This window comes from Variovorax sp. (assembly GCF_965279555.1).
Classification (GTDB): Bacteria; Pseudomonadota; Gammaproteobacteria; order Burkholderiales; family Burkholderiaceae_C; genus Variovorax.
In genome coordinates, this window is sequence record NZ_OZ257247.1 from 5,603,485 (window position 1) to 5,713,257 (window position 109,773).

A 109,773-nucleotide genomic window follows, 5' to 3' on the forward strand; every position below is an offset into this window, starting at 1 on the left:
CTGCTCGCACTACCGCGTCGGCATTCCGCTGGCGCCGGGGCTCTCGCTGGGGCTCGGCGCCACGAAGGACGGCAACTTCTCGGTGGGGCTCAACACGGGCTTCGGCCCGCTCGGCGCGGGCGTGGCGGTGAACAACGGCGGGCAGGTCTCGGGCTCGGCCGGCGTCGGTGTCGGCGTGGGGCCGGTGGCTACCGGAGTCAGCAAGGGCGCGGTGCTCTATGACCCGAAGGCCGCGCCTGCAGCACCTGCCGCAGCCGCGTCGACCGTTGCCCCGGCCGCCGTCACCGTGACGGCTGCGCCGGGAACACCCGCTCCCGTCCTGTATTCGACGCCCGCGGCGCCTTTCACGCCGATCGCGCCCGTGGCCCAGGCTGCCGCCGCTCCAGCGGCTCCCGCCAGGGCGCCTCTCTTCAAGATCACGCGCCCGCCGCCGGAGCCTCCGGCGCCCGCGGTGAACGTGAGCTACCGCACGCCGGCCGTTGCGGCCGCAGCGGCCTCGGCCCGCGAGGCCGGCACGCCGGGCAATCCCGTCGCGCCTTGATGGTCGCGTCTTTTCAATCATCCGCGCCGCGGACCGGCGCGAGGGTGCCCCGATGAGTCTCAGCACAGAAGCCGTCCTGGCGCTCGCCCCCGACGATGCGTCGGCCAAGGCCGCCAAGGGTTTGCTCGCACCGGCCAAGTGGCCCACGCTCGCGTTCTCCGACACCGCCGTGTGGGGCGAATGCCAGGGCAGCGGCAGCAAGCCGTACCAGACGCAGGTCGACCTCACGGGCCCGGTGTTCCGCTGCTCGTGCCCGAGCCGCAAATTCCCCTGCAAGCACGGCCTGGCGCTGATGCTGCTGCGCGCGCAGAACGAAGCCAGCTTCACCCAGGGCGACCCGCCGCCGTGGGTTGCCGAGTGGCTCGCCTCGCGCCGCGAAAAGGCCGAGAAGAAAGAAGCCCGCGCCGCCGAACCGCCGGCAGCGCCCGACCCGGCGGCTGCCGCCAGGCGCGACGCGCAACGCTGGAAGCGCATCGAGGCCGGCACGCAGGAGCTTGCACGCTGGCTCGACGACCAGACGCAGCGCGGCCTGGCCTCGCTCGGCAGCGAGCAGCAGCAAGCCTGGAGCGCGATGGCCGCGCGCATGGTCGATGCGCAGGCGCCGGGGCTCGGCCAGCGCATCACGCAGGCGGCCGAGCTCATCGGCGTGGGCGAAGGCTGGCCCGCGCGGCTGCTCGACCGGCTCGGGCGGCTGCAGCTGATCGTCGATGCGGTGCCGCGCCGCGAATCGCTGTCGCCCGCCACGCTGGCCGATTTGCGCATCGCGCTCGGCTGGCCGCAGGACCGCGAGGCGCTGCTCGCCGAAGGCGAACGCGTCAGCGACCACTGGCTGGTGCTGGGCCAGTGCATCGACGAGCGCGACACCAGACTGGTCGAGCGCCACGTGTGGCTGCAAGGCCGCGCGAGCGGACGCCGCGCGCTGCTGCTCGACTACGCCCACGGCGGACGCGGCTTCGAGACCGGCTGGGTCAGCGGCAGCGAACGCGCGGCGGTGCTGTGCTTCTATCCGGGCCATGCTTCGCAGCGCGCGCTGGTGGCCGAGTTGCCGTCCGACGCGCCCGCCACGGCCGTGCCCGCCGTCCCCCCCGACGGCGCGCCCGACGAATGGCAGCGCATGGCGCAGCAGATCGCCGCCAATCCCTGGCAGCCGTTGCTGCCGATGGTGTGGGCGGACGCCGTGCCCAGCCGCGACGGCGACCGTTGGTGGCTGCGCCTCGGCGGCGCGCCGCAGGCGCTGCCGATGCAGATCACGGCGCAAGAGGCGTGGCAGCTGCTGGCGCATTCGGGCGGTGCGCCGCTGCGGGTGTTCGGCGAGTGGGACGGCGAACAGTTCGCGCCGCTCACCGCATGGCCGATGAGTGCGGCGGCCGGCAGTGCGCCGGTCTGGACGCTGACGGGAGTGCGGGTATGAGCGCAGCGCCGGGCCGCCCCAAGCAAGCTCGCACCGCAGTGCGAAGCACGGAGGTCATCGAATGAGCCATTGGAACCAACTGCTGCAGGCCGCGCTGGTCGGCACCTCGCGCCAGCCCGTGCCGCCGGCCGAAGGCATGTCGGGCGAATTCGCCGGACTGCTGCAAGCGCTGCAAGGCGGCGAGGCGCAAGGCCAGTTGCTGCGCATGGCGGGCGCCGTCGCGGTCGGGCGCCGCGCGGGCTTCGTCGCGCCGAGCCTGTCTCCGTCCGACGCGCCTGTCGCCGCCAACGACGAACGCCCCGAACTCAAGGAACCCGCGCTGCAGGCCGCCATCGCCGATGCCTTGTCGACCGGCCCGCTGCGCCTGCAGCATGAAGGCCTGGCTGCGCTCGCGGCCGCCGGCCTGCGCCTGCCGCACAGCCTGCTGCCCCTGGCGCTCGACGCCGGCCGCCGCGCCACCGACCTGCGGCCCGCCGTGGCCCCCGCGCTCGGCGAACGCGGCCTCTGGCTGGCGGCGCGCAACGACGACTGGCGCTACGCCGTCGGCGCCAGCGAACAGGCCGACGCGCAGACGCGCTGGGACGAAGGCAGCCTCGACCAACGCGTCGCTGTGCTGCGCGAACAGCGCCAGGGCGACCCGGCCGGCGCGCGCGAACGCCTTGCCGCCGAGCTGCAGCAACTGCCCGCCAAGGACCGCGCCGCGCTGCTCGGCGCGCTCGCCGAAAACCTCGGCCCCGACGACGAGGCGCTGATCGACGCCCAGCTCAAGGACCGCGCCCGCGACGTCCGCCAGGCCGCCGTCGAACTGCTGCAGCGCCTGCCGCAGAGCGCGCATGCGCAGCGCATCGCCGCCTTCCTCGAACCGCTGCTGAAGCAGGACGGCGGCACATGGCGCATCGACGCTCCCGAAGCCGCCGACGCGCGCTGGAAAGACGACGCCATCGACCCCGTGCGCCCCACGCACGACAGCCTCGGCGAGCGCGCATGGTGGCTCTACCAGCTCGTGCGCCAGGCGCCGCTGTCGTGGTGGACCACGCGCACCGGCATGACGCCGGCAGCCTTGCTCGACTGGGCCGCCGCCGGCGACTGGAAAGACGCGCTGCTGCGCGGCTGGAACGACGCCGTCGTCGCCGCCCCCGACCACGACTGGTGCGACGCCATGCTCGATCGTCCGCGCGCCCAGCGCGCGTGGATCGGCCAGCTGCTCGCGCTGCTGCCGCGCGCGCGGCGCGAGCGCCACTGGCTCGCGGAACTCGGCACCGAAGGCAACGGCGCGCAGGAAGTCGTGGGCTTCGCCGACCAGGCCTGCGCGCCCGGCGAAACCCCGTCGGCCGAGCTGTCCGCCAGGCTCGCCGCCGCGCTGCGCCTGCGCGTGGAGCGCGGCAGCCTGGCCAACGACTACATGCTGCGGCAGGTGCTCACCAGCGCAGCCGCGCTGCTGCATCCCTCGGCGCTGAATGCGCTGGCCGACCTGCCGCGCGCCGCCGACGAAACACCCGGCACCGCCAACGCACTGGCCGAGACCGCGCGCATCGTGCGCGCGCGCCAGTTGTTCCTCACCCTTTCATCTACTTCTTCTTCATCCCAAGGCCGTCCATGAGCAATGTCCTGCGCCAGCATGCCGAACAGCAATTCGCCGAAGAACTCGATGCACTCCAGAAGGTCGACGACCGCCAGCGTCCGGCCAACTGGAAGCTCTCGCCCTGGGCGGTGCTCACCTACCTGATGGGCGGCAAGCTCGCCAGCGGCTTCGAGGTCAGCCCCAAGTACATCGGCAATCCGCGGCTGATGGAAATCGCGGTCTCCACGCTCGCGACCGACCGCGCGCTGCTGCTGTACGGCGTGCCGGGCACCGCCAAGTCGTGGGTGTCCGAGCACCTGGCCGCCGCCGTGAGCGGCGACTCCACCATGCTGATCCAGGGCACCGCCGGCACCAGCGAAGAGCAGCTGCGCTACGGCTGGAACTACGCCGAGCTGCTGGCCCACGGCCCGTCCGACAAGGCGCTGGTGCCCAGTCCGCTGGTGCACGCCATGCGCCTGGGCAAGATCGCGCGCGTCGAGGAGCTCACCCGCATCCCGGCCGACGTGCAGGACACGCTGATCACCGTGCTCTCGGAAAAGACGCTGCCCATTCCCGAACTCGGCAGCGAGGTGCAGGCGGTGCGCGGCTTCTCGGTCATTGCCACCGCCAACAACCGCGACAAGGGCGTGAACGAGCTGTCGAGCGCGCTCAAGCGCCGCTTCAACACCGTGGTGCTGCCGGTACCGTCGAGCGAGGCAGAGGAAGTGCAGATCGTGGTCAAGCGCGTGGGCGAACTGGGCCGCGCGCTCGCGTTGCCGGCCGAGCCGCCCGCGCTGCAGGAAGTGCGCCGCGTGGTGCAGATCTTCCGCGAGCTGCGCAACGGCCAGACCGAGGACGGCAAGACGCGCATCAAGTCGCCCAGCTCCACGCTCTCCACCGCCGAGGCCATCTCCGTCATCAACAGCGGCATGGCGCTGGCCGGCCACTTCGGCGACGGCGTGCTGCGCTCGGCCGACGTGGCTTCGGGCCTGATCGGCGCGGTCATCAAGGACCCGGTGCAGGACCACGTGGTGTGGAAGGAATACCTGGAGACCGTGGTGAAGGAACGCAGCGACTGGAAGGACCTGTACCGCGCCTGCCGCGAGCAGCTGTGAGCGCGCCGATGTCGGACCTTCCACAGCCAGGCCTCCCTTCGCAGACACCGGCGCTGCAGACCACCCAGGTGCACCTGGACGGCCTGTTCGACGTGCTGGCCAAGCACCTCTATTCAACGCCCGTGGTGGCCATACGCGAGCTGATCCAGAACGCGCACGACTCCATCTCGCGCCGCCGCCTCGAAGACCCATCGTTCACCGAGGCCGGCCGCATCGACGTGCTGGCCGACGAGGCCGCGCAGACCATCGTCATCCGCGACAACGGCTCCGGCCTCACCGAGCAGGAGCTGCACCGCTACCTCGCCACGCTGGGCAACGGCTACACGCGGCAGCTGCGCGCGTCCGACCAGGACGGCAGCGACGAACTGATCGGCCTGTTCGGGCTGGGCTTTCTCTCTGCCTTCGTGGTGGCCGAGCAGGTGCTGGTGAACAGCACCTCGTTCCAGTCGCCCGGCGAAGGCTGGCGCTACCGCTCGTCGGACGGCCGGCGCTACGCGGTGCAGGCCATCGACGCGCGGCCGGTGGGCACCGAGATCCACCTGGCGATGCGCAGCGACTTCAACCACCTGTGCTCGTCCGGCGTGCTGAAGAAAGTGCTCGGGCGCTACTGCGCGCTGCTGCGCGAGCCGCTGTGGTTCGACGACGAATGCGTCAACGCCGACCCGCCGCCGTGGCGCGCCGCCGCCGACGGCGTGGTGCTGCACCCCGCGGTGCTGCAGCGCCAGCGCATGGCCTTCGCCGCGCGCATGGAGCGGCACTTCGAGCCCATCTGCGTGATTCCCGTGGAGCCCGAGGGCGACAGCGACGCGCGCGGCCTGCTGTGGGTGCAGGACGGCGCCACCTACGGCACCAGCGACAACCGCCACCTGAGCGTCTACGTGCGCGGCATGCTGCTCGACGACGAGGCGCGCGACCTGCTGCCGGTGTGGGCCGGCTTCATCGGCGGCGTGATCGAGTCGAACACGCTCACGCCCACCGCCAGCCGCGAAGACCTGCAGCGCGACGCCGCCTACCAGGCCACGCGCGCCCACATCCAGGACGCGCTGATCCGCGGGCTGGCCGAACTTTCGCAGTCGCAGACCCCGGCGTGGAGCCGCCTGCTCACCCGCCACAACGAGGCGCTGCTGGGCGCCGCGCTGTGCGAGGACGAGCTCTTCACCATGCTGGCCGACGCCGTGCGCCTGCCCACCAGCCAGGGCGACCTGCCGGTGCGCAGCCTGGTGCGCGAAGGCCGCATTCACCTGAGCCTGGGCCAGAGCGGCGGCTTCGAGGACGTGCTGTTCCGCGCGCTGCAGGTGCCCGTGGCACGCGGCGACCGCTACGCCGTGGCCGGCTTCCTGCGCCAGTGGGTGCGCGATCGCGGCGTGCAGCTCATCGAGATCGGCACCGCCGCCGGCAACGCCCGCATGTTCCGCGGCGAAGATCTGCCCGAAAGCGAACTCGCCTGGCTTCGCGAACACCTCGCATGGGGCGAACTGGTGGTGCCCGCGCGCTTCGTGTCGCCCGAGCTGCCGCTGATCGCCGTGCCCGACCGAGAGGCGCAGCTGAAGGCGCGGCTGGAGACCGACGAGGCCAGGAAGCGCATGGCCGGTGCCGCGCTCAGCCTGGCGCGCGCGTTCACCCAGCGCATCGACGCGAGCGTGTCGGCGCGGCTGTACGTGAACCTCGACAACCCGGCCATCCAGGCGCTGCTGCAAAGCCACCGCGAGGGCCGCGCCGTGCCCGCGCATGCGGTCGCGCTGCTGCGCAGCTTCAAGGCCATCATGGCGCCGGGCGGCGAGGAACTGAAGGGCCAGCCGCCGCTGGTCGAACTGCTGGCCGATTTCAGCCGGGCCGTGGCCGCGCTCTGCGCGCCGCGCGCGGCCTCCTAAAAACCGAAGAGAGAGAGGATCACCACGATGGACAGCTTTGCCTGGGTCAATGACCTGTCGGACCGGCTCGAGGAAGAAGGCCAGCAGCGCCTGGCCTACCTGATTCACGACGTGCCGCACCAGCAATTCCAGGGCAACCATGCGCTGGTCGAGGCGCTGGTGCCCGAGGCGCTCGCCAGCGCGCGCGGCCTCGACATTCCGTGGCTCGACGTGTACTTCAAGCACTGGCTGTGCGCCTCGCGCGTGGCGCGCCACCACGGCGAGTCGCAGCTCGGCGAAGTGGTCGATGCCTACGAGCGGGCGCACCAGGAAAAGACCCAGGGCTGCCCGCAGAGCGTGTGCGTCACGCAAGACCTGGTGGCCACCTACGCGAACGTCGACGGCCCCGGCTGGGCCGGCGAACGCCTTGCTGCCTGCGACGAGACGCTGGCGCGCATCGACCCCAGCTGGGGCTGCTTCGGCTGCCTGAGCATCGAGCGCGCCAATGCCATGGGCGACCAGGGTCAGCCGCGCGAGGCCGTGCTGTACCTCAAGAGCCAGCGCGACGCGCAGCGCCGCGCCGGCGAAGAGGTGACCACGCTGTTCGTCACCACCGAGGTCGAGCAATGGCTCGCGGCCGGCGATCCGCACACCGCGCTCAAGCTGCTCGACGACTCCGAGGACGAAGCCGACGAGGACGACCGCCGCGAGCAGTCGACCCGCCTGCTGCAACGCAGCCGCGCGCTCGTGCTGGCCGGCGAACCGCAGGCGGGGTGGGACCTGCTGCCGGAATTCGGCGACATCGAGGTGGCCGACCATGTGTCGTGGTGCCGCGCCGCCGTCGCCGCCGCGCGCGCGCTGCCAGAGCTCAACACGCCCGCGCTGGGCCATGCGCTGTGGACCACCATCGAGCACCTGCACACCGTCGGCAGCCACCGGATGCTGATCGACCTTGCGCTGGCGCAGGCCGAGCTGGCCGGCGCGCGGCAGGTGCCGTGGCTGGCCGCGCAGGCCGTCGCGCGTGCGAGCCACCATGTGCCGCTGCTGCGCGAGGACTTCGGCGCCGCCGACAGGGTGCGGCGTGCCGGGCAGGCGCTCGCCGCCGTGGCGCCGAAGCCCGCGCCGAGCGCACCCGAATCGCTGCCCGACTGGCTGCGTTCGCCCGAGGCCGAAGACCTGTCGAACGAGACCGTCATCCAGTGGCTGGAGCAGGCGCACCAGGCGCTGCCCGGCGACGAGGGGCTGGCGATGATGCTGGCCTCCGCGCTGTCGAACTACGGCTGCCACGACGAGGCGCGCAGCCGGCTGCAGGCCATGGTGCTGGCGGCGCCGCAATCGGTGGCGCTGCAGAACCACTGGTTCGGCCTGTGCTTCAGTGCCGGCGACCTGGGCGCCATCGAGGAACAGGCGCGCCGCATCGAGGCCGCGCAGCCGGCCATGGCCGCCTGGTACCGCGCGCGCATCGCCTTCAGGGAGGGGCGCTACACGCAGGTCGGCCCGCTGGTCGAGCAGGTGCTGGCGCACGACCCCGAGGCCACGGCCACGCGCCGCCTGTGGGCCGACGCCGCCATGGCACTGAAGGACTTCGACACGGCCGTGGTCCAGCGCCGCATGGTGCTGGCCGCCGACGACGCGCCCGAGCCCGGCCGCCGCTGGGAGCTGCTGATCGCCGCCAGCGCCGCGCGCCAGTGGACCGACGTGCGCGCGCAGGCCCGCGCGCTCGAGATGGAACTCGAAGCCGGCGAGCCCGACGATGCCGCGGTCGAGGAAGACTGGGGCCTGGTCTACCTGCGCTGCGAGGAAAACGGCCGCGAGCGCGACGTGCTCGCGCGCCGCACCGGCCCGGCCACCGCGCGCATCGTGCAGCCCTCGCCGCGCGGCCTCGAGCAGCGCCTGGGCGACTGGGTGGTGTTCGAACCCAAGCTGGCCGAGCAGCCTCCCGAGGACGAAGAAGAGCTGCGCACCTACACCCGCGTCTTCACCGCGCCCGTGCATTTGCTGGAGAAGGGCCCCTACGGCCCGAGCTACATGATCGACGGCGTGCACCCCGGCGAGGAAAGCGTGAGCGCCCTGCGCGACGCGCTCCACGAGGCGGGCTGGAGCACCTGGCAGTACAGCAACGACAACTACCGCGTGAGCGACGCCGAAGCGGATGACGCGGACGACGAAGACGAAGACGAAGGCGACGACGAAGCCGACCTCCCCGGCCTCTACCTCGCCGTGACCGCGCCCGCCAACGTGCCGCCGCGCGCCATCGCGGCGCGCGTGGCTGCGCTGTGCAAGGGCCATCAGCTGTGCTGGACCGAGCTGGCCCGCGCGGCCGGCGAGCCGACCGAATGGCACGAGGCCATGGAAGCGCGCTACGGCCTCTGAGCCCCGGCATCTTCATTTTTCCGACGCACTGAACAAATGGGCTCTCCGCTGCACTACTTCGGCATCCGCCACCACGGGCCCGGCTGCGCGCGCAGCCTGCTGCGCGCCTTCGAGTCGCTGCAGCCCGACTGCATCCTGGTCGAAGGCCCGCCCGACGCGGAGGGCCTACTGTCCTTCATGGCGCATGCCGACCTGCGCCCGCCGGTCGCGATGCTGATCCACGCGGGCGAGGACACGGGGCTCGCGGCCTTCTACCCATTCGCCGAGTTCTCGCCCGAATGGCAGGCGTTGCAATGGGGCGTGTCGCGCAACCTGCCGGTTCGCTTCATCGACCTGCCGCAGTCGCACCGCATGGCGATCGAGCAGGCCGCGCGCGCCGCCGACGAAGCCGAGGCGGCGAAGGCACAGGAAGCACCCGAGGCCGAAAGCGGCGAGCCGCTGGGCGATGACGAACAAGACGAAGCACCGGCCTCCAGCGAGGAAGCACCGCTGCAGCAGATCCCCGACGACCCCTTCGACTGGCTCGCCCATGCCGCCGGCTATGCCGACGGCGAGAGCTGGTGGAACCACATGGTCGAGGAGCGCGGCGACGGCGAAGACCTGTTCGGCGCCATCGCCGAGGCCATGACGGCCGTGCGCGCGGAAACCCCCGAAGACCGCCGCGGCCCGCGCGCCGCGAAGCGCGAGCAGCTGCGCGAGGCCTTCATGCGGCAATCGATACGCGAAGCCGTCAAGGCCGGCCACCAGCGCATCGCCGTGGTCTGCGGCGCCTGGCACGTGCCGGCCCTGCAGGGCGCCGCCACCGCCAAGGCCGACGCCGCTCTGCTCAAGGGCCTGCCCAAGCTCAAGGTGCTGGCCACCTGGGTGCCGTGGACCTACCGCCACCTCACCAGCGCCAGCGGCTACGGCGCGGGCATCGATTCGCCGGGTTGGTACGAGCACCTGTGGCTGCAGGGCCAGCAGGTGGCGGGACGCAGCACCGGCTGGCTCGCGCGCGTGGCGCGGCTCTTGCGCGAGCACGACCTCGACTGCTCTTCCGCCCACCTCATCGAGGCCACGCGCCTGGCCGACACGCTCGCCGCGCTGCGCGAACGCCCCGCGCCCGGCCTGCCCGAACTCGACGAGGCCGTGCGCAGCGTGATCTGCATGGGCGAGCAGGCCCCGCTCACGCTGATCCGCGAGCGCCTCACCGTCGGCGACCGCATGGGCCAGGTGCCGGCCGAAGTGCCGACCGTGCCGCTGCAGCGCGACATCGAGCAGCAGCAAAAAAGCCTGCGCCTGAAGCCAGAGGCCACCGCGCGCACGCTCGACCTCGACCTGCGCCAGCCCAACGACCTCGCGCGCAGCCACCTGCTGCACCGCCTGCGCCTGCTCGACCTGCCCTGGGGCGCGCCCACCGCCGGCCAGCGTTCGAGCCGCGGCACCTTCCACGAGGTGTGGCAACTGCAGTGGCAGCCGGAGTTCGCGCTGCGCATCATCGAGGCCAGCCGCTTCGGCGCGACCGTGGCGCACGCCGCCACCTCGCGCGTGATGGAGCAACTGGCCGGCGAAAGCTCGCTCACCGCGCTGGCCGAGCAGGTCGACACCGTGCTGCTGGCCGACCTGCCCGCCGCCGTGCAGGCCGTGACCCGCGCGCTCGAAGACCGCGCCGCGCTCACCGGCGACGCGGTGCAGCTCATCGGCGCGGTGCCGCCGCTGGCCAACGTGTTCCGCTACGGCAGCGTGCGCCAGACCGACAGCGCGCTGCTGTCGCACGTGCTCGACAGCCTCATCGTGCGCGGCGCCATCGGCCTGCCCATTGCCTGCGGCGCGCTCGACGCCGAAGCGGCCGAATCGCTGCGCACCAGCCTCATCGCCGCGCACGACGCGGTGCGCCTGCGCGACGGCGAGGAAACCACCGCCGCATGGCGCGGCGCCCTGCGCTCCATCGCCTTCGGCGAGAGCGCCGCGCCGCTGCTGCGCGGCGTGGCATGCCGGCTGCTGCTCGACGATGCGCAGATCGACAGCGAGGGCGCCTCGCAGCAGCTCGCGCGCAATCTCTCGGCAGGCGCTCCGCCCACCGAGGCGGCAGCCTGGCTCGAAGGTTTTCTCAACCGCAACGCGATGGTGCTGCTGCACGACGAGGCCGTGTGGCCGCTGGTCGACGGCTGGCTGTCGGCGCTCGGCGAAGAACACTTCCTGCAGGTGCTGCCGCTGGTGCGCCGCAGCTTCGCCGACTTCTCCGGCGCCGACCGGCGCGCGCTGGGCGAGCGCGCTAAGCGGGGCGCGACGGGCGCAACAGGCGGCACGGCGGCGGTCGCCACCGCCGCCGCCGACTGGGACGAATCACGCGCGGTGCTCGCGCTGCCGCTGCTGCGGGAACTGCTGGGAGTGAAGGCATGAACACCAACACCGTTGCCGCATCCGCGGACGAGACGCCGTCGCCCACCGACCGCCTGCAGCGCTGGCGCCTGGTACTCGGCAGCGAGGCCACGCCCAGCTGCGGCGCGGTCGAGGGCCGGGTGCGCGAGATCGACATGGCGCTGGCCGCGCTCTACGAGGCCGACGGCCGGCGCGGCCTGGGCCAGGGCGGCCAGCGCGGCGGGCGGGGCGATTCGGCGCCCAGCGTGGCGCGCTGGCTCGGCGACATCCGCAAGTACTTTCCGAGCCAGGTGGTGCAGGTGATGCAGCGCGACGCGATGGAGCGGCTCAACCTGCGCCAGATGCTGCTGCAGCCCGAGATGCTCGAAAACGCCCAGCCCGACGTGCACCTGGTGGCCAACCTCGTGGCGCTGGCCAGCGTGATTCCCGCGGGCACCAAGGACACCGCGCGCGCCGTGGTGCGCAAGGTGGTCGACGAGCTCATGAAGAAGCTCGAGGAGCCGATGCGCAGCGCCGTGAGCGGCGCGCTCAACCGCAGCCAGCGCAACCGCCGCCCGCGCCATTCGGAGATCGACTGGAACCGCACCATCCGCGCCAACCTGCGCCACTGGCAGCCCGAATACCGCACGGTGGTGCCGCAGTCGCTGGTCGGCTACGGCCGCAAGGCGCGGCAGCCGCAGCGCGAGGTGATCCTGTGCATCGACCAGAGCGGCTCCATGGCCGCGTCGGTGGTCTATTCGAGCATCTTCGGCGCCGTCATGGCCAGCCTGCCGGCGGTGGCGACCAAGCTGGTGGTGTTCGACACCAGCGTGGTCGACATGACCGAGCAGCTGCAGGACCCGGTCGACCTGCTGTTCGGCGTGCAGCTGGGCGGCGGCACCGACATCAACGGCGCCGTGGGCTACTGCCAGGGCCTGATTCGCGAGCCGCGCAACACCATCCTGGTGCTGATCTCCGACCTGTACGAAGGCGGCGTGGAAGAAAAGCTGCTGCACCGCGCCAACGAGCTGGTCGAGGCCGGCGTGCAGTTCATCGCGCTGCTGGCGCTCAGCGACGAGGGCGCGCCGGCCTACGACCGCGACCTGGCCGCCAAGCTGGCCGCGCTGGGCGTGCCGTCGTTCGCATGCACGCCCGACGCGTTCCCGGGCCTCATGGCCGCGGCCATCAAGCGCGAGGACGTGGCGGGCTGGGCCGCGGCACAAGGCCTGAAGACCAGCAGGGCTGCCTGAACCAGGCTCGCCCCCAGGCTTCGCGCACTTCGTGTCGCTTCGCCTTCCCCCTCTCCGGGGGCGACACCTGCGGCCCGGCGAAGCCGGTTCCGCGGTGTCTCGCGATTGAACAGGCCCTAACATGGGGGCGGAGACGCCCGCCCATGCTGCCCATGATCCGCCGCCGACCGCTTCTGCTGCAACTGCTGTCCACAGCCGCCCTGTCGGCCGGTTTCAGGGGCGCGACGGCGCAGCCGCTCTATCCCGCGAGGGCCTTCCGCTGGATCGTGCCGTACCCGGCCGGTGCCGGCGCCGACATCGTCGCGCGCACCGTGGGCGCCCAGCTCGCCATCGACACCGGGCAGCCCGTGACCATCGAGAACCGCGCCGGCGGCAACACCGCGCTCGGCGCCATCGAGGCCGCGCGCGCGCCGGCCGACGGCTACACGCTGCTGTCGGCCGACAACGGCATGCTGGTGTTCAACCCCGCGCTCTACCGCAACCTCAGCTACAACCCCGCGCGCGACTTCGCGCCGGTCACGCTGATGGGCCGGCTGCCGATGGTGCTGCTGGTCGGCCCGGCCACCGGCGAGAAAGACGCGCAGGCCTTCATCGCCGATGCGCGCGCCTTTCCCGGCAAGGTCAGCTTTGCCTCCGCCGGCACCGGCAGTCCGCAGCACCTGGCCATGGAACTGCTCGAGCGCGAGGCCGGCCTGGAGATGGTGCACGTGCCCTACCGCGGCGCGGCGCCCGCGCTGGCCGACGTGGCCGGCGGCCAGCTGCCGGCCATGATGTGCGACCTGGCGGCGGCCCGCCGCTTCATCCAGAGCGGCAAGCTGCGCGCGCTGGCGGTGGCCCATCCGCGCCGGCTGGCGCAACTGCCGGCGGTGCCGACCTTCGCCGAACTCGGCTTGCCGCGCGTCGAGGCCGCCACGCTCATGGGGCTCGTGGTGCCCTTGAACACGCCGGGCGAGCTGGTCGCGCTGCTGCAGCAGGCTGTGGCCAGCGCCATCCACAACCCGGCGGTGCTGGCCAGGTTTGCCGACCTGGGCGTCGAGGCCGCGGGCGACGGGCCTGGCAAGTTCGCTTCGCTGCTGCAGGGCGAATCGGCACGCTGGCAGCCGCTCATCCGCGACCTCAACCTGGTGCTCGACTGAGCCGCCCGCGCCTTTACGGCAACTTTGCGCGCAGGCCGCGACGTCCTCATTCCCGGCTAAGAGTCGCTGCCTAGATTGGCGCATCGCCAGAAAGGGTCGGTGGGACGGTGTGCAGGGGCAGGCCGCTCCCGCCAGGAAAAACAATGAAAACTCGCCGGTTCCACCACGTCGTCTTTGCGGACGATTTTTTTCGCTCCGCAGCCAACGGCCTGACTTACCACGTCGCGAACCGGCGATTCCTGCGTGCCTTCTTCGACACCGCGCTTGGCCGCCTGGGCCTGCCGGCGCAAGAGGTCGCGCCGCTGTCCGACGGCGGGCGCATCGACGTTGCGCGCCTCATGGCCCGGCTCGACCTGCCCTGCACGCCGGCCGGCTGGGCCCGCGCCTGCATCGCCGACCTGGCGCCGCTGGCGGGCCGCGACGGCATGCCGGCGTTCGACCCCGGCTGCCTGGTGATCGGCTGGGGCCTGACGCCGGCGCTGCAGCACTGCATCCACCGCAGCGGCGCCAGCTACCTCGACATCGAGATCGACCCGCGCCGCTTCACCGAGCACCTGCACTTCTGCGCCCGCACCAACGACCCCGCCATCGAGGCCGCGCTGCGCGCGCGCCAGGTGGACGAGGAGCTGTTCTGGAATCACGCGAGCGTGATCAAGGGCTGCTTCGCCAGGCGCGGCGCCGCTTCGCTGTTCGACCCGCGCCTGCGCGTGGGGCTGTTCTTCGGCCAGAGCCTGGTCGACCTGTCGGTGGTGGGCGGCGGGCGCACCATGCATCCGGCCAGCGTGATCGCACCGCTGCGCGAGCTGGCGCGCGGGGTCGACCTGCTGGTCATCAAGCCGCATCCCTGCGAGCCCGCGCTGCACGACCTCGCGCCCATCGCGCGGGCGATTCCCAACGTCGCATGGACGCAGGAGAACACGTATGCGCTGCTGTCGGCGAACAACGTGCACTTCGCGTCGTCGCTGTCGTCCAGCGTGCTGACCGAGGCGCGCTACTTTCGCAAGCCCGCCCATGCGCTGATCCATGCGGACCGCAACGCGCGCTCGCAGCTGCCGGCGGCATGCTCGGGTTGGATGCCTATAGGCGCCGGGCTCGGCGCGATGGACTTCATGGCCGAGGCCTGCGGCGACATCTCTCCCCTGGCGGCCGATGCCGCCGCGGGAGCATCGGCCTGGCCCGCCGCCGCCATCGAGCGGGCGTTCGCGCTGCGCCGGGGTTTCGACGACAAGAGCCAGGGCCTGCGCGACGTGGCCGAGCTGCGGATGGACCGGCCCTACATGTTCCACCCCGGCAGCCCCGCGACCGGCTGGCTCAGCCACGGCTGGGCCGGCTTCGACGGAGAGGGCGCGCGCAGCGAGGGCGAGCTGGCCAGCCTGGTCATACCGCTGCCCGCGCTGGCGCCGTCGCAATCGCTTTCGCTGTCGCACCAGAGGCCGCACCGCATCGAGGTGCGGGTGGACTACCGCAGCAATGCCAAGGCCACGAGCGTGCACGCCATGTTCGACGGCGTGGTGCTGCCGGCCCGGCGCGTTACGGGGGCGCGGCGCCGCAGCCTCGTGTTCGACATCGAGGCCACGGCGGCGCGCAAATGCCTGGTGCTGCAGTTCGTGGTGGCGGACACCGGGCGCTCCGCGCCGCGGCGGGCGCTGGCGCGGCCGTCTTTCACGATCAAGCGGCTGCAGGTGTCGCTGCGCTTGGGCCGGGGCGTGGTCTCGGCGCCGCCGAAGGCCACGTCGATGCGATGGGCCGAGATGCATCCGCTGCGCGCGGCGGCCCGCGTGTTCCGCGCGGTGGTCGATTCGGCGCGCGGGGTCATGGGGTAGCCGGTCCGCCACCGGCAAGGCGCATCAGCAGCGTGACCCAGTGCTGGCGGCGGTCGATGGCGGCCTGCCGGCCCTCCGCCGCTTTCGTGGCGTCGGTGGCGTCGGTGGCGTTGCCGGCGTTGGTGGCGACCAGTTCGCCCGCTGCCGTCGCCACGGCCCGCGCGAACTTCGCCGCGTCGCCGCGCCATACCACCACCCGGTGCTCGAGCCCGAGCTGCGCGGCGCGCCCGGCGTTGATCGCCTGTTCGGGCTGGTCGGTCAGCAGCAGCAGGATCGGCTTGCGGTACACCGCCGCGATCGACAGCGCCGCCATGCCCGGCGCGGAGACGATGAAGGCGCTGCGCGCGGCCGCCTCGATCCAGTGCTCGTCGCGCGCATGCCAGCGGGGCCGCCGCGCATAGCCTTCGCCGACCAGGTGCGCCGGCAGGCCCGCATCGGCCAGGCCTTGCTCCAGGCCTTCGGCCAGTGCCGGTTCCTCGAAGTGCGGGTTCAGGTAGACGGCCGCGGCGCGCGGCGCGGCCTCCTGTGCATGGGCCACCGCATCCACCACCGCGACCGGCGTCGGCAGCCGCCAGCCGCCGCGCCCGTCATGTGCAGGCTGTGCGTGGGCGAAGTCGTGCGCGATGCGCGCGAGGCTGCGGTCGATCTGCCAGGCCACGATGCCGCCGAACAGCCGTGCCACGGCGCCCGGCATGCGCCCCTCGAAGTTGGTCTGCAGCGCATGCCGCAGGCTCGCGCCGTACACATGCACGACCTTGCGGCGCCAGAACGGCAGCCAGCCCATCAGCAGCAGCGCGGGGTGGAAGGAGTCGTTCACCACCAGGTCCGCGTCGCGGAAGCGGCGGCGCAGCCGCAGCACGTCGCGCAGCATGCGCGAGGGGCGGAACATGTAGTGCGCCACGTTGCGGTCGGTCTCGCGGCGCAGCATGTTCTGCTCCTTGTCGAACTGCACCGCGTAGTGGCGCGAGAGAACCGGCGCGTCGATGCCGAAGCCGGCCAGGAAGCGCGCGCCTTCGTCCGAGGTGGTGAGCACCTGCACCTGCGCGCCGGCCTCGCGCAGCGCATGCGTCAGCAGTTGCGCGCGCATCAGGTGGCCGCGCGCGTCCGCGGTCGCGAGGTAGAGGATGCGCGGCGGCATCGATCAGGCGTGGTGCTGGTGCTGCACCGGCCGCGTGGCGCCCGGGCGCAGCCGCAGGGCCACGCCGGCCAGCCACATCCCGGCCGCGCCGGTGATGCCGAAGCCGCGTTCGGTGTCGCGCACCTCGCGCATCAGCTGCGCGAGCCGGGCCTGCTCGTGCGGCGCCACGCAGCGCTGCAGCGTGTGGCTGCACAGGCGGATGTGGCGGTCTTCGTCGGCCAGCACGCGCGACAGCAGCGGATGCAGCGCATGCTGCCGGCCGATCAGCGCGCAGTGGCGCTGCAGGATGCGTGAAGCCATCTGTTCCGCGCTCAGGCCGATGGCATAGGCAGGCACCAGCCCGCCGTGCCCGAAGTGCGGCGCATGCCGGCGAATCAGCTGCTGCCAGCGCGCCAGCTTGCGGCGGCTGAACCAGTCGGGCCGGGGCGCTTCTTCGGGCGAGGCGGCGGCCTGGGCGGTGCCGCCGCGCTCCACGATGGCTTCGGCGAACAGGCGCGCGTGCAACTGCTCGTCGGCAAGGTGCTGGTCGAGCTGGCGCGCGAGCCAGTCGGGCGGGTCGATGCGCAGCTCGCGCTGCAGCGCCTGCTCGGACGACTCCTCGCCCACCAGGTAGAAGCGCAGCAGCAGCATCTCGCCCGCGTTGCTCGCATGCAGCTGCCGCAGCGCGGCGCGCTTGACGTGGTGCACGATGCGCGCCTGCATCGCGGGCCAGCCGCGAAGCCGCGGCGGGGCGAGGCAGTCGAAGCCGGCTGCGGTGTCCGGTGCCTGGTCAGCGGGCATCGGCCTTGGCCTGCACGGGCTGCGACTGTTGCTGCTGCCAGCCCAGCACGAGCCCGATGAAGCTGTCCTGCAGGAACGCGCGCGCGGCCGCGTCGGCGCCCGCGAACTCGCGCTGCTGTCCGTCATAGCGCACGAAGCCCTTGCCGCCGGACGCGCCGAGCACCAGCTTCTCGTTCTTGCGGAAGCCGCGCTGCAGCAGCGGCTGCAACAGCGACTGCGATTCCAGCCCGTACAGGAACAGGTCGCGCTGCACCACCTGGCGCGGGATCTTGCCGCTGAGCGCCTGCAGCTCCAGTGTCCAGTTGCCTTGCTGCATGGCGTCGGCCAGCTCGCGCCCCTTGGCGGCCGGCGCGTGAAAGCGTGCGCGCGCCACCGACTTCGACGCCTTGCCCAGGCCCAGGCCGATGGTGATGTCGGCGTCTTTCGCGCCATCGGTACGGTTGTCGTCCACCTGCACCAGCACGTTGGCCAGGCGCGCCGTGAGCGAGGGCTTGGCCAGCGCCTCGATGACCTGATCGGCCGTGAGCACCACGCGGTCGGTGTTCGCCTCGTTCACCACGACCTGGTACGGGTCGATGCGGATGTCGTTGAATTCCCCGCCGATGGGCGAGTGCGCGTGGCTGCTCACCGACCAGTCGGTGCCCGACCGGCTCAGCAGCGCGTGGAAGGTCAGCGGCACGCGCTGGCCGCCGCGCGCCTGGCCCGAGCCCTGCAGCAGCACGTCGCCGACGATGGTCTTCTCGGCGTAGCTGCGGGTGTTGGTGAAGCGGATGGTGTGTGCGGCGCCGTCGAGCGCGGCGCGCGTTTCGGGGTCGTCGAGCGCCAGGCGGTTGCAGCCGTTGCCCGCGCCGGCCAGCGCGGCGAAGGGGCAGCCGGCGTCGGACTTGAAGTTGAACACGCCGCGGCCGGCGAAGTCGGCGGCGCTTGCCAGCGTGAAGGCGCCTGCGAGCGCAAGGCCGAGCGCGGCGCGGCGCGCCAGAAGCGAAGAGCGGATGTGCATGGTTTTTGTCGTTTGTTGTTCTTGTGGCGAGCGGCGATTCAAGGCCGGTGATAGGAGAGCGCCTGCGCATCCGCATTGGTGCGGCCCGTGGTGTGCCAGCCGATGCCGCGCGCGAATGCGCCCAGCATGTCGACGGCCGAGAAGCCCAAAATCAGCGCCACGCCCGCGAGCCGGCGCAGTCCGCGCAGCGGCGGCAGGTCTTGATGGTTCAGCGCCTTCACGCTGAAGCCCAGCCGCGTGAACAGCACGCACAGCGGGCCGATGGGGCCGCTCTTCGCCAGCCACTGCCAGCGCGGCGACACGTAGCTGCGCAGCAGGTGCGGCGTTAGCGAGTAAGTGTCCTGCCCGCGCATCCAGCGCAGCTTGAGCGCCTCGATGCGCGTGTCTGGCAGTCGGTGTTCGGTGTGTGCCGCTGCTGCGTAGTGAATGGGCACGCCCGCTGTCTTCAACCGCATGCCCAGTACCTGGCAGTGCGCGCGGTACACGCCGTCGAGCGCCTGGTAGCTGTGCTGCTCGAACACCTCGCGGCGGAAGGCCACGTTGTTCGCGTAGAAGTTGCTCGTGGCGCCCGCATGGTCCGCGTTGGGGAAGTACATGAAGTCGATGGTGGTCAGCGCGGTACCCACCACGTTGGCTGCGTAGCTGGTGCGCCCGGCCACCACTGCGGGCGCATCGCTTCGGGTGAACGGCAGCAGCATCTGCAGCAGCCAGTCGTCGTCGGGCAGGCAGTCGGCATCGGCGAACACCACGTGCGTGCAGCGCTGCGCGTCGGTGGCCGCGAAGCCGGCGTTCTTTGCGTCGTAGTAACCGGTGGCCGTGTCGATGCGCACGAAGTCCACCGGCCTGCCCGCGAGCGCGCTCACCGCATCGCAGGTGGCGGGGCTCAGCCCGTCGTGCGTGATGACCACCTGCGCGAGCGCCGTGAGCGGCAGTTTCTGTTTTGCGAGCAGCGCCACCAGGCGCTGCAGGCTGGCACCGGCCCTTGCCTCGGCATCCGCTCCGCCGCGCAGGTTGTTGGTCTCCAGGACCAGCGCGCAACGCGCGGCAACTTGATCAGGCATCATCGAATTTTCCTGTCCGGACATTGTTTTGAAGGCTTGCATCCTGCTTTTATCGCACAACCGTGCCTGCCACCAGTGCCGCGCGCCGTCGGGCCGGCCATGAAGGTCAGCATCTTCGGCGCCGGCTACGTGGGCCTGAGCTTCGCGGCCTGCCTGGCCGAGGCCGGCCACGAGGTGCTCTGCACCGACGCCGACCTGGCGCGCATCGAAGGGCTGCAGCGCGGCCTGATGCCCTTGCACGAACCGGACCTGGAAGCCCTGGTGGCCGAGGGCCTGGCCGCCGGCACGCTGCGCTTCACCGCCGACGCGCAGGCCGCTTGCGGGCACGGCGACGTGCTCTTCATCGTGGTCAACACGCCGGCGGATGCCGAAGGGCGTGTCGACCTGCGGCATGTGATGGCGGTGGCGGCGGGCATCGGGCGGCACCGCGACCGCGAGGCGATGGTGGTGTGCAAGTCGACCGTGCCGGTGGGCACGGCCGACCAGATCGAGGCCGTGCTGAGTGGCGAGCTTTCGCGGCGTGGCGCCTCGCACCGCATCGCGGTGGCCGCCAACCCCGAGTTCCTGCGCGAGGGCGCGGCGGTGCGCGACTGCCGCCGGCCCGACCGCGTGGTGATCGGCACGCGGGACCCGTGGGCCATCGACCTGCTTGCCCGGCTCTACGCGTCGTTCGTGGGCGAACCTGAAAGACCGCTGCTGGTGATGGACCGCCGTTCGGCCGAGCTCACCAAGTACGCCGCCAACGCGATGCTCGCCACCCGCATCAGCTTCATGAACGAGATGGCGCGCGTGGCCGGGCATGCGGGCGCGGACATCGAGATGGTGCGGCGCGGCATCGGCGCGGACCACCGCATCGGGCCCGACTTTTTGCAGGCGGGCGCGGGCTACGGCGGCTCCTGCCTCGCCAAGGACGTGCGCGCGCTGACGCGCATGGCCGAGCGCGACGGCCATGCGCTGCGCATCCTCTCGGCGGTCGAGGCCGCGAACCACGAGCAGAAGGGCCGGCTGTTCGAGCTGATGACGCACCACTTCGAAGGCCGCATCGCGGGCAAGACCGTCGCCTTGTGGGGCCTGGCCTTCAAGCCCGACACAGACGACATGCGCGACGCGCCCAGCCTGGTGCTGCTGGAGCGGCTGCTGGCGGCAGGCGCGCGCGTGCAGGTGCACGACCCGGCCGCGATGGCGAATGCGCGCGCCATCGTCGGCGAGCGCGACGGCCTGCGCTGGTGCGCCACCGCGCAAGAGGCGCTGCAGGGCGCCGACGTGCTGGCGCTGGTGACCGAGTGGCCGGCGTTCCGCGAGATCGGCCTTGCGCAGATCGGGCGGGAACTGCGCATGCCGGCGATCTTCGACGGCCGCAACGTCTATGACGCGGCGCAGGTGGAAGCCGCGGGCATCGCGTACTACGGCATCGGGCGCGGGCGCCCAGTGCTGCGCTGAGGCGGTCGTCCGGTCAGTCCGTCAGTCCTGCGGCAGGAAGGCGTCGCCCGGCGTGAGCGGCGCGTGCCGGTAGCTGGCCGGCGTGCGGCTCAGTTTGACCGGCGCGCCGATGCCGCGGTAGTCGCCGGGCATCTCCACCACCATCTCGCGGTGCAGCGTGTGCGGGTGCTGCAACGCGGCGTCGACCGGCAGCACCGGCGCGGCGGGCACGCCGGCGGCCATGAGTTGCTCGACGAGCTGGCGGCCGTCGAACGCGGCCATGGCCGCCTCGAGCTGCTGCTTGAGCCCGTCGCGGTGTACCGAGCGTGCGCCGGCGCTGCGGTAGAGCGGATCTTCGGCAAGCCCGGGCAGGCCGATGCAGCGGCACAGGCTGGCGAACTGGCGGTCGTTGCCCACGGCGACGAACACGGGGTCGGTGCGGGTGGCGAGTGCGTCGTAGGGATAGATGTTGGGGTGCGCGTTGCCGGTGCGGCGCGGCGCGGTGCCGTCCATGAACCAATTGGCCGCATGCGGATGCAGCAGCGACAGGCCGCTGTCGTACAGCGCCGCTTCCACGAACTGGCCGCGCCCGCTGCGGTTGCGTTCCTGCAGCGCGAGCAGCACGCCGATGACCGCGTTGAGGCCGGTCACCATGTCGACCACGGGCAGCCCGACGCGCAGCGGGCCGCCATCGGCTTCGCCGTTGATGCTCATGATGCCGGTCATGGCCTGCACGGCGGCGTCGTAGCCGGGCAGCGCGCCGAGCGGACCATCGGCGCCGAAGCCGGAGACGCGGCACCACACGAGGCGCGGAAAGCGTTGCGCCAGCGTCTCGTAGCCGATGCCCCAGCGTTCCATGGTGCCGGTCTTGAAGTTCTCGATGAGCACATCGGCCTCGGCCACCAGAGCGAGAAGGGCTTCGCGGCCTTCGTCGGTCGAGAAGTCGAGATGCTGCACGCGCTTGTTGCGATTGAGGCCGTGGTAGTACGAGGCCACGCCTTCCTTGAACGGCGGGCCCCAGGTGCGGGTGTCGTCGCCTTGTGGCGGCTCGACCTTGAGCACGTCGGCACCGTGGTCACCGAGGATCTGTCCGCAGTAGGGACCGCCGAGGATGCGGGAGATGTCCAGCACTCGGATGCCTGCGAGGGCGCCTTGGGGTTGTGTCATTTCTGTCTTTCGTTTGTTCTTTCTTTCGGGGCGCGTGCACAGGCCACCGGGTACTCCCCTCCGCGAATGTCCCCCGGGGCTTCGCCCCTCCTCCTTTATTTCGCTGCGGGGAGCACCCGGCGCCCTGTGCACAACGAGCGCCGCCGTTGGTCCACTTGATCAACAAGTGCTCTGAACGATCACGACGATGGGGTGCCTTGCGCAGCGAAATAAAGGAGGAGGCCGCAGGCCGGGGGACATTCGCGGAGCAAGGTACCCCGTCGGCGTGATCGCGCCCTGAATGACTGCATCAGTCCAGCTGCGCCCCGGACTTCTGAACCACGTCCTTCCACTTGACCGACTCCGCAGCGATGAACTGCCCCAGCTTCTGTGGCGATGTGTCGGCCGATGCTTCGAGACCCTGGGCGGTGAACATCTGCTTCACCTTGGGTGAGTTGAGTACCTCGGCAAAAGCGTGATTCAGCTTGGCCACGCGGTCCGCAGGCGTGCCGGCCGGCGCGACGATGCCGAAGAACACGCTCACGTCATAACCCTTGTAGCCCTGCTCCGCGATCGTTGGTACGTCGGGCAGCGCCTGCGAGCGCGCCGATGTGGCCACGCCCAGCGCGCGCAGCTTGCCCGCCTTCACATACGGCAATGCGGTGAGGATGTCTGTGAAAGTCATGCTCACCTGGTTGCCCAGCAAGTCATTCAGCGCCGGCCCCGTGCCCTTGTACGGAATGTGCTGCAGGTCCGTGCCCGCCACCGAGTTGAAGAGCACGCCCGCCAGGTGCGACGACGCACCGTTGCCCGACGACGCATAGCTCAGCTTGCCGGGATTGGCCTTGGCGTAGGCCACGAGCTCCGGCACGGTCTTCACCGGCAGGGCGGGGTTCACCACCAGGATGTTGGGCAGGTAGCCGACCTGGATCACCGGCGCGAAGCTCTTCACCGGGTCGTAGTTGATCTTGCGGTACAGGCTCTTGTTGATGGCGAGCGGGCCCGAGGTGCCGAACATCAGCGTGTGGCCGTCTGCCTCGGCGCGCGCCACGTATTCGGCGCCGATGTTGCCGCCCGCGCCCGCGCGGTTCTCCACGATCATCGGCTGGCCGAGGCGGTCCTTCATCTCGGCGGCGAGCGTGCGCGCCATCGCGTCGGTCGGCCCGCCGGGCGGGAAGGGCACGACCAGCGTCAAGGGCTTGGTGGGAAAGGCGTCGGCCGCATGCGCGGCAGGCACGGCGGCCACGAGCGTGGCGCATGCGGTCAGCAGGAAGATGAAGCGTTTCAAGGGGTGTCTCCGGTTCTTGTGTGGTGGGAAAGCAGGTTCAGGCGACGGCCTCTGCGGTGCGCGCGGTGAGGGCGCCGTTCCAGTCGGCGGGCATCGCGTCCGGCGAGAGCGGGTCGCGCGGCAGCACGCGGTGCAGCAGCACCAGCTGCGCCCAGCGCAGGCGCGGTGCGGAGCCGCTGTGTGCGGCTTCCCAGGCCATCGCGATGGCGCTGGTGCAGTGGTAGAGCGCCGATGCCGCCTGGCGCGCGAGCACGTCGCCGCCTTCGCGCGCGGCGGTCTCGGTCAGCGCGGCGGCGCGGTCCAGTGCGTTGCGCAAGGCCTTGGCAAAGGCCGGGGCCAGCGCCGCGTCGTCGAGCAGCTTCTGGCAGTGCGCGCGCAGCACGGGCAGCGAGCCTTCGCGCTTGACCGCGCGGATCACGTCGAGCGCCACGATGTTGCTCGTGCCTTCCCAGATCGAGCCCAGGTGCGCGTCGCGCACCAGGCGCGCATCGCTCCATTCCTCGATGTAGCCGCAGCCGCCGCGCACTTCCATCGCATCGCCCGTCACCTTGCGCGCATCGCGGCAGGCGCGGAACTTGATGAGCGGCGTGAGGATGCGCAGCAGCGCATAGGCATCGGGCTCGCCGGCGTCGGAGCGGGCGAGCGCCAGTGCGGTCTGGCACACCATCGTGCGGGCCTGCTCGGCCGGCAGGCGCAGCTTGTCGAGCTGGCGCTGCATCAGCGGCATCTGATCGAGCGTGCGGCCGAAGGCGCGGCGCTCTGACGCGATGAACTCCGCCTCGGCCACCGCGCGGCGCATCAGGCCGGCGGCGCGCACGCCGTTCGACAGGCGCGAGTTGTTGACCATGTCGGCCATCTGCACGAAGCCGCGGCCCGCCTCGCCCACCAGATACGCGACCGCGCCTTCGAGGCGGATCTCGCCACTGGCCATCGAGCGCGTGCCCAGCTTGTCCTTCAGCCGGATGATTCGGTAGTGGTTGAGGCTGCCGTCGTCCAGCCGGCGCGGCAGCAGGAACAGCGACACGCCCTTCATGCCGGGCTGGCCGCCCGATTCGTCGTCGGCGCGCGCGAGCACCATCGCGAAGTCGGCGTCGGGGTTGGAGCAGAACCACTTGTCGCCGCTCAGGCGCCAGCTGCCGTCGGCTTCCCGGTGGGCCAGCGTGGCGGTGGCGGCAATGTCGGAGCCGGCGGCCTGCTCGGTCATGAACATGGCGCCCTGCGCGAGTTCGTCGAAGTCGAGCGAGGTCAGGCGCGGCAGGTACCTGGCGACCAGCTCCGGGTCGCCGAACTTCTTCAGCGTGCGCGTGAGCGAATCGGTCATCGACACCGGGCAGCACAAACCGAACTCGGCCTGCACGAACAGGTAGGTCAGCAGGTATTTGACGAGCGGCGGCATCTTGCCGTGCCAGCCCAGCGTCTCGTCGCGGTGCGAGATGGCGGCCAGGCCGAATTCGGCGAGCGCGAGGCGTTCCATCTCGACGTACGCGGGGTGCTTGAGGATCTTCTGGTCGTCCAGGCCGGTGCGGGTGCGCTGCTTGAGCACCGGCGGGTTGCGGTCGGCTGTGCCGGCCAGTTCGTCGAGCAGGCCGCCCGCGAGGCCGCCCAGGCGCTCGAAGTGCGGCTGCATGTGCCGGCGAAGGTCTTCGGGCAGGTAGAGCGCGAGCAGGGCGTGCAGCTCGGCGTCGGTGGTGAACAGGTTCTGGCCGTGGCGGTCGGGAATGGGATGGGCTTGCTCTGCGGACATGCGCTTTGTCTCCATGGGTCCTTTGGTCTGGCGCATTGTTGAAGCCGCGACGATCCGTGTCTAATATCGATTTGGTCTTGTTCGATTCGATCTGACTATTCATGGAACTGCGGCATCTGCGCTATTTCTCCGTGCTCGCCGAAGAGCTTCACTTCGGCCGGGCAGCGCGGCGCCTGTCGATCTCGCAGCCGCCGCTGTCGGTGGCGATCCGCCAGCTCGAGGACACGGTGGGCGCGCGGCTTTTCGAGCGCAACAGCAAGGAAGTGCGGCTCACGCCGGCCGGCGAGGCGCTGCGCTTGTCTGCGCGGCGGGTGCTGCTGCAGGCGGAAGAGGCGGCCGTGGAAGCGCGCGAAGTAGCGCTGGGCTCGGCGGGGCGGCTGCGCATCGGCTTTGTCGGTGCGATGCTGTACCGGGGCCTGCCGCAGGCGCTGCGGGCTTTCCAGGCAAAGCATCCGGCGGTGCGCATCACCTTGAGCGAACTCAACTCCGGCGTGCAGATCACCGAGCTGCAGAACGACCGGCTCGACCTGGGTTTTGCCCACACGCGGCGCGTGCCGCTCGAACTGCAGCACCGGCTGCTGCTGTCGGAGCCTTTCGTGGCCTGCCTGCCCGCGGGTCATGCGCTCGCCCGCAAGCGGGTGCTGGCGCCGGCCGACCTGCGCGCACAGCCTTTCGTGCTGTTCTCGCGCGAGGCCTCGCCCGACTATCACGAGCGCATCCTGTCTATCTGCGCCGACGCCGGCTTCCTGCCCGAGGTGCGGCATGAAGTGCGCCACTGGCTGGCCGTGGTCTCGCTGGTGTCGCAGGGGCTGGGCGTGGCGCTGGTGCCGCAGGCGATGCGCAATTCGGCGTTGCGCGGCGCGGTGTTCCGGCCGCTCGACCGCGCGGTGGCGCAGTCGGAGGCCTATGGCATCTGGCGCAACGGACCGGCCAACGTGCTGGTCGAGCGCCTGCTTGAGGGCGTGGTCGACGCGCAGCCGGCCGCCGCCGGGCCGCCCCAAGGCGGCCGGGCCTCCCCCTAGGGGGGTGGAGAATTACACGCAGCGAAGCGGAGTGAAAAGCCAGGGGGCCGGCATTTCTAGGCGTAGAGGGGTTCCTCGGCCATCTGCTCGCACTGGTCTTCCAGCACGAGGATCTGCCCCTTCCAGTAGTCGCTGGAGCCGAACCACGGAAAGTTGATCGGGAAGATCGGGTCTTCCCAGCGCCGCGCCAGCCATGCGCTGTAGTGGATGAGCCGCAGCGTGCGCAGCGGCTCGATCAGCGCCAGCTCGCGCCGGTCGAATTCGCGGAACTGCTCGTAGCCGTCGAGCAGGCCCGACAGCTGCGCGGTGCGCTGGACGCGGTCGCCCGACAGCAGCATCCAGAGGTCCTGCACCGCGAAGCCGGTGCGCGCGTCGTCGAGGTCGACGAAGTGCGGGCCGCCGCCGGGGCGGTCGGTGGGCGTCCACAAAATGTTGCCGGGGTGCATGTCGCCGTGCAGGCGCAGCTTGCGCGGCTTGAAGTCGGAGGCCGGCGGCTGCAGCGCCAGCGCAGTCTGGCGCACCATGTCGAGCGCCGCGTTGCAGGCGGTTTCCCAGTCGCGCTGCACGTCCAGCGGGATCTTGTCGTTCTCCAGCAGCCAGTCGCGCGAGTCGAGGCCGAAGGTCTGCAGGTCGAGCGCGGGGCGGGCCTCGAAGGGCTTCGCGCTGCCCACGGTGTGGATGCGCGCGAGGAAGCGGCCGACCCATTCGAGCACCTCGAAGTCGTCGAGCTCGGGCGCGCGGCCGCCGCGGTAGGGGCTCACGCTGAAAGCGAAGCCGGCGTGGTGGTGCAGGGTCTTGCCGTCGAAGGCCAGGGGCGGCACGGCGGGCACTTCGCCGGCGGCCAGTTCGAGCGAGAAGCCGTGCTCTTCGAGGATCTCGGCCTCGCTCCACCGGCCGGGGCGGTAGAACTTGACGACGACCGCGGAGCGGTCTTCCAGGTAGACCTGGTAGACCCGGTTCTCATAGGAATTCAGGCCGGTGAGCCGGCCGTCGCCGTGCAGGCCGAGCGTCGCGAGCGCGTCGAGCACCACGTCGGGCGTGAGGCTCTCGTAAGGATGTGTGTTCGCGGGCGCCGCGGAAGAAGGAGTCATGTGGCCATTGTCGCCACACGCGCGCTCCAGGGGTCAGGCGTCGCCGGGTTGTCTGTAAAGAGAAAGGACATGCCCGATGCGCGGGTCGCCCTTGCCGGCCAGCACCTGCGCATAGGCGGCCTGCACCGCCTCGCCGCCGTGGTGGCGCTCGGCGCGCAGCCAGGGCTTGTTCGCATCGGTCGCGGTGGCGATGAAGTCGTGCCAGGCGGCCACCATGCGGCGCCCGAACTCTTCCGCGCCCCATTCGGTCGTGCGCTTCTTGATCTGCGCGGGCGCGAAGAACAGCGTGGCGCGCGGGCCGGCCAGGTCCTTGCCGGCGCCCCTGGAGGCGAGCTGCTCGACGTGCGTGCCGCCGATGGAGCTGCTGTACTTGAGTTGGGTGAACCGGCCGTGGATGGCGTTGCGCAGCGCGCCGTTGCCCGCGAAGTCGATGTACACGCAGGGCGTGTCGGCCGCGATGGTGTCGAGCGCCTCGTAGGCCACGACGCGGTCGTAGCAGCCCAGGCTTTCGCAGAAGGCCACGTTGCCTGGCGAGGTAAGGCCGATCACCTCGATGCCTTCGCGCCGGTGCAGCTGGAATGCGGTGCCGTAGGCCGTCTTGCTCGATGCGCTGGACAGCAGCATGGTCTTTGCGCCGAAGAAATCGTTGTCGCCCATGAAGTCGTCGATCAGCCACGAGGTGATGAACAGCGGGCGCAGCAGAGATTGCGTGTCTTCCGAGTCTGCGGTGTAGAGCGGGTCGCTCGCGCAGCGGAAATACTGGTTGTAGACCGCGGGCAGCTCGGCGCGGTGCGGCGCGGTGTCGGTGAAGCGCTCGGGCGACAGCCGCCCGGGGCTCAGCACCGCGCCGGTGGCCATCGGCCAGTAGCCGTAGAGCCGCTCGCCCACCGCCACGCCCGGGTGCAGCGACTGCACCACGCTCGCGAAGCCCCACACGGGGATGCTGCCCCAGGCTTCTTCGCCGGTCGGGTAGAACTGCCAGTAGCTCATCGCGTCGCCGAAGGCGGCATACGTGATGTTGTTCGACGTGAGCGCAAAGCTGTCGATGCGCACGCGCACCTGGCCGTCGGCCAGCGGCTCGTCGGTGGCGGTGTGCAGCCGCGTGGTCGCGAGCTGGTCTTTGCGGATGAGAAGGCTGGTGGTGCTCATGGGCGAAGCTCCGGCGGTTGGTGGATGAGGCTGGCCGCGACGTTAGCCAAGCTTGGTGAAAGGCGCCATCGCGCGGCGGGTTTTGGCGTCACCCGTGAGACATCGGCGGGCATGAAAAAAGCGACCCGGCTTGTGGCCAGGTCGCTTTTTTCGAAGGAACGGATCCCTTCAAGCGAACACCGGGGAACCGGCTTTGCCGGGCCTCAGGTGTTGCCCCCGGTAGGGGGTAGGCGAAGCGACACGGAGTGCGCGAAGCCTGGGGGCGAGCTCAGGCAATCGTGAGTTCCACGTCGATGTTGCCGCGCGTGGCGTTCGAGTAGGGGCAGACCTGGTGAGCGGTGTCGACCAGCTTCTGCTTGGCTTCGGCGTCCAGGCCGGGCAGCGTGATCGCCAGCTTCACGGCGATGCCGTAGGCGGCGCCGCCGTTCGTCGGGCCGAGGGAAACGCTGGAGTCGATGGCGACGTCTTCCGGCACCTTCACGCCGATCTTCGGGCCGACGGCCTTCATGGCGCCGATGAAGCAGGCGGCGTAGCCGACCGCGAACAGCTGTTCGGGGTTGGTGCCGGGCTTGCCGGAACCGGGCGAGCTCAGCTTGACGTCGATGGCGCCGTCGCTGGACTTGCCTGCGCCGTCACGGCCGCCGACCGTGTGGGCTTCTGCGGTGTAGAGCACTTTGTCGAGCTTGGTGGTCATGGTGATTCCTTTGATGATGGAGTGGAGGGAGGGTGGAAAAGCTTCGGCCGCAAGCAGCCGCAGCGGGGAGAAAAGGGGGCGCTGCGTCAGGCGGCTTTCCTGATGCGGTCGCGCAGCGTCTGGATCTGCTGGGTGAGCGAAACCAGCTCGGGCACCGAGCACTGGGCCGCCGCCATCAGGCATTCGGGCACGTCGGCCGCGCGGGCCTTGAGCTTGCGGCCGACGGCCGTCAGCGTGATGTGCACCCGGCGCTCGTCGGCCACGTCGCGCACACGGGTCACGTAGCCGTTGGCTTCCAGGCGCTTGAGCAGCGGGGTGAGCGTGCCGGAGTCGAGCGACAGGCGGTCTCCGAGCGCGGAGACCGTGGGGCCGTCCTGCTCCCAGAGCGAGAGCATCACGAGGTATTGCGGGTAGGTGAGCTGCAGCTTTTCCAGCACTGGCTTGTAGAGCCGGGTCATGGCCAGCGAGGCGGAATACACGGCAAAACACAGCTGGTTGTCCAGCTTGAGCATTTCGTCGGCGGCGACAGGTGTGGAGCGCATGGGTCGAATTTTAGCGAACAATTAAATTGTGTGCAATGTAAAGTTAAGGTAAACGCCGTGCCACACTTGGGCCTTTCGTTTTCATCCCGCCTTCGTTTCGCCCGACCTGCCTGACCTGCCCGCGCCCGACTCCGTATGCCACTCTCCCCGATTCCCTCGACAGGAAACGCCTCGGCCCTGGCCGTCTCGCCTTCCGCTTTGCAGCGCAACATCCTGTGGGCCCTGGGGGCGATGCTGCTGCTGTGGACCTTGTCCATCAGCTGGTTCTATCCGACCCCGCCCTGGGACAACGTCGAGGAGCTGTTCTGGGGCAGCAGCTTCGAATGGAGCTACTACAAGCATCCGCCGCTGCCGAGCTGGCTGATGGGCGCCCTGATGCTGCTGGGCGGGCGCCAGCCCTGGCTGACCTATGCGGCCGGCGTCGGCTGCGGCGTGGGCGCGCTCTACCTGGTGTGGCGCTGGTCGCTCGAAATGGTCGACCCGGCGCGCGCGGCGCTGACCGTGCTGCTCGGTTCGCTGGTGGCCTACCACGTGCAGCGCGCGGTCATCTACAACCACAACACCGTGCAGCTGCTGCCGCTGGCCGGCTACTGGTGGATGCTGTGGCGCGTGCTGCACGCGCCGTCGTCGTCGAGGCTGCGGGACTGGGCTTGGCTTGGCGTCTTCGCGGCGCTGTCGATGCTCACCAAGTACAGCGCGGTGGTGCAGTTCGCGGTGGGCGCGGCCTTCGTCGTGCGGCAGGGTCTGTGGCGCGATGCGCATGTGCGGCGCGGCCTGCTGCTGGCGGCCGGCGTCGCGCTGGTGCTGATGGCGCCGCACCTGTGGTGGGTGCTGGAGCACTCCAGCCGCACCATCGCCTACGCGCGACATTCCGTCCATCCGGGCACGCATGGGCATGGCTACCGCCACCTGGTGCATGTGTTCCTGGTGCAGGTATCCCGCCTGTTGCCGATGCTGCTGCTGGCAGGCTGGGCCTGGTTCACCCGGGCTTCCGTCGCGCGCGCGCCCTCATCGGCCGCCACGCCGGGGTTGAACGCGTTCGACCGGCGCTTCCTGGCCTGGGCCACGCTGGGGCCCATGTGCCTCGTGTTTCCCGCGGCGGTGCTGCTGAAGATCCCTCTGGTTCCCTCGTGGCTCGGCACCTTCTTCCTGCCGGCCGCGCTGTGGGCCGTGGCCATGCTGCCCGGCCTCGAGGCGGAGCGCTGGAGCCGCCGCCGGTGGCGCGGCGTGGTCATCACGGCGGCGGTGCTCCATGTGGCCGGCGCGCTCGGCCAGGGCTGGGTCGACGGCGTGCTGAGCAAGCGGCTCGGCTACATCACGCGCGCCAACCTGCCGGCGCAGGAAGTCGCGGACGCCGTGCGCGTCATCTGGCGCGACCGCGTCGGCGAACGGCCGCTGCAACTGCTCGTGGGCGACACCTGGTTCGCGGGCGCGGTGGCGCTGAAGATGGACCCGTCGACGCAGTTGCTGATCGACGGCGACGAGCGCAATTCGCCGTGGCTGCCTCCCGGCACGCTGGAGCGCGAAGGCGGCATGGTGCTGATCCTCGACACGCAGGAGTTCCGCTCCGAAGGCGCGCTGCTCGAACCCCGCCTGGCCCTGGCCGACTGCCGCGGCACGCTGGACATCCCCTGGGCCGGCACCGATGAGCGCAACAGCCTGCGCATGCGCTGGGGCATCGTGCTGCCGCACGGCGAGCGCGCAGCGAAGAACTGCGCGGCGGATGCCAAGAAGTAGCGCGGCCTCACCCCCTGAACCGCTTGCGCGTCAACGCCAGCGCGATCCAGAAGGCGACGACCGCGTAGACCGCAAGCACCGCCGCATGAACCCACCAGCCCGCCGGCCACTGGTCCATGAAAAGCGGCCGCACCAGCGCCACCGCATTCGTCAGCGGCAGCCAAGCCGCCACGGCCCTGACGGCCGAGGGCAACTGCTCCAGCGGAAAGAACACGCCGCTCAGGAACATCATCGGCGTCATGAACAGCGTGAAGTAGTAGGTGAAGAAGTCGTAGCCCTTGGCCAGCGCGTTGAAGATCAGCGCGATCGACGAGAAGGTGATGCCCGCGCCCACCAGCACCATCCACGCGACGATGAGCTTCGGGCTGTGGCTGATGCCCAGCCCGAGCATCACGAACAGGATGGCCGTGACCGTGAAGATCGACTTGAACGCTGCCCACAGCATCTCGGCCAGCACGATGTCGTCGAGCCCGACCGGCGCGTTCATGATGCCGTCCCAGGTCTTCTGCACGTGCATGCGCGAGAAGGCCGAGTACAGCGCCTCGAAGCTCGCCGCGTTCATCGCGCTCATGCAGATCGAACCGCTCGCCAGGAACAGGATGTACGGCACCTTCACGCCGTCCACCGCCACCTGCCCCACCAGCGCGCCCATGCCGTAGCCGAAGGCCACCAGCCAGATCAGCGGCTCGGCGATGTTGCCGATCAGGCTGGGAATGGCCAGCTTGCGCCACACCAGCAGGTTGCGCAGGAACACCGGCCACCAGCGCAGGGAGATTTCGGGCGCGCGCCATACCGAGGGCGAAGCGGGCGCGTTCGTCGTTGTCGTGTTCATGGCCTAGCCGTCCTCGCGAATCTGGCGGCCCGTGAGCTTGAGGAACAGGTCCTCCAGGTTCGCCGGCCGGTGAAAGGTGCGCAGTCCGCCGTGCTGCGTCAAGGCATCGAGCAGCCGCCGCGCGTCCTGCGTGTAGAAGAACACCGTCTCGCCGCTCACCTCCACGCGCGCGGCCATCGCCTTGAGTTCGGCCGACTCGGCCAGCGCCAGCGCGCCGTTGCCGTACACCTCGACCACGTCGGGCTCCAGGTGCTCGGCGATCAGGTCGCGCGGGCGGCCTTCGGCGATCTTGCGGCCGTGGTCGAGCACCAGCAGGCGCGAGCACAGGCGCTCGGCCTCGTCCATGAAGTGCGTGGTCAGCAGGATCGACTTGCCCTGCTGCAGCAGCACCTGCAGCCGCTCCCACATCAGGTGGCGCGCCTGCGGGTCGAGCCCGGTGGTGGGCTCGTCGAGCAGCAACAGCTTGGGGTCGTTGACCAGCGCGCGCGCCAGCGACAGCCGCCTGCGCATGCCGCCCGACAGCTCGCCCGGCTTGGCATCGGCCTTGTGCGACAGCGCCGCGAATTCCAGCAACTGCGGCACGCGCTCGCGCACCTGTGCCTTGCCGAAGCCGAAGTAGCGGCCGTACACCACCAGGTTCTCGGCGCAGCTGAAGTCGGGGTCGAGCGTATCGAACTGCGACACCACGCCCAACTGCGCCTTGATGGCCAGCGCGTCGCGCGGCATCTGCAGGCCCAGCGCGGAGATCTCGCCGCCGTCGGGCGCGGTGAGGCCCAGGCACATGCGGATGGTGGTGGTCTTGCCCGCGCCGTTCGGGCCGATCACGCCCAGGCATTCGCCGGGCGCGATCTCGAACGACAGGTCGTCGACCACGGTGGTTTCGCCATAGCGCTTGCGCAGCCGGCTGACCTGGAAGAGGGGCTGGGAGGAGGTTGTTGTGGGCTGCACGCGGCGATTCTGACGCAGGCATGCGCAATCCGCACCGCGGCTTGCCCGGCCCACGGCACAATCGCTGCCGAATGCATTTCACGGGGGGAGGCCCAAAGATGCTGCGATTCCTGTTGGCGCTGTCTCTCCTGATGGCGCTCGGCGCCTGCGCGCCGTTTCATCGGCCGCTGTCGGCCGGGGACCGGGGCAAGGTCCGGGAGGTGGACATCCGCGTGGTCGTCGCCCAGGAGAGCTTCATGTTCTCCGCGCAGTCGCCGGGCGTGAGTGCGGCCACCGGCGGCGGGCTGATCGGCGCGCTGATCGACTCCTCCGTGCAGCAGTCGCGCCAGAAAGACATGAGCGCCGAGGTGCAGGCCATCGTCGGCCCGCTGCTCGACTACGACTACCGCGCCGAAGCCGCCCGCGCACTCGAGGCGCAACTGGCCGAACCCGCTTCGTTCCCGCTGAAGATCCGCTCGGCGCAACTGCTCGCCGCCATGCCGGTCAAGGCGGTGCACGAGGCCCGCATCGCCGCCACCCGGGACGGCCCCGCGTACATGGTGGTGTGGCTGCAATACGCGCTCGAGCCGGGGCTCGGCGCATTCACCACACGCGCCTCTGCCCTGCTGTGGCAGGACGGCAAGAGCGAGCCCAGCTACCGCGCCGCCGCCATCTTCCAGACGCCCATCGGCGGTACTGCGCGCGCCACCGTCATCCGCCGCCTCACGGCCGACGACGGGCAGGTGCTGCGCGGCGTGATGCGCGACTCGATGACGCAGACCCTGCGCGCGGTGGCAATGGACATCGCCGGCGCGCGCTCCGGCTCGGTGAAGACCGCGCGCTTCAACATCAACGGCTCGTGGGTGACCGTGGCCGGCGCGAGCTTCGACGAGCAGCCGGGGCGCGTGCTGTTCCGCGACCAGGACGGTGCCCTCTACTCGGTCAGGAGCGCAGCCCCATGACGCCGATCCGCGCGCGGAGTGCCGCCGCCCTGTATGCCTTTTTCGCGCTCTGCGCCATGCCAAGCCTGTCGCATGCGCTGACCGAGACCGAGCCGCTTTCCATGGTGTTCGAGCCGGCGCCCGAGGCGGCGCAGCGGCCCAACAGCCCGCCGGTCGCGCGGCTGCACGTGGCCAATGGCTGCACCCTGTACCTGCCGGTCATCGACGACCTGCGCCTGAACAAGGCCAACGTGGGCAACCTGACCTTGATGCGGCCCACGTTGCACGCCACGCCGGTGTCGGTGCAGTCCATCCAGGGCGGCGACGCCGGCCCATGGATTCGTGGCGCGCTGCAGTCGGCCAGCCGCTACGGGCTGCAGGTCGTGGCCGCGGTGCCGCCGTCGCCCGGCGCCGCGCGGCAGGTGACGGCCGACGTGGCGCTGCGCCTTGCGCATGCGTGGTCCGCCGGACTGAACCTGGTCTCTCACGTCGTGCTTCAGGCCACCTACCGCACACCCGGCGCCGAGCCCGTGGTGCGCCAGTACCACGGCATGGGCACGCGCACCAACTGGGCCAACGGCAACGGCGAATTCATGTCGGTGCTGAACCTCGGCATCGAGGAATCCGTGCGCGGCCTGGCCACAGATGCGGCGGCGCTGTGCGAGGGCAAGCCCTTGCCCGAACGGGCGGCCGTGCCATGAAGCCCATGCTGAAGCTGCACCTGACCTGCGGCGCACTGCATGCGTCGCAGATCCCTCTATTCGTCGCGGTGTGCGAGCAGGCCGGGCTGCGGCCGCTGCTGATCGACCATCATCACCATCGCAGCGACCACGACAGCGGCGAGCGCAAGCCGCAGCCCTCGGCCATCGCCTGGCTGCGCGCCGACTTCGAAGAAGCCAAGACCGAGGCGATGGCGCTGGCGCAATGGCTGGCGCGCGCGGGCATGGCCGTGCTTGGCGTGAAGGTCGACGCACCGGTGCAGGACGCCGACAGGCTCGGCCGCGCCGGGCGGTACTTCGAGTGGCGCGGCAAGCTGCGCCAGCTGCACGACCTGTCTGCGCTTCAGCAGCTGTGCGAGGCGCACGGCGCACAGCTGTCGCGCGACAGCCTGCACGAAGAAGCCGACACCTGCTTCCTCACGCTGCGCAGCCGCGAGCCGCTGGATGCCTTCAGCCTGCGCGTGGTGGCGCTCTGCGAGCAACTCCACCGCGACGGCTGGCCGCTGCTGGCGCAAGATTCGGAAATCTGCCTGCACGACAGCCGCGAGCCCCCCGAGCTGCCGGCAGCGGACTGGCTCGCGCCCTACCTGAGACCGGCTAGAGCCTGAGTTCGCCGAACTCCATCTTCATCCAGTCGATGAACGCCCGCGTGCGCGCCGGCAGCAACCGCGCATTCGGATAAATCACGCTCACAGGCCGCGGCTGCGGCTCGAAGTCTTCCAGCACCAGCGCGAGCTGCCCCTGCGCCACGTGCGGCATCACCTGGTAGGAGAAGAAGGTGCCGAAGCCCATGCCCGCCGCGCAGGCCTCGATGGCCGGTGCGATGTGGTTGAACTCCAGCCGGTTGTCCGGCGTCACGCCGATGGTCTTGCCGCCTTCGCGGAACAGCCACTGCGGCGGCGCATCGACCCGGCCACGCACGCAGGGCGCGCCGTTCAGCTCGCGCGGATGTTGCGGCGTGCCGTGCGCGGCCAGGTATGCGGGGCTCGCCGCCACCACGCGGCGGATGGTGCCCAGCGTCTGCGCCACCAGCGACGAGTCTTCCAGCGGGCTGATGCGGATGCCCACGTCGATGCCCTCTTCGAGCAAGCTCACCGTGCGGTCGTAAAGCCGCACGCTGCAGCGCACCTTTTCGTAGCGCTTCATGAAGCGCACGATGGCCGGCGCCACGTACATGTGGCCGAACAGCACCGGCGCGGTGATGGTGAGCTGGCCGGCCGGCTCGCGCGCCTCGGCCTTCAGCGCGAGGTCGGCAGCGTCGGCCGCCAGCAGCACCTCGCGCGCGCTCGGCAGGTAGTGGCGGCCCTCCTCGGTCAGCGAGAGGCGGCGCGTGGTGCGGTGGAACAGGCGCACGCCCAGGTGCGCCTCCAGCGACGCCAGCGAGCGCACCACCGCGGGCAGCGAGGTGCCGAGCGCCTCGGCGGCGCGGGTCAGGCTGCCCTGGTCGGCAATCTGCACGAAAGTCTGCATGGCCTTGAAACGATCCATCGCGCGATTAAACCGGAAATTGCAGCAGTCAAATACAGAAGTGGCTATTCATTCATCCGGCGCAAGAGAGAAGAATCGATGCGGTGCCCCCTCAAAGACATTTCAGAAGGACCCCGCCATGAACACCGCCCGCCCCGTTCGACCCATCAAGCTCTACGGCACCGCCCTTTCGGGCCATGTGCACAGAGTGCGCCTGTTCCTCACGATGCTCGGCCTGCCCTTCGAGAACATCGAACTCGACATGCGCAAGCGCGAGAACCGCACGCCGGAATTCCTGGCGCGCAACCTCTTCGGCCAGGTGCCGGTGATCGAAGACGGCGAGCTGACGCTGGCCGATTCCAACGCCATCCTGGTCTACCTCAACGCGCGCTATTCGCCCGACCCCGCCCGCTGGATGCCGCAAGACGCGGTGGGCGCGGCACAGGTGCAGCGCTGGTTCTCGGTGGCCGCCGGTCCGCTGGCGTACGGGCCCGCCGCCGCGCGCATCATGGCGCTGTTCGGGTTGGCCGCCGACCCGTCGGAGAAGGTGACGCGCTCGCACGCGTTGCTGTCGGTGATGGAGGCGCACCTGCGCCAACAGCCCTTCCTCGCGGGCCCGGCCGCCACGCTGGCCGACATCGCCAACTACGCCTATGTGGCGCACGCACCCGAAGGCAGCGTGTCTCTCGACGGTTATTCGCATGTGCGCGAATGGCTTGCGCGGGTGGAAGCGCTGCCCGGCTTCGTGCCGATGGTGCGCACGCCCGTCGGACTTGCGGCGGCCGCATGATCGCCGCTCCATTCCACGCGGGCGAACGCGCGTTGCAGGCGCTTGCGGGTTCGCGCGAGCAGATGGAGGCCGCGGGCCCGCGCATCATCCGCGATTTCATGCCCGACCAGCACCGCGAGTTCTTCTCGCTGCTGCCTTTCATCGTGGCGGGCAGCATTGACGACGAACTGCAGCCTTGGGCCAGCGTGCTCGCGGCGCCCACCGGCTTCGTGCATTCGCCCGATGCCACGCACCTGCGCATCGATGCGCTGCCGGCGGCGGGCGATCCGCTCGCGGGCCAATTGAAGCAGGGCGCGACGCTGGGCCTGCTCGGCATCCAGCCGCACACGCGGCGGCGCAACCGCATGAACGGCACGGTCGAGGCCATCGACGCGGCGGGCTTCATGGTCGAGGTGCAGCAGAGCTTCGGCAACTGCCCGCGCTACATCCAGGCGCGCGAGCCGGTGTTCGCGCCGCCGCGCGGCGATGCGGCGCCCGCGCAGTGGCTCGACAAGCTCGACCTGGCGGCGCATCGCCTCATCGGCAGCGCCGACACGCTGTTCATTGCCACCGCCTACCCGAACGAAGTGGCGGTGGGCGACGAGGCCGATGCAAGTTCGCACGGCGTCGATGTGTCGCACCGCGGCGGCCGCCCGGGCTTCGTGCGCATCGACGGCGACGACACGCTGACCGTGCCCGACTTCAACGGCAACCGCTTCTTCAACACGCTCGGCAACCTGGCGGCACATCCGCGCGCCGGGCTGTTGTTCATCGACTTCGACAGCGGCGACCTGCTGCATGTGGCGGTCACGGCCGAGATCATGTGGAACGGCCCCGAGGTGGCCGCGTTCGAAGGCGCGGAACGGCTGATGCGCTTCCATGTGACGCACGCCTTGCGCCGGCCGGCGGCGCTGCCGCTACGCTGGGGCGATGCGCAGCTGTCTCCGCATCTCGCGCGCACCGGTCAGTGGAACACCGGCACGCGTGCCGCGACCGACGGCCGGTAGTGCCAGCCGCGCAGGCGCTGCGCGTCGATGTCGGGTACGCGCTGCAGCAGGGCTTCGAGGCCGGCCGCCGCCAGCGTGCAGGCCAGTGCCTGTCCGGGGCAGGCGTGCATGCCGCGGCCGAAGCCGAGCATGCGGCGCTTCGCACGCACGAGGATGAAGCTGTCGGGGTCGGGGTTGAACGAGGGATCGCGGTTGGCCGAGGCCAGCAGCACCAGCACCGTGTCGCCCGCTGCGAGCGGTGTCCCCGCGATGGTGACGGGCTCTGCCACGAAGCGCCGCGTGTTGTGCACCGAAGGGTCGTGCCGCGCCGTCTCTTCCACGATCGCTTGCAGCCCGTCGCGCGTGCGGGCGCTTGCGCGCAGCGAGGGGTCGCGCATCAAGGCGATGAGGCTGTTGCCCAGCAGGCCGGCCGTGGCGTCGCAGGTCTGCGAGAGCAGGCCGACCAGGTTGGCCAGCAGCGAGCGCGACGGCGCGGCGCTCTCGGCCAGCACACCCGCCAGCAGCGTGCCCCGGCGCGGCGGCGTGCCCGCGACGAGGCCTTCGAAGCGCGTCATCAATTCACCTGCCGCCGTGCTTGCGCCCTGCAGTTGGCTCGCCGTCGACAGCGGCGACAGGCAGGCCACGAAGTCGCGCGTCCACAGGTCGACCTGCGGCAGTGCCTCGTCGGCAAAACCAAGCAGGCGCGCGACGGATCGCACCGGCATCGAGAACAGCGTGTCGGACAGCGGCTGCTGCTGCACTTGCCTTGCCACCTGAAGGGCAGCTTCACGCACAGTATTCAGATCGAGCCCGGCCAACGCCCGTTGCAGCGCGGGCCGGTGGGCCTCGTGGGCCGCGCCGTCGTTCATGCGCACCAGGTGGCCGAACACCTCGCCGGCCGGACTGCCCGCGATGGCGTTCGGCACCGGCTCGGCGGCCGGCCGCACCCGCAGCGCACCGTGCGCCTGCAGCACTTCTTCGATCACCTCGGCGCGGCTGGCCACCCATAGGCGCAGCTTCTCGTTCCACGCCAGTGGAAGGCCGGCGCGCAGGCTCGCGTAGAAGGGGTAGGGGTCGGCGTGCGTCACGGCCGCGACCGGGTCGAGAGGCACGTCGGGGGAGGTGGGGCTGTTGTTCGGGTACATGGCCGCAGTGTGCGACCGGCGGCGCCGCCACACTTCGTCCACGGCCGAAGTGTCGGATGCCGGGCCGTCTTACGATGGGGCGCATGGACACCCTCGATTCAACCGCCGATTTCCAGCTCGCCCGCGTAGCAGGCGCCATCGCCGAGCCGGCCCGCGCCCGCATGCTCAGCTGCCTGATGGACGGCCACGCACGCACCGCCACCGAACTCGCCACCGTGGCCGAGGTGGCCGCGTCCACCGCGAGCGCGCATCTCGCGCGGCTGAAGGAAGAGCGGCTGGTCGAACTGCTGGTCCAGGGCAAGCACCGCTACTTTCGCCTGGCCAACGACGACGTGGCCGCCGCGCTCGAAAGCCTGATGGTGGTCGCGGGCACACCGCGCGCCGCCGAATTCAAGCCCAACACGCCGAGCCGCCTGCGCAGCGCGCGTACCTGCTACGACCACATGGCAGGCACCGCGGGCGTCGCGTTGCACGACCGGCTGCATGCGCAGGGCTGGCTCAGCGGCTTGCAGAGCGGTTCGTACGAACTCACGCCCGACGGCGCGATCGCGCTGGAAAGCCTGGGCGTGGAGGTGGACGCGGTGCGCCGCTCGCGCCGGCGTTTCGCCTGCGCCTGCCTCGACTGGAGCGAGCGCCGGCCGCACCTGGGCGGCGCGCTGGGGGCCGCGTGGCTTCAGTTGTCGCTGCGGCGCGGATGGGTGCGGCAGGAGCTGGACGGCCGTGCGCTCACGCTCACGCCGAAGGCGCAGCGCGAGATGCCGGAGCTTTTCGCCTGAGCGCCGGCAAGGCCCGGCTTCAGGCCTTCAGCTTGAGCAGATAGATCAGCGGTCCGGCCATCGCGGTGTCGAGTTCGAGGAAGCTCTCGAAGTCCTTGCCCGCCATCCAGTACGGGTCCCAGTTGTTGCGCTTGATGGTCTTCACCCACAGCTCGTGTGTGGTCGCGCGGCGCACCGCGTCGAGCAGCACGGCCTTGCGGTAGGGCGGCACCTTCTTGCCGGTCATCACGCCGCGCCAGTTGGCGAGGTCGGCGTCCACGCCCTGTTCGCGCACCGATGCGATGCCCTGGAACGGCTGCTTCGACGACACGCCGATGGCGCGCAGCCGGCCGCTGGCCAGGCTGTCGCTGAATTCGCTGAAGCCCGAGATACCCGCCACCGCCTTGCCGCTTTCCAGCGCCTCCACCACCTGCGCGCCGCCGGGGTGCGCCTGGTAGACCAGCGAGGAAGAGGCGCCCGCCACGCGCGCCAGCATGCCGGCGTACATGTGGTCCACGCCGCCGGCTGAGCCGCCCGCGACCACGGTGTTGGCCGCGTCCGCGCGCAGCTGCGCGATCAGGTCCTTCGGTGTCTTGATGGGGGAGTCGGCCTTGACCGCCACCACTTCGTAGTCGCTGGTCAGGCGCGCCACCGGCGACACGTTGCTCATGGTCACGGCCGGCTTCTGCAGCGCCACGGCACCGACCATCACCATGCCGCTGACGAGCAGGGCCTCCGGGTCGGCATCGTATTTCTCGACGTACTTGGCCAGGCCGATGGTGCCGCCCTTGCCGCCGATGTTCTCGTAGACCACGTTGCCCACGGCGCCCGATGCCACCAGCGCGGCGCCGAGCGCGCGGCCGGTCTGGTCCCAGCCGCCGCCTTCGTTCGCGGGAATGACGATGCGCAGCTTGCTGCCCGCCGGTGCGTCGGCCGCCCTGGCGACGCCGGGCCACAACGCGGCGCCCCCCGTGCCTGCGGCTGCGGCCGATGCCGCGATCCATGCCGAGAAGTTGCGGCGCGAGAGAGTGACGGAAGGCGACTGGGGCATCTTGTTTCCGGTTTTCTGTGGGGAAACCGAATGATGTCCGCGAAACACGCCGATCCTGCCCGTGCGCGGGCAGGGACAAACCCGGATGCACGCCGGGCGCCCTTGCTTTACTGGAAGGCCACCTCGGCAAAGCTGCGCAGCTTGCGGCTGTGCAGACGCGTGGAGCCTTCTTCGCGCAGGATGTCGATGGCCCGCATGCCGATGCGCAGGTGCTGTTCCACCCGTTCGCGATAGAAGTGGTTGGCCATGCCGGGCAGCTTGATCTCGCCGTGCAGCGGCTTGTCGCTCACGCACAGCAGGGTGCCGTAGGGCACCCGGAAGCGGAAGCCGTTGGCCGCGATGGTGGCGCTTTCCATGTCGAGCGCCACCGCCCGGCTCTGGCTGAAGCGGCGCTGCGGCTGGTTGCCCGGCAGCAGCTCCCAGTTGCGGTTGTCGGTGCTGGCCACGGTGCCGGTGCGCATGATCTTCTTGAGGTCGGGGCCCTCGTAGCGCGTGACGTCGGCCACGGCCTTTTCCAGCGCGAGCTGGATCTCCGACAGCGCCGGAATGGGCACCCACAGCGGCAACTCTTCGTCGAGCACGTGGTCCTCGCGCACGTAGGCGTGGGCCAGCACGTAGTCGCCCAGCTGCTGCGTGTTGCGCAGGCCGGCGCAGTGGCCCAGCATCATCCAGGCGTGCGGGCGCAGCACGGCGATGTGGTCGGTGATGGTCTTGGCATTGGCCGGGCCGACGCCGATGTTGACCATGGTGGTGCCGCTGCAGTCCTCGCGCACCAGGTGGTAGGCCGGCATCTGCGGCAGGCGCGGCGGGGCCGTGCCCTGGCTGCCGTCGAGCAGGTGGCCGAAGTTCTCGCTGCCGCCAGCGGCCAGGCCGCGGCGGCGCGTGACCACATTGCCCGGCTCGATGAAGGCGATGTACTCGCTGTTCTCGTCGGCCATGGCTTCGTGGCCCAGCCGCACGAACTCGTCGATGTAGAACTGGTAGTTGGTGAACAGCACGAAGTTCTGGAACCACTCGGGCGCGGTGCCGGTGTAGTGGCGCAGGCGGTGCAGCGAGTAGTCGACGCGCGCGGCCGTGAACAGCGACAGCGGCTGCGCCTCGCCGTCGCGCGCCTCATAGGTGCCGTTGGCGATGCCGTCGTCCATCACGCCCAGGTCGGGCAGGTCGAACACGTCGCGCATGAGGGCGCGGCGCTCGGCGCTCATGGTGCCTTCGATGTGGTCGTTCTCGGCAAACGAGAAATGGATGGGGATGGGCTGCGTGCTGGTGCCGATCTCGAGCTCGACCTGGTGGTTCTCGAGCAGCAGGCGGAACTGGTCGAAGTAGTAGCGCGAGAACAGGTCGGGCCGCGTCAGCGTGGTCTCGTAGCGGCCGGGGCCGGCCACGAAGCCGTAGCTCAGGCCGGCGTTGGCCGGCGGCGTATGGCGCGAGACGGTGTGGGTATGCACACGCACGAACGGGTAGCAGGCCCGCACCCGGCCCGGCAGCGCCTCGCCGGCAACGAAGCGCAACATCGATTCGCGAAGATGGGCCAGGCCGCCGTTGTAGATGGCCTTGACCTGTTCGAGTGCGGAGGCGGCATCGGTGAAGCGGGCGGGAGCGACGAAGGTGGGCATGTAGGGCATGGCGTCATTGTGCAATGCTTGTTTGAGGGCGTTGTTCGGGGCGCGCTCACGCCGACGGAGGACATTCGCGGAGGGGAGTACCCGGTGGCCTGTGCACGCACCCTGAACTAAGGCGACCAAACCTCAGCCCAGCAGACACCCCAGCACTTTCTCGAGCATGTCGTTCACGTCGACAGCCTGCACCGCCCCAGGCAGCGCCACATCGCCGTGCATCACGAACACCGGCTTGCCCCACTTCAGCCCCATCGCCATCTCCGACAGCGTGCCCATGTTGCCGCCGATGGCCACCAGGCACACGCCGCTGCGCGCAATGATGCCGTTGCGCATCTCGCCCATGCCCGTGGGAATGGCCACGCTCAGCCACTCGTTGGCGTTGCGGTCGTCGTCCTCGGGCAGGATGCCCACGGCAATGCCGCCGGCTTCCACCGCGCCGCGCGAGGCCGCGGCCATCACGCCGCCGCGCCCGCCGCACACCACCGACATGCCCGCGCGGGCCAGCGCATGCGCCACGGCATAGGCGGCCTCGCACTCGGCCGGGCCGCCGTCGCCCGGGCCGATCATCGCCACCGGCTGGCGGTGGCGCGACGGCCCCCGCTGCTTCTGCGCCAGGCGCGCCAGCGCCTCAGTGACCGGCGCCGACAGCACCGCGCTCGCGCCTTCGCGTAAAGACATCACCCACTCCCATCACGATCACACACACCACCATCAGCACCAGCGACAAAGCCGCCGCCACCGCGAAATCTGACCCGCCGTCGCCCACCTGCGCCAGCAGCATCAGCGGCAGGATGTTGAGCTGCGTGCCCACCAGCGCCAGCGCCGTGCCGTAAGTGCCCATGGCAATCGCGGCGACCATGCAGGCGTTCGACAGAACCGAAGGCAGCACCTCGGGCACCACCGTGTCCCGGAAGGCACGGGCTTTCGATGCACCCAGCGTGCGCGCCGCCTGCGCCGGGCGCAGGTCGAGGTTCGCGAACACCGGGTACAGCGACAGCGCCACGCGCGGGATCAGGTAGTAGGCATAGGCGAAGCCCAGGCCCGACACGCTGTAGATCCAGCTGCCCAGGGCCGCCGGGTCCGCGCCCAGGCCCGCGAGCAGCTGCGTCACGAAGCCCGCGCGGCCGAAGGCCAGGATGAAGCCGTAGGCAATCACCAGACCCGAGAAAGCCAGCGGCAGGCCCAGCAGCGTCATCATCCATTGGCGCCGCGACGCCGGCTGGCGCGCCAGCTCGATCGCGATGCAGGTGCCCACCAGTGCCGACACCGCGCCCGCCGCCAGCCCGAGCGCCAGCGTGTTGCGCAGCGCGCCGAAGAACAGCGGGTTGCCGAACAGCCGGCCGAAGGCGCTGCCGCCCTCGCCGAAGGCCTCGGGCAGCAGCGCCGCCAGCGGCACCGCGAAGAACAGCGCCATGAAGGCCCAGGCGGGCCAGGCGCCAAAGCGTCGCATCACGGCTGCTCGATCACTTGCCCAGTGCGGCTTGCGCCCAGAGCTTGTCGATCTCGGCCTTGCGCTCCGACGCCTTCACCACGTCGAGCGGTTTGATCTGCGGTGCTGGCGGCATCTTGGCGGCCACGTCGGCCGAAAGCTGCGTGCCCGGCACGGCCGGACGCACGAAGCCCTGTGCGAACAGCGACTGGCCGGCCTCGCTCATGATGAAGTTGAGCCACAGCTTGCCGGCGTTCGGGTTCGGGCCGTTCTTCACCAGGCTGATGGCGTAGGGCGCGGCCACGCTGGCTTCCTTGGGAATGACGACCTCCATCGCGTCGCCCATGCCGTCGACGTGCTTGGCCTTCAGGCCGTCGTTCTCGTAGCTGATCCACACCGGAATCTCGCCCTTCAGGAACTTGGCGTAGGGCGTGGTGCCTTCCACGCGCAGCACATTGCCAGCCGAATGCAGCTTGCCCAGGTAGTCGATGCCGGGCTGCACGTTGTCGACGCTGCCGCCGTTGGCGTAGGCCGCGGCGAAGGTCAGCACCTGGCCGATGCCGGTGGAGCGCGGGTCGAGGTAGACCACCGTGTTCTTGAACTCGGGCTTGAGCAGGTCGGCCCAGCCCGTGGGCACGTTCTTCACCAGCTTCTTGTTGACCAGGAAGGCGATGTTCAGCGTGTGGATGGTGAACCAGCGGCCCTCGGCCTCGCGGAACACCGGCGGCAGCTTGTCGAAGTTGACGGGCTTGAAGGGCGCGACCACGTCCTTCTTGGCGGCGTCGACGGCCGAGGCGGCGAAGTAGTAGGCGGTGTCTGCCTGCGGGCGGCGCCTGGTCTTCTCGAGCGCGACCACGGTGGCGGCGGAACCGATGTCGTTGTAGGTCAGCTCGATCTCGGGGTAGCGCTTCTTGAAATCGCGGAACAGCGACTTCCAGTTGGCCCATTCGGGGCCGGTGTCGAAGGAGACGCACAGGCCTTCCTTCTGCGCCTCGGCGTACAGCGCCTTCTCGCCCGCATACAGCTCGGGGCCGTCGAAGGCAAAGGCGGTGCGGGCCGCGAGGGTGGCCAGCGGCAGTGCGCCGGCGGCTTGGATCAGGTGTCTGCGTTGCATGGTGGCTCCTTGAGGAAAAGGTTCAGTGGTCGAGTAGACGGATGTGCCGGGGGGCGACGGCGATGGCCTCCAGGGCCGGCGCCGGCGATTCGGCAAGGAAAGGCTTGCCCGCGCCAGGCACCTCGAAGTCGTAGCGCGTGAGCGCACCCAGGTAGCGCTGCGCGCGGGTGCTGCCCGCAAGACGATTCACGGCGCCGGGCGCCGGGTCGGCGTGGATGTGCTCGGGGCGCACCAGCACATGCACCGCGGTGCCGAAGGCGCGCTGGCCGGTGTCGGCGAAGAGTTCGGCAAAGCCCAGGTCCAGCCGGCCCGGCGCGGCCACCTTGGCGGGCAGGATGGTCGAGAGCCCGACGAACTCGGCCACCGCGCGGCTCGCGGGGTTCTCGTAGATGTCGCGCGGCGTGGCGATCTGCAGCAGCTGGCCGTCTTTCAGCATGGCCACGCGGTCGGCCATTACCAGTGCTTCTTCCTGGTCGTGCGTGACCAGCAGCGTGGTGGCATTGAAGCGCTGCTGTATGGCGCGGATCTGGTCGCGCAGGTGGCCGCGCACGCTGGCGTCGAGGGCCGACAGCGGCTCGTCGAGCAGCAGGGCTCGCGGGTCGATGGCCAGTGCGCGCGCCAAGGCCACGCGCTGCTGCTGGCCGCCCGAAAGCTGCGCGACGGCGCGCTGCGCAAAGTCGCCCAGCCCGACGATGTCGAGCAGGTCCTGCGCGCGCTGGCGGCGCTCGGCCGTGCCCACCTTGCGCAGCTTCAAGCCGTAGGCCACGTTGTCGAGCACGCTCAGGTGCGGGAACAGCGCGTAGCTCTGGAACACCATGCCGATGTTGCGCTCGTGCACCGGCGTGCGCGACATGTCCTCGCCGTCGAGCGCGATGCGGCCGGTGTGGCCCGTCTCAAGGCCCGCCACCAGCTTCAGCAGCGTCGACTTGCCCGAGCCGCTGGGTCCGATCACCGCGACCAGCTCGCCGGTGCGCACGTCGAGCGACACGTCGTGCAGGCCGTGCGTGCTGCCGGGGTAGTTGTAGTTGACGTTGTCGAGTAGGAGGCTCATGGCGTATCGGTCAGGCGCGTTGCTTCACGAGGGAAGAGGAAAGAAGCGCCGACGCGCTCGCCAGCACAAGAAGGATCACCGTGGCCGCGCAGGCGAAGCCCGTGGCACCGTAGAAAGCCTGCAGCAGCACCACCGGATAGGTGCGGTTCTGGAAGCTCGTGAGCAGGTTCGACACGCCGAACTCGCCTACCGAGATGGCCGCCACCATCACCAGCCCGCTGATCAGGCTCTGCCGCAGGCTCGGCAGCACGATGCCGGTGAACTGCTGCCAGCCCGAGGCGCCGAGCGTGGCGGCTGCCTGCTCGAGCCGGCCGAGGTCGAGGTGGCGCAGGTCGGTCAGCAGCGTGTTGGTGAGGTAGGGCAGGGTGAGGATCGCGTGCGCCGCGATCAAGAGCGGCATCGAGCCCAGCCAGGGCGCGAGGTCGGTGTTGAACACGATCATGTAGCCGAAGGCCAGCGTGATGGCCGGCACCGCCACCGGCGTGGCGCTCACGATGCGCGCCGCCAGGCTGCCGCCGCTCTGCGCGCCGTGGTACAGGGCATAGGCCAGCGGCAAGGCCAGCACGGTGTTGATGGCGCAGGCCGACATGGCGACCACGAGGCTGCTCACGAAGGCCTTGCGGAACGAGGTGTCGAGCCAGAGGTCGACGTACCACTGCCCGGTAATGCCCGTGGGCAGCAGCGTGTTGGTCCAGTTGCCGCCCACGCTGCCGATCATCAGCAGGGCGATGGGCAGCAGCAGGTACAGGCCGTAGATGAGCGAAATGCCGCGAACCAAGGTTGTCTCCCATGTCATGGACACCCGGCATACTTTCCGGATGCGCTACTGTCCGCGCCGGGCATGCCGCCGCGTTGCCTCGAATTCTAGGAATCACGTGCGTACTTATGGGTGAAAGTTGGATGACGACACTTGAGCAATCGGAAAGCGTTTTTCACGCAGCTTTCATGAAGCGGAGCGATACATGAAGCGCGACTGCCCCACCATCCAGGAGCTGCTGGCCTTCGACGCGGTGGCGCGCCACCAGAGCATCACGCTCGCGGCGGGCGCCCTGTGCATCACCGTGAGCGCGGTCAGCAAGCAGATCGCAGGGCTCGAGGCCTTCCTCGGCCGCGAGCTGCTGCAGAAGAACGGCCGCGGCGTGCAGCTCACGCCGCAGGGCCGCGTGTACTGGCAGAAGATTTCGGGCGGGCTGCGCGCCATCGAGACCGCGACCTTCGAGGCGCGCTCGGGTGACGCGGGCGCGGGCCTGCTCACGCTGGCCAGCGTGCCCACCTTTCTCACCAAGTGGCTCATTCCGCGCCTGCCCGCCTTCAGCCAGAAGAGCCGCCACGTGATGCTGAGCTTCAGCCGCCACCTGGAGCCCAGCGACGGCATTCCGGCGGGCGTGGACGCCGCCATCCGCTACGGCCCCGACGGCTGGCCCGGCGTGGTGTCCGAGTACATCGCGGGGCGCGAGTTCGTGCTGATCGTGGCGCGCTCGCTGGTCGAGGGGCGGCACCGCATCGCGCAGCCCGCCGACATCACCGGCCACACGCTGCTGCATCACGAAGGCGCGCCCGGCGCGTGGCGGCAATGGGCCGCGCAGCACGGCGTGCCGGAAGTGCAGACGGTGGCGGGGCCGCGCTTCGCGCAGTATTCGGCGCTGATCCAGGCGGCGCTCAACGGCCTGGGCATCGGCCTCGTGCCCAGGCTGCTGGTGCAGGAAGAGCTGGCAGAAGGCGCGCTGCTGAGCCCCTGCGGCACGCCGGTGAGCGTGAACCAGGGCCACTACCTCTGCTACCGGCCCGACCGGCTCGACCTGCCGGCCTTCGTGGCGTTCCGCGAATGGCTGCTGGCCGAGGGCGTGGCCTCGCGCGGTGCCGAGACCGAGGCATGATCCCCGCAACATCCAAGGAGTCGAATCGATGAAAGTCGCAGTCATGGGCGCCGGCGCGGTCGGTTGCTATTACGGCGCCATGCTCGCGCGCGCGGGCCACGAGGTGGTGCTGGTCGGCCGGCCCGTGCATGTGGAGGCCGTCAACGCCAACGGGCTGCGGCTGGAAACCCGGGCTTTCGACGAGCAGGTGCGAATGGCCGCGAGCACCGAACCCGGCGCGGTGAAGGGCGCCGGCCTCGTGCTGTTCTGCGTCAAGTCGACCGACAGCGAATCGGCCTCCGCGCAGATCGGGCCGCACCTGGCGCCCGGCGCGCTGGTGCTCACGCTGCAGAACGGCGTGGACAACGACGAGCGCGTGCGCGCGGTGCTGCCCGCGTCGAACGAGGTGGCCGCGGCAGTCGTCTACGTGGCGACCGGCATGGCCGGCCCCGGCCATGTGAAGCACAACGGCCGCGGCGAGCTGGTGATCGCGCCGTCACGCCGAAGCGAAGAGGTCGCGCGGCATCTGGTGGCGGCCGGCGTGCCCACGCAGATCTCGGACAACGTGCGCGGCTCGCTCTGGGCCAAGCTGATCCTCAACTGCGCCTACAACGCGCTGTCGGCCATCACGCAGCTGCCCTACGGCGTGCTCGTGCAAGGCACGGGCGTGAGCGACGTGATCCGCGACGTGGTGGCCGAATGCCTCGCGGTGGCGAAGGCCGAGGGCATCGAGGTGCCGGGCGACACCGACGCCGCCCTGCGCGGCATCGCGCAGACCATGCCCGCGCAGTACTCGTCGACCGCGCAAGACCTGGCGCGCGGCAAGCTCAGCGAGATCGACCACCTCAACGGGCTGGTCGTGCGGCGTGGGGAGGCGCTGGGCGTGCCGACGCCGGCCAACCGGGTACTGTTCGTGCTGGTGAAGCTGCTGGAAGGCAAGCTGCAGCAGGCGGCGCAGGCCTGATCAGCCGGGCATGGGTTCGCGCATGGTCACGAACTCTTCGGCGGCGGTGGGGTGGATGCCGATGGTGCTGTCGAACAGCGCCTTCGTCGCGCCCGCGCGCATCGCCACGGCAAAGCCCTGCACCACTTCGCCGGCATCCGCGCCCACCATGTGCAGGCCCACCACGCGGTCGGTGGCCTTGTCGACCACCAGCTTCATGAAGGTGCGCTCGGTGCGGCCCGACAGCGTGTGGCGCAGCGACTTGAATTCGCTCGAGAACACCGTCACTTCGCCGAACTTCGCGCGCGCATCGATCTCGCTGTAGCCGCAGGTGCCGATGTTCGGGTGCGTGAACACGGCGGTGGGAATGAACTCGTAGTCGAGCCGGCGCTTGCCCTTGCCGAAGAGTTCGTCGACCACCACCATCGCCTCGGCCAGCGCCACCGGCGTGAGCTGCACGCGCGTGGAGACGTCGCCCACCGCGTAGATCGACGGCACCGAGCTGCGGTAGTGCGCATCGACCGCGATCGCGCCTTTTTCGTCGAGCTTCACGCCCGCGGCCTCGAGGCCCAGGCCCTGCGTGTTGGGCACGCGCCCGGTCGCGAAGAGCACCGTGTCGACCTCGATCTGCTGGCCGCGTGCCAGCGTGACGGTGAGGCCGTCTGCATTGCGTGCTACCGATGCGGCCTCGCAGTTGAGCCGCAGGTCGACGCCGGCCTTGCCCATTTCGTGGGCGAGGAACTGCCGCACGTCGTCGTCGAAGCCGGTGAGCAGGTGCGCGCGGCGGTGCAGCTGCGTCACCTTGGCGCCCAGGCCGTTGAAGATGGAGGCGAACTCGCAGGCGATGTAGCCGCCGCCCACCACCAGCAGGCGCTTGGGGAACGGGTCGAGGTCGAACATCGCGTCGGAGGTCACGATGTGCTCGCGGCCCGGAATGTCGGGCACGAAGGGCGTGCCGCCGGTGGCCACCAGCAGGTGGCGCGCCGTGTGGCGCTTGCCGTCGATCTCTACCGTGTGGGCATCGACCAGCTGGGCCCAGCCGGTGATGAGCGTCACGCCGGCGTTCTTCAGCAGCGAGCCGTAGATGCCGTTGAGCCGGCCGATCTCTTTCGCGCGCTGCGACTTGAGATGTGCCCAGTCGAACTGCGGGGCTTGCGGCAGCGTCCAGCCGTAGCCCGCGGCCTCCTCGAAGGATTCGGCGTAGCCGGCCGCGTAGCTGTAGAGCTTCTTGGGTATGCAGCCCACGTTGACGCAGGTGCCGCCGAGCTCGGCGGCCTCGGCCAGCCCGACGCGGGCGCCGGTTTGCGCCGCCATGCGCGCGGCGCGCACGCCGCCGCTGCCGCCGCCGATGACGAAGAGATCGAAGTCGAATGTGGGCATGAAGAAAGGCTCCTTGCCTTCGACTTTAGCGGCGGGGCGATCGCGGCGCTTCCGGCGGGCCTTGCCGGTATCGGGGGAATCGCTGCCAGTACACCGTGCCGCCGAAGGGCCTTGGCGCGCATGCTTGACCCTGAGGTTGCTTCAGGGTTTCCACTGTCTCCACCAGGCCCTGCGGGAGTTCATCGCCGCCGGCGACGCTGCCCGGGGCCGCCTGTCAGGGAGATACACATGGGCATGCTGGAAAGGCTTTTCGGGGGGCATGGGGGATCACGGCACGCCAGCGGCGGCAATCACGGCTCGCATGCCGGCCACGGTGGCGGCAGCGTTGCGCCGGCCGGAGGGGGCGGCATCGCGTGCCCCGCATGCCGTGCCGCCAACGTACCTGGCGCGCGCTTCTGCCAGCAATGCGGCGGCCCGATGCTGCCGGCCGCCTGCCGCCAATGCGGCGCCACGATGCAGGCCGGCGCGCGTTTCTGCGCGCAGTGCGGCCAGTCTTTCCGGGAGGCCGTGCCGCGCGCCTGAGCGTCAGCGCGAGTCCGGCGAGGTCCAGAGCCTTTTCAGGTCTTCGCTCTGCCCTTGCTGCTGCTGCTGCGTCGCCGCCATGCCGCGTTGCTGCTGCTGTATCGCACGCAGCTGCGCTTCCTGGGCCTGGCGCAACGCGTTCTGCTGCGCCGCCTGCTGGGCCTGCACCTGCTGCTGCATCTGAAGGGCGCGCAACTGCATTTCCTGCTGCTGGCGGGCCTGCAACTGCTGTTGCTGGGCCTGCGCCGCCTGCTGGGCCGCGCGCTGCTGCTGTTGAAGCAGTTGCTGTTGCTGCATGGCCTGCGCCTGCGCGGCGCGCAGCTGCATCTCCTGTTGCTGGCGCAAGGCCTGCTGTTGTTGCTGCTGTTGCTGCCAGCGGTCCTGCTCGGCGCGCTGCTGGCGCCAGTCGCGCCGCTGCTGCCATTCGCGCTGCTGACGCCAGTCTTCCTGCTGGCGCCATTCCTGTTCGCGGCGCAGATCTTCCTGCCGCCGGAATTCCTCCTGCTCCTGCTGCTGGCGCCAGTCTTGCTCGCGCTGCCAGGCCAGCTGCTGCTCCTGCTGCGCCCGGTAGTCAGGCTCGTAGCGCACCTGCGGTGGCGGCACGGCCAGCACTGCCGACGGCACCGGCACGCCGGGCGGGCCGAAACGGGCGGTGCCGGAGGACCGCTCCTCGATCCGGTTGCGCTCGGCCACCCAGGCGTCGAAGCCGGCGTTCTGCACCCGCGTGGTCGCAACGGCCGTCAGGTCGCGTCCGGACACGGTCGTCTGCTGGCGGTCGGTCAGCAATTGCGAGGCGCCGTTCTTGCCGTACAGCGTGAGCTGGCCGGACGTCACCGCCACCCAGGTGGTGGAAGTGGCCGTGTCGGCGGCAAAGCGGTATTCGCCCGGCGCGGTGATCACCGCGTGCAGGTTGCCGGTGTGGATCTTCAGGCGCTGGCCCGCCAGGCCGTCGCGCACGCGCAGCTGCAACTCGCCCTGGGTGGTAGTGATGTCCACGAAGTTGGCGTCGAGTCCCGAGAACTCCACCTGCGTCTGGCTGCCGAGCCGCAGCGCGACGGGGCCGATGTAGAACTCGGCGCGCGCGTTGCGGTCGGTCCAAACACGGTCGCCGACCGACAGCGTGCCGCCCTGCCGGGCCGCCTGCCAGCGGTCCTGGCCGGCGAGGGCGACGCTCACGGTGCCCTGCTGCTGGTTCAGCCGCGCGATCTGGCCCGACGGGCCGGGCTGTGCGCCGGCCGCGACGCCGGCGCACAGGAGCGCCATGCCGAGCAGCCAATGTTGCAATGGGCGCCGAATGCGCCCAGGTGTTGTGCGGTTCATGTGATTCCTCTGATCCCCGATGTACGAAGCGGTCCGGTCGCCTGGTTTGCCTGTTTGTAACGCGCGAGAATCCGCTGCCGCTGTCAGCGCTGTCCCTTTGCTTGGTGAAGCGCAGGTGCATTCGGCAACCAGCTGTAAGGAGGAAACAGAAGTGAAGAACGAAAACAACACACGCCCTGCCGGCGAAGTGTGCTTCCAAAAGAGATGGCCGGCGCTGCTGGCGCTGTGCATTGCCGCCACCGCGGCGGTGCCGGCAGCCGCCCAGCTCGCGCGCAAGCCCTCTTACTATCAGCAACAGAACCAGCAGGGCCCGGCCCAGCCGCATGGGCCGCGTCCGACGGCGCCGTCATCGCTGCCGGCGTTGCGCAGCCAGGGCGATTTCGACCAGCTGGCGCGCGTCTACGACGCCGGCACGCCGATGCAGCTGGCTCACGTGCTGTTCGTCGTCGATCTGAAGGCGAAGCCGGCGCCGCGCACGTACTACATCGACACGCCGCGCTACCAGCTGCACGTGCGGTTCCTGCGCGACACGCGGCTTTTGCCCAACACCATCAAGCGCGAGATCGATCGCAACTACCTCGTGCCCGACCGCCGCTTCCTGTTCGGCACGCTGAGCTGGCAGCAGAACATCGGTGCCTTCACCTACGAATTCTGGGAAGGCGACCGGCTCACTGCGCCGCTGCTGCGGCAGGCCGATGCGCAGGTAAAGGCCAGCTTCTTCGCGCCCGTGAAGCTCAAGACCAACTCCACGCTGCACGAACGCATCGCCAGGGAAACCGGCATCGACTACGTGAGCCAGGAGGCGCTGATCCGCGAGCAGCCCTATCTGCCGATGAACGTCGGCACCGCCACCGGCCGCGTGCGCGTGGTGGACGACGAGTCGGGCATCAACGCACTGTTGCCCGACGACATCGCGGTGCTGCGGCAGGTGCCCCTGAGCCTGCCGCCGGTGGCGGGCGTGCTGACCGAACGGCCGTCGACCGCGCTGGCGCACGTCAACCTGCTGGCCAAGGGCTGGGGCATTCCGAACGCCTACGTGCGCGACGCGGCGACGGTGCTGCGGGAGCATGCGGGCCAGTGGGTGGCGCTGAAGGTCGCGGCTTCGGGCTACCAGGTGCGCCGCCTCACGGCTGATGAAATCGCGGCGCTGCCGCCGCGTGCCGTGCGCACCGCATCCGCCGGCGCCACGCCCGGCGGTGCGAAGGCCATCGAGCCCGACCTGCGCGAGACCCGCCTGCTGCCGCTGGCCTCATTGCGCGCGCGCAACAGCGCGCAGTGCGGCACCAAGGCCGCGAACCTCGGCGCCATGCAGGCTGCGCGCATTCCGGGCACGTCGGTGCCCGACGGTTTCTGCGTGCCCTTCGCGCACTACGACCGTTTCATGCGTGCCAACGGCCTGGGCGAGCGCATCGCACGCATGCAACAGCAACCCGGTTTCGCGAGCGACCCGAAGGTCCGCCAGAAGGCGCTGGCGCAACTGCGCGACGAGATCGTGCAGTGGCCGGTTGATGCAGCCACTGCCGCTTCATGGCGCGCCGCATGGCAGTCGCAACTGGGCGGCGGTGGCGTGTTCGTGCGCAGCTCGTCCAACTCCGAAGACCTGCCCGGCTTCAGCGGCGCGGGGCTCTACACCACCGTGCCCAACGTGAAGACAGGCGACGCGCTCGAGACCGCGGTCAAGAAAGTCTGGGCCTCGGTGTTCAACCCCGAGGCATGGGAGGCGCGCGGCGCCGCGGGCTTTGGTGCCGAATCGGTGCTGATGGGCGTGTTCGTGCAGACCGCCATCGACTCGACCAATGCCGGCGTGATGATCACCCGCGACCCCTTCGACGCGGGGCATGCGCACGTCACCTACATCTCTGCCAAGCGCGGCATCGGCATCCGCGTGGTCGAAGGGCAACGCGTGGCGGAACAGGTGATGTATTCGAGCTGGTCCAAGGCCATCCAGGTGCTGAGTCGTTCGGCCGAAGACACGGCTCTTCAGCTCGACAAGGACGGCGGCGTGAAGGAAGTGCCGGTGGAGGCCGGGCGCAACGTGCTGACCGACGAGCTGGTGGTGCGCCTGGCCAACGTGGGCGCGGCGGTGAAGCGCACCTTCAACGCGGTCGATCAGGACATCGAATGGGCGACGGTGGGCGACAGGATCGTGCTGCTGCAGGCGCGGCCGTATGTGGAGCGGCGGCGCTGAGACAGAGCCGCGAACCTTCAACCCTTTGCCTTGCCAGCTCAGCAAAACGGGTAATAGATAAAAAAACGCCACCCCCAAACCGCGAGCAAGGCAATGGCAATCCAAAGGGAGTAATGTATTTCTCTCTCTCTGATTGACTGGATCGCCGCAAAAACAAAGAGTGGAATTAAAAAGGCGGCAGAGAAAAATCTGGTGCTGATGTCATTGTCAATAGGCAATCCGCAAAAGGTCAGCCCATCGGATTTTGCACTCGACTCTTCCAACATCCACTCATACTTGTTCACGGGCATCAAAAGCATCAGGGAAATGCAAAAGAAGGCATACGCCGATACAACTGCCAGGCCTATTCTTTTCATCGTCAGACTTTTTCGAGAAGCATTAAGATATGGTCGCGATGCTCCAGCATTCTGCGCCCATATTCGGAAAATTGCCTCCCTTGGCTCCCAGGGGAAAGCTTTATTGAATTTATAAATTCATTCAACGCACGCTCGATGCCTCGGTTATAGCGAGAGCCTGCGACGATGAATTGTTCGTCAGTGAGGTTTGAAGTATCGGTGCCTGGGTAGTCGTACAAAATCAGATTTTTCAGATGGAGAGCAACGACGTTCAAATTGAACGTGTCGGTCTCAAGGCACGCAATCAGGTTCATTCGATCGGAGTACGACAACAGTTCGATCGGTATGCCAAGCTCTTTCGAGGCAACCCGCAGCTGAATGCTTACCGCGCCAACCGACGTTTCTTCGGGTGGCTTTCCAAACTTGACGGGTCTGCCCGCCAGTGTTCGCTGCAACGTGCGTCCTTGGAATACCGGTCTTTTAATGCCGTCGGGTTTGCCGCCCACTTCGGCCCAAGCGACGCAGCCGAGCATCGCAGGAGGGATTCGGTATTGCTCCGCCGCATCTTTTATACGGAATTTATTGTAAACGACCCAACCGTCTTTGTAGGCTTGTAGATATGCTCGCCCGCCACCCATTTTTTCCGATAATACGCGCCATTTGAAGACGTCCCAACTTTTCCATTTGGGATGATTTGAATTGTCTGGCGCGCAAAACTCCCTGCCGCTCATGTGCCACTCCCTTTTTAATTTGAGGCATCATGGTAGGGGCGGTCTGCTATGTCTTAAGTCGCAGCCTGGGAATTTCTGCACGCTTGAGCATATATTTGCTCATAGGCATGCGGTTCATGCGGGAGCAAGTTGCAAAGGCGGCTCGGCTCTTTATCGTTAATGGAACCGCGTCGGAGTACGCGCAGCGCGCGACGACCTTGCTCTACTTGTAAAGCAACTGCGGCAGCCACAACCCGATCTGCGGCCACGTGTACAGCAGCACGATCGCCAGCACCTGGATGCCCATGAAGGGCAGCATGCCCAGGAAGATCTGGTTCAGCGTCACGTGCGGCGGGCTCACGCCCTTCAGGTAGAAGGCGGCCATGGCCACCGGGGGCGAGAGGAAGGCCGTCTGCAGGTTCAGCGCCACCAGCAGCCCGAAGAACAGCGGGTCGACGCCGAAGTTGTCGAGCAGCGGAATGAAGATGGGCATGAAGATCACGATGATCTCGGTCCATTCCAGCGGCCATCCCAGCAGGAAGATGATGACCTGGCTCAGGATCAGGAACTCCACCTTCGTGAGGTTCATGCCCAGCACCCACTCTTCCACCAGCGCCTGCCCGCCCAGCAGCGCGAACGCGGCCGAGAAGATGGCCGAGCCCACGAACAGCCAGCACACCATGGCCGATGTCTTGGCGGTGAGGAACATCGATTCCTTCAGCACCGTGAGGTTCAGCCTCCGGTAGGCCGCGGCCAGCAGCATGCCGCCGAGGGCGCCCATGGCGGCTGCCTCGGTCGGCGTGGCAAGGCCCAGCACGATCGAGCCCAGCACCGAAAGGATCAGCAGCACCAGCGGGAAGAACGATGCCAGCAGCATCTTGAAGATCTCGAGCCGCGCGAAGCTCAGGAACAGGTAGAACAGCGTGACGATGGCACCGAAGATCGCGAAGGTGACCCACCACCAGGTGGGTGCGGGGCGCTCGGTGGCGGCTTCGGCGGCACTTTCGGCGGCGCCTTGTGCTGCTTCTGCCGGCTCGGCCAGCGGCGCGGCGGCTGCGGCTGGCTCCGGTGCCTGTTCCCCTCCGGGGGGCTCCTGCAGGCCTTCTTCACGCGGCGGCTCCTGCAGCCCGCCCTCGGACGGCGGTTCCTGCAAGCCGCCCGCGCCGGGTGCGCTGCGCACGGCGCCGATCTCCTCGATGTCGTAGCGCGCCTGCGCCTCCACCGTGGTCACGGCCTTGTAGCTGAAGGCCGCCAGCAGCAGGAAGATCACGCCGGGCATCGCGACGATGCCGAGTTGCTTCAGCACATGCGAGAACGGAACGCCGGTATTGCGACGGCCGTTGAGCAGCCCCACCAGCGCATGCGCGGCGGGGCTTTCGGCCAGCCGCTGCGACAGCGGCGGCAGCGGCACCACGCGTTCGGCCTGCGACAGCGGCGGCGCCCACTGCGGCTTGATCCACGCGATGATGATCACGTACAGCACATAGAGCGACGCCAGCATCAGCCCCGGAAAGAAGGCGCCCGCATACAGCTGCACCACCGACACCCCCGCCGTCGCGCCGTACACGATCAGCAGCACCGACGGCGGAATCAGGATGCCCAGGCACCCGCCCGCCGTGATCGCGCCCGCGGCCAGCGGCACGCTGTAGCCCGCGCGCAGCATGGCCGGCAGCGCCAGCAGGCCCATCAGCGTGACCACCGCGCCCACGATGCCGGTGGCTGTCGCGAAGATGGTGCAGGTGACCAGCGTCGCCACCGCGAGCGCGCCCGGCAGCCGCGCGAGCGCCAGGTGCAGGCTCTTGAACAGCGATTCGATGAGGTTGGCGCGCTCCACCAGGTAGCCCATGAACACGAACAGCGGCACCGCGATGAGCACGTCGTTGGCCATGGTCTTGAAGGCCGACTGCACCATCAAGTCGAGCGTTCGGTGCCAGTCGCGGTCGTAGGCGAGCCAGGTGAAGATCATGCCCATGCCCATCAGCGTGAACGCCGTGGGAAAGCCCAGCATGATGGCCACGACCACCAGCGACAGCATCAGCAGCCCGAGGTGGCCGTTGGTGATGGTCGGCGCGTTCGCCAGCACGGTGCCAGCGCCGATCACGATCAGCGCCATGAACGACAGGCCGAACCAGAGTTCGCGGCGGATCATCGCGCCCCCCCGGTGGCTGTCTGCGCCACCACCACGCGGTCTAGCGCGGCGATGTCCTCGTCTTTCACGTGCACCATTTCCTTGAGCTTCTCCACGTCGACCTCTTCGACGTCCTGCTCGCGCGAAGGCCATGCGCCCTGCCGTATGCACTGCACGCAGCGGATGATCTCGACGAGGCCCTGCAGCAGCAGCGTGAAGCCCGCAAGCGGGATGATGTACTTGAACGGATACAGCGGCAGCGGCTCGGCCGAGAAGGTCTGCTCGCGGATGGCGAGCGACTCGCCCGCGTAGATCCAGCCGGCCCAGGTGAGGGCGACGATGCCCGGCAGGAAGAACACGATGTACAGCACCAGGTCGACCGTCGCTTGCGTGCGCGGGCGGAAGAAGCCGTAGAGCACGTCGCCGCGCACGTGGCCGTTCTTCGAGAGCGTGTAGGCGCCGGCGGTCATGAACATCGCGCCGTACAGCATGATCTGCGCGTCCAGCACCCAGGCGTGCGGCTTGTTGAGCGCATAGCGCGAGAACACCTCCCAGCTGATGAGCAGCGTGAGCAGCAGCGCGCACCAGGCGAAGGTCTTGCCGATCCATGTGGAGAACCGGTCGACCGCCAGCAGGAAAGATTGCATCGGAACGAACTCCTCGCCGCGACCCGTGCGCGGCATGCGTGCAGGCATGGAAGAGGGCGCCGCCCGGGCGCCCTCGCGTCACATGAATCGCATCAGGCCTTCTTGGCCTGTCGTCCGAAGTAGTGGTTGTAGGCCATCTTGAAATCGACCGAGTAGTCGTTCTGCCACTGGCCCGCGCGCTCGGCAAAGGCGCGCTGCGAGTCGAGCACCTTCTTGAACATCGGGTTCTCGGCCGACTTCTTCGCGATGGTCTTGTCCCATGAGGCGAGCTGCGCGCGCAGCACCGCGTCGGGCGTCTTGTAGAACTTGATTCCGGCCTTCTTCAGTTCTTCATAGTCCTTCGAGTTGCGGTCGATGGCCTTCCAGCTCATGTCGGCGCTGGCCGCCTGCGTGGCGTACTCGATGATGGACTTGAGTTCGGGCGGCAGCGACTTCAGCTTGCTGCCGTTGAACAGCACCTCGAACTGCTCGCCGCTCTGGTGGAAGCTCTGCAGCATGCAGTTCTTCGCCACGTCGGGAAAGCCCAGCACGCGGTCGCTCGATGCGTTGTTGAACTCGGCCGCGTCGATCAGGCCGCGGTCAAGCGCGGGCACGATCTCGCCGCCGGGCAGCGGGTTCACGGCGGCGCCCATGTCGGTGAACACGTCCACCGCCAGGCCCACGGTGCGGAACTTCAGGCCCTTCATATCCTCGGCCCTGGCCACCGGCTTCTTGAACCAGCCCAGCGGCTGCGTGGGCATGGGGCCGTAGAGGTAGGAGGCGACATCGAGGTTCAGGCCCTTGTAGATCTCGTCCATCAGCGCCTTGCCGCCGCCGTAGGTGTGCCAGGCCAGGATCATGTTGGCGTCCATGCCGTAGCCGGGGCCCGAGCCCCACAGCGCGAGCGCCGAGTTCTTGCCGTACCAGTACGCGACGACGCCGTGGCCGCCGTCGAGCGTGCCCTTGGCCACCGCGTCGAGCAGCTGGAAGGCCGGCACCACCGAGCCGGCGGGCAGCACCTCGATCTTCAGGCGGTTGCCCGCCATGTCGTTGACCTTCCTGGCGTAGTCCTGCGCGTACTCGTGGAAGATGTCTTTCGCGGGCCAGGTGCTCTGGAAGCGCAGCGAAGTGGTCTGGGCCATGCTGACCATCGGCACGGACATGGCACCGGCGGCCACGGCGGCGCCCTTGAGCAGCCCGCGGCGGCGGGGCAGTTTGCTGTCTGTCATTTGTCTCTCTCCAATTGGCTGTTCTGACTGGGGGAACCCAGGCTGCCGTCTTGGAGTTATGGTTTGACAGGCCCAAGCCCCCATCTTTGGCGCACAGGAACACGCAACAAACAGGGTTTTCACGAAGCGGTGAAAAATTCCGGTCATTGAAAACCCGCATTCCAAGGAAGAAAGCAGATGACTGATCCCGTCGAGAACAAGGGCTACGCCGGCGACGTGACTCCCGAGCAGGCCGCGCAATGGATGGCCGACGGCGAGGCCGTGATGGTCGACGTGCGCACCGACGCCGAGCGCGAGTGGGTCGGCTACGTGCCCGGCGCCGTGCCGCTGGCCTGGAAGCAGTGGCCGGGCATGGCGATGAACCCGGCCTTCGACGACGGCGTGCGCGCGGCGGCCAGGGGCGGCAGGAAGCTCGTGATGCTGTGCCGCAGCGGCGTGCGCTCGGTCGCGGCTGCGAAGCGCGCGACCGAACTGGGCGTGGAGGCATACAACATCCTCGAAGGCTTCGAGGGCAATCCGGACGAGAACGGCCACCGTGGCCTGACCGGCGGCTGGCGAAAGCGCGGGCTGCCCTGGAAGCAGAGCTAAGCGCAGGGCGGGCGCACACCGCGCCCCAGAAGCGGTGAGAGCGGTGAGGTAAACCCCGATGGTCGCGCGGCCCACGCCTCAATACGATCGAGCTGATATGCACAATCGATTGTGCAATAGGCCCGGCCCACTTTCTGCATTCCCTCTTCTCGTCTCCATGAAGCACGCATTGCTCGGCATCGACGTCGGAACCTACAGCAGCAAGGCAACCCTGACGACGCTCGACGGACGCATTCTCAACACCGCCACGATCCCCCACGACATCAGCCTGCCGCACCCCGGGCATGTGGAGCAGGACGCCGACAAGGTCTGGTGGAACGACGTCTGCGCGCTGTGCAAGAAGGTGATGGAAGGCACCGGCCTGAGCGGGCAGGACGTCGCCGCGCTTGCGGTGAGTGCGATCGGCCCCTGCGTGGTGCCGCTGGATGCGCAGATGCGCCCGCTGCGCCCCGCCATCCTGTACGGCGTGGATGTGCGCGCGCAGGCGGAGATCGCCGAGATCGAGGCAGAGTTCGGCGCCGCGGCCGTTCGCGAGTTCTCGCTGATGGACCTCACCAGCCAGGCCATCGGGCCGAAGATCCGCTGGCTTCGAAAGCATGAGCCCGATGTCTGGGCGGCAACCGCGCATCTGGCCACGGCCAGTTCCTACCTGGGCTTGCGCCTCACGGGCCAGCATCGCATCGACAGGCACACGGCCAGTCACTACATGCCCCTGTACAACCCCAAGACGGGCATGTGGGACGAGCGCTTCAATCGCGCATTCGTGCCGTTGGATGCACTGCCCCGGCCCGCCTGGTCCGACGAGATCGCCGGCGAGATCACCGCGCAGGCCGCGCAAGCCACCGGCCTGTCCGTGGGAACGCCGGTGGCCGTGGGCGCAGTCGACGCGTTGAGCGAGGCGATCAGCGTGGGTGCGGTCGCCCCCGGCGACCTGATGGTGATGTATGGAAGCACCACCTTCTTTGTCCTGGTGCAGGACAAGCCGACGCCCGATCCGCGGGTCTGGACCGTAGCAGGTGCCTATGAAGGGCAATTCAATCTGGCCGCCGGCATGAGCACCACTGGCAGCCTGACGCGCTGGTTCAAGGACGAGCTTGCACGCGACCTCGCTGAGCCCGGTGGCTACGCCGCGCTTTTCGACGGCGCCGCCAATGTTGCGCCGGGCGCGGGCGGCCTGCTGGTGCTGCCGTATTTCAGCGGCGAGCGCACGCCCATCAACGACACGCGGGCCAGCGGCGTGATCGCGGGGCTGAGCCTGTCCCATTCCAGGGAGCAGCTTTTCAGGGCCGTGCTGGAAGGGGTGGGCTTCGGCGTGCGCCACAACCTTGAAGCCTTCGCCGACATCGGCGCGAAGGTCAATCGCGTGGTGGCCGTCGGCGGCGGCGCACAAGGCAATACCTGGCTGCAGATCGTCTCCGACATCGCGCAGGTGGAGCAGGAAGTGCCGGCCGTGACCGTCGGCGCGAGCTTCGGCAATGCTTTCCTGGCTGGCTGCGCGGCGGGCCTCGTGCGGCGCGGCGACATCGTCCGTTGGGTCCGGCCCGGGCGCCGCATCGTGCCGGATCCTTCCCGGCGCGCGGTCTACGACAGCATGTACGCCCAGTACCGCAAGCTCTACGACGGCACCCGCGACGTGATGCATGCATTGAAATCCATCGCGGCGGGCCAGGCGGATTCGAGGCCGCGGTAGCGGGTCGCCAGGGCTGCACCTCCAACGCTCGAAGGTTCTCCGTGGAAGATCCGTACCAGGCCCGGCGCGATGCGTCGAGCTGGGAATCGAGCCATCGGGCGGCATCAGCTGCTACACCCACGCAACGCCCTCGCCCCTGGAGCGATGGCACTACCACGACGACTATGAACTCCAGTTCGTCGTCCAGACCTCGGAGCGCACCTACGTCGGAAACCACGTCGGAGAGTTCAAGCCGGGCTCCATCGTCCTGATCGGTCCTCGCGTTCCGCAAAACGTCGTCTCCCTCGATGCGCCGGCTACCGGAACGGGCGAGCGCAGCGTCGTGATCCATTTCCCGGGGGATCCGATGCCCAAGGCTGTGCGCCCTGGCCGAATTGCTGCAATGCCTGGGGCGGTGGCCCAGGTTTCGATTGCTCTCCTCGACCTCGGTCCCGGGCGCACGAGACGAGCGCAAGACCGTCCTGGACCGGCGGGTCGACAAAGTGCTCGAGCTTGTCTATCGAAACTATGCCGACAGCCTGTCATTGGCTGACGCCAGCCATTGCGCCGGTGTCGGCCTCAACGGCTTCTCGAGACTGTTCAAGAGGGCGACCGGAAGTACCTACACGGACTTCCTGATCAGCGTCCGGATCGCCAGGGCATGCGAGTTGCTGCGCAAGAAAGACCAGCAGGTGTCCAGCATCTGCTACCTGGTGGGCTTCAACAACATCTCCAATTTCAACCGGCACTTCCGGCGATTGAAGGGCATGACCCGGAGCGAATACCGCATGCACATGTCGGGCAGGTTCGGCAGCGCGCAGCGACTCAGGCTTCAACCAGCTCAGGGCGGATCTGGATGATCTCGGCGGGATCGAAGCTGCCCGAATCGATGATCTCGAAAGCCTTTCCGAGCAGGCCCGGAATGTCCTGCCGCACCATGAGCAATGGAAAGCTCAGGCAGGTCGCAAACGGATCCCAGTCGTAGCTGCCGATCGCGCATTGGCGGACCTCTTCGAGCGGGATGGTCTTGAGGAACCGCACCACGCCTTCCAGCGCGATGGTCGAGTTCACGAACAGCCCGCGCGGCAGGCCTCCCATGCGCTGGTAGAGCGCTCGCACCGATGCTTCCGCTTGGTCCGCTTCGTAGCCGCAGGCATCGATGTCCGCACAGTCCAGGCTGCCGAACGCTTCGGCGATGGCTTCGGAAAATCCTTCGATCCGCTGCACCGTGTTGTGCTCGCCCGGAATGCCGCCGACGAAACAGAAACGGTCGCGCCGCCTGGCACGCGGCGCCTTCGATCGCTCGATGAGCTTCGCCGTGAGTTCACGCGCGCCCCAGCGATTGTCTGAAACGACCGAAGGCGCGAGCTTGCCCGGCAGGTCGACATTCAGGTGTGCAATGCCGTGGTGCGAGCAGATCCGGCTCACCGCATCGGGCGCGGAGGCGCCGGTCACCAGCAGGTATTCGATCTGGTAGGAGATCAGGGTGCGCGCCGTCTCTGCTTCCAGCTTCGGGTCGCGCAGCGTGCTGACCACGATGGGGTAGAGATGCCGCTCGCGCGCCAGCCGCTCGAAAGTCTGCGACATGGCGCTGAAGAAGCGGTTGTCGTGCATCGGAATGAGCATGCCGATCAGCCCGGAGCGTTTGCGCCGCAGGCCGCTGGCCTGCCGGTTGAGCGTGTATTTCAGGTCCTTCGCGAGTGCGAGGACGCGTGTCGCCGTTTCCTCGCCGATGCGCCGGCTCTTCCAGGTGCCATTGAGGATCGCGCTGACCGTGGATGCGGAAGTCTCGGCAAGCCGCGCAAGATCGTAGATGGTCGGTTCGCGACGGCTCATCGGTGTCGCCCGGCAGGGCGATCACACGGCACCCCGGCTGCGGGGTTGCACGATCGGTTGGCGCCAGGCTTCCACTTCATCGATGGAAGTTTACGCGCCGGGTGCACAGCCGAACCGAGCGAGCCCGCCGTGCCCGTGGGCAGGAAGCTCAGTTGTTCAACGGCGGAATCCGCAGCTTCTGGCCCGGATAGATCTTGTCCGGATTGCTCAGCATCGGCTTGTTGGCCTCGAAGATCGCGTTGTACTTGTTGGGGTCGCCGTAGTACTTCTTCGAGATGGCCGAGAGCGTGTCGCCCTTCACCACGTCGTGGTACTGCGCGGGCGGCGCGGCCGGGGCGACGAGGTTGTTCTCCACGCTCGTCACGTTGGCCACGTTGCCGGCGGCCAGGGAGGCTTTCTCGCTGGCTTCCTGCGAGGGCGCCTGGCCCGCGAGCGTGACCACGCCGCTGCTGGCGGTGTACGTCACCTCCAGCCCGGTGAGGCCCAGGTTCTGGGTCTCGATGTAGGTCTTGATGGCGGCCGCGGCGGCAACGTTCGCGTCCGGCGTGGCGGCCTGTGCCGACGAGCCGCCGAACAGTTTTTCTCCCGCTTCCTTGATGAAACTGAGCAAACCCATGGTTCTCTCCTTGTGGCTGGTTGGTGGATGGGAACGGACGATGGTGAGGCGCAACGCGCAGGCCCGGCGTAGGCCCATGCCGCGTATGCGACGCACGCGCCGGCAAGGCTGGACACAAAGTCGCAATAATCCGGCGCATGGCATCCCCCTTCCTCGCTATCGACATCGGCAACACCCGCCTCAAGTGGGCGCTCTACGATGCGGCCCGCCCCGGCGCCGTGTTGCAGGCGCAGGGCGCGGAATTCCTGGACCACATCGAGCGGCTGGCCGACGGTCCGTGGGCCGACCTGCCCGCGCCCGGCGCCATGCTGGGCTGTGTGGTGGCCGGCGACGCGGTGCGCCGCCGCGCCGAGGAGCAGATCGTCGAGCGCTTCGACTGCACGCCGCGCTGGGTCATGCCGAGCGCGGGCGAGGCCGGCATCGTCAACGGCTACGACCATCCGACCCGCCTGGGCGCCGACCGCTTCGTGGCGATGATCGGCGCGCGCCACCGCATGCTGGCCGAGCAGCCGGGCGAGCCGCCGCGGCCGATGGTGGTGGTGCTGATCGGCACGGCCGTGACGGTCGAGGCGATCGATGCCGAAGGCAAGTTCCTCGGCGGCCTGATCCTGCCGGGCCACGGCATCATGCTGCGCGCGCTGGAGTCGGGCACGGCCGGGCTGCATGTGCCGACCGGCGAAGTGCGCGAATTTCCCACCAACACCAGCGATGCGCTCACCAGCGGCGGCACCTACGCCATCGCCGGCGCCGTCGAGCGGATGGTGCAGCACGTGCGCTCCCATTGCGGCGCCGAGCCGGCCTGCTACATGACCGGCGGCGCGGGCTGGAAGATGGCGCCCGTCATGAACGGGCATTTCGAGCTGGTCGAGAGCCTGATCATGGACGGGCTGCTGGTCATCGCCGAAGCGCGGGGCTGAGCCTCATCGGGCTCAGCGGCGCATCAGCGCCTCGCCCATCGCCTGGAACGCGGGCAGCGTGAGCGGGTCGTTCGCGCCGTTGGCGGCCACCGGGTGCGCCGCGTAGCGCACGATGACCATCTCGGCCTTCGGGTCCACATAGATGCTCTGGCCGTGGATGCCGCGCGCCATGTACGCGCCATGCGGGTTGTGCGAGACCCACCACATGTCGCGGTACGACCAGCCCTGCAGCAGCGGGTAGCCGGCCTTGGCGAACTTGGCCGGGTCGCCGCCGCGGCGGATGTCTTCCACCACCGCCTTCGGAATGGCCTGCTGGCCGTTGGACGCGCGGCCGTCGTTACGCATGGTCTCGCCGAAGCGGGCCAGGTCGCGCAGCACGGTGTTCAGGCCGCCGCCGCCCGACTCGGTGCCGATGCGGTCGACCATGAAGTAGGCGTCCTGCTCGGCACCGATGCGGCGCCAGATCTTCTCGCTCAGCAGGTCGGCCAGCGACTGGTTGCTGGCGCGGCGCACGATCCAGGCCAGCACTTCTGCGTTGACGGTCTTGTAGGCGAAGGCATCGCCGTGCTCGCCTTCCTTCTTCAGCGTGACGAGGAACTCGTAGAACGACTTCGGGCCGGTGTAGTTCTGGCCCTGGGTGAGCATGCCGCCGGCTCGGGCGTAGTCCCAGATCTCGGCCTTGGGATCGGCGTAGTTCTCGGAGTAGTGCACGCCCACGGTCATGTCCATCACCTGGCGCACGGTGGCGTCGCCGTATGCCGTGTCTTTCAGCTCGGGGATGTATTTGGTGACGGGCGCGGCCGGGTCGAGCTTGCCTTCGTCCGCGAGGATGGCGGCCAGCGTGCCCACGAAGGACTTGGTGACCGACATCGCGATGTGCGGGCGCTCGGGCGTGAGCGCGCCGAAGTACTTTTCGTAGACCACCTTGCCGCGGTGCATCACGAGGATGCCGTCGGTGTAGGTGCCGGAGATCATCTGGGCGAAGTTGAGCGTCTGGTCGCTGCCCAGGGGTTTGAAAGTGACGGCCTCGATCTGTACCGGCGAGGTGCCCGACGGCAGCGGGCTGGCCGCGCCGGCGCCGCGCCACACGTTGGCGGTGGGCACCGTCTCGCGCACGTGCGAGAAGCTCCAGCGGGTGCGCGGAAACACGCCGCCGGCCGGGTTGTCGAAGGTGATGAGCTTGTCGGGCGGAGGCGGAAAGCCCTTCATCCAGCCCAGCGCGTCGACCGAGGTGGCCGCGGGGTCCGGCAGCGCTGCGGGCGCGGGCGTCTGTGCGTTGGTGGTGTTCACTGCGAGCAGGGTGAAGGCGGCGGCAAGCGCCGTGCGAATGAAGAGGGGCATGTTGTTGTTCTGGATGAAGAAGGGCATCAACGGCCGCTGAAGCGCGCGGGACGGCGTTCGACGAAAGAGCGCACGCCTTCGGCCGCGTCCTCGCTGTTCGACAGGCGCTTCTGCGTCTCGATGAATTCCGACACCGCCGCAAGCGGGCCTTGCTCCACCGCCTTGATCACGTTGAGCCGCGTGGCCACCACCGCCAGCGGCGCCTGCGCCGCGATGCGTTGCGCTATGGCCAGTGCCGTGTCGAGTTCCTGCCCGGCCGGCACCACCTTCTGCACGAAATTGAGGCGATAGGCCTCGGCGCTGTCGAACTCGTCGGCCGTGAGCAGGTGCAGCATCGCGTTGCCCACGCCCGCGCGCTCGGCCATGCGCAGCGTGGCGCCGCCCGTGGCCATGATGCCGCGCTGCACTTCCATCTGCGAGAAGCGGCAGTTGTCGGCCGCCACCACGATGTCCGCGCCCAGCATCAGCTCGATGCCCACCGTGAAGCAGATGCCCTTGACGGCCACCACCATCGGCTTGGTGCGGCGGCGGTAATCGGGCAGGCCGAAGTCGTGCGGCTCCACCAGGCCGGCGGGAATGGCCTTCTCGCCGCGCTTCATGTACTCGGTGACCGCCGGCAGGTCGAGCCCCGCCGTGAAGTGGTCGCCGAAGGCATGCAGCACGCCCACGCGCAGGTTCGGGTCGTCGTCGAGCCGGGTGTAGGCCTCGGCCAGCTGCTTGAACATCGGCGGCGTCCAGCCGTTGCGCTTGGCGGGGCGGTTGATGCCGATCAGCAGCACGTGGTCGAGCACCTGGGTGTCGATGCAGCCTTCTGCCGGCGGGGTGGTGGGGGTTGCAGTCATCGGTCTTGTCTCCGTGTTGTTGTTATGGCTGCGCGGCTCAGTACGTGTACACGCCGCGGCCGGTCTTGCGGCCGAGCTGGCCCGCCGCGACCATTTCCTTGAGCAGCGGGCAGGGGCGGTACTTGGAATCGCCGAACTGCTCCAGGTACACCTCCATCACGGCCAGGCACACGTCCAGGCCGATCATGTCGGCCAGCGCCAGCGGGCCGATGGGCTGGTTGCAGCCCAGCTTCATGCCGGCGTCGATGTCTTCCGCCGTGGCGATGCCTTCGGCCAGCACGAAGAAAGCCTCGTTGATCATCGGCACTAGGATGCGGTTGACCACGAAGCCCGGCGCGTTCTTCACCGTGATCGGCGACTTGCCCAGGCGCTCGGCCAGTTCCTTCACCGTGTCGTGCGTGGCGTCGCTCGTGAGGTAGCCGCGGATCAGCTCCACCAGCGCCATCATGGGCACCGGGTTGAAGAAGTGCATGCCGATGAAGCGGTCGGGGCGCGAGGTGGCGGCGGCCAGCTGCGTGATCGAGATCGACGAGGTGTTCGAGGCAATGATGACTTCGGGCGCCAGCATCTCGTCGACCTGCTTGAGGATCTTGAGCTTGAGCGCGTGGTTCTCGGTGGCGGCTTCGATGACCAGCTGCGCGCTCTTCAGGTCTTCGTAGTTGGTGGAGCCCTGGATGAGCGCCAGCGCGGCGGTCTTCTGCTCGGTGGTGAGCTTTTCTTTCTTGATGAGGCGGTCGAGGCTGCCCGACACCGTGGCCAGGCCCTTGTCGACCGCCGCCTGGGCGATGTCGACCATCACCACCTTCACGCCGGCCACCGCGCAGGCCTGCGCAATGCCGTTGCCCATCGTTCCGGCGCCGATGATGCCGACAGTCTGGATAGCCATGAGAGAACTCCTTGAAGAAACAAAAAAGGGGGTGCACGGGGCGGGCGCCGTGGCAGGAACATCGATTGTGAATCAGCCCCGGAGTCCCGCCGTTGCCGCGTGTGACACCTGCGCCGCGCGGGTGGCTTACAGTGCTGCGGTTGCTTTTTCCCCTCTTTTCCCGATCCCCGACCATGACCACCCTCGGCACCCCCCTTTCCCCCTCCGCCACCCGCGTGATGCTGCTCGGCTCCGGTGAACTCGGCAAGGAGGTGCTGATCGCCCTGCAGCGCCTCGGCGTCGAGACCATCGCCGTCGACCGCTACGAGAACGCCCCCGGCCAGCAGGTGGCCCACCATGCCCGCACCATCACCATGAGCGACCCCGAGCAGCTGAAAGCGCTGATCGAGGCCGAGAAGCCCGCGCTGGTTGTGCCGGAGATCGAGGCCATTGCCACGCCCATGCTGCAGCAGCTCGAAGATGCGGGCGTGGTGCGCGTCATTCCCACCGCCCGCGCCGCCCGCCTGACGATGGACCGCGAAGGCATCCGCCGCCTGGCCGCCGAGACGCTGGGCGTGCCCACCAGCCCCTACAAGTTCTGCGACTCGCTGGCCGAGCTGCAGGCGGCCATCGACGAGGGCATCGGCTACCCCTGCATCGTCAAGCCCGTGATGAGCAGCTCCGGCAAGGGCCAGAGCAAGATCGACGGCCCCGCCGACGTGCAGAAGGCCTGGGACTACGCCATGGCCGGCGGCCGCGTGAGCCATGGCCGCGTGATCGTCGAAGGCTTCATCGACTTCGACTACGAGATCACCCTGCTGACCGTGCGCGCCAAGGACGCCGCCGGCGCCGTGGAAACGAAGTTCTGCGACCCCATCGGCCACGTGCAGGTGAGCGGCGATTACGTCGAGAGCTGGCAGCCGCACCCCATGGCCCCCGCCGCGCTGCAGAAGGCGCAGCAGATCGCGCAGGCCGTCACGGCCGACCTGGGCGGCCAGGGCCTCTTCGGCGTCGAGCTGTTCGTGAAGGGCGACGAGGTCTGGTTCAGCGAGGTGAGCCCGCGCCCGCACGACACCGGCATGGTCACCATGGCCACGCAGTGGCAGAACGAATTCGAGCTGCATGCGCGCGCCATCCTCGGCCTGCCGGTGGACACGTCGCTCAAGAGCCCTGGCGCCAGCGCGGTGATCTACGGCGGCGTGGATGCCACCGGCATCGCCTTCGACGGCGTGGCCGAGGCATTGCAGGTGCCCGGCAGCGACATCCGCCTGTTCGGCAAGCCGGAGAGCTTCACCAAGCGCCGCATGGGCGTGGCGCTGGTGCACGCGGGCGACACCGACACGGCCCGCAAGCTCGCCAAGGAAGCCGCCTCGCGCGTGAAGCCACGCAAGGCGTAGCCAGTTTCCGCAAGCCGCGCCGCGAGGGCGCGGGCATGGTCGAGCGGTTTCACCGGAGACACCATGCTGCATCCCCAGGCGCGCGCCTTGCTCGACTTCATCGAAGCGCGCGGCATTCCGCCGACGCACACCCTCTCGCCCGCCGATGCGCGGGCCTTCTACCGCGACCGCCGCACCGCCACCCAGCCGCTGCCGGCTGAAGTGGCCGAAGTGCGCGACCTCGCGGCGGACGGCCCGCACGGCACCATCCCGGTGCGCCTGTACCGGCCGCTGGGTTCGGGCGCGGGCCCGCTGCCGGTGCTGGTGTACTACCACGGCGGCGGCTGGGTCATCGGCGACCTCGACACGCACGACGTGCTGTGCCGTGAACTGGCCAACGGCGCCGGCTGCGCGGTGGTCGCGGTCGACTACCGCATGGCGCCGGAGCACCGCTTCCCCGCCGCCTTCGACGACGCGCTGGCCGCCACCCGCTGGGTGCGCCGCGAGGCCGCGACGCTTGGGCTCGATGCGAGCCGCCTGGCCGTGGGCGGCGACAGCGCGGGGGGCAACCTCGCGGCCGTGGTGGCCATCGCCGCGCGCGATGCTGGCAATGCGGGTGAATTGCCCATCGCCTTCCAGCTGCTGATCTACCCGGCCACCGACATGCGCCGCGTGCACCCCTCGCACCAGAGCAACGGGCAGGGCTATCTGCTGACCAGCGACACCATGAGCTACTTCCACGACCACTACATCACCGACCCGGCGCACGACCTCGACTGGCGCGCCTCGCCGCTGCTTCACCCCGACCTGTCGAAGCTGCCGCCGGCCCTGGTGATCACCGCCGGCTACGACCCGCTGCGCGACGAGGGCGCCGCGTATGCCGATGCGCTCACCGCCGCCGGCAACCGCGCCGTGTACGTCTGCTTCGAGCGCCAGATCCACGGCTTCGTGCCGATGGGCAAGGTGCTCGACGAGGCCAACACCGCGGTGGCGCTGTGCGCGGGCGAACTGCGCCGCGCCTTTGCCGCGGCGTAGCGATGGCCTAGGGAAAGTCCCCGCGCAAATCGATGCCGCGCAGACGGCCCGCGCCGCTACGATCCAGCCAGCAAAGACGCCACCACAGAGTGGCAGTCCACCGATGCAGGAGACAAACACCATGCAGCGAACGAGGACGACGCCGCCAACGCACACCAGCTTGAGCGGCGCCGCACGGCAGGGCGAGCGCCTGATGTGGCTCACGCCGCACCGCGTGTTCTACGCCGGCCTGCTCGGCGCCGCCGCCGAGCGCACGATGGGCGGGCACGGCGTGTACGTGTCGCCCGCCGGCGCGCCGCCTAACCGCATCCGAGTGGGTGGCGGCGCGTGGCTCACCGGTGAATTCATCGTCGTGCCGCCGCACGTGCCGCACCAGGTGGAGAGCGCGCATCCGCTGATCTTCAACCTGCTGGTCGAGTCGGAGTCGGTCGACCCCGCGCGCCTGCCGGCGTTCATGCAGCACTGCGGCCCGGTCGATGCGCCGGCCTTCGTTCAGCGCGTGCGCGACGCCCATGCGCACCTGCTGGCGGCTTCGGCGCGCGGCATGAACTTCGAGGGCTTCGACTTCGACGCGCTGTTCTTCGGCGAGGCGCTGGCGCCGCGCGCGCTCGATGCGCGCATCCGCAAGGTGGCCGACGCCATCAACGCAGACCCCGCCGCCGCGATGTCGGCCGAAGAGTGCGCGGCCTCGGTGCACCTGTCGTTCTCGCGCTTCCTGCACCTGTTCAAGCAGGAGACCGGCATGGCCTTTCGCGCATTCCGTGCCTGGAAGCGCGCGCGCAGCCTGCTGCGCTACGTGCAGCAGGGCAGCACGCTCACCGACATCGCGCTCGACACGGGCTACCCCGACTCCACCCACTTCAGCCATTCGATCCGCCAGGTCTACGGCCTCAAGCCCAGCGACATCGTGGCCGGTTCGCGCCGCCTCGCGCTGCACGACCTGGCCGGCGGCTTCCGGCAGTAGCGCAGGCGGCGGGCATGCAGATCCTTCAACTGCTGCTGTCGGGCATCGCGCAAGGCTGCATCTACGGCCTGATCGCGCTGGGCTTCGTGCTGATCTACAAGGCCACGGAGACGGTGAGCTTCGCGCAGGGCGACCTGATGATGCTCGGCGCCTTCGGTGCGTTCGCGGGCATGTCGCTGTTCAGCATGCCGTTCTGGCTCGCGGCCATCCTCGCGGTGGTGGCGATGGCGGCCTTCGGCGTGCTGCTGGAGCTGGTGGTGATCCGGCCCATCCTCGGGCAGCCGCAGTTCTCCATCGTCATGCTGACCATCGGCATCGCCTACGTGGCGCGCGGCGTCATCACCATGGTGCCGGGCATCGGCACAGAGACCCACACGCTGGCCGTGCCCTACAAGGACCAGATCTGGAAGCTGGGCGAGCTGGTGGTCAACCTGGAACAGCTCGCGATCATCATCGCCACCGCCGTGCTGTGCGGCCTGCTGTTCGCGATGTTCCGCTACAGCAAGCTCGGCATCGCGATGCAGGCCTCGTCGCAGAACCAGCTGGCGGCCTACTACATGGGCATTCCGGTGAAGCGGCTCAACGGACTGGTGTGGGGGCTTGCGGCGGCGGTCGCGGCCATCGCGGGCATGCTGCTCGCGCCCATCACCTTCGTGCACGCGAACATGGGCTTCATCGGGCTCAAGGCCTTTCCGGCGGCGGTGGTGGGCGGCTTCGGCAGCCTGCCGGGAGCGATCGTCGGCGGGCTGGTCATCGGCATCGTCGAGTCGTTCGCGGGCTTCTACCTGCCCGACGGTTTCAAGGACACGGCGCCGTACATCGTGGTGCTGCTGATGCTGATGATCAAGCCGAACGGGCTGTTCGGCGAGAAGCTGCGCAAGAAGGTTTAGATCTCATATGCGCTTCATCTTCAAGACCAGCTACGACCAGGACATCCGCCTCGCGCGGCACGGCGGCCATGTGTTCTGGTACGGCCTGCTCGTTGCGTTCCTCATTGCCGCGCCGTGGGTCATCGACGAGTACTGGCTCGCGCAGCTGACCTTCGTGCTGATCTACGGCATCGTCGGCCTGGGGCTGATGCTGCTGGCCGGGTTCACGGGGCAGTTCTCCATCGGGCATGCGGCGTTCCTGGGGGCTGGGGCCTACACGCAGGGCGTGCTGACGAACCTGGGCGTACCGTTTCCGCTGGCGCTGATTGCAGCTGCGGCGCTGTCGGCGGCCGTGGGCGTGGTGGTCGCGTTGCCGGCGCTGCGCGTGAAGGGCATCTACCTGGGCATTGCGACGCTGTCCTTCGGCTTCATCGTGGAAGAAGTGTTCGCGCGGTGGGAGAGCGTGACGGGCGGCAACGCGGGGCTGCATGTGAAGTCGCCCCAGCTCTTCGGCTGGTCGCTGGGCTCGGGCGACGGCTTCTACTTTCTTTGCCTGGTGGTGGCGGTGCTGGCCACGCTCGGCATCCTGAACCTGCTGCGCTCGCCGACGGGCCGTGCCTTCGTCGCCATCCGCGATTCGGAGATTTCTGCGCAGAGCATGGGCATTCACCTGGCGCGCTACAAGACGATGTCGTTCGCGATCTCGGCCGCGCTCGCGGGGCTGGGCGGCGCGCTGTATGCGCACAAGCTGAGCTTCATTTCGCCCGACCAGTTCAGCATCCTGCAGTCGATCGACCTGCTGTTGATGGTGGTGATCGGCGGGCTCGGATCGGTGCACGGCGCGTTCCTGGGCGCGATCTTCCTGATTGCGATGCCTCAGCTGATTTCGATCGGCAAGGACTGGCTGCCCGAAGCCATCGGGCAGGCGCCTGGCTTGCAGGGACTGGTTTACGGCGTGGTGCTGATCGCCTTCGTGCTGTTCGAGCCGCTGGGGCTGTACGGGCGCTGGCTCAAGGTGCGCACATGGCTGCAGCTCTTTCCGTTCTACCGCAAGGGGTTGTTCAAGCGGCAGAAGTCGTTCACCAAGTCGGACCGATTGAGATGAGCAGCGGCGACATCCTCCTTTCCGCAAAGGACCTGAGCGTGCGCTTCGGCGGCGTGCTGGCGGTCAACAAGGTGAGCTTCGACGTGCGGCGCGGCGAGGTGTTCACGCTGATCGGCCCGAACGGTGCGGGCAAGACGACGGTGTTCAACCTGATCAGCCGCATCTACACGCCGACCACGGGCGAGATCACGTGGCATGGCGAGGCGGGCGGCCCGTTGGCGCTGACGCAGCAGGCGCCGCATGCGATTGCGGCGCTGGGCATTGCGCGCACCTTCCAGAACATCGAGTTGTTCGAGCATGCGACGGTGTTGCACAACCTGCTGATCGGCCGGCACACGCATCGGCAGACGGGGTTCTGGAGCGAGGTGTTCTTCACGCCCGCGACGCGGCGTGCGGAGATTGCCGCGCGCGAGAAGGCAGAGCAGGTGATCGAGCTGCTGGACTTGCAGCACCATCGCGATTCGATGGTGGCGGGGTTGCCCTATGGCGTTCGCAAGGTGGTCGAACTGGCGCGTGCGTTGTGCACGGAGCCCAAGCTGCTGCTGCTCGACGAGCCGTCGTCGGGTCTCAATGTGGAAGAGACGGCCGACATGGCGTTCTGGATCCAGGACATACAGCATGAGCTGGGTGTGTCTGTGCTGATGGTCGAGCACGACATGTCGCTTGTTTCGAAGGTGTCCGACCGGGTGCTTGCCATGAACCAGGGGGAGGTGCTGGCTACGGGAACTCCTGGCGAGGTGCAGGCTGATCCGCGTGTTGTCGAAGCTTACCTTGGGACTGTGGACGACGTGAGCAGCTTGAGGAGGGGGGCGGCGTGAATGCTTTGTTCGCTACCTCTTTGGAGACGCCCGGTGTGCGGTGCGGCGCAATCGCCCCCACTATGCCGGCCGCTTCGCGGCTCCCCTGCGAGACCCCGCCCGTTGCGAGCAGCGCAGGGAAGCCCGAAGGGCCGGTGACGTCGGCCCGCGGGGGACAGGGGCCCCAACGCCGCTCCCCGAACGAAGGGACAGCCCAAAAATGAGCGACGCCGTACTCCAGCTCCTCAATGTAGAAAGCGCCTACGGCCCCATCAAGGCGATAAGAGGGGTGAGCCTGAAAGTAAGGCAGGGCGAAATCGCAACCGTCCTGGGCTCGAACGGCGCAGGCAAGACGACCATCCTGAAGACGATCTCCGGAATCATCGACCCGAGAAAAGGCAGCATCGAGTTCCAGGGCAAGGACATCACAGCCAAAGACCCGGCCTACATCGTCCAGCAGGGCCTGAGCCATGTGCCCGAAGGCCGAGAAGTGTTCCCGCTGCTGTCGGTGAAGGACAACCTGCTGATGGGCGCCTACACCCGCAAGGACCGCGACGGCGTGGCGCGTGACATGGAGACCGTCTATGCCTACTTCCCCATCCTGCGCGAACGCGCGACGCAGGACGCTGGCCTTCTTTCAGGCGGGCAGCAGCAGATGCTTGCCATCTCGCGCGCCATCATGGCTGCGCCGCATCTCATTCTTCTGGATGAACCCAGCCTCGGCCTGAGCCCCAAGCTGACGAAGGAAATTTTCGAGATCGTGGTGCGCATCAACCGCGAGCGCGGCACCACCATCTTGCTGGTCGAGCAGAACGCCAACATGGCGCTCAATGCGGCTGACCACGGCTACGTGCTCGAGAACGGCCGCATCGTGATGGAAGACTCCTGCGAACGCCTGAGGGAAAAGGAAGACATCAAGGAGTTCTACCTCGGCGTGAAAGACGACGGCGTGCGCGGCGAGCGGCGCTGGAAAAAGAAGAAGACCTGGAGATAGCCGCCATGAAAGGACTCTGGGAACTCGACACCTTCGAACCCCGCCTCGACGTCATCGTGCCCGGCGACACCATTCCCGCGATGTTCTGGAATGCCGTGAAGCAGCGCGGCGACACCGTGTGGATGCGGCAGAAAGAGCTGGGCATCTGGCGCAGCTGGAGCTGGCACCAGACCGCAGACGCGGTGCGCGAGATCGCGGCCGGGCTCATGTCCATCGGCTTCGCGCCCGGCGAGTGCGCATCCATCCTGTCCAACACCGTCATCGAATGGGTGCTGGCAGACCTGGCCGTGCTCAGTTGCGGCGGCGTGTCCAACGGCATCTACCCGACCGACGCCGCCTCGCAGGTGCACTACCTGTGCGAAGACTCGCGCACCACCGTGCTCTTCGTGGAAGACGACGAGCAGCTCGACAAGGCGCTGGAAGTGCGCGCCGGCCTGCCGGGCCTGCGCCGCGTGATCGTGTTCGACATGGAAGGCCTGCGCGACCTCGACGACCCGGGCGTGATGAGCCTCGATGCGCTGCGCACACTCGGGCGCCAGCACTTGGCCGCCGACCCGAAAGCCGTGGAACGTACCGTGGCCGCCTGCCGGCCCGAAGACCTCGCCATCCTTGTCTACACCTCGGGCACCACTGGCAAGCCCAAGGGCGCCATGCACAGCCACGCGGGGCTGGTTTACACCGCGCGCGGCTACAACACGCTCATCGCGCAGGACGAGAAAGACGAGCGCATGTGCTTCCTGCCGCTGTGCCACATCGCCGAGCGCATGGGCGGCGAGTACTTCGCGATGTACACCGGCTCCATCCTCAACTTCGTCGAGAACCCGGAGACCGTGCCGGAGAACGTGCGCGAGATCGCGCCCACCGTGTTCACCGCCGTGCCGCGCGTGTGGGAGAAGTTCTATTCGGGCGTGATGATCGCGCTGAAGGAAGCGAGCCCGCTGCAGCAGGCCGCCTACAAGTGGAGCATCGGCGTGGGCGAAGCCATTGCGGCGAAAGTGCTGGCCGGCGAGCCCGTCGGCGCGGGGCTCAAGCTCAAGTTCAGGCTCGCGCGGCTGCTGGCGCTGGACAACGCGCGCAAGCTCATCGGCATCCATCGCTCGCGCTTTCTCGTGACGGGCGCGGCGCCCATTTCGCCCGAGCTGGTCAAGTGGTACCTGGCGCTCGGTGTGCCGATGCTCGAGGTGTGGGGCATGACGGAGTCGTGCGGCGCCTCCACCGCGGTGCCGGCCACGCGCATCAAGCCAGGCTCCATCGGGCCGGCCACCGGCTACAACGAAGTGCGCATCGACCCCGCCACCGGCGAGATCCTGGTGCGCGGCCCCAATGTCTTCATGGGTTATCTCAACCTGCCCGACAAGACCGCCGAGACCATCGACGCCGAAGGCTGGCTGCACACCGGCGACGTCGGCGTGATGGACGAGGACGGGTATTTCCGCATCACCGACCGGATGAAAGACATCATCATCACGGCAGGTGGCAAGAACGTCACGCCGAGCGAGCTGGAGAACGAACTCAAGTTCAGCCTCTACATCACCGATGCCGTGGTGATCGGCGACAAGAAGCCCTACCTCACGGTGATCGTCATGATCGACCAGGAGAACGTCGAAAAGTTTGCGCAGGACAACGACGTGCCGTTCAGCAACTACGAAAGCCTGACGCGCACGAAGGAAGTGCTGGACCTGATCCAGGGCGAGATCGACCGTGTCAACGCCAAGTTCGCGCGCGTGGAGCAGATCAAGAAATTCTTCCTGCTCGAGACGCAGCTCAGCGCCGAGGACGAGGAGCTCACGCCCACGATGAAGCTCAAGCGCAAGCTGGTGCAGACCAAGTACGCGGCGCGCATCGAGGCCATGTACAGCTGATCCGTGTTTTTCGTTAACCCGAGGAGACAACCGCATGAAGCTCAAGACACTGACGACGCTGGCCGTGCTGGGCCTGATCGCGACGCTTGCGTCCGCGCAACAGCAGCAGGGCGTGAGCAAGGACGAGATCCGCATCGGCACCATCCAGGACCTGTCGGGTCCGCTCGCGGGCTTCGGCAAGCAGGCGCGCAACGGCATGCAGCTGCGCGTGGACGAACTCAACGAGCAGGGCAACGTCAACGGGCGCAAGCTCAAGCTGTTCGTGGAAGATTCGGGCTACGACCCGAAGAAGGCCGTGCTGGCCGCGCAGAAGCTGGTGAACCAGGAAAAGATCTTCATCATGGCCGGCCACATCGGCACGGCGCAGAACATGGCGGCGATGCCGGTGCAGTTCGACAAGAACATCATCAACTACATGCCCATCACCGCGGCGCGCGAAATGTACGAGCCGCTGAACCGGCTGAAGTATTCGTTCGCCGCCACCTACTACGACCAGATCCGCCTGGCCCTGCCGAAGATGATCAAGGACAAGGGCGCCAAGAAGGTCTGCACCATCTACCAGGACGACGAGTTCGGCCTGGAGGTGCAGCGCGGCGCCGAGGCGGGCCTGAAGGCCGCGGGCATGGAGCTGGCCGAGAAAACATCGTTCAAGCGCGGCGCCACCGACTTCAGCTCGCAGGTCGCGAAGATGAAAGCCGCCAACTGCGACCTCGTGGTGCTCGGCACCATCATCCGCGAGACCATCGGCACCGTGGGCGAGGCGCGCAAGACCGGCTTCAACCCGACCTTCCTGGGCTCCAGCGCGGCCTACACCGACCTGATCCACAAGCTCGGCGGCAAGGCGATGGACGGCGTCTACGCCACCATGACGGTGCAGAACCCCTACACCGACGAGCAGTCGCAGCCGCTGCGCTTCTGGGCCAACAAGTACAAGACCAAGTTCAACGAAGACCCGACCGTTTTCTCGGTGTACGGCTACGTGATCATCGATTCGTTCATCAAGGCCGCGACCAAGGCCGGCCCGAACCTCACGACCGACAGCTTCATCAAGGCGATGGACAGCATCACCTTCGAGCCCGACATGTTCGGCAGCCCCAAGAGCACCTACACCGCCACCAAGCGCCTGGGCAACGACCAGTCGCGGCTGTCGCAGATCAAGGACGGCAAGTGGGTGGTGGTGTCCGACTATGTGACACCATGACGGGACCATGCCCACCCATTCCCCCAATTTCTGGTTGATGAAATCCGAGCCCGACGAGGTCTCTATCGACGATGCGCTCGCCGCGCCCCACGCCACCGTGGCGTGGACCGGCGTGCGCAACTATCAGGCACGCAACTTCATGCGCGACGGCATGAAGGTCGGCGACGGCGTGCTCTTCTATCACTCGAGCTGCCCGGAGCCGGGCATTGCCGGCATCGCGCGGGTGGCCTCGGGCATCAAGCCCGACCCGACGCAGTTCGACCCGAAATCGCCCTACTACGACGCGGGCGCCAAGCCGGAAGATCCGCGCTGGCTGCTGGTGGACGTGCAGGCGCTGCGCAAGACTCGGCTGCTGGCCCTGCCCGAGCTGCGCGCCAGGCCCGAGCTGGCCGACCTGGTGGTGCTGCGCAAGGGAAACCGGCTGTCGATCACGCCGGTGGAGCCGGCGCACTGGACGATCATCGAGAAGATGCTGGCCTGACGGCTCAGCCGATCTTGTTCAGGATCGGGAACAGCTTGCCGAGGCCGTCGGCCATCACCTCGACCGCGAGCGCGGCGAGGATCAGGCCCATCAGCCGCGTCATGATGTTGATGCCGGTCTTGCCGAGCACCCGCGCGATCGGCTGCGCGAGCGAAAAAGCCAGGGCGGTCGCCAGCGCCACCACCACGCCGTAGCCCACCAGGATGGCAAGTTCCCACAGGTGCTGCGCCTTGTCGGCGTAGATCACCACGGTGGAAATGGTGGCCGGCCCGGTGAGCAGCGGAATAGTGAGCGGCACCACCGCGATCGATGCGCCCATCGACGCCTTGACCTCGGTGGCGCGCAGCTCTTCGACGTTGGTCTTGCTCTCGGCCGGCTTGGCGTTGAGCATCGACAGCGAACTCATGAGCAGCAGCAGCCCGCCGCCGACCTGGAAGCTCGCGATCGAGATGCCGAAGAACGACAGCAGCTGCAGCCCTAGCAGCGCGCTCACGGCAATGACCACGAACGCGCTGAAGGCCGACATGCGCACGGTGTGGCGGCGCTGCGCGTCGCTGTAGCCCTGCGTGTAGTGGATGAAGAAGGGCACGATGGCCAGCGGGTTGACGATGGCCACCAGCGTGACCAGCGGCTTGATCAGGTCCATCGATGTGCTCATGGCTCAGCGGCCTCCGGTGACGTCGAGCAATGCCATGGTGGTGTAGCTGGCCTCGGCCGAGAGCAGCCAGAGGATGGCGCCGGCAATCTCCTCGGCGGTGCCGGCGCGCTTCATCGGGATCTGCGGGCCGAGCGCGGCGGCGCGGTCGGGCAGGCCGCCTGAGGCGTGGATCTCGGTGTCGATCACGCCGGGGCGCACCGCGTTCACGCGGATGCCTTCGTCCGCCACTTCCTTGGCCAGGCCGACGGTGAAGGTGTCGATGGCGCCCTTGCTGGCGGCGTAGTCGACGTACTGGCCCGGCGAGCCCAGCCGCGAGGCGCCGCTGGAAACGTTGACGATGGCCCCGCCCGTGCCGCCGTGCTTGGTGCTCATGCGGCGCACGGCCTCGCGCGCGCACAGGAAGCTGCCGATCACGTTGATGCGGAACATGCGCTCGAGCCGCGCCGCGCTCATTTCGTCGACGCGCGCCGTCACGTCGACGATGCCCGCGTTGTTCACCAGCGCGGTGAGGCGGCCCAGCCTGGCGTCGACCTGCTCGAACATGGCGAGCACCTGGGCCTCGTCGCCCACGTCTGCCCGCACCGCCATGGCCGTGCCGCCGCCCGCGCGGATGCTGCGCACCAATTCGTCGGCGGCCAGCGAATTGCTGGCGTAGTTGACGGCGACCGCATAGCCGCGCTTCGCGGCGAGCAGCGCGGTGGCGGCGCCAATGCCGCGTCCGCCGCCCGTGATCAAGAGCACCTGGTCCAAAACCTACCTCCTGCAGAGAAACTGCGCGTCAGTTAAAACCGTCGGCTGATTACATCACCGGGGGCATGCGAATGAGCACGAGCAAGACGATCGACTATTACTTTCCTCCGCAGAGCCCGTGGACGTATCTGGGACATTCCCGCTTCGTGGCGATTGCCAAGGCCGCAGGCGCCACGGTGCGGGTGCGGCCGATCGACATGGGCAGCGTGTTCCCGGTGTCGGGCGGGCTGCCGCTGGGCAAGCGCGCACCGCAGCGGCAGGCCTACCGGCTCATCGAACTCGCGCGCTTCTCGCGCCACCTCGGGCTGCCGCTGAACCCGAAGCCGAAGTTCTTCCCGGTCGCGGGGGACGACGCGGCCCGCCTGATCATCGCGGTCGACCTGCACGACGGCACCCATGCCGCCATGCGCATGTGCGCGGCGGTGTTCGAGGCGGTGTGGGTGCAGGAGCGGAACATCGGCGACCCGAACGTGCTCGAAGCGCTGGTCGTCGAGTGCGGCCTGCCGGCCAAGCGCGCCGAACAGTCGCAGAGCCAGGCGGTGCAGGAGCGCTACGAGGCCTACACGCAGGAGGCCATCGACATCCAGGTGTTCGGCGCGCCGAGCTACGTGATCGATGGCGAAATATTCTGGGGGCAAGATCGCCTCGACTTCGTCGAACGGGCGCTGCGCGCGTAGCCCGGCCATTCATTCATCTATTCGATTCACCATCTAGGAGTACCAGGACATGGGCCAATTCATCGATCTCACCGCCAAGGACGGCTTCACTTTTCCCGCCTACGTGGCCGAGCCCGCGGGCAAGCCGCGCGGCGCGGTGGTCGTGGTGCAGGAAATCTTCGGCGTGAACTCGCACATCCGCTCGGTGGCCGACGGCTATGCGGCCGAAGGCTATCTGGCCGTGGCGCCGGCTACCTTCCACCGTGTCAAGCCGGGCGTGGAGCTGGGCTATTCGGACGACGACATGAAGAACGGCTTCGGCCTGAAGACGGCGGTCGAGGCGCTGCCGGCGCCCGGCGTGCTGCAGGACATCGAGGCATCCATCGCCTATGCGTCTAAGGCCGGCAAGGTCGGCATCGTCGGCTACTGCTGGGGCGGCCTGCTGGTGTGGCGCTCGGCCGCGCTCCTGCCGGGCCTGTCGGCGGCAGCGCCGTACTACGGCGGCGGCATGACCACGCCGGAAGAAACCGCCCGCCAGCCCAAGGTGCCGGTGCTCGCGCACTTCGGCAACCAGGACCACTGGATTCCGCTGGACACCATCGAGACCTTCAAGAAGGCGCACCCCGAAGTGGAAGTGCATGTGTACCCGGTCGGCCACGGCTTCAACTGCGACCAGCGCGGCTCGTACGACGCGGACGCGGCAAAGCTGGCGCGCGAGCGCACGCTGGCGTTCTTCGCCAAGCATCTCGGCTGAGCCTGACGTCCGTTCTCCAATAGAAAACCCGGCAGCGCCGGGTTTTTTCATGAGTGGCTCGGCTTGCGCGTCGTGCTGCCGGGGCCCACGCGGGTCTGCAGGAAATCGAGCAGCGCGCGCAGCGCGGCGCTGTTGTGGCGCCGCTGCAGGTAGGCGGCCGAAAGCCACATGTCCTTGCGGGCGTAGTCCTGCAGCACCGGCACCAGTTCGCCGTGGTCCAGGTGCGACTGCACCAGGATCGACGGCAGGTAGATCACGCCGAAGCCGTGCATGGCCACGCGGATGAGCGGCGCGCCTTCGGTGCAGTCCATGCGGCTTTTCACCGGCACGTCGATCGGCGTGCCGTTGTCGTCGAAGCGCCAGACCGGCTGCTGGCCCTGCAGCGAGAAGGTGAGCGCCTCGTGGCTGGAGAGGTCGCGCGGGTGCTCGGGCTTGCCGTGCTTCTTCCAGTAGACCGGCGAGGCGCAAACCACCATGTTCATGAGCCGCAGCTTGCGCACGATGAGGTTGGCGTCTTCGACCGGACCGCTGCGCAGCTCGACGTCGATGCCTTCCTCGGCCAGGTCGACGGTGCGGTTGGTCAGCTGCAGGCTGATCGTCACGTCGGGGTAGTAGCGCATGAAGTCGGCCAGCAGGTTCGGAAATTCGCCGCTGCCCATGCCGTGCGGCGCCGAAATGCGCAGCCGCCCGCCGGGCTGGCTGGCGCGGTCCTGCAGCTCCGACTGGGTGAGCTCGACCATCTCGAGCATCGGGGTGCTGCGCTCCAGCAGCAACTGGCCGGCGTCGGTGAGGCTCACGGAGCGGGTGGAGCGGTTGAGAAGACGCACGCCGAAGCGGGTTTCCAGCTCGGCCACATACTTGCTGACGGTGGCCTTCGACATGTCCAGCCTCTTGGCTGCCTGGGAAAAGCTGCCGTGGGATGCGACTTCCCGGAAGGTTCTGATCAGATCGAGACTGTCCATGTGAGTGAGCTCATTGTTTCCGTTTTGGGAACGCGATGGTTCGATTCTCCCGGGTTTTTCCTAACCAGATTCGGCGACACTTCGGTTACACGCCGCCGCTTGCCGGAAGGAACTGACATGAAGACCTCGAACATCATTGCCGCCGCAGCCCTGTGGATGCTGGCCGCCGCCGGTGTGCAGGCCCAGGGCTATGCGCCGGTGCAACCGCTTCAGGCCACGACCAGCCGGGCCGACGTGGTGGCGGGGGCGGATGCCGCGGCGCGCGCCGGCAACATATATGGCGACGTGGTGCCGGAGCCCCTGACCTCGCGGCCCAGCGTGCGGGACCGGGCGTCGGTTCGTGCCGAAGCCGTGGCCACCGCCCATGCGCCGAACCAGAACCTGGACCGCCGCGCCTTCTTCAACAGCGAAGTGCCGCCGCAACTGGGCACCGGGCGTCAGTAGCCCCTGGCGACGCGCCATTTGCGAGAGGCTGGCCCGGTGCGAACCGGGCCGGCTTTTTTTGCTTGCATGCCTTCATGTCGCCATTGTTTCAATAGAGGAAACACGGTGTCTCTGATCGACGTGTTTCTGCAATGCAATTCGCCCCGAAACTCGCTGCACAGGCAAGCGACCATGCAAGCCTGGTGGACACCCGATCCAACGAACATCCAGGAGAAATGAATATGAAGACCTCGCAAATCCTCGCAGTTGCCGCCCTGACCCTGTTCGCCGCCGCTGGCGCGCAAGCAGAAACCTACGAAGGCGTGAACACCGCCGTCTCGACCAAGAGCCGTGCAGACGTGAACGCCGAAGCCGTGCGCACCGCATCGGCTCCGAACCAGAACGTGACCCGCGGTTCGCGCGGCCCGGAAACGGTCGCCGTGTCGAAGGACCGCGCAATCGTCGAAGCCGAAGCCGTTCGCACCGCCTACGCTCCCGACCAGAACGTGACCTCGGGTTCGCGCGTGAACAGCAAGGTCATCTCGACCATGCAACACCCGATGGACGTTCGCGTTCAAGCCCAGCAAGGTGCTGGCGCAACCGCCAAGTAATACTGGCAAGACGGCCGCCCTTCGGGGCCGCCGGATTGAAAAAGGGGCCACGCGAGCAGCGTGGCCCCTTTTTTCATGGGCCGGCGATCAGCGCGTGCGGGCGAGGTAGCGCTTGCGCCAGAAAATCAGCACCAGCAGCACGGCGATGACCAGCATCGACGTCATCGCGATCCAGAAGCCGTCCGCCTTGTGTACCAGCGGGATGAACTCGAAGTTCATGCCGAAGATGCCCGCGATCAGGTTCAGCGGCAGGAACACGGCGGTCAGCACCGTCAGCACCCGCATGATGTCGTTGGCGCGGTGGCCCTGGACGCTGAAATGCATCTGCACCGCTGTCTCGGCGTTCTGCTCGAGCCGGTGAACGTGGTGCACCACCCGCTCAATGTGCTCGAGCACGTCGCGGCTGCGGATCATGATGAGTTCGCGCTCGCGCTGCTCCGCCTCGCCCTTGGGCACGGGCAGGGTCTCGAGCGAGTCGATCCAGTCCTGCATGGCGGCGCGCTGGTCCTCGCAGATCTCGTCCAGGTGGTGCAGCGACTGGCGTGCCTCCATCAGCGCGCTCCAGTTGGTGAAGCGGCTGCGCGGGTCGATCAGCTCGGTCTGCCAGTGATCCAGCTGCTTGGTGAGCTCGCGCCGCAGATCCAGGTAGCTGTCGACGATCTGGTTGATGACGCGAAGCATCAGGTCCGAGGGGCTCGTCGGCAGCCGCGCCGAGGTGGCGCGCACGTCGAGCGCGGGGGCGCCCTGGCCGTCGGGCGAGGCGGCGGCCAGCAGCCGGGCGGCGAAGGCGTCGCGCACCGCGCCGTCTTCCGGGTGTACCGACAGCAGCACGCGGTCGAACACCGCAAAGCCGACCGGGCGGGTGTCGACCCGGCGCAGCACGGGCGGGCCGCTGCGGGGTGCAGGCGGCGCCTCGGTTCCCTTGCCGTTGCCGTTGCCGTTGGCCAGGCGCCGGAACACCAGCACGTCGTACTTCGAGGTGTAGTCGTAGTGCGAGGGCAACTGCTCGTTGAGCAGGTCGGCCACGTGCAGGTCGACCAGTTGCGTCAGGCAGAGAGTCTGAAGGATCTGCTGCACTTCGGCCAGCGAGGCCTTGAATTCCTCGCGTGTGAGCGAGATCCAGAGATAGCCGCCGGCGCCGCACGTGCCCGGCACGGCCAGCGGCGCCAGCGCCGCGTGTTCGCTGACCCGCGAACGGTCGATTTCGAAAATACGCATGCCCGATGCCGGCGGGCCGTTACTTCTTCAGGAGGCGCGCGGCGTCGAGCGCGAAGTACGTGAGCACGCCGTCGGCGCCGGCGCGCTTGAAGGCCAGCAGGCTTTCGAGCACCACGGCATCGTGGTCGAGCCAGCCGTTCTGGGCAGCGGCCTTGAGCATGGCGTATTCGCCGCTCACCTGGTAGGCGAAGGTCGGCACGCGGAACTCGTCTTTCACGCGGCGCACGATGTCGAGGTACGGCATGCCGGGCTTCACCATCACCATGTCGGCGCCTTCGGCGATGTCGAGCGCCACTTCGCGCAGAGCTTCGTCGCTGTTGCCGGGGTCCATCTGGTAGACCTTCTTGTTGCTCTTGCCGAGCGTCGAGGCCGAGCCGACGGCGTCGCGGAAGGGGCCGTAGAAGGCGCTGGCGTACTTGGCGCTGTAGGCCATGATGCGCGTGTGAATGTCGCCCCGGGCTTCGAGCGCCTGGCGGACGGCGCCGATGCGGCCGTCCATCATGTCGCTGGGAGCAACGATGTCCACGCCGGCTTGCGATTGTGTGAGTGCCTGCTTCACCAGGATTTCAACGGTTTCCTCGTTGAGGATGTAGCCGGTGTCGTCGAGCACGCCGTCCTGGCCGTGGCTGGTGTAGGGGTCGAGGGCGACGTCGGTCATCACGCCCAGTTCCGGGAAGCGCGCCTTGAGGGCGGCGACAACGCGGGGAATGAGCCCGTCGGGGTTGAAGGCCTCGCTGCCGTCGGGCGTCTTGAGGCTGGCGTCGATCACCGGGAACAGCGCCATCACCGGAATGCCGGCCTCGACGCATTGCTCGGCCACCGGCAGCAGCAGGTCGAGGCTCAGGCGATCCACGCCGGGCATCGACGGCACCGCCTCGCGCTGCTTCTCGCCTTCCTGCACGAACACCGGGTAAATGAGGTCATTCACCGTCAATGCATGTTCGCGCACCAGATTGCGGGTGAATGCGTCCCGGCGCAGGCGGCGTGGCCGGCCGGTGGGGAACATGGCCAAAGGTAAATTTGATGACGTCATATGGTCAAAATTGTGCCTGAAGCGACATTTCGCAGTACTGGCATTGCGGGGTCGGTTGTCTGACAACTACGGTAAATCGTAGGCCTAAGGTTCTCAAATTTTTGGTTTAAATGTCAAAGAAAGTGCCTCAGTCGCTTGAAACCTTGTTTCGTCTTTGTTAAATTCTGAATCGGGCGGCTTGCCGCTCCCCGCTTTTCCTCCCTGAGCGGGTGCCTTGATGTGTGACAGCAAAAGGGCTTCCCAGCCCGACGTGAAGACGTCGGGCTTTTTTTGCCTGAATGTCTTCCAGAGCCCTGTTTCAGAGGGGCACAAGAGGTGCGCCACTAAACTGCCCCCATGCTCTGGGTCAAATCTCTCCACATCGTTTTCATCGCAAGCTGGTTCGCCGGGTTGTTCTACTTGCCGCGTATCTTTGTTAATTTGGCCATGGTGCCGCCCGAGTCGAAGGCCGAGCGCGATCGGCTTCTGCTGATGGCCAGCAAGCTCTTGCGGTTCACGACCTTCCTGGCGGTTCCGGCGCTCGGCTTCGGCCTTTGGCTCTGGCTGGGCTACGGCATCGGGCGCGGCCCGGGCAACGGCTGGATGCATGCCAAGCTGGCGCTGGTGCTGGTGGCCATCGGCTATCACCACGGTTGCGGCGTGCTGCTGCGCCGCTTCGTGGCTGGAGAGAACCGGCGCAACGACCGCTGGTTCCGCTGGTTCAACGAACTGCCGGTGCTGCTGCTGCTGGGCATCGTGATCCTGGTGGTGGTCAAGCCGTTCTGACACCGGCAGGCATGGTGGCCATGGTGGAGAAGCCGCACAAGTCCGCCGCGTTGCCCCTGGCGCTCGCTTATGCGGCGCTGATCGTCTACGCCAGCCTGTACCCGTTCGCCGACTGGCGCGACCAGGGCATTGCCCCGTGGGCCTACCTGTGGGCGCCCTGGCCCAAGTACTGGACGGGCTTCGACTTCGCGATCAACGTCGCGGGCTACGTGCCCTTCGGGTTCCTGTGCGCGCTGGCGGTGCTTCGAACGCGCCGCAGCGCCAGCGCGTGGCGGGTGGTGCTGCGCGCCACGGCGGCCGGCGCGGCCATCGCCTTTTCCATGGAGACGCTGCAGAGTTATTTGCCGGTGCGCATTCCCTCGAACGTGGACCTGGCCCTGAACACGGCGGGCACGATCATCGGCGCCGTGCTGGCGGCGGGGCTGGAGCGGCTCGGGGCCATTGCGCACTGGAGCCGCGCGCGGTCGCAGTGGTTCGTCGAGGAGTCCCGTGGCGGGCTGGTGCTGCTGGCGCTCTGGCCGTTTGCGCTGCTGTTCCCGGCGGCCGTCACTTTCGGGCTCGGGCAGGTGTTCGAGCGGCTGGAGGTCGCGATCTCCGAATGGCTGCTCGACACGCCCTTCATCGACTGGCTGCCGCTGCGCCAGTTCGAGCTCGAGCCACTCGTGCCCGCGGTGGAACTGCTGTGCGTGATGCTCGGGGCGCTGGTGCCGTGCCTGCTGGGCTACCTGGTGGCGCGCTCCGTCGTGCAGCGCGCGATCATGCTGCCGCTGATCCTGCTGACGGGCGTGGCGGCCTCGGCGTTGTCGGCGGCACTGAGCTACGGGCCCACGCACGCCTGGGCATGGCTGGACCTGCCGGTGCAGGTCGGCATGGCGGCCGCGCTCTTTGCCGGCATGCTGCTGTTGCTGGCGCCGCGCCGGCTGTGCGCGGCCTTGCTGCTGGTGGGGCTGGTGCTGCAACTCAGCTTGCTCAACCAGGCGCCCGAGAGTGCGTATTTCGCGCAGACCCTGGCCACCTGGGAGCAGGGGCGCTTCATTCGTTTCCACGGATTGGCCCAGTGGCTGGGCTGGGTATGGCCCTTCGCCGTGCTGGCCTATGTGGTGGTGGCGCTGTCGCGGCGCGGGCGCGGCGGCGGCGATGGCAGCCTGGCCGCAAGGGGCGGTCACTAAAATCGGCCGATGCCCAACTCCTCCCCCGCCGCGCCGTCCGGCTATTACGGCCGCCACATCTTCTTCTGCCTCAACGAGCGCAAGAACGGCGAGGACTCCTGTGCCTTGCACAACGCACAGGAAGGCTTCGACCGGTGCAAGGCCAAGGTCAAGGAAGCGGGGCTTTCCGGGCCGGGCAAGGTGCGCGTGAACAAGGCCGGTTGCCTCGACCGCTGCGCGGGCGGGCCGGTCGCGGTGGTGTACCCGGAGGCCGTCTGGTACACCTTCGTCGATGGCGACGACATCGACGAGATCGTCGAATCCCACCTGAAGAACGGCGAAGTCGTCGAGCGGCTGCTGCTGCCGCCCGACATCGGGCGCTGAACTTTCCGCCGCACCCTTTGCTCGTACTTTGCGCCAATGAATTCCCAGACTGAAAAGATCACCCTCCAGGGCGCCGCCGGCCGCATCGAAGTGCAGCGCGACCAGCCCGCTGAAGCGCCGCGCGGCGTTGCCGTCATTGCCCATCCCCATCCGCTGTTCAGCGGCACCATGGACAACAAGGTGGTACAGACGCTGGCACGGGCCTTCGTCGCCAGCGGCTGGACGTCGGTGCGCTTCAATTTCCGCGGCGTGGGTGCCAGCGAGGGCGTGCATGACGAGGGGCGCGGCGAGCTGGAAGACATGCTGAATGTCGTCGGCCAACTGGCGCCCGACGGCTCCTTGGCGATTGCCGGTTTCTCGTTCGGGGCCTTCGTCGCGAGCGGCGCCGTCGCCAGGCTCTGGGCCGAGCGCGACGTGCGGCAGATCGTGCTGGTCGGCACCGCCGCCGCGCGCAATGTCGTGGCTCCGCTGCCGGTCGAGGCACACGAGCGCGCGCTGGTCATCCATGGCGAGGCCGATGACACCGTGGCCCTGTCCGCCGTGATGGACTGGGCGCGGCCGCAGTCACTTCCCGTCACAGTCATCCCCGGGGGTGGCCATTTCTTTCACGGACAATTGCCGCTGCTCAAAAGTCTCGTTGCCCGCCATCTCCGCGCGGGCGCTGCGTGAAGGCCTTGCAGGCCTGTTTTCGTCTCTTGCCAAACTCCCGATGAATCGTTTTCTTGGTGCGCTCCGCGCGCTGGTCATTGCCGCCGCCGCATCCGTCAGCCTGATTGCCGCCGCCCAGGTGCCGGCCCCGCCCGAAATTGCCGCCCGCAGCTACCTGCTGCTCGACGTGACCGCGAACCAGATCCTGGCGCAGAAGGACGTCGACAGCCCGATAGAGCCGGCGTCACTGACCAAGCTGATGACGGCCTATGTCGTGTTCGACGCGCTGCGCGCCAAGAAGATCTCGCTGACGCAGACGCTGCCGGTCAGCCCGCGCGCCTGGAAGATGCCCGGCTCGCGCATGTTCATCGACCCCAAGATGCAGGTGCCCGTGGAAGACCTGATCAAGGGACTGATCGTGCAGTCGGGCAACGACGCCACCGTGGCGCTGGCCGAAGGCGTGGGCGGCACCGTGGAGCACTTCGTCGAGATGATGAATGCCCAGGCCAAGGTGCTGGGCATGAAGAACACGGTCTACAAGAACCCCGAAGGCCTGACGACGCCCGGCCACACCACCACGGCCCGCGACCTGAGCATCCTGGCCACCCGCCTGGTGCGCGACTTCCCCGAAGAAGCCAAGTACTACGCCATCAAGAAGTACCGCTACCCGGGTACGCCGTCGACCAACGACACCAATCGCAACATGCTGTTGTTCCGCGACCCCACCGTCGACGGCCTGAAGACCGGCCATACCGATGCGGCGGGCTACTGCATGATCGCCACCGCCAGGCGCGACTTCCCCAACCTGACCGGCGGCCGCCGCCTGCTGTCGATCGTGCTGGGTACCACGAGCGAGACCGTGCGCGCCAACGAGTCGCAGAAGCTGCTGAACTGGGGCTACACGGCCTACGACGCCGTCCGCCTGTTCGACGCCGGCCAGCCGGCGGCCACCCCCGCCGTCTGGAAGGGCAAGGACAACACCCTTAAGCTGGGACGTCCGGAAGCCATCGTCGTGGCGGTGCCTGCAGGCACCGCCAGCAAGATCAGGACGCAGGTGTCGCGGCCCGATCCGCTGGTTGCGCCTTTCACCAAGTTCCAGCCGGTCGGCTCGCTCAAGGTGACGCTGGACGACCAGCCTGTGGCCGACGTGCCGCTGGTGGCCCTGGAGGCGGTCGAGCAGGCCGGCGTCTTCGGCCGCGCCTGGGACGCGCTGCGGCTCTGGATCAAGTAAGCCGCATTTATGTAAGAGAAGGTCAAGGCAGGGCGGCTGGCGGGGTGTCCGAGGAGCCTGAACTTGCCGTTTCAAGCTCGTTTGCTATACTCGTGGGCTTTTCGGAATTTTCCGAAGGGTTTCACGTTTTCGTTATTCCCGGCTCCTTTGTGTCACGAACAAGGGCGGTTTCAGAGCCAAGGCCGGGTCGTTTTGGGACTAATTCATTCATGCCAACCATCAATCAACTGGTGCGTCAGGGTCGAACGGTCGAGAAGATCAATTCGAAGAGCCCTGCCATGCAGAACTCGCCGCAACGTCGCGGTGTCTGCACCCGCGTCTACACCACGACGCCCAAGAAGCCCAACTCGGCGCTTCGTAAAGTTGCCAAGGTCCGTCTGACCAATGGCTTCGAAGTCATCTCCTACATCGGCGGCGAAGGCCACAACCTCCAGGAACACAGCGTCGTGCTGGTCCGCGGCGGTCGTGTCAAGGACTTGCCCGGTGTGCGTTACCACATCGTGCGCGGTTCGCTCGACCTGCAAGGCGTGAAAGACCGCAAGCAGTCGCGTTCCAAGTACGGCGCGAAGCGTCCCAAGAAGGCTTAAGCCTTCCTGTCGTCAAAAACAAACGGTGTTCGGTTACCTTGGCGGGTACATCGAACGAAGTGACCCAGTGTCGGGTCGAGTAAGTGAGAGTTCCAGCTGGCTCTCGCGGTACCGGAAACGGTGCCAACTGAAGCAAAGAGGTTAAGAAAATGCCACGTCGTCGCGAAGTCCCCAAACGTGAAATCCTGCCGGATCCCAAGTACGGCAATGTCGAGCTGTCGAAGTTCATGAACGTGATCATGGAAGGCGGCAAGAAGGCTGTTGCCGAGCGCATCATCTACGGTGCACTCGAATTCATCGAAAAGAAGAACCCGGACAAGGACCCTCTCGAAGCGTTCACCGTTGCCATCAACAACGTGAAGCCGATGGTCGAAGTGAAGTCGCGCCGCGTTGGCGGTGCGAACTATCAAGTGCCGGTCGAAGTCCGTCCCGTCCGCCGCCTCGCCCTGTCGATGCGCTGGATCAAGGAAGCCGCCCGCAAGCGCGGTGAAAAGTCGATGGCCCTGCGTCTGGCCAACGAACTGATGGAAGCCACGGAAGGCCGTGGCGGTGCCATGAAGAAGCGCGACGAAGTGCACCGCATGGCAGAAGCCAACCGGGCTTTCAGCCACTTCCGCTTCTAAAAATCAAACTTCGCTTGGGCGTTGGGTGTCGGGTTTCGGGCGTTGTGCCCGTGCCCGGGGCCCAGCGCTCAACGCATTTCAACCCGAAAGTAAATCATGTCCCGCAAGACCCCCATCGAGCGCTACCGCAACATCGGCATCTCCGCGCACATCGACGCTGGCAAGACCACGACGACCGAACGTATCCTGTTCTACACCGGTGTGAACCACAAGATCGGTGAAGTGCACGACGGTGCCGCCACGATGGACTGGATGGAGCAAGAGCAAGAGCGCGGTATCACGATCACCTCCGCCGCCACCACCTGCTTCTGGAAGGGCATGGCCGGCAAGTTCGACGAACACCGCATCAACATCATCGACACCCCCGGCCACGTGGACTTCACCATTGAAGTCGAGCGCTCGATGCGCGTGCTGGACGGCGCCGTGATGGTGTACGACGCCGTCGGCGGCGTGCAGCCCCAGTCGGAAACCGTCTGGCGCCAGGCCAACAAGTACAAGGTGCCCCGTCTCGCGTTCGTCAACAAGATGGACCGTACCGGCGCCGACTTCCTGCGCGTTCGCCAGATGATGGTCGACCGCCTGAAGGCCAACCCCGTCGTGATCCAGATCCCGATCGGTGCCGAAGAGCACTTCCAGGGCATCGTCGACCTCGTGAAGATGAAGGCGATCATCTGGGACGAAGACAAGGGCGTGACCTTCCAGTACGGCGAGATCCCCGCCAACCTGGTCGACGTCTGCAACGAATACCGCGAAAAGCTCGTCGAAGCGGCTGCCGAAGCCAGCGAAGAGCTGATGAACAAGTACCTCGAAGGCGGCGAGCTGAGCGAGGAAGAAATCAAGAAGGCCATCCGTCAGCGCACCATCGCCGGCGAAATCCAGCCGATGCTGTGCGGCTCGGCCTTCAAGAACAAGGGCGTGCAGGCCATGCTCGACGCCGTCGTCGAATACATGCCCGCGCCGACGGACATTCCTCCGGTCAGCGGCCTGGACGAAGACGAAGCGCCTGTCGTTCGCAAGGCTGACGACAACGAGAAGTTCTCCGCCCTCGCGTTCAAGCTGATGACCGACCCGTTCGTGGGCCAGCTGACCTTCGTGCGCGTCTATTCGGGCGTGCTCTCGAAGGGCGACAGCGTCTACAACCCGGTGCGCGGCAAGAAGGAGCGTATCGGCCGTATCGTGCAGATGCACGCGAACAACCGCGAAGAAGTCAGCGAAATCCGCGCCGGCGACATCGCCGCGTGCGTGGGCCTGAAGGAAGTGACCACTGGCGAAACGCTGTGCGATCCCGAAGCCATCGTCACGCTCGAGCGCATGGTGTTCCCGGAGTCGGTGATCTCGCAGGCCGTCGAGCCGAAGACCAAGGCCGACCAGGAAAAGATGGGCATCGCGCTGCAGCGCCTGGCTCAGGAAGATCCTTCGTTCCGCGTGAAGACCGATGAAGAATCGGGCCAGACCATCATCGCCGGCATGGGCGAGCTCCACCTTGAAATCATCGTGGACCGCATGAAGCGCGAATTCGGCGTGGAAGCCAACGTGGGCAAGCCGCAAGTGGCCTACCGCGAAACGATCCGCAAGACCGTCGAAGAAGCCGAAGGCAAGTTCGTTCGCCAGTCGGGCGGCAAGGGCCAGTACGGTCACGTGGTTCTGAAGCTCGAGCCGCAGGAAGCCGGCAAGGGCTTCGAGTTCGTCGACGCCATCAAGGGCGGTGTGGTTCCTCGCGAATACATCCCCGCGGTGGAAAAGGGCGTCGTGGAAGCGCTGACGCAAGGCGTGCTGGCGGGCTACCCCGTCGTCGACGTCAAGGTCACGCTGCACTTCGGTTCGTACCACGACGTGGACTCGAACGAAATGGCGTTCAAGATGGCCGCGATCTTCGGTTTCAAGGAAGGTGCCCGCAAGGCCAGCCCCGTGATCCTCGAGCCGATGATGGCCGTGGAAGTCGAAACGCCTGAAGACTACGCCGGCAACGTGATGGGTGACCTCTCGTCCCGCCGCGGCATGGTGCAGGGCATGGACGACATGGTCGGTGGCGGCAAGGCCATCAAGGCAGAAGTGCCGCTGTCGGAAATGTTCGGCTACTCGACCACGCTGCGTTCGATGTCGCAAGGCCGTGCCACGTACACGATGGAGTTCAAGCACTACGCTGAAGCTCCGCGCAACGTTGCCGAAGCCATCGTGGCCGCTCGCGCCAAGTAAGTTTCAAGAATGCGGGGCCGCGCAGTGCGCGGCCCTCGTTGTCTGCGATCCGGTGCCGCCACGTTCCCGTGCGAGGCGAACCAGCAATCGGGTGCAGACATAAAACCAATACACGGGAATGCTCTTTCAAGGATTGAAAAATGGCAAAAGGTAAATTCACCCGCACCAAGCCTCACGTCAACGTGGGCACGATCGGTCACGTCGACCACGGCAAGACCACGCTGACGGCTGCGATCGCAACGGTGCTGTCGGCCAAGTTCGGCGGCGAAGCCAAGGCCTACGACCAGATCGACGCTGCGCCTGAAGAAAAGGCCCGCGGCATCACGATCAACACCGCGCACGTCGAGTACGAAACGGCCAACCGCCACTACGCACACGTCGACTGCCCCGGCCACGCCGACTACGTGAAGAACATGATCACCGGCGCTGCCCAGATGGACGGCGCGATTCTGGTGTGCTCGGCCGCCGACGGCCCGATGCCCCAGACCCGTGAACACATCCTGCTGGCTCGCCAGGTGGGCGTGGGCTACATCATCGTGTTCCTGAACAAGTGCGACATGGTCGACGACAAGGAACTGCTCGAGCTGGTCGAAATGGAAGTTCGCGAACTCCTCGACAAGTACGAATTCCCCGGCGACGACACCCCCATCATCCACGGCTCGGCCAAGCTCGCCCTGGAAGGCGACAAGGGCGAACTGGGCGAAGGCGCCATCATGAAGCTGGCAGAAGCCCTGGACACGTACATCCCGACGCCCGAGCGCGCCGTGGACGGCACGTTCCTGATGCCCGTGGAAGACGTGTTCTCGATCTCGGGTCGCGGCACCGTGGTGACCGGCGCCGTCGAGCGCGGCGTGATCAAGGTCGGTGAAGAAATCGAAATCGTGGGCATCCGCCCGACGGTCAAGACCACCTGCACCGGCGTGGAAATGTTCCGCAAGCTGCTGGACCAAGGCCAGGCCGGCGACAACGTGGGCGTGCTGCTGCGCGGCACGAAGCGCGAAGAAGTCGAGCGCGGCCAAGTGCTGTGCAAGCCCGGCTCGATCAAGCCGCACACGCACTTCACCGCCGAGGTGTATGTCCTGTCGAAGGACGAAGGCGGCCGTCACACGCCGTTCTTCAACAACTACCGTCCGCAGTTCTACTTCCGCACGACGGACGTGACCGGCGCGATCGAGCTGCCCAAGGACAAGGAAATGGTCATGCCCGGCGACAACGTCAGCATCACCGTGAAGCTGATCAATCCGATCGCGATGGAAGAAGGCCTGCGCTTCGCCATCCGCGAAGGCGGCCGCACCGTGGGTTCGGGCGTCGTTGCCAAGATCCTCGACATCTAAGCCGGACGCAAAGGAATCACCATGGCAACCAAGCAAAAAATCCGCATCCGCCTGAAGGCGTTCGATTACAAGCTGATCGACCAGTCGGCAGCCGAAATCGTTGACACCGCCAAGCGTACCGGTGCGATCGTCAAGGGCCCCGTGCCCCTGCCGACCCGCATGAAGCGTTTCGACATCCTGCGTTCGCCGCACGTCAACAAGACGTCGCGCGACCAGCTGGAAATCCGTACGCACCAGCGCCTGATGGACATCGTCGACCCGACCGACAAGACCGTGGACGCGCTGATGAAGCTCGACCTGCCGGCCGGCGTGGACGTCGAGATCAAGCTGCAGTAAACAGAAACACGACACCTGTCGCGTTTTAGCAAGGCCCGCCCGCAGAAATGCAGGCGGGCTTTGTGCTTTTCTGCCCGGGTATGGCATCCTCGCGCGGCGGCAACTCCGGCGTGTCGACCGGAGGCTGAAACGAGGGCAGCACCAGTCATGAACTACAAGTTCTCTTTTGCGTTTGCGTCGGCATGCGCTGCAACGGCGTTGCTGGCTGGCTGTGGCGGTGGCGGTGGGGGAGGAGGCGGTGGTGGCGGGGGCGGGTTGCCCTTTCTTCTGCCGGTGAGCGCGGGGCCGGTCACCCTGACAGGCACGGCTACTTATGAATCCGTTCCGAATCCGAACGGCAGCCTGGTGTATGCATCCACGTCGGTCAAGCCTGTGCGAGGCGCGTCGCTGGAGGTGGTCGATGCCGCTACTTCTGCGCAACTCGCGGTCGCCACGACCGACGACAACGGTGCCTATTCGGTAAGCGTGCCGGCGAATGCAACGGTGATCGTTCGCGTGAGAGCCCAGTTGGCTCGCACCGCGCCCGGTGCGACCTGGGATGTCAGCGTACGCGACAACACCCAGGGCAATGCCTTGTATTCGATGCAGACGGCGGCGTTTTCGTCGGGCACTGCGGCATCGACCCGCGATCTGCGGGCGGCGACCGGCTGGGACGGTTCCAGGTACGCTTCCCAGCGTGTGGCAGCACCCTTTGCGATTCTCGACACGGTCTACACCGCAATGCAGAAGGTGCTGTCGATCGCGCCTGCCACGTCTTTTCCGTCATTGCGCGTGTACTGGAGTCCCAACAATGCGCCGTCGCCCGGCAATTCGGCGCTGGGGCAGATCACTACCACCTACTTCGTCAACAAGAGCACCGGCCGCGAGATCTACGTGTTGGGCAAGGAAGGCGTCGACACCGACGAATTCGACTCGCCGGTGATCGCGCACGAATGGGGTCACTACTACCAGTCGTCGTTCAGCCGAGACGACTCGCCGGGTGGGGAGCACTCGGGCAGTGATCGTGTCGACCGCCGGCTGGCGTTCTCGGAAGGGTGGGGCAATGCCTGGTCGGGCATTGCGCTTGACCGGAGCACCTACGTGGATTCCCGTGGTCCCGGCCAGGTGACCGACTCCATATTGGTGGACTTGAGGTCAGGACCATCGACCAACCCTGGCTGGTATCGGGAGGTTTCGATCCAGTCCATTCTCTGGAACCTGAACCAGCAGGTCGGATTCAAGCCGATCAACAACGCGATGACGAGCTTCCAGTTCCGCAGTGCGACGCCCGTCACGTCGATCCATCTGTTCTCCTCGGTGTTCAATGCGGTCGCGCCGGGCAGCGCGCCGGCGTTGAAAACCCTGCTCACGGGGCAGGGCATCACGTCCACCGATGCCTATGGCGTCGGGGAAACGAGCAATGACAGTGCGGCTGCCACGCCGGTTCCCGATGTGCTGCCGCTGTACACGCCCGTGACGGTCGGCGTTCTGGCATCCGACGTTGCCTGCATTTCCAATGTGGCGGGTACCGTCAACAAGCTCGGCAATATTTCGTACCTCGCCTTCACCGCACCTGCGAGCCGCGACTACACGATCCAGCTCACCGGAGGGAGTGGCGCAACGAACTTCGACCTCTTCAAGGCCGGACTGATCGCAAGAAGCAGCAACAAGGTCAGCCTGGGCGCCGGTGACTACGTTCTTGCGGTGCGGGACGATGCCCCGGTGTCTGGCGCGAACAATCTGCCGCCAAGATGTTTCTCCGTTCTCGTTCAATAGGAAGGATTGCCATGAACATCCGCACCCATTCGACGATGGCGCTGGCATGGCTTGCGCTGGCCGCGATGTCGGCGCCGGCCCTGGCCGATGGCATGCCGGCCTCCCGTGGCGCCAGGCAGTCGGCGGCCCAGCCCGTGGTCACAGCATCCAGAAAGTCCAACGACTCCGGCGTCACGTTGCAGTACCAATTCAGCGGCAACCCCCAGGTGGGCAAGCCGACGGCCATTACCCTGCAGTTCGACGGCGTCACCAGCCCTGACGGTGCGACCGTGCGCCTGAGCCCGGATGCCGGACTGACGTTGTCTGGCAGCAACACGCTGACTCTGTCGCCAAGTGCACGTACCAGCGCCACGGTCACGGTGGTGAGCGACCGCGAAGGCCTTGCCTATCTGAATGTCTTCATTGCCCAGGGCGCCGCGCGCAGCGCCATCTCCATCCCGGTGCAGACTGGCTCGGACATGCCTGCCATGAAGCCGACGGGCGAGGTGAAGGCCATGCCCGGCGGCGAAAGGATCATCTCGCTGCCCGCCAAATAAGCGGGAAACCCGCGCTCAGGGCCATGAAACAAGGGCCCTGAGCGGTCACTTGCATGGCCTGCGCATCGCGGGCTATAATCGCTGGCTCTGCCCTTGTTGCGTCCGCAAGGTGCCATGCGGGCAGAGATTTATCAACCTTCTTCCGTAGCCGGAGAAATCTGGCAAACGCTGTTGCCAATTGAAGTGGCAGTGGCGGAAGAGGATTTCCATTTTTGGAGAAAACATATGAGTCTGAGCAACTCCCTCGGGTTGCTGGGCCGCAAGGTGGGGATGATGCGTCTCTTCACCGATGACGGGGACGCAGTTCCTGTCACGGTGGTGGATGTGTCCAACAACCGTGTGACCCAGATCAAGTCCCAAGAGACCGATGGCTACGTCGCCCTGCAAGTGACGTTCGGTTCGCGCAAAGCATCGCGCGTGACCAAGCCCGAAGCCGGCCACCTTGCCAAGGCGGGTGTCGAAGCAGGCGAAATCATCCAGGAATTCCGCGTTACCGCAGATACCGCAGGTCAGCACAAGGCTGGCGGCGTGATCTCCGTGAACAGCGTTTTCACCGTGGGCCAGAAGGTGGACGTGCAAGGCACTTCCATCGGCAAGGGCTACGCTGGCACGATCAAGCGTCACAACATGAGCTCGCAACGCGCGTCGCACGGTAACAGCCGTTCGCACAACGTTCCCGGCTCGATCGGTATGGCACAAGACCCCGGTCGCGTGTTCCCCGGCAAGCGCATGACGGGCCACCTCGGCGACGTCACCCGCACGACGCAAAACCTCGACGTGTTCCGCATCGACGAAGCACGCCAACTGCTGCTCATCAAGGGCGCGATCCCGGGTTCGAAGGGTGGCTTCGTCACCGTGCGTCCCGCCATCAAGGCCAAGCCGCAAGCGGCTGAAGGAGCGAAGTAATGCAACTCGAACTCCTGAACGAACAAGGCCAGGCCGCGTCGAAGTACGACGCCCCCGAGACCGTGTTCGGCCGTGATTACAACGAAGATCTGGTCCACCAGATCGTCGTTGCATTCCAGGCCAACGCCCGTCAAGGCACGCGCGCCCAGAAGGACCGCGAACAGGTCAAGCACTCGACCAAGAAGCCTTTCAAGCAAAAGGGAACGGGCCGCGCCCGGGCCGGTATGACGTCCTCGCCGCTGTGGCGCGGGGGTGGTCGCATCTTCCCGAACATGCCTGACGAAAACTTCTCGCAGAAGATCAACAAGAAGATGTACCGCGCCGGCATGGCGTCCATCTTCTCGCAACTCGCTCGCGAAGGCCGTCTGGCCGTGGTCGACTCGATCAAGGTCGACTCGCCCAAGACCAAGCCGCTGGCTGCCCGTTTCAAGGCGATGAATCTCGAGTCCGTGCTCGTGATCGCCGAAGAAGTCGACGAAAACCTGTACCTTGCCTCGCGCAATCTGGTGAACGTTCTCGTGGTCGAACCCCGCTACGCCGACCCGGTGTCGCTGGTTCACTACAAGAAGGTGCTGGTCACCAAGGGTGCCGTCGACAAGCTCAAGGAGATGTTCGCATGAGCCGCGTGAACCCTACCGCCGCTGAACGTACGTTCGAAGAAGGCCGCCTGATGGCGGTGCTGGTCGCCCCGATCGTGTCCGAAAAGGCCACGATGGTCGGCGAGAAGTCGAACGCTGTCACTTTCAAGGTGCTGCAAGACGCCACCAAGCCCGAGATCAAGGCCGCTGTCGAACTGATGTTCAAGGTCGAAGTCCAGGGCGTGTCGGTGCTCAACACCAAGGGCAAGACCAAGCGCTTTGGCAAGTCCATCGGCCGCCGCGACAACGTGCGCAAGGCCTATGTGACCCTGAAGCCGGGTCAAGAGCTCAACCTCGTCGGGGAAGGCGCTTAATCATGGCCGTCATCAAGATGAAACCCACTTCGCCGGGCCAACGCGGCGCGGTGAAGATCTCGCGTGACCACCTGTTCAAGGGTGCTCCTCACGCTCCCCTGCTGGAACCCCAGTTCCAGAAGGCCGGCCGTAACAACAACGGTCACATCACGATCCGTCATCGTGGCGGCGGTGCCAAGCACCACTACCGCGTCGTCGACTTCGTGCGCAACAAGGACGGCATCCCGGCCAAGGTCGAACGCATCGAGTACGACCCGAACCGCACCGCCCACATCGCTCTGGTCTGCTACGCCGACGGCGAGCGCCGCTACATCATCGCCCCGCGCGGTCTGGAAGCCGGTGCAACGCTGCTGTCGGGCTCCGAAGCGCCGATCCGCGCCGGCAACACCCTGCCGATCCGCAACATCCCGGTCGGCTCGACGATCCACTGCATCGAACTGCAACCCGGCAAGGGCGCGCAGATCGCTCGTTCGGCCGGTACGTCGGCCACGCTGCTGGCCCGTGAAGGCGTCTACGCCCAGGTCCGCATGCGTTCGGGCGAAGTTCGCCGCATTCACATCGAATGCCGCGCGACCATCGGTGAAGTTGCCAACGAAGAACACAGCCTGCGCCAACTCGGCAAGGCCGGTGTGAAGCGTCACATGGGTATTCGCCCGACCGTTCGCGGTGTGGTGATGAACCCGGTCGACCACCCGCACGGTGGTGGCGAAGGCAAGACTGGCGAAGGCCGCCATCCTGTCGACCCATGGGGCAACCTGACCAAGGGCTATCGCACCCGTAACAACAAGCGCACGCAGGTCTTCATCGTGTCGCGTCGCAAGAAGTAAGGGATAGCCAATGACTCGCTCTCTCAAAAAGGGTCCGTTCGTCGACCACCACCTCGTGGCCAAGGCCGACAAGGCCGTGACGACCAAGGACAAGAAGCCGATCAAGACCTGGTCGCGCCGCTCGATGGTTCTGCCCGAGTTCATCGGTCTGACCATCGCTGTGCACAACGGCAAGCAACACGTGCCTGTGTACATCACCGACCAGATGGTCGGCCACAAGCTCGGCGAATTTGCGCTCACGCGTACGTTCAAGGGGCACCCCGCGGACAAAAAAGTCCAGAAGAAGTAAGGAACGACCATGTCTGAAACACGTGCAGTCCTCCGCGGTGTCCGCCTTTCGGTCGACAAGGGCCGTCTGGTCGCTGACCTGATCCGCGGCAAGAAGGTCGATCAAGCGCTCAACGTTCTGCAATTCACGCAGAAGAAGGCCGCTGTGATCATCAAGAAAGTGCTGGAGTCGGCTATCGCCAACGCCGAGCACAACGACGGTGCCGACATCGACGAGCTGAAGGTCAAGACCATCTACGTCGAGCAAGGTGCAACGCTCAAGCGCTTCACCGCGCGGGCCAAGGGTCGCGGCAATCGCATCAGCAAGCCCACGTGCCATGTGTACGTGACGGTTGGCAACTAAGAAGGCCTGGAAGAAATATGGGACAGAAAATCCACCCAACCGGGTTCCGCCTTGCGGTTACCCGTAACTGGTCCAGCCGCTGGTACGCAAGCGACCGCGATTTCGCGGGCATGCTGGCCGAAGACATCAAGGTTCGCGAATACCTGAAGAAGAAGCTGAAGAACGCTTCGGTTTCGCGCGTCATGATCGAACGTCCCGCCAAGAACGCACGCATCACGATCTACTCGGCACGTCCGGGCGTCGTGATCGGCAAGAAGGGCGAAGACATCGAGAACCTCAAGCGCGAACTGGGCAAGCAGCTCGGCGTGCCGGTTGCGGTCAACATCGAAGAAGTGCGCAAGCCCGAAATCGATGCGCAGCTGATCGCCGACAGCATCACGCAGCAGCTCGAAAAGCGGATCATGTTCCGCCGCGCCATGAAGCGCGCCATGCAGAACGCCATGCGTCTGGGTGCCCTGGGCATCAAGATCATGTCGGCTGGCCGCCTGAACGGCATCGAAATCGCTCGTACCGAGTGGTACCGCGAAGGCCGCGTGCCGCTGCATACCCTGCGCGCCGACATCGACTACGGCACCTCGGAAGCCAAGACCACCTACGGCGTCATCGGCGTCAAGGTCTGGGTCTACAAGGGCGACACGCTGGGTCGTAACGACCTGCCGGCCGTCGAAACGCCGCGTCCTGAAGAAGAGCGTCGTCCGCGTGGTCCCCGCCGTGATGGCCGCCCTGGCGACCGTCCTGGTGGCGACCGTCGCGGTCCCGGCCCCCGTGCCGGTGGCCGTGGCCCGATCGGTGGCAACACCGCGCCGGCCGATGGCAGCGACAAGCCCGCAGAAGCAACCGGCGGTGCCGGTGCAGACTCGAAACCCGCCGTTAAGCGCGTCCGCAAAGCCGCGCCCGCTGCAGCAGCGGACGGTGCCAAGACCGAGTAATCGGTCGCTCCCGGGCACGCAAGTGCCTGGGGCCCTCACGGAGTAATAAAACATGCTGCAACCTGCACGCAGAAAGTTCCGCAAGGAACAAAAGGGCCGCAACACCGGCGTCGCAACCACGGGTAACTCGGTTGCGTTCGGTGACTTCGGTCTCAAATGCACCGACCGCGGCCGCCTCACGGCGCGCCAGATCGAAGCCGCTCGTCGCGCGATCTCGCGTCACGTGAAGCGCGGTGGCCGTATCTGGATCCGCGTGTTCCCGGACAAGCCAATCTCGACCAAGCCCGCAGAAGTGCGGATGGGTAACGGTAAGGGCAACCCCGAGTACTACGTCGCTGAAATTCAGCCTGGCAAGATCGTGTTCGAGATCGTCGGCGTGCCCGAAGAACTCGCCCGCGAAGCGTTCCGCCTGGCCGCCGCCAAGCTTCCGCTGCGTACGACTTTCGTCGCTCGCCAGCTCGGCGCCTGAGAGGAGAACACTTATGGCAACCCGTAAGAAGAAAGAAACCGCGGCTCCGGCCAAGGTGACGAAGGCCGCAACCCTGCGCACGAAGGACGTCGCAGGCCTGCAAGCCGAAATCAAGGATCTGCAGAAGGCCCATTTCGGCCTGCGTATGCAGAAAGCCACGCAACAGCTGTCGAACACCTCGACGCTGCGCGTGACGCGTCGCGACATCGCACGCGCCAAGACCATTCTTGCGCAGAAGCAGCAAGAAACCCAAGCCGCCAAGTAAGGAGTGAACATGACGGAAGCTAAAAAATCCCTCAAGCGCACCTTGATCGGCAAGGTGGTCAGCGACAAGCGTGCCAAGACCGTGACCGTGCTGGTCGAGCGCCGTGTGAAGCACGAGCTCTACGGCAAGATCGTGGCCAAGACGAGCAAGTACCACGCCCATGACGAAAAGGGCGAGTACAAGCTGGGCGACACCATCGAGATCACGGAAAGCCGTCCGATCTCGAAGACCAAGAACTGGGTCGTGACCCGTCTGGTCGAGAAGGCCGTCCTGGTCTGATCAATCATTGGAGCCCCCCGGGGCACCCAATCCGGAAACGGCCCACAATGTGGGCCGTTTTTCTTTTTCTGGAGCACATCGAATGATCAAAGTCGGCGACACCCTTCCCGCGGCCACCCTGCAGGAGTATTCCGAAGTCGAGGGCGAGGGCTGCAGCATCGGCCCTAACGCCGTGGACGTAGCCAAGGCTTCGGCCGGCAAGACCATCGCGCTGTTCGCGCTGCCTGGCGCTTTCACGCCCACCTGCTCGGCAAAGCACGTGCCGGGCTACGTGCAGCATTTCGACGACTTCAAGGCTGCCGGCGTGGACGAGATCTGGTGCGTGAGCGTGAACGACGCCTTCGTGATGGGCGCATGGGCGCGGGACCAGAAAACTGGCGCCAAGGTGCGCATGCTGGCCGACGGCAGCGCCGATTTCGCCAAGGCGACCGGCCTCACGCTCGACCTGACCGGCCGCGGCATGGGTCTGCGCAGCAACCGTTATTCGATGCTGGTGAAGGACGGCAAGGTCGCGACGCTCAACGTCGAAGCGCCGGGCAAGTTCGAAGTGAGCAACGCCGAGACGCTGCTGGCGCAAGCCCGCGGCTGATCCGGCTAGAGATCCACCTTCAGGTAGTGGGCCCCGGCAACGGGGTTGTGATAGTAGGGCGGCACCTCCGCGAAGCCCAGGTCTTCGTAGAGGGCCCGCGCCGACTCCATGTCGTCGAGGGTGTCGAGCAGCACGCAGCCGTAGCCCGAGCTGCGCGCGGCATCGAGGATCGCCTCCGCCAATTGCCGGCCCAGGCCCAGCCCGCGGAAACCGGGGCGCACGTACAGGCGCTTCATCTCGGCCGCGTTGGCATAGTCCGCACTGTCCAGCGGGCGCAGAGCGCAGCATCCCGCCACGTGCGCCAGCGTGCCGTCGGCGCGCTTCAAGGTCGGCGCCTCGCGGCCGGCGTCTTCCTTCACATTGACCGGATCGACCAGCGCAAGCAGCAGTGTGCCGCGCGGCTCGGCGTATTCGCCCGGCAAACCGGCCAGTTCGCCTTCGAAATCCTGGAAGTCGAGGTCGATGCCGAGCGAGTTCGCGTAGTCGCGGAAGATCGCGCGTACGGCGTCGATCTCGTGCGCCTCCTCGGGCGTCAGAAGCACGACGGCCGGCATGGCCGACAGCGGCAGGGGGCGTGAAACAGAAAAGCTCATATGCGCAACGACGAGATCCAGTAAGCCGCGCCCGCGCAAAGCGCGAACACCACGAGCGCCAACACGCGCGAGGCCGCATCGTTGCGGCTCGATGCGACGTTGCCTCCGGTGCCGGCGGCGATCAGCTTGTCGCCCGTCACCATCGGCCGCACCAGCCGGTGCCGCTTGACGAATGCATAGAACAGCACGGCCAGCACGTGCAGGCTCACGAGCGCGATCACGATCCACTTGCCCCGTGCCTTGTGCCAGCTCGTGGCCAGGCTCACCGTCTCGCTCGAGACAAAGCGCGTGAGCGGCCCGGAGGCCGAAATCTCGTCGTCCGCCGTCAGGCCGGTCGCCACCTGCAGCGCGAGGATCGCCAGCACGGCGAACACCGACAGCGCGCCCAGCGGGTTGTGCCCGATCAGGTGGTCCGGATGTGCCTTCCCGCGCAGGTAGGCAACCATGGAGCCCGGCCCGTAGACGAAGGCCGCGAAGCGCAACCAGCGCCCGCCGACGAAGCCCCAGACCAGCCGGAACAGCAGCAGCGCGAGCACCGCGCAGCCCTGGCGGGAGTGCCATTCCATGATGCTGTTCAGGCCGATCACGGCAATGGCGAGCGCCCAGTGGAAAAGGCGCGTCGGCAGGTCCCAGACCCGGATAGCTGTGCCGTTGCCGAAGGCCGCTCGAGGGGCGGCCACGGAGGAGTCGGTCATCGAAGAAGGCGCGGATGGCGCAATGCTGCGGAAGGCGCAGATTAGCAAAGTCCGGACTCTCATTCGCTTCGGGTTGTTGCTATGGCCCCGGCACCGGCGCGACCTGCACTCGCGCGGCGCCGCGCCAGACGGCGTTTCCCAAACGAGGAGCCCGGCAAGCTGCTGGTGGCCGCCAAGGCCGGCAACATCGACGCGCTGAAGGCGCAGTTCGGCCCGACTGCCGCGAGCTGCAAGGCGTGCCACGACAGCTTCCGCAATCAGTAAACAAACGAGGCGGCCGCTTCGCCGCAAAAGCAAAAAGGCGCGCGGTCGGAGCGCCTTTTTCTTGCTGGGAGCCGAAGGATCAGGCTTCGGCCAGGAGTTTTTCGATCAGCTTGTGCAACTCGGCGAAATCGGGCTCGCCCACATAGCGCTTCACGATCTCGCCGCGCTTGTTGACCAGGTAGGTGGTTGGCGTGAGCTTCACGTCGCCCCAGGCCTGCGCCACGCTGCCGGTGTTGTCGATCGCCACCTTGAACGGCAGCTTGCGCGTTTCGGCGAAGTTGACGACGTAGCTTGGCGGGTCGTAGCTCATGGCCACCGCCAGCGTGTCGTAGCCCTGGGCCTTGTACTTGTCGTAAGTCGCGATGACCTTGGGCATCTCGCCGACGCAGGTCACGCAGCTCGTGGCCCAGAAGTTGACAAGCGTGACCTTGCCCTTCAGGTCGGCTGTGCTCTTTTGCGTGCCGTCGAGCAGCACGAAGGTCGAAGCCGGGGCGGCGGTGGCACCGGAGCCGAGGTACACGCCCACGCCGGTGGCCAATGCGATGACGACGGCGGCAGCGGCGATGTATTTTTTCATGGCAGCGTAGAGAGAAGGGCGGCGCGATTTTAGTTCCGCCCGCCGGATCGTGCTTGCGACGCCCCGCCAGCCCCGGCCGGCTCGATAATCGCTCCCCCATGCCGTCGCCCCTCTCATCTTCCTGGCTTGCGCTGATCGCGGCGGCCCTGCTTGCCGCCTGCAGCCCCACCTTCAACTGGCGCGACGTGCCGGTCGGCGACTCCGGGCTGATCGCGATGCTGCCATGCAAGGCCGACAAGGCGAACCGTGCCGTGCCCCTCGGCGCCGATTCGGTGCAGGTCGACATGACCGGCTGCGAAGCCGGCGGCGCGACCTTCGCCATCGCACACGCCTCGGCCAGCGGACCGGCGCAGGCCGAGGCTTGGCTCAATGCGTGGCGCGCCGCCACGCGCGGCCAGCTCGGCGACATGCAGGTCACCGAAGCCAGCGCCAGCGTGCAGCGCGCGACCGCCATGCCGCCGCCGCTTCGGCTCGACGCCCAACCGGCGCAAGCCGGCGCCCCCGTGCAGGTGCTGTGGTTCGCCCAATCGCAGAAAGACGGCACCGTGGCTCTCTACCAGGCCACCGTGCTGGGCAAGTCGTCCGCGGCCGATGCCTCGCAGACTTTCTTCGAAGGCCTGCGCCTCCCGTGAGACGAGATTGCTATCGTTTTGATAGCCGTCCAGGCGGCTCGCACTGGGGCGGTACTGTCCGGTTTGCCGGGCTGCCGCGTTGTGTCATATATCTACATCCACTGGGCGCCCCCGCATAATCGGCGCGTCGTCCTCCGTCCCGCATGAACAGCATCCTCATCATCGCCCACTCACCGTTCGCACATGCGCTGCGGCAGTGCGCGCTGCATGTGTTCCCAGATTGCGAGCAGGCCATCGTCGCGCTCGACGTGTTGCCCAACGTGTCGCCCGAAGAAACGCTGGCCGCCGCGCGCATCACGCTCGCTCAGCAGCTGCACACCCCGCGCACGCAAGTGCTGGTGCTGGCCGACGTGTTCGGCGCCACGCCCTGCAACGTGGCGCAGAAGCTGGTGGACGGCGTCCGGTCGCGGCTGGTGGCGGGGGTCAACCTTCCGATGCTGCTGCGGGCCGTCACCTACCGGCACGAACCGCTCGAGACTCTGGTGCAACGGGCCCTGGCCGGCGGCACCGCGGGTGTCATGCAGGTGGCGGTGGCCGCTCCCCAGAACCAGGCGAAGAGAAAGCACAGTGATCAAGAAATCCGTGACCATCAGCAATAAGCTGGGCCTGCACGCACGCGCATCGGCCAAGTTGACCAAGCTCGCAGGCAGCTTTCCCTGCGAGGTCTGGCTCTCGCGCGGCGACCGCCGCATCAATGCCAAGAGCATCATGGGCGTGATGATGCTGGCCGCCGGGCTCGGCTCCACCGTGGAGCTCGAAACCAACGGCCCGCAGGAAGAAGAAGCGATGAACGCCATCGTCCATCTCATGGACGACAAGTTCGGCGAAGGCGAATGAAATGGCTCACTCCCAAGCTTCTTCACTTCGTGTAAACGCCAACCCCCTTCCAGGGGGCGATGCCGGGCGCCCGGCAAAGCCGGTTCGACGGCATCTCACAAGGTAGGTCATGACCTTCGCAGTCCACGGCCTCCCTGTCGCCCGTGGCATTGCCATCGGGCGCGCTGTGCTGGTGGTGTCGAGCCGCATCGACGTGGCCCACTACTTCATCAAGCCCGAAGAGATCGAAACCGAGATCGACCGCGTGCGCACCGCGCGCAACGCGGTGGCCGACGAGCTCACCAAGCTGCAGGCCAACGTGGCCCAGATGGGCCCCAACGACGCGCCGCACGAACTCGCCGCGCTGCTCGAGGTGCACCAGATGCTGCTGCAGGACGAAGCCCTGAGCGGCGGCGTCAAGCACTGGATCAGCGAGCGGCTCTACAACGCCGAATGGGCGCTGACCACGCAGCTGGAAATCATCGCGCGCCAGTTCGACGAGATGGAAGACGCCTACCTGCGCGAGCGCAAGGCCGACCTCGAGCAGGTGGTCGAGCGCCTGCTGCACCGCATGAAGGGCACGGCCGCCGTACTCGCGCCGAGCCCGCCGCGCCGCAAGCGCGCCGCCGCGCCGGTCGACGACAGCGACGAGCACGACGACCCCACCGCGGGCGACGGCATCGACGTGCCGCTGGTGCTGATTGCGCACGACCTGTCGCCGGCCGACATGCTGCAGTTCAAGAAGAGCGTGTTCGCCGGCTTCGTGACCGACGTGGGCGGGCGCACCTCGCACACCGCCATCGTCGCTCGCAGCATGGACATCCCGGCCGTGGTCGGCGCGCGTACCGCGAGCCAGCTGGTGCGCCAGGACGACTGGGTCATCATCGACGGCGACGCCGGCGTGGTCATCGTCGACCCCTCGCCGATCATCCTGGCCGAGTACGGCTTCAAGCAGCGCCAGGGCGACCTCGAGCGCGGGCGCCTCGCGCGGCTGCGCCACAAGCCGGCCGTGACGCTCGACGGCCAGCGCGTCGAGCTGCTGGCCAACATCGAGATGCCCGAGGACACCGTGGGCGCCGTCAAGGCCGGCGCGGTCGGCGTCGGGCTGTTCCGCAGCGAATTCCTCTTCATGGGCCGCGAATCGTCGGCGCGCCAGACGCGCCTGCCCGACGAGGAAGAGCAGTACCAGGCCTACAAGCGCGCGGTCGAGGGCATGCAGGGCATGCCGGTCACCATCCGCACCATCGACGTGGGCGCCGACAAGCCGCTGGACAGCAAGTCGGCCAACAAGCAGGAGCACCTGAACCCCGCGCTCGGCCTGCGCGCCATCCGCTGGAGCCTGGCCGACCCGGCGATGTTCCTCACGCAACTGCGCGCCATCCTGCGGGCCGCCGCGCACGGCGAGATCCACCTGCTGATTCCCATGCTCGCGCACGCCAGCGAGATCCGCCAGACGATGTCGCTGATCGACTTCGCGCGGGCCGAGCTCGACAGCCGCGGCGCGGTGTACGGCCCGGTCAAGCTCGGCGCCATGATCGAGATACCGGCCGCGGCGCTCACGCTGCGCATCTTCCTGAAGCACTTCGACTTCCTGTCGATCGGCACCAACGACCTGATCCAGTACACGCTGGCCATCGACCGCGCCGACGAATCGGTGGCGCACCTCTACGACCCGGCGCACCCGGCCGTGCTCAAGCTGGTGGCCGACACCATCGCCGAGTGCCGCCGGCAGGGCAAGGGCGTGTCGGTGTGCGGCGAGATGGCAGGCGACGTGGCGTTCACGCGGCTGCTGCTCGGGCTGGGCCTGCGCAGCTTCTCGATGCATCCTTCGCGCATCCTCGCGGTCAAGCAGGAAGTGCTGCGTGCCGACACCAGCAAGCTCGAGGCGTGGGCCAAGGGCGTGCTCGAGTCCGACGACCCGGCCGCCGCGCTCGCGGGCTGAGTCTTTTCCAATGGCGCCGCAATAAAACGAAACACGCCGAAACTGCGGCGAAAGGACTTGCGGCGGCCCCGCAAGCACGATCAGGCCTTCTCTTCCAACCCTGAAAGAAAGGCCTGCCAAATGAAGCAATCTCTCTCCCTGACCCAGATCATCGCCGTCGGTTCGTTCGCCCTGCTCGCAGCGGCCGGTGCCAAGGCTGAAAGCTACGAGGGCGTGCTGCCCGCCGTGTCGGCCAAGAGCCGCGCAGAAGTCGGCGCCGAAGCCGTGCGCACCGCATCCGCGCCCAACCAGAACGTGGTGCGCGGCTCGCGCGGCCCCGAGACCGTGGCCGTGTCGACCGAGCGCGCCCGCGTCGTCGCCGAAGCCGTGCGCGCCGCGGCGGCGCCCGACCAGAACGTGTCGTCAGGCTCGCGCGTGAACAGCCAGGTCATCTCGACCATGCAGAACCCCGTGGACGCACGCGCCTCGGCGGCCAACGCCAAGAGCAGCCGCCTGTAATCCCTCCAATCGACGATGCCCCTTTTTCAGGGACACCGTGGAACCGGCTTTGCCGGGCCATGGGTGTCGCCCCCGGTAGGGGGTTGGCAGCCACACGAAGTGGGCAAGCCTGGGGGCGAGCAAGGAACAATCATGAAGCACTGGATCAAACGTACTCTCCTCGGTTTTGCCGGCCTGGCGGTGGTGGCCGGCAGCATTGCCGGCTGTGCCGGCCAACGCCACGGCTGGGGCGGCAACAGCGCCGAGTTCCGCGCCAAGATGGTCGAACGCGTGGGCAGCAGGCTCGAGCTCGACGCCAACCAGAAACAGAAGCTCACCGTGCTGGCCGAGAAGCTGCAGGCGCAGCGTGAAGCCATGCGCGGCGCAGGCGGCTCGGGCGACCCGCGTTCGCAGTTCAAGGCGCTGTTCGCCGGCAACAAGCTCGACCAGGCCGGCGCCGCACGACTCGTCGATGAAAAGACCGCCGCCGTGCGTGCCGGCAGCCCCGAGATCATCGCGGCCGCCGCCGACTTCTACGACAACCTGAATGCCGCGCAGCAACAGAAGGTGCGCGACTTCATGGAGCGCGGCAGCCGCCGCTGGCACCGTCATGGATAGGCTCCACTCACCCCCAGGCTTCGCGCACTTCGTGTCGCTTCGCCTTCCCCCTCTCCGGGGGCGATACCTGCGGCCCGGCGAAGCCGGTTCCGC

The 109,773-nt window shown here is 67.8% G+C and carries 112 protein-coding genes and 1 pseudogene (1 of these 113 only partly in view); 71 read left to right on the forward strand and 42 right to left on the reverse strand.

Annotated features, from left to right (window positions below; all coding sequences use genetic code 11):
- From ACQY8B_RS26330 to ACQY8B_RS26375, 10 genes are all read left to right on the forward strand, one after another.
- Positions 1-541, forward strand: the 3' portion of a protein-coding gene (locus ACQY8B_RS26330; protein ID WP_422084621.1) for a hypothetical protein. The gene continues 77 nt to the left of window position 1, outside the view; only the last 541 of its 618 coding nucleotides appear in the window; the start codon falls outside the window, past its left edge; it ends in the stop codon at positions 539-541.
- A gap of 52 nt (positions 542-593) precedes the next feature.
- A complete protein-coding gene (locus tag ACQY8B_RS26335; RefSeq protein WP_422084622.1) occupies positions 594-1,952 on the forward strand; it encodes an SWIM zinc finger family protein in 1,359 nt (452 codons plus the stop codon).
- Positions 1,953-2,013: 61 nt separating this feature from the next.
- Positions 2,014-3,552, forward strand: a complete 1,539-nt coding sequence (locus tag ACQY8B_RS26340) for a DUF5691 domain-containing protein (protein ID WP_422084623.1) — start codon at positions 2,014-2,016, stop codon at positions 3,550-3,552.
- Positions 3,549-4,628: an ATP-binding protein gene (locus ACQY8B_RS26345; RefSeq protein WP_422084624.1), complete on the forward strand. Its 1,080-nt coding sequence runs from the start codon at positions 3,549-3,551 to the stop codon at positions 4,626-4,628. Before ACQY8B_RS26340 ends, ACQY8B_RS26345 begins: the two co-directional genes overlap by 4 nt.
- Positions 4,629-4,636: 8 nt before the next feature.
- Positions 4,637-6,499 (forward strand): ATP-binding protein, encoded by a 1,863-nt coding sequence (locus ACQY8B_RS26350; protein WP_422084625.1) that lies wholly within the window; start codon positions 4,637-4,639, stop codon positions 6,497-6,499.
- A 27-nt stretch (positions 6,500-6,526) separates the two neighbouring features.
- Positions 6,527-8,851 (forward strand): tetratricopeptide repeat protein, encoded by a 2,325-nt coding sequence (locus ACQY8B_RS26355; protein ID WP_422084626.1) that lies wholly within the window; start codon positions 6,527-6,529, stop codon positions 8,849-8,851.
- 36 nt (positions 8,852-8,887) lie between these two features.
- Positions 8,888-11,233, forward strand: a complete 2,346-nt coding sequence (locus ACQY8B_RS26360; RefSeq protein WP_422084627.1) for a DUF5682 family protein — start codon at positions 8,888-8,890, stop codon at positions 11,231-11,233.
- A complete protein-coding gene (locus tag ACQY8B_RS26365; protein WP_422084628.1) occupies positions 11,230-12,441 on the forward strand; it encodes a VWA domain-containing protein in 1,212 nt (403 codons plus the stop codon). Before ACQY8B_RS26360 ends, ACQY8B_RS26365 begins: the two co-directional genes overlap by 4 nt.
- A gap of 152 nt (positions 12,442-12,593) precedes the next feature.
- Positions 12,594-13,577: a Bug family tripartite tricarboxylate transporter substrate binding protein gene (locus ACQY8B_RS26370; protein ID WP_422089113.1), complete on the forward strand. Its 984-nt coding sequence runs from the start codon at positions 12,594-12,596 to the stop codon at positions 13,575-13,577.
- 143 nt (positions 13,578-13,720) lie between these two features.
- On the forward strand, positions 13,721-15,400 hold the full coding sequence (locus tag ACQY8B_RS26375; protein WP_422084629.1) for a hypothetical protein: 1,680 nt from the start codon (positions 13,721-13,723) through the stop codon (positions 15,398-15,400).
- Here the strand turns inward: ACQY8B_RS26375 and ACQY8B_RS26380 are convergent.
- Genes ACQY8B_RS26380 through ACQY8B_RS26395 form a run of 4 tightly spaced genes read right to left on the reverse strand, consistent with a single transcriptional unit; the run spans position 15,390 to position 19,382 of the window.
- Entirely contained in the window at positions 15,390-16,538 is a 1,149-nt protein-coding gene (locus ACQY8B_RS26380) for a hypothetical protein (protein WP_422084630.1), read from the reverse strand. The genes ACQY8B_RS26375 and ACQY8B_RS26380 overlap by 11 nt on opposite strands.
- A 3-nt stretch (positions 16,539-16,541) precedes the next feature.
- Positions 16,542-17,318 carry a hypothetical protein gene (locus ACQY8B_RS26385; protein ID WP_422084631.1) on the reverse strand — a complete coding sequence of 259 codons (777 nt, stop codon included), beginning with the start codon at positions 17,316-17,318 and terminating at the stop codon, positions 16,542-16,544.
- A complete protein-coding gene (locus ACQY8B_RS26390) occupies positions 17,308-18,318 on the reverse strand; it encodes a hypothetical protein (protein ID WP_422084632.1) in 1,011 nt (336 codons plus the stop codon). Before ACQY8B_RS26390 ends, ACQY8B_RS26385 begins: the two co-directional genes overlap by 11 nt.
- Before the next feature lie 38 nt (positions 18,319-18,356).
- The gene (locus ACQY8B_RS26395) at positions 18,357-19,382 is read right to left on the reverse strand and encodes a glycosyltransferase (RefSeq protein ID WP_422084633.1); all 1,026 of its coding nucleotides are present in this window, start codon (positions 19,380-19,382) and stop codon (positions 18,357-18,359) included.
- 96 nt (positions 19,383-19,478) lie between these two features.
- On the opposite strand from ACQY8B_RS26395, the gene ACQY8B_RS26400 reads away from it, so the two are divergent.
- Positions 19,479-20,819, forward strand: coding sequence for a UDP-glucose dehydrogenase family protein (locus tag ACQY8B_RS26400; RefSeq protein WP_422084634.1), 1,341 nt, complete (start codon positions 19,479-19,481; stop codon positions 20,817-20,819).
- Between the two features lie 21 nt (positions 20,820-20,840).
- Here the strand turns inward: ACQY8B_RS26400 and ACQY8B_RS26405 are convergent, their stop codons facing one another.
- The 3 genes from ACQY8B_RS26405 to ACQY8B_RS26415 form a co-directional block, all read right to left on the reverse strand.
- On the reverse strand, positions 20,841-21,965 hold the full coding sequence (locus tag ACQY8B_RS26405) for a CaiB/BaiF CoA transferase family protein (RefSeq protein WP_422084635.1): 1,125 nt from the start codon (positions 21,963-21,965) through the stop codon (positions 20,841-20,843).
- A gap of 289 nt (positions 21,966-22,254) precedes the next feature.
- Positions 22,255-23,232 carry a Bug family tripartite tricarboxylate transporter substrate binding protein gene (locus ACQY8B_RS26410; RefSeq protein ID WP_422084636.1) on the reverse strand — a complete coding sequence of 326 codons (978 nt, stop codon included), beginning with the start codon at positions 23,230-23,232 and terminating at the stop codon, positions 22,255-22,257.
- Positions 23,233-23,269: 37 nt separating this feature from the next.
- Complete coding sequence (locus ACQY8B_RS26415; RefSeq protein WP_422084637.1) at positions 23,270-24,976, reverse strand: acyl-CoA dehydrogenase family protein; 1,707 nt, start codon at positions 24,974-24,976, stop codon at positions 23,270-23,272.
- A 101-nt stretch (positions 24,977-25,077) separates the two neighbouring features.
- Between ACQY8B_RS26415 and ACQY8B_RS26420 the strand changes: the two genes are divergently transcribed.
- Complete coding sequence (locus tag ACQY8B_RS26420; RefSeq protein ID WP_422084638.1) at positions 25,078-25,998, forward strand: LysR family transcriptional regulator; 921 nt, start codon at positions 25,078-25,080, stop codon at positions 25,996-25,998.
- A gap of 56 nt (positions 25,999-26,054) precedes the next feature.
- Here the strand turns inward: ACQY8B_RS26420 and ACQY8B_RS26425 are convergent, their stop codons facing one another.
- The 4 genes from ACQY8B_RS26425 to ACQY8B_RS26440 all read right to left on the reverse strand — a co-directional run bounded on the left by ACQY8B_RS26425 (position 26,055) and on the right by ACQY8B_RS26440 (position 29,474).
- Positions 26,055-27,089 carry a serine/threonine protein kinase gene (locus ACQY8B_RS26425; protein WP_422084639.1) on the reverse strand — a complete coding sequence of 345 codons (1,035 nt, stop codon included), beginning with the start codon at positions 27,087-27,089 and terminating at the stop codon, positions 26,055-26,057.
- Between the two features lie 33 nt (positions 27,090-27,122).
- A complete protein-coding gene (locus ACQY8B_RS26430) occupies positions 27,123-28,238 on the reverse strand; it encodes a DUF2855 family protein (protein WP_422084640.1) in 1,116 nt (371 codons plus the stop codon).
- A gap of 268 nt (positions 28,239-28,506) precedes the next feature.
- Entirely contained in the window at positions 28,507-28,932 is a 426-nt protein-coding gene (locus tag ACQY8B_RS26435; RefSeq protein ID WP_019657755.1) for an organic hydroperoxide resistance protein, read from the reverse strand.
- 86 nt (positions 28,933-29,018) lie between these two features.
- Complete coding sequence (locus tag ACQY8B_RS26440; RefSeq protein ID WP_422084641.1) at positions 29,019-29,474, reverse strand: MarR family winged helix-turn-helix transcriptional regulator; 456 nt, start codon at positions 29,472-29,474, stop codon at positions 29,019-29,021.
- Positions 29,475-29,609: 135 nt separating this feature from the next.
- On the opposite strand from ACQY8B_RS26440, the gene ACQY8B_RS26445 reads away from it, so the two are divergent.
- Positions 29,610-31,211, forward strand: a complete 1,602-nt coding sequence (locus ACQY8B_RS26445) for a glycosyltransferase family 39 protein (RefSeq protein WP_422084642.1) — start codon at positions 29,610-29,612, stop codon at positions 31,209-31,211.
- Between the two features lie 7 nt (positions 31,212-31,218).
- On the opposite strand, the gene ACQY8B_RS26450 is transcribed toward ACQY8B_RS26445, so the two are convergent.
- Entirely contained in the window at positions 31,219-32,043 is an 825-nt protein-coding gene (locus ACQY8B_RS26450; RefSeq protein ID WP_422084643.1) for an ABC transporter permease, read from the reverse strand.
- A gap of 3 nt (positions 32,044-32,046) precedes the next feature.
- Entirely contained in the window at positions 32,047-32,991 is a 945-nt protein-coding gene (locus tag ACQY8B_RS26455; RefSeq protein WP_422084644.1) for an ATP-binding cassette domain-containing protein, read from the reverse strand.
- 98 nt (positions 32,992-33,089) lie between these two features.
- Between ACQY8B_RS26455 and ACQY8B_RS26460 the strand changes: the two genes are divergently transcribed.
- Genes ACQY8B_RS26460 through ACQY8B_RS26470 form a run of 3 tightly spaced genes read left to right on the forward strand, consistent with a single transcriptional unit; the run spans position 33,090 to position 35,238 of the window.
- Positions 33,090-33,932 carry a hypothetical protein gene (locus tag ACQY8B_RS26460; protein ID WP_422084645.1) on the forward strand — a complete coding sequence of 281 codons (843 nt, stop codon included), beginning with the start codon at positions 33,090-33,092 and terminating at the stop codon, positions 33,930-33,932.
- Positions 33,929-34,612, forward strand: coding sequence for a hypothetical protein (locus ACQY8B_RS26465; protein WP_422084646.1), 684 nt, complete (start codon positions 33,929-33,931; stop codon positions 34,610-34,612). Before ACQY8B_RS26460 ends, ACQY8B_RS26465 begins: the two co-directional genes overlap by 4 nt.
- Positions 34,609-35,238, forward strand: a complete 630-nt coding sequence (locus ACQY8B_RS26470; protein WP_422084647.1) for a hypothetical protein — start codon at positions 34,609-34,611, stop codon at positions 35,236-35,238. The genes ACQY8B_RS26465 and ACQY8B_RS26470 overlap by 4 nt, the downstream gene beginning before the upstream one ends.
- Here the strand turns inward: ACQY8B_RS26470 and ACQY8B_RS26475 are convergent.
- Complete coding sequence (locus ACQY8B_RS26475) at positions 35,228-36,118, reverse strand: LysR substrate-binding domain-containing protein (protein WP_422084648.1); 891 nt, start codon at positions 36,116-36,118, stop codon at positions 35,228-35,230. The two genes, ACQY8B_RS26470 and ACQY8B_RS26475, sit on opposite strands and share 11 nt — an antisense overlap.
- 118 nt (positions 36,119-36,236) lie before the next feature.
- On the opposite strand from ACQY8B_RS26475, the gene ACQY8B_RS26480 reads away from it, so the two are divergent.
- Both ACQY8B_RS26480 and ACQY8B_RS26485 read left to right on the forward strand, forming a co-directional pair.
- Positions 36,237-36,887: a glutathione S-transferase family protein gene (locus ACQY8B_RS26480; protein ID WP_422084649.1), complete on the forward strand. Its 651-nt coding sequence runs from the start codon at positions 36,237-36,239 to the stop codon at positions 36,885-36,887.
- Positions 36,884-37,873 carry a pyridoxamine 5'-phosphate oxidase family protein gene (locus ACQY8B_RS26485; protein WP_422084650.1) on the forward strand — a complete coding sequence of 330 codons (990 nt, stop codon included), beginning with the start codon at positions 36,884-36,886 and terminating at the stop codon, positions 37,871-37,873. Before ACQY8B_RS26480 ends, ACQY8B_RS26485 begins: the two co-directional genes overlap by 4 nt.
- Here the strand turns inward: ACQY8B_RS26485 and ACQY8B_RS26490 are convergent.
- The gene (locus ACQY8B_RS26490; RefSeq protein WP_422084651.1) at positions 37,831-38,997 is read right to left on the reverse strand and encodes a cytochrome P450; all 1,167 of its coding nucleotides are present in this window, start codon (positions 38,995-38,997) and stop codon (positions 37,831-37,833) included. The two genes, ACQY8B_RS26485 and ACQY8B_RS26490, sit on opposite strands and share 43 nt — an antisense overlap.
- An 83-nt stretch (positions 38,998-39,080) precedes the next feature.
- On the opposite strand from ACQY8B_RS26490, the gene ACQY8B_RS26495 reads away from it, so the two are divergent.
- Positions 39,081-39,773 (forward strand): ArsR/SmtB family transcription factor, encoded by a 693-nt coding sequence (locus ACQY8B_RS26495; RefSeq protein ID WP_081267532.1) that lies wholly within the window; start codon positions 39,081-39,083, stop codon positions 39,771-39,773.
- A gap of 19 nt (positions 39,774-39,792) precedes the next feature.
- Here the strand turns inward: ACQY8B_RS26495 and ACQY8B_RS26500 are convergent, their stop codons facing one another.
- From ACQY8B_RS26500 to ACQY8B_RS26530, 7 genes are all read right to left on the reverse strand, one after another.
- Positions 39,793-40,803, reverse strand: a complete 1,011-nt coding sequence (locus ACQY8B_RS26500) for a Bug family tripartite tricarboxylate transporter substrate binding protein (protein ID WP_422084652.1) — start codon at positions 40,801-40,803, stop codon at positions 39,793-39,795.
- A gap of 107 nt (positions 40,804-40,910) precedes the next feature.
- Positions 40,911-42,428, reverse strand: a complete 1,518-nt coding sequence (locus tag ACQY8B_RS26505) for an AMP nucleosidase (protein ID WP_422084653.1) — start codon at positions 42,426-42,428, stop codon at positions 40,911-40,913.
- Positions 42,429-42,551: 123 nt separating this feature from the next.
- Complete coding sequence (locus tag ACQY8B_RS26510; RefSeq protein WP_422084654.1) at positions 42,552-43,100, reverse strand: TIGR00725 family protein; 549 nt, start codon at positions 43,098-43,100, stop codon at positions 42,552-42,554.
- Positions 43,051-43,872: an ABC transporter permease gene (locus ACQY8B_RS26515; RefSeq protein WP_106936549.1), complete on the reverse strand. Its 822-nt coding sequence runs from the start codon at positions 43,870-43,872 to the stop codon at positions 43,051-43,053. The genes ACQY8B_RS26510 and ACQY8B_RS26515 overlap by 50 nt, the downstream gene beginning before the upstream one ends.
- A 13-nt stretch (positions 43,873-43,885) precedes the next feature.
- Positions 43,886-44,965, reverse strand: coding sequence for an extracellular solute-binding protein (locus ACQY8B_RS26520; RefSeq protein WP_422084655.1), 1,080 nt, complete (start codon positions 44,963-44,965; stop codon positions 43,886-43,888).
- 22 nt (positions 44,966-44,987) lie between these two features.
- Positions 44,988-46,016 carry an ABC transporter ATP-binding protein gene (locus ACQY8B_RS26525; protein ID WP_422084656.1) on the reverse strand — a complete coding sequence of 343 codons (1,029 nt, stop codon included), beginning with the start codon at positions 46,014-46,016 and terminating at the stop codon, positions 44,988-44,990.
- A gap of 10 nt (positions 46,017-46,026) precedes the next feature.
- Positions 46,027-46,812, reverse strand: coding sequence for an ABC transporter permease (locus ACQY8B_RS26530; RefSeq protein ID WP_422084657.1), 786 nt, complete (start codon positions 46,810-46,812; stop codon positions 46,027-46,029).
- Between the two features lie 166 nt (positions 46,813-46,978).
- Here ACQY8B_RS26530 and ACQY8B_RS26535 point away from each other — a divergent pair, with 166 nt between their 5' ends.
- Both ACQY8B_RS26535 and ACQY8B_RS26540 read left to right on the forward strand, forming a co-directional pair.
- Positions 46,979-47,893 (forward strand): LysR substrate-binding domain-containing protein, encoded by a 915-nt coding sequence (locus ACQY8B_RS26535; RefSeq protein WP_422084658.1) that lies wholly within the window; start codon positions 46,979-46,981, stop codon positions 47,891-47,893.
- A 28-nt stretch (positions 47,894-47,921) separates the two neighbouring features.
- Positions 47,922-48,836: a ketopantoate reductase family protein gene (locus ACQY8B_RS26540; protein WP_422084659.1), complete on the forward strand. Its 915-nt coding sequence runs from the start codon at positions 47,922-47,924 to the stop codon at positions 48,834-48,836.
- Here the strand turns inward: ACQY8B_RS26540 and gorA are convergent, their stop codons facing one another.
- Entirely contained in the window at positions 48,837-50,195 is a 1,359-nt protein-coding gene (gene gorA, locus ACQY8B_RS26545; RefSeq protein WP_422084660.1) for a glutathione-disulfide reductase, read from the reverse strand.
- Positions 50,196-50,429: 234 nt separating this feature from the next.
- Here gorA and ACQY8B_RS26550 point away from each other — a divergent pair, with 234 nt between their 5' ends.
- Positions 50,430-50,717, forward strand: coding sequence for a zinc ribbon domain-containing protein (locus ACQY8B_RS26550; RefSeq protein ID WP_422084661.1), 288 nt, complete (start codon positions 50,430-50,432; stop codon positions 50,715-50,717).
- 3 nt (positions 50,718-50,720) lie between these two features.
- On the opposite strand, the gene ACQY8B_RS26555 is transcribed toward ACQY8B_RS26550, so the two are convergent.
- Positions 50,721-52,001 carry a hypothetical protein gene (locus ACQY8B_RS26555; protein ID WP_422084662.1) on the reverse strand — a complete coding sequence of 427 codons (1,281 nt, stop codon included), beginning with the start codon at positions 51,999-52,001 and terminating at the stop codon, positions 50,721-50,723.
- A 187-nt stretch (positions 52,002-52,188) separates the two neighbouring features.
- Here ACQY8B_RS26555 and ACQY8B_RS26560 point away from each other — a divergent pair, with 187 nt between their 5' ends.
- Positions 52,189-54,225: a PEP/pyruvate-binding domain-containing protein gene (locus tag ACQY8B_RS26560; protein WP_422084663.1), complete on the forward strand. Its 2,037-nt coding sequence runs from the start codon at positions 52,189-52,191 to the stop codon at positions 54,223-54,225.
- 38 nt (positions 54,226-54,263) lie between these two features.
- Here the strand turns inward: ACQY8B_RS26560 and ACQY8B_RS26565 are convergent, their stop codons facing one another.
- The 5 genes from ACQY8B_RS26565 to ACQY8B_RS26585 all read right to left on the reverse strand — a co-directional run bounded on the left by ACQY8B_RS26565 (position 54,264) and on the right by ACQY8B_RS26585 (position 59,253).
- The gene (locus ACQY8B_RS26565; protein ID WP_422084664.1) at positions 54,264-54,581 is read right to left on the reverse strand and encodes a DUF2645 family protein; all 318 of its coding nucleotides are present in this window, start codon (positions 54,579-54,581) and stop codon (positions 54,264-54,266) included.
- A gap of 2 nt (positions 54,582-54,583) precedes the next feature.
- Positions 54,584-55,291 (reverse strand): hypothetical protein, encoded by a 708-nt coding sequence (locus ACQY8B_RS26570; RefSeq protein WP_422084665.1) that lies wholly within the window; start codon positions 55,289-55,291, stop codon positions 54,584-54,586.
- Positions 55,292-55,493: 202 nt separating this feature from the next.
- The gene (locus ACQY8B_RS26575; protein ID WP_422084666.1) at positions 55,494-57,419 is read right to left on the reverse strand and encodes a TRAP transporter large permease; all 1,926 of its coding nucleotides are present in this window, start codon (positions 57,417-57,419) and stop codon (positions 55,494-55,496) included.
- Entirely contained in the window at positions 57,416-58,045 is a 630-nt protein-coding gene (locus ACQY8B_RS26580; protein WP_422084667.1) for a TRAP transporter small permease subunit, read from the reverse strand. The genes ACQY8B_RS26575 and ACQY8B_RS26580 overlap by 4 nt, the downstream gene beginning before the upstream one ends.
- A 92-nt stretch (positions 58,046-58,137) precedes the next feature.
- On the reverse strand, positions 58,138-59,253 hold the full coding sequence (locus tag ACQY8B_RS26585; RefSeq protein ID WP_422084668.1) for a TRAP transporter substrate-binding protein: 1,116 nt from the start codon (positions 59,251-59,253) through the stop codon (positions 58,138-58,140).
- Positions 59,254-59,430: 177 nt separating this feature from the next.
- Here ACQY8B_RS26585 and ACQY8B_RS26590 point away from each other — a divergent pair, with 177 nt between their 5' ends.
- From ACQY8B_RS26590 to ACQY8B_RS26600, 3 genes are all read left to right on the forward strand, one after another.
- Positions 59,431-59,841 (forward strand): rhodanese-like domain-containing protein, encoded by a 411-nt coding sequence (locus tag ACQY8B_RS26590; RefSeq protein ID WP_422084669.1) that lies wholly within the window; start codon positions 59,431-59,433, stop codon positions 59,839-59,841.
- Between the two features lie 157 nt (positions 59,842-59,998).
- Positions 59,999-61,531, forward strand: a complete 1,533-nt coding sequence (locus ACQY8B_RS26595; RefSeq protein ID WP_422084670.1) for an FGGY-family carbohydrate kinase — start codon at positions 59,999-60,001, stop codon at positions 61,529-61,531.
- Positions 61,532-61,941: 410 nt separating this feature from the next.
- Entirely contained in the window at positions 61,942-62,370 is a 429-nt protein-coding gene (locus ACQY8B_RS26600) for a helix-turn-helix domain-containing protein (RefSeq protein ID WP_422084671.1), read from the forward strand.
- Here ACQY8B_RS26600 and ACQY8B_RS26605 read toward each other — a convergent pair.
- Together ACQY8B_RS26605 and lysM are read right to left on the reverse strand one after the other, a co-directional pair.
- The gene (locus ACQY8B_RS26605; RefSeq protein ID WP_422084672.1) at positions 62,336-63,346 is read right to left on the reverse strand and encodes a LacI family DNA-binding transcriptional regulator; all 1,011 of its coding nucleotides are present in this window, start codon (positions 63,344-63,346) and stop codon (positions 62,336-62,338) included. The two genes, ACQY8B_RS26600 and ACQY8B_RS26605, sit on opposite strands and share 35 nt — an antisense overlap.
- A gap of 148 nt (positions 63,347-63,494) precedes the next feature.
- On the reverse strand, positions 63,495-63,962 hold the full coding sequence (gene lysM, locus ACQY8B_RS26610; RefSeq protein WP_422084673.1) for a peptidoglycan-binding protein LysM: 468 nt from the start codon (positions 63,960-63,962) through the stop codon (positions 63,495-63,497).
- A 137-nt stretch (positions 63,963-64,099) separates the two neighbouring features.
- Here lysM and ACQY8B_RS26615 point away from each other — a divergent pair, with 137 nt between their 5' ends.
- Positions 64,100-64,879: a type III pantothenate kinase gene (locus tag ACQY8B_RS26615; protein WP_081270411.1), complete on the forward strand. Its 780-nt coding sequence runs from the start codon at positions 64,100-64,102 to the stop codon at positions 64,877-64,879.
- Positions 64,880-64,891: 12 nt separating this feature from the next.
- Here the strand turns inward: ACQY8B_RS26615 and ACQY8B_RS26620 are convergent, their stop codons facing one another.
- From ACQY8B_RS26620 to ACQY8B_RS26630, 3 genes are read right to left on the reverse strand one after another with little or no spacing between them, the layout of a single operon-like run.
- Positions 64,892-66,220, reverse strand: a complete 1,329-nt coding sequence (locus ACQY8B_RS26620) for a serine hydrolase domain-containing protein (protein WP_422084674.1) — start codon at positions 66,218-66,220, stop codon at positions 64,892-64,894.
- A gap of 26 nt (positions 66,221-66,246) precedes the next feature.
- A complete protein-coding gene (locus ACQY8B_RS26625; protein ID WP_422084675.1) occupies positions 66,247-67,062 on the reverse strand; it encodes a crotonase/enoyl-CoA hydratase family protein in 816 nt (271 codons plus the stop codon).
- A 37-nt stretch (positions 67,063-67,099) separates the two neighbouring features.
- Entirely contained in the window at positions 67,100-67,948 is an 849-nt protein-coding gene (locus ACQY8B_RS26630; RefSeq protein ID WP_285415083.1) for a 3-hydroxybutyryl-CoA dehydrogenase, read from the reverse strand.
- 173 nt (positions 67,949-68,121) lie between these two features.
- Here ACQY8B_RS26630 and purT point away from each other — a divergent pair, with 173 nt between their 5' ends.
- From purT to ACQY8B_RS26680, 10 genes are all read left to right on the forward strand, one after another.
- Positions 68,122-69,324: a formate-dependent phosphoribosylglycinamide formyltransferase gene (gene purT, locus ACQY8B_RS26635; protein WP_422084676.1), complete on the forward strand. Its 1,203-nt coding sequence runs from the start codon at positions 68,122-68,124 to the stop codon at positions 69,322-69,324.
- 63 nt (positions 69,325-69,387) lie between these two features.
- Positions 69,388-70,338, forward strand: coding sequence for an alpha/beta hydrolase (locus ACQY8B_RS26640; protein WP_422084677.1), 951 nt, complete (start codon positions 69,388-69,390; stop codon positions 70,336-70,338).
- 121 nt (positions 70,339-70,459) lie between these two features.
- Entirely contained in the window at positions 70,460-71,302 is an 843-nt protein-coding gene (locus ACQY8B_RS26645; RefSeq protein WP_422084678.1) for a helix-turn-helix domain-containing protein, read from the forward strand.
- A gap of 14 nt (positions 71,303-71,316) precedes the next feature.
- Positions 71,317-72,192, forward strand: coding sequence for a branched-chain amino acid ABC transporter permease (locus ACQY8B_RS26650; RefSeq protein ID WP_422084679.1), 876 nt, complete (start codon positions 71,317-71,319; stop codon positions 72,190-72,192).
- Positions 72,193-72,199: 7 nt separating this feature from the next.
- A complete protein-coding gene (locus tag ACQY8B_RS26655) occupies positions 72,200-73,276 on the forward strand; it encodes a branched-chain amino acid ABC transporter permease (RefSeq protein ID WP_422084680.1) in 1,077 nt (358 codons plus the stop codon).
- Complete coding sequence (locus ACQY8B_RS26660; RefSeq protein WP_422084681.1) at positions 73,273-74,094, forward strand: ABC transporter ATP-binding protein; 822 nt, start codon at positions 73,273-73,275, stop codon at positions 74,092-74,094. Before ACQY8B_RS26655 ends, ACQY8B_RS26660 begins: the two co-directional genes overlap by 4 nt.
- Before the next feature lie 199 nt (positions 74,095-74,293).
- Positions 74,294-75,067 (forward strand): ABC transporter ATP-binding protein, encoded by a 774-nt coding sequence (locus ACQY8B_RS26665; RefSeq protein WP_081270403.1) that lies wholly within the window; start codon positions 74,294-74,296, stop codon positions 75,065-75,067.
- Between the two features lie 5 nt (positions 75,068-75,072).
- The gene (locus ACQY8B_RS26670) at positions 75,073-76,929 is read left to right on the forward strand and encodes an AMP-dependent synthetase/ligase (RefSeq protein ID WP_422084682.1); all 1,857 of its coding nucleotides are present in this window, start codon (positions 75,073-75,075) and stop codon (positions 76,927-76,929) included.
- 34 nt (positions 76,930-76,963) lie between these two features.
- Positions 76,964-78,130, forward strand: coding sequence for an ABC transporter substrate-binding protein (locus ACQY8B_RS26675; protein ID WP_422084683.1), 1,167 nt, complete (start codon positions 76,964-76,966; stop codon positions 78,128-78,130).
- A 7-nt stretch (positions 78,131-78,137) separates the two neighbouring features.
- On the forward strand, positions 78,138-78,611 hold the full coding sequence (locus tag ACQY8B_RS26680; protein WP_422084684.1) for an EVE domain-containing protein: 474 nt from the start codon (positions 78,138-78,140) through the stop codon (positions 78,609-78,611).
- A 4-nt stretch (positions 78,612-78,615) separates the two neighbouring features.
- Here the strand turns inward: ACQY8B_RS26680 and ACQY8B_RS26685 are convergent, their stop codons facing one another.
- Together ACQY8B_RS26685 and ACQY8B_RS26690 are read right to left on the reverse strand one after the other, a co-directional pair.
- On the reverse strand, positions 78,616-79,269 hold the full coding sequence (locus ACQY8B_RS26685) for a MarC family protein (protein ID WP_081270399.1): 654 nt from the start codon (positions 79,267-79,269) through the stop codon (positions 78,616-78,618).
- 3 nt (positions 79,270-79,272) lie between these two features.
- Positions 79,273-80,019, reverse strand: a complete 747-nt coding sequence (locus ACQY8B_RS26690) for an SDR family oxidoreductase (RefSeq protein ID WP_422084685.1) — start codon at positions 80,017-80,019, stop codon at positions 79,273-79,275.
- A 71-nt stretch (positions 80,020-80,090) separates the two neighbouring features.
- Between ACQY8B_RS26690 and ACQY8B_RS26695 the strand changes: the two genes are divergently transcribed.
- Positions 80,091-80,696, forward strand: coding sequence for a 2-hydroxychromene-2-carboxylate isomerase (locus ACQY8B_RS26695; protein ID WP_422084686.1), 606 nt, complete (start codon positions 80,091-80,093; stop codon positions 80,694-80,696).
- 49 nt (positions 80,697-80,745) lie between these two features.
- Positions 80,746-81,429 (forward strand): dienelactone hydrolase family protein, encoded by a 684-nt coding sequence (locus ACQY8B_RS26700; protein WP_422084687.1) that lies wholly within the window; start codon positions 80,746-80,748, stop codon positions 81,427-81,429.
- A gap of 47 nt (positions 81,430-81,476) precedes the next feature.
- On the opposite strand, the gene ACQY8B_RS26705 is transcribed toward ACQY8B_RS26700, so the two are convergent.
- Positions 81,477-82,391, reverse strand: a complete 915-nt coding sequence (locus ACQY8B_RS26705) for a LysR substrate-binding domain-containing protein (RefSeq protein ID WP_422084688.1) — start codon at positions 82,389-82,391, stop codon at positions 81,477-81,479.
- A gap of 117 nt (positions 82,392-82,508) precedes the next feature.
- Between ACQY8B_RS26705 and ACQY8B_RS26710 the strand changes: the two genes are divergently transcribed.
- Both ACQY8B_RS26710 and ACQY8B_RS26715 read left to right on the forward strand, forming a co-directional pair.
- Complete coding sequence (locus tag ACQY8B_RS26710) at positions 82,509-82,835, forward strand: alpha/beta hydrolase (RefSeq protein ID WP_422084689.1); 327 nt, start codon at positions 82,509-82,511, stop codon at positions 82,833-82,835.
- A 221-nt stretch (positions 82,836-83,056) separates the two neighbouring features.
- Entirely contained in the window at positions 83,057-83,425 is a 369-nt protein-coding gene (locus ACQY8B_RS26715) for a DUF4148 domain-containing protein (RefSeq protein WP_422084690.1), read from the forward strand.
- An 87-nt stretch (positions 83,426-83,512) separates the two neighbouring features.
- Here the strand turns inward: ACQY8B_RS26715 and ACQY8B_RS26720 are convergent, their stop codons facing one another.
- Positions 83,513-84,643 (reverse strand): magnesium transporter CorA family protein, encoded by a 1,131-nt coding sequence (locus tag ACQY8B_RS26720; RefSeq protein ID WP_422084691.1) that lies wholly within the window; start codon positions 84,641-84,643, stop codon positions 83,513-83,515.
- A 19-nt stretch (positions 84,644-84,662) separates the two neighbouring features.
- On the reverse strand, positions 84,663-85,649 hold the full coding sequence (hemB, locus tag ACQY8B_RS26725) for a porphobilinogen synthase (RefSeq protein WP_422084692.1): 987 nt from the start codon (positions 85,647-85,649) through the stop codon (positions 84,663-84,665).
- 363 nt (positions 85,650-86,012) lie between these two features.
- Here hemB and ACQY8B_RS26730 point away from each other — a divergent pair, with 363 nt between their 5' ends.
- The 23 genes from ACQY8B_RS26730 (at position 86,013) to ACQY8B_RS26840 (ending at position 103,066) form a co-directional block, all read left to right on the forward strand.
- Positions 86,013-86,441, forward strand: coding sequence for a CopD family protein (locus tag ACQY8B_RS26730; RefSeq protein WP_422084693.1), 429 nt, complete (start codon positions 86,013-86,015; stop codon positions 86,439-86,441).
- 20 nt (positions 86,442-86,461) lie between these two features.
- Positions 86,462-87,610, forward strand: coding sequence for a VanZ family protein (locus ACQY8B_RS26735; protein WP_422089114.1), 1,149 nt, complete (start codon positions 86,462-86,464; stop codon positions 87,608-87,610).
- A 9-nt stretch (positions 87,611-87,619) separates the two neighbouring features.
- Positions 87,620-87,973: a (2Fe-2S) ferredoxin domain-containing protein gene (locus ACQY8B_RS26740; protein WP_422084694.1), complete on the forward strand. Its 354-nt coding sequence runs from the start codon at positions 87,620-87,622 to the stop codon at positions 87,971-87,973.
- Between the two features lie 36 nt (positions 87,974-88,009).
- The gene (locus tag ACQY8B_RS26745) at positions 88,010-88,642 is read left to right on the forward strand and encodes an alpha/beta hydrolase (protein ID WP_422084695.1); all 633 of its coding nucleotides are present in this window, start codon (positions 88,010-88,012) and stop codon (positions 88,640-88,642) included.
- A gap of 40 nt (positions 88,643-88,682) precedes the next feature.
- Positions 88,683-89,852, forward strand: coding sequence for a D-alanyl-D-alanine carboxypeptidase family protein (locus tag ACQY8B_RS26750; protein WP_422084696.1), 1,170 nt, complete (start codon positions 88,683-88,685; stop codon positions 89,850-89,852).
- Between the two features lie 209 nt (positions 89,853-90,061).
- Positions 90,062-90,439, forward strand: a complete 378-nt coding sequence (rpsL, locus tag ACQY8B_RS26755; protein ID WP_013543948.1) for a 30S ribosomal protein S12 — start codon at positions 90,062-90,064, stop codon at positions 90,437-90,439.
- A gap of 149 nt (positions 90,440-90,588) precedes the next feature.
- Positions 90,589-91,062, forward strand: a complete 474-nt coding sequence (gene rpsG / locus ACQY8B_RS26760; RefSeq protein ID WP_101491328.1) for a 30S ribosomal protein S7 — start codon at positions 90,589-90,591, stop codon at positions 91,060-91,062.
- 96 nt (positions 91,063-91,158) lie between these two features.
- A complete protein-coding gene (fusA, locus tag ACQY8B_RS26765) occupies positions 91,159-93,258 on the forward strand; it encodes an elongation factor G (protein ID WP_422084697.1) in 2,100 nt (699 codons plus the stop codon).
- 140 nt (positions 93,259-93,398) lie between these two features.
- Complete coding sequence (gene tuf, locus ACQY8B_RS26770) at positions 93,399-94,592, forward strand: elongation factor Tu (protein WP_093060175.1); 1,194 nt, start codon at positions 93,399-93,401, stop codon at positions 94,590-94,592.
- A 21-nt stretch (positions 94,593-94,613) separates the two neighbouring features.
- Positions 94,614-94,928, forward strand: coding sequence for a 30S ribosomal protein S10 (gene rpsJ, locus ACQY8B_RS26775; RefSeq protein WP_007838118.1), 315 nt, complete (start codon positions 94,614-94,616; stop codon positions 94,926-94,928).
- Between the two features lie 147 nt (positions 94,929-95,075).
- Positions 95,076-96,683, forward strand: a complete 1,608-nt coding sequence (locus ACQY8B_RS26780; RefSeq protein WP_422084698.1) for a hypothetical protein — start codon at positions 95,076-95,078, stop codon at positions 96,681-96,683.
- Positions 96,684-96,694: 11 nt separating this feature from the next.
- Positions 96,695-97,219: a hypothetical protein gene (locus ACQY8B_RS26785; protein WP_422084699.1), complete on the forward strand. Its 525-nt coding sequence runs from the start codon at positions 96,695-96,697 to the stop codon at positions 97,217-97,219.
- A 225-nt stretch (positions 97,220-97,444) separates the two neighbouring features.
- The gene (rplC, locus tag ACQY8B_RS26790; protein ID WP_422089115.1) at positions 97,445-98,125 is read left to right on the forward strand and encodes a 50S ribosomal protein L3; all 681 of its coding nucleotides are present in this window, start codon (positions 97,445-97,447) and stop codon (positions 98,123-98,125) included.
- Positions 98,125-98,745 (forward strand): 50S ribosomal protein L4, encoded by a 621-nt coding sequence (rplD, locus tag ACQY8B_RS26795; protein WP_081266125.1) that lies wholly within the window; start codon positions 98,125-98,127, stop codon positions 98,743-98,745. The genes rplC and rplD overlap by 1 nt, the downstream gene beginning before the upstream one ends.
- Positions 98,742-99,077, forward strand: coding sequence for a 50S ribosomal protein L23 (gene rplW, locus ACQY8B_RS26800; RefSeq protein ID WP_007838129.1), 336 nt, complete (start codon positions 98,742-98,744; stop codon positions 99,075-99,077). The genes rplD and rplW overlap by 4 nt, the downstream gene beginning before the upstream one ends.
- 2 nt (positions 99,078-99,079) lie before the next feature.
- Positions 99,080-99,904: a 50S ribosomal protein L2 gene (gene rplB, locus ACQY8B_RS26805; RefSeq protein ID WP_015867666.1), complete on the forward strand. Its 825-nt coding sequence runs from the start codon at positions 99,080-99,082 to the stop codon at positions 99,902-99,904.
- 10 nt (positions 99,905-99,914) lie between these two features.
- On the forward strand, positions 99,915-100,193 hold the full coding sequence (gene rpsS / locus ACQY8B_RS26810; protein ID WP_007838132.1) for a 30S ribosomal protein S19: 279 nt from the start codon (positions 99,915-99,917) through the stop codon (positions 100,191-100,193).
- A 9-nt stretch (positions 100,194-100,202) separates the two neighbouring features.
- The gene (gene rplV / locus ACQY8B_RS26815) at positions 100,203-100,535 is read left to right on the forward strand and encodes a 50S ribosomal protein L22 (protein ID WP_007838134.1); all 333 of its coding nucleotides are present in this window, start codon (positions 100,203-100,205) and stop codon (positions 100,533-100,535) included.
- Between the two features lie 17 nt (positions 100,536-100,552).
- Positions 100,553-101,464 carry a 30S ribosomal protein S3 gene (gene rpsC, locus ACQY8B_RS26820; protein WP_081266126.1) on the forward strand — a complete coding sequence of 304 codons (912 nt, stop codon included), beginning with the start codon at positions 100,553-100,555 and terminating at the stop codon, positions 101,462-101,464.
- A gap of 52 nt (positions 101,465-101,516) precedes the next feature.
- Positions 101,517-101,933, forward strand: coding sequence for a 50S ribosomal protein L16 (rplP, locus tag ACQY8B_RS26825; protein ID WP_093136308.1), 417 nt, complete (start codon positions 101,517-101,519; stop codon positions 101,931-101,933).
- A gap of 55 nt (positions 101,934-101,988) precedes the next feature.
- Positions 101,989-102,198, forward strand: coding sequence for a 50S ribosomal protein L29 (gene rpmC, locus ACQY8B_RS26830; protein ID WP_026284221.1), 210 nt, complete (start codon positions 101,989-101,991; stop codon positions 102,196-102,198).
- A gap of 9 nt (positions 102,199-102,207) precedes the next feature.
- On the forward strand, positions 102,208-102,477 hold the full coding sequence (gene rpsQ / locus ACQY8B_RS26835) for a 30S ribosomal protein S17 (protein ID WP_015867662.1): 270 nt from the start codon (positions 102,208-102,210) through the stop codon (positions 102,475-102,477).
- Positions 102,478-102,559: 82 nt separating this feature from the next.
- The gene (locus tag ACQY8B_RS26840; RefSeq protein ID WP_081266127.1) at positions 102,560-103,066 is read left to right on the forward strand and encodes a peroxiredoxin; all 507 of its coding nucleotides are present in this window, start codon (positions 102,560-102,562) and stop codon (positions 103,064-103,066) included.
- 5 nt (positions 103,067-103,071) lie between these two features.
- On the opposite strand, the gene ACQY8B_RS26845 is transcribed toward ACQY8B_RS26840, so the two are convergent.
- Together ACQY8B_RS26845 and ACQY8B_RS26850 are read right to left on the reverse strand one after the other, a co-directional pair.
- Positions 103,072-103,659: a GNAT family N-acetyltransferase gene (locus ACQY8B_RS26845; RefSeq protein WP_422084700.1), complete on the reverse strand. Its 588-nt coding sequence runs from the start codon at positions 103,657-103,659 to the stop codon at positions 103,072-103,074.
- On the reverse strand, positions 103,656-104,354 hold the full coding sequence (locus ACQY8B_RS26850; protein ID WP_422084701.1) for a cytochrome b/b6 domain-containing protein: 699 nt from the start codon (positions 104,352-104,354) through the stop codon (positions 103,656-103,658). The genes ACQY8B_RS26845 and ACQY8B_RS26850 overlap by 4 nt, the downstream gene beginning before the upstream one ends.
- Before the next feature lie 147 nt (positions 104,355-104,501).
- Between ACQY8B_RS26850 and ACQY8B_RS26855 the strand changes: the two are divergent.
- Positions 104,502-104,618, forward strand: a pseudogene (locus ACQY8B_RS26855) (cytochrome c); the annotation flags it as partial.
- A gap of 79 nt (positions 104,619-104,697) precedes the next feature.
- Here ACQY8B_RS26855 and ACQY8B_RS26860 read toward each other — a convergent pair.
- Complete coding sequence (locus tag ACQY8B_RS26860) at positions 104,698-105,195, reverse strand: TlpA disulfide reductase family protein (protein ID WP_198087966.1); 498 nt, start codon at positions 105,193-105,195, stop codon at positions 104,698-104,700.
- Positions 105,196-105,293: 98 nt separating this feature from the next.
- On the opposite strand from ACQY8B_RS26860, the gene ACQY8B_RS26865 reads away from it, so the two are divergent.
- From ACQY8B_RS26865 to ACQY8B_RS26890, 6 genes are all read left to right on the forward strand, one after another.
- Positions 105,294-105,827, forward strand: coding sequence for a hypothetical protein (locus ACQY8B_RS26865; RefSeq protein ID WP_422084702.1), 534 nt, complete (start codon positions 105,294-105,296; stop codon positions 105,825-105,827).
- Between the two features lie 143 nt (positions 105,828-105,970).
- Positions 105,971-106,426 carry a PTS sugar transporter subunit IIA gene (locus ACQY8B_RS26870; RefSeq protein WP_422084703.1) on the forward strand — a complete coding sequence of 152 codons (456 nt, stop codon included), beginning with the start codon at positions 105,971-105,973 and terminating at the stop codon, positions 106,424-106,426.
- Positions 106,395-106,664, forward strand: coding sequence for an HPr family phosphocarrier protein (locus tag ACQY8B_RS26875; RefSeq protein WP_081266134.1), 270 nt, complete (start codon positions 106,395-106,397; stop codon positions 106,662-106,664). Before ACQY8B_RS26870 ends, ACQY8B_RS26875 begins: the two co-directional genes overlap by 32 nt.
- Positions 106,665-106,773: 109 nt before the next feature.
- Positions 106,774-108,585 carry a phosphoenolpyruvate--protein phosphotransferase gene (gene ptsP / locus ACQY8B_RS26880; protein WP_422084704.1) on the forward strand — a complete coding sequence of 604 codons (1,812 nt, stop codon included), beginning with the start codon at positions 106,774-106,776 and terminating at the stop codon, positions 108,583-108,585.
- Between the two features lie 120 nt (positions 108,586-108,705).
- Positions 108,706-109,083, forward strand: a complete 378-nt coding sequence (locus tag ACQY8B_RS26885) for a DUF4148 domain-containing protein (protein WP_422084705.1) — start codon at positions 108,706-108,708, stop codon at positions 109,081-109,083.
- 132 nt (positions 109,084-109,215) lie between these two features.
- Entirely contained in the window at positions 109,216-109,680 is a 465-nt protein-coding gene (locus ACQY8B_RS26890; protein ID WP_422084706.1) for a Spy/CpxP family protein refolding chaperone, read from the forward strand.
- The last annotated feature ends 93 nt before the right edge of the window (positions 109,681-109,773 follow it).

Coding starts and splice junctions, on each gene's coding strand:
- ACQY8B_RS26865 (WP_422084702.1), top strand. CDS start 105,294: ATGCCGTCGCCCCTCTCATCTTCCTGGCTTGCGCTGATCGCGGCGGCC.
- ACQY8B_RS26365 (WP_422084628.1), top strand. CDS start 11,230: ATGAACACCAACACCGTTGCCGCATCCGCGGACGAGACGCCGTCGCCC.
- ACQY8B_RS26465 (WP_422084646.1), top strand. CDS start 33,929: ATGACGCCGATCCGCGCGCGGAGTGCCGCCGCCCTGTATGCCTTTTTC.
- ACQY8B_RS26625 (WP_422084675.1), bottom strand. CDS start 67,062: ATGACTGCAACCCCCACCACCCCGCCGGCAGAAGGCTGCATCGACACC.
- ACQY8B_RS26355 (WP_422084626.1), top strand. CDS start 6,527: ATGGACAGCTTTGCCTGGGTCAATGACCTGTCGGACCGGCTCGAGGAA.
- ACQY8B_RS26565 (WP_422084664.1), bottom strand. CDS start 54,581: ATGAAAAGAATAGGCCTGGCAGTTGTATCGGCGTATGCCTTCTTTTGC.
- rpsS (WP_007838132.1), top strand. CDS start 99,915: ATGACTCGCTCTCTCAAAAAGGGTCCGTTCGTCGACCACCACCTCGTG.
- tuf (WP_093060175.1), top strand. CDS start 93,399: ATGGCAAAAGGTAAATTCACCCGCACCAAGCCTCACGTCAACGTGGGC.
- ACQY8B_RS26380 (WP_422084630.1), bottom strand. CDS start 16,538: ATGCCGCCGCGCATCCTCTACCTCGCGACCGCGGACGCGCGCGGCCAC.
- ACQY8B_RS26460 (WP_422084645.1), top strand. CDS start 33,090: ATGCTGCGATTCCTGTTGGCGCTGTCTCTCCTGATGGCGCTCGGCGCC.
- ACQY8B_RS26530 (WP_422084657.1), bottom strand. CDS start 46,812: ATGACATGGGAGACAACCTTGGTTCGCGGCATTTCGCTCATCTACGGC.
- ACQY8B_RS26630 (WP_285415083.1), bottom strand. CDS start 67,948: ATGGCTATCCAGACTGTCGGCATCATCGGCGCCGGAACGATGGGCAAC.
- ACQY8B_RS26685 (WP_081270399.1), bottom strand. CDS start 79,269: ATGAGCACATCGATGGACCTGATCAAGCCGCTGGTCACGCTGGTGGCC.
- ACQY8B_RS26745 (WP_422084695.1), top strand. CDS start 88,010: ATGAATTCCCAGACTGAAAAGATCACCCTCCAGGGCGCCGCCGGCCGC.
- ACQY8B_RS26850 (WP_422084701.1), bottom strand. CDS start 104,354: ATGACCGACTCCTCCGTGGCCGCCCCTCGAGCGGCCTTCGGCAACGGC.
- ACQY8B_RS26870 (WP_422084703.1), top strand. CDS start 105,971: ATGAACAGCATCCTCATCATCGCCCACTCACCGTTCGCACATGCGCTG.
- ACQY8B_RS26675 (WP_422084683.1), top strand. CDS start 76,964: ATGAAGCTCAAGACACTGACGACGCTGGCCGTGCTGGGCCTGATCGCG.
- ACQY8B_RS26840 (WP_081266127.1), top strand. CDS start 102,560: ATGATCAAAGTCGGCGACACCCTTCCCGCGGCCACCCTGCAGGAGTAT.
- ACQY8B_RS26420 (WP_422084638.1), top strand. CDS start 25,078: ATGGAACTGCGGCATCTGCGCTATTTCTCCGTGCTCGCCGAAGAGCTT.
- rplB (WP_015867666.1), top strand. CDS start 99,080: ATGGCCGTCATCAAGATGAAACCCACTTCGCCGGGCCAACGCGGCGCG.
- ACQY8B_RS26665 (WP_081270403.1), top strand. CDS start 74,294: ATGAGCGACGCCGTACTCCAGCTCCTCAATGTAGAAAGCGCCTACGGC.
- ACQY8B_RS26550 (WP_422084661.1), top strand. CDS start 50,430: ATGCTGGAAAGGCTTTTCGGGGGGCATGGGGGATCACGGCACGCCAGC.
- lysM (WP_422084673.1), bottom strand. CDS start 63,962: ATGGGTTTGCTCAGTTTCATCAAGGAAGCGGGAGAAAAACTGTTCGGC.
- ACQY8B_RS26715 (WP_422084690.1), top strand. CDS start 83,057: ATGAAGACCTCGCAAATCCTCGCAGTTGCCGCCCTGACCCTGTTCGCC.
- ACQY8B_RS26785 (WP_422084699.1), top strand. CDS start 96,695: ATGAACATCCGCACCCATTCGACGATGGCGCTGGCATGGCTTGCGCTG.
- rplD (WP_081266125.1), top strand. CDS start 98,125: ATGCAACTCGAACTCCTGAACGAACAAGGCCAGGCCGCGTCGAAGTAC.
- ACQY8B_RS26670 (WP_422084682.1), top strand. CDS start 75,073: ATGAAAGGACTCTGGGAACTCGACACCTTCGAACCCCGCCTCGACGTC.
- rpsL (WP_013543948.1), top strand. CDS start 90,062: ATGCCAACCATCAATCAACTGGTGCGTCAGGGTCGAACGGTCGAGAAG.
- ACQY8B_RS26490 (WP_422084651.1), bottom strand. CDS start 38,997: ATGTACCCGAACAACAGCCCCACCTCCCCCGACGTGCCTCTCGACCCG.
- ACQY8B_RS26525 (WP_422084656.1), bottom strand. CDS start 46,016: ATGAGCCTCCTACTCGACAACGTCAACTACAACTACCCCGGCAGCACG.
- gorA (WP_422084660.1), bottom strand. CDS start 50,195: ATGCCCACATTCGACTTCGATCTCTTCGTCATCGGCGGCGGCAGCGGC.
- ACQY8B_RS26500 (WP_422084652.1), bottom strand. CDS start 40,803: ATGCCCCAGTCGCCTTCCGTCACTCTCTCGCGCCGCAACTTCTCGGCA.
- ACQY8B_RS26370 (WP_422089113.1), top strand. CDS start 12,594: ATGATCCGCCGCCGACCGCTTCTGCTGCAACTGCTGTCCACAGCCGCC.
- ACQY8B_RS26360 (WP_422084627.1), top strand. CDS start 8,888: ATGGGCTCTCCGCTGCACTACTTCGGCATCCGCCACCACGGGCCCGGC.
- ACQY8B_RS26450 (WP_422084643.1), bottom strand. CDS start 32,043: ATGAACACGACAACGACGAACGCGCCCGCTTCGCCCTCGGTATGGCGC.
- ACQY8B_RS26645 (WP_422084678.1), top strand. CDS start 70,460: ATGCAGCGAACGAGGACGACGCCGCCAACGCACACCAGCTTGAGCGGC.
- ACQY8B_RS26695 (WP_422084686.1), top strand. CDS start 80,091: ATGAGCACGAGCAAGACGATCGACTATTACTTTCCTCCGCAGAGCCCG.
- ACQY8B_RS26430 (WP_422084640.1), bottom strand. CDS start 28,238: ATGAGCACCACCAGCCTTCTCATCCGCAAAGACCAGCTCGCGACCACG.
- ACQY8B_RS26405 (WP_422084635.1), bottom strand. CDS start 21,965: ATGACACAACCCCAAGGCGCCCTCGCAGGCATCCGAGTGCTGGACATC.
- ACQY8B_RS26445 (WP_422084642.1), top strand. CDS start 29,610: ATGCCACTCTCCCCGATTCCCTCGACAGGAAACGCCTCGGCCCTGGCC.
- ACQY8B_RS26885 (WP_422084705.1), top strand. CDS start 108,706: ATGAAGCAATCTCTCTCCCTGACCCAGATCATCGCCGTCGGTTCGTTC.
- fusA (WP_422084697.1), top strand. CDS start 91,159: ATGTCCCGCAAGACCCCCATCGAGCGCTACCGCAACATCGGCATCTCC.
- rpsJ (WP_007838118.1), top strand. CDS start 94,614: ATGGCAACCAAGCAAAAAATCCGCATCCGCCTGAAGGCGTTCGATTAC.
- rpsG (WP_101491328.1), top strand. CDS start 90,589: ATGCCACGTCGTCGCGAAGTCCCCAAACGTGAAATCCTGCCGGATCCC.
- ACQY8B_RS26390 (WP_422084632.1), bottom strand. CDS start 18,318: ATGCACATCCGCTCTTCGCTTCTGGCGCGCCGCGCCGCGCTCGGCCTT.
- ACQY8B_RS26570 (WP_422084665.1), bottom strand. CDS start 55,291: ATGAGCGGCAGGGAGTTTTGCGCGCCAGACAATTCAAATCATCCCAAA.
- ACQY8B_RS26845 (WP_422084700.1), bottom strand. CDS start 103,659: ATGAGCTTTTCTGTTTCACGCCCCCTGCCGCTGTCGGCCATGCCGGCC.
- ACQY8B_RS26650 (WP_422084679.1), top strand. CDS start 71,317: ATGCAGATCCTTCAACTGCTGCTGTCGGGCATCGCGCAAGGCTGCATC.
- rpsQ (WP_015867662.1), top strand. CDS start 102,208: ATGACGGAAGCTAAAAAATCCCTCAAGCGCACCTTGATCGGCAAGGTG.
- ACQY8B_RS26345 (WP_422084624.1), top strand. CDS start 3,549: ATGAGCAATGTCCTGCGCCAGCATGCCGAACAGCAATTCGCCGAAGAA.
- ACQY8B_RS26535 (WP_422084658.1), top strand. CDS start 46,979: ATGAAGCGCGACTGCCCCACCATCCAGGAGCTGCTGGCCTTCGACGCG.
- rplV (WP_007838134.1), top strand. CDS start 100,203: ATGTCTGAAACACGTGCAGTCCTCCGCGGTGTCCGCCTTTCGGTCGAC.
- ACQY8B_RS26595 (WP_422084670.1), top strand. CDS start 59,999: ATGAAGCACGCATTGCTCGGCATCGACGTCGGAACCTACAGCAGCAAG.
- ACQY8B_RS26425 (WP_422084639.1), bottom strand. CDS start 27,089: ATGACTCCTTCTTCCGCGGCGCCCGCGAACACACATCCTTACGAGAGC.
- rplP (WP_093136308.1), top strand. CDS start 101,517: ATGCTGCAACCTGCACGCAGAAAGTTCCGCAAGGAACAAAAGGGCCGC.
- ACQY8B_RS26575 (WP_422084666.1), bottom strand. CDS start 57,419: ATGATCCGCCGCGAACTCTGGTTCGGCCTGTCGTTCATGGCGCTGATC.
- ACQY8B_RS26750 (WP_422084696.1), top strand. CDS start 88,683: ATGAATCGTTTTCTTGGTGCGCTCCGCGCGCTGGTCATTGCCGCCGCC.
- ACQY8B_RS26350 (WP_422084625.1), top strand. CDS start 4,637: ATGTCGGACCTTCCACAGCCAGGCCTCCCTTCGCAGACACCGGCGCTG.
- ACQY8B_RS26400 (WP_422084634.1), top strand. CDS start 19,479: ATGAAGGTCAGCATCTTCGGCGCCGGCTACGTGGGCCTGAGCTTCGCG.
- ACQY8B_RS26510 (WP_422084654.1), bottom strand. CDS start 43,100: ATGTCTTTACGCGAAGGCGCGAGCGCGGTGCTGTCGGCGCCGGTCACT.
- ACQY8B_RS26860 (WP_198087966.1), bottom strand. CDS start 105,195: ATGAAAAAATACATCGCCGCTGCCGCCGTCGTCATCGCATTGGCCACC.
- ptsP (WP_422084704.1), top strand. CDS start 106,774: ATGACCTTCGCAGTCCACGGCCTCCCTGTCGCCCGTGGCATTGCCATC.
- ACQY8B_RS26660 (WP_422084681.1), top strand. CDS start 73,273: ATGAGCAGCGGCGACATCCTCCTTTCCGCAAAGGACCTGAGCGTGCGC.
- ACQY8B_RS26890 (WP_422084706.1), top strand. CDS start 109,216: ATGAAGCACTGGATCAAACGTACTCTCCTCGGTTTTGCCGGCCTGGCG.
- ACQY8B_RS26485 (WP_422084650.1), top strand. CDS start 36,884: ATGATCGCCGCTCCATTCCACGCGGGCGAACGCGCGTTGCAGGCGCTT.
- hemB (WP_422084692.1), bottom strand. CDS start 85,649: ATGTTCCCCACCGGCCGGCCACGCCGCCTGCGCCGGGACGCATTCACC.
- ACQY8B_RS26520 (WP_422084655.1), bottom strand. CDS start 44,965: ATGCAACGCAGACACCTGATCCAAGCCGCCGGCGCACTGCCGCTGGCC.
- ACQY8B_RS26475 (WP_422084648.1), bottom strand. CDS start 36,118: ATGGATCGTTTCAAGGCCATGCAGACTTTCGTGCAGATTGCCGACCAG.
- ACQY8B_RS26505 (WP_422084653.1), bottom strand. CDS start 42,428: ATGCCCTACATGCCCACCTTCGTCGCTCCCGCCCGCTTCACCGATGCC.
- ACQY8B_RS26335 (WP_422084622.1), top strand. CDS start 594: ATGAGTCTCAGCACAGAAGCCGTCCTGGCGCTCGCCCCCGACGATGCG.
- ACQY8B_RS26395 (WP_422084633.1), bottom strand. CDS start 19,382: ATGATGCCTGATCAAGTTGCCGCGCGTTGCGCGCTGGTCCTGGAGACC.
- ACQY8B_RS26435 (WP_019657755.1), bottom strand. CDS start 28,932: ATGACCACCAAGCTCGACAAAGTGCTCTACACCGCAGAAGCCCACACG.
- ACQY8B_RS26720 (WP_422084691.1), bottom strand. CDS start 84,643: ATGCGTATTTTCGAAATCGACCGTTCGCGGGTCAGCGAACACGCGGCG.
- ACQY8B_RS26585 (WP_422084668.1), bottom strand. CDS start 59,253: ATGACAGACAGCAAACTGCCCCGCCGCCGCGGGCTGCTCAAGGGCGCC.
- rplC (WP_422089115.1), top strand. CDS start 97,445: ATGAGTCTGAGCAACTCCCTCGGGTTGCTGGGCCGCAAGGTGGGGATG.
- ACQY8B_RS26415 (WP_422084637.1), bottom strand. CDS start 24,976: ATGTCCGCAGAGCAAGCCCATCCCATTCCCGACCGCCACGGCCAGAAC.
- ACQY8B_RS26440 (WP_422084641.1), bottom strand. CDS start 29,474: ATGCGCTCCACACCTGTCGCCGCCGACGAAATGCTCAAGCTGGACAAC.
- ACQY8B_RS26480 (WP_422084649.1), top strand. CDS start 36,237: ATGAACACCGCCCGCCCCGTTCGACCCATCAAGCTCTACGGCACCGCC.
- ACQY8B_RS26680 (WP_422084684.1), top strand. CDS start 78,138: ATGCCCACCCATTCCCCCAATTTCTGGTTGATGAAATCCGAGCCCGAC.
- ACQY8B_RS26605 (WP_422084672.1), bottom strand. CDS start 63,346: ATGAGCCGTCGCGAACCGACCATCTACGATCTTGCGCGGCTTGCCGAG.
- rpsC (WP_081266126.1), top strand. CDS start 100,553: ATGGGACAGAAAATCCACCCAACCGGGTTCCGCCTTGCGGTTACCCGT.
- ACQY8B_RS26640 (WP_422084677.1), top strand. CDS start 69,388: ATGCTGCATCCCCAGGCGCGCGCCTTGCTCGACTTCATCGAAGCGCGC.
- ACQY8B_RS26495 (WP_081267532.1), top strand. CDS start 39,081: ATGGACACCCTCGATTCAACCGCCGATTTCCAGCTCGCCCGCGTAGCA.
- ACQY8B_RS26780 (WP_422084698.1), top strand. CDS start 95,076: ATGAACTACAAGTTCTCTTTTGCGTTTGCGTCGGCATGCGCTGCAACG.
- ACQY8B_RS26515 (WP_106936549.1), bottom strand. CDS start 43,872: ATGCGACGCTTTGGCGCCTGGCCCGCCTGGGCCTTCATGGCGCTGTTC.
- ACQY8B_RS26740 (WP_422084694.1), top strand. CDS start 87,620: ATGCCCAACTCCTCCCCCGCCGCGCCGTCCGGCTATTACGGCCGCCAC.
- ACQY8B_RS26705 (WP_422084688.1), bottom strand. CDS start 82,391: ATGGACAGTCTCGATCTGATCAGAACCTTCCGGGAAGTCGCATCCCAC.
- ACQY8B_RS26470 (WP_422084647.1), top strand. CDS start 34,609: ATGAAGCCCATGCTGAAGCTGCACCTGACCTGCGGCGCACTGCATGCG.
- ACQY8B_RS26735 (WP_422089114.1), top strand. CDS start 86,462: ATGGTGGAGAAGCCGCACAAGTCCGCCGCGTTGCCCCTGGCGCTCGCT.
- ACQY8B_RS26340 (WP_422084623.1), top strand. CDS start 2,014: ATGAGCCATTGGAACCAACTGCTGCAGGCCGCGCTGGTCGGCACCTCG.
- purT (WP_422084676.1), top strand. CDS start 68,122: ATGACCACCCTCGGCACCCCCCTTTCCCCCTCCGCCACCCGCGTGATG.
- rplW (WP_007838129.1), top strand. CDS start 98,742: ATGAGCCGCGTGAACCCTACCGCCGCTGAACGTACGTTCGAAGAAGGC.
- ACQY8B_RS26700 (WP_422084687.1), top strand. CDS start 80,746: ATGGGCCAATTCATCGATCTCACCGCCAAGGACGGCTTCACTTTTCCC.
- ACQY8B_RS26580 (WP_422084667.1), bottom strand. CDS start 58,045: ATGCAATCTTTCCTGCTGGCGGTCGACCGGTTCTCCACATGGATCGGC.
- ACQY8B_RS26655 (WP_422084680.1), top strand. CDS start 72,200: ATGCGCTTCATCTTCAAGACCAGCTACGACCAGGACATCCGCCTCGCG.
- ACQY8B_RS26590 (WP_422084669.1), top strand. CDS start 59,431: ATGACTGATCCCGTCGAGAACAAGGGCTACGCCGGCGACGTGACTCCC.
- ACQY8B_RS26730 (WP_422084693.1), top strand. CDS start 86,013: ATGCTCTGGGTCAAATCTCTCCACATCGTTTTCATCGCAAGCTGGTTC.
- ACQY8B_RS26620 (WP_422084674.1), bottom strand. CDS start 66,220: ATGCCCCTCTTCATTCGCACGGCGCTTGCCGCCGCCTTCACCCTGCTC.
- ACQY8B_RS26540 (WP_422084659.1), top strand. CDS start 47,922: ATGAAAGTCGCAGTCATGGGCGCCGGCGCGGTCGGTTGCTATTACGGC.
- ACQY8B_RS26385 (WP_422084631.1), bottom strand. CDS start 17,318: ATGCCCGCTGACCAGGCACCGGACACCGCAGCCGGCTTCGACTGCCTC.
- ACQY8B_RS26615 (WP_081270411.1), top strand. CDS start 64,100: ATGGCATCCCCCTTCCTCGCTATCGACATCGGCAACACCCGCCTCAAG.
- ACQY8B_RS26710 (WP_422084689.1), top strand. CDS start 82,509: ATGAAGACCTCGAACATCATTGCCGCCGCAGCCCTGTGGATGCTGGCC.
- ACQY8B_RS26375 (WP_422084629.1), top strand. CDS start 13,721: ATGAAAACTCGCCGGTTCCACCACGTCGTCTTTGCGGACGATTTTTTT.